Consider the following 115,343-nt stretch of genomic DNA (forward strand, 5'->3'; position numbering starts at 1 on the left):
AGACCAGCGTCCAGGGAGCCCGGCCATGATCAAGACCTCCCCGACGCCGTCGACCGCCTCCCCAGCCGGGGAGGACGGCGGCGCTCCGATGCTGCTCTCCGTGAACGTCGGCCTGCCGCGCAGCGTCCGGTGGAACGGCACGACCGTCTACACCGGGATCCACAAGACGCCGGTCACCGGCCCGCGAACCGTGCGCCGGCTCAACGTCGACGGTGACGGTCAAGGCGACCCCGACGGTCACGGCGGTGAGCAGCGGGCAGTCCTCGTGTACCAGCAGGGTTCCTACGACCACTGGTCAGCGTTTCTCGGACGCGACGACCTGACGCCAGGCAGCTTCGGTGAGAACTTCACCGTCTCCGGACTGCCCGACGACGAGGTGTGCATCGGCGACCGGTACCGGATCGGGACCGCGGAGTTCGAGGTCACACAACCCCGGGTGACGTGCTTCCGCGTAGGGATGCGGCTCGGCGTACCAGAGCTGCCCGCCCTCCTGGTGAGCCACGGGCGCCCCGGTTTCTACCTCCGGGTCGTCACGGAAGGTGAGGTCAGCGCCGGCGACCTCGTCCTCAAGACCCGGACCGGCCACCACCAGCTGTCGGTCGCCGCCGTCGACGCGCTGCTCTACCTGCCAGGCAGGAACGCGGAGACCCTGCGCAAGGTTGTCGAGGTCACCGCTCTCAGCCCGGGCTGGCGCCGCTCGTTCCGTGACCTGCTCGACGGCGATCTGGCCACCGCAACCGTCGCCGGAACCACAGCCGTCGACACCGAACCTGCGTGGGCAGGATTCCGCCCGATGACAGTCACCAGGATCGTGCAGGAGACGCGCACCGTCTCCTCGTACCACCTGGAGGACCACGGCCGGGAACGTGCGAGACCCGCTCAACCGGGCCAGTACCTGACCCTGCGCCTGCTCGACGACCCGGACCAGGCGCCGCTGATCCGCAACTACTCCGTCTCTGCCCAGGAGGGCGCGGGCCGCTACCGCATCACCGTTCGACGCGACGACCACGGCCGCGCGGGCCGGTTCCTCCACGATCACGTGGAGGTGGGCGACACCGTTGACGTCGCCGCTCCACGTGGCGCCTTCGTTCTGCGTCCGGGCACCTCGCCCCTGCTCCTTGCCTCGGCCGGCGTCGGCGTCACACCGCTGATAGCGATGCTCCGTGAGCTCGTGGGCAGCGGACGCCCGAGACCGGTCTGGTGGGTCCATGTCGCACGCGGCCGCTCCGAGCACGTCTTCGCCACGGAGGCCGAGCGGCTCCTCGAACACCTGCCCGGCAGCCGCGCGGTGATCTTCTACACCCGGCCCGGGCCGGCCCGGCCCGGCCGCGGCGCGATGACGACCCACCAGGGCCGCCCGGACGTGGACCGGCTCGGCCGTCTCGGCATCCCAAGCTCTGCCAGCGCCTATCTCTGCGGACCACCGGCCTTCGTGGCCGACGTCGCCGGTGCCCTTCGTGCCCTCGGGATCGAACCCGGCCGGATCCGCTCCGAGCTGTTCAGCACGCTGCCGTCGCTCGCCCCTGGCACACCGGACGGTGCGCCCGTACCGCCACACCAGCCCGTCGAGACCGGCGCGGGGCCACTCGTCACGTTTGCCCGGAGCGGTCTCAGTGCGCGATGGCGCCAGCGGGACCAGTCGCTGCTCGAGCTGGCCGAGGCGTGTGCCGTACCCGCACGGTGGTCGTGTCGCACAGGCGTCTGTCATACCTGTGCGACCCCTGTCATCTCCGGCGCCGCCAGCTACCGGCCGACCCCGTTGGAACCACCGCCCACCGGCCAGACCCTGCTGTGCTGTGCCCGCCCCACGGAAGACATGGTCGTCGACCTCTGACGACCCAGAGACCAGGAGAGCTCCATGGACTATCGGCTCGAGGTCCTCACCCTGCCCGTCAAGGATGTCGAGACGGCGATCACCTTCTACCGCGATCAGCTCGGCTTCCACCTCGACGTGGACTGGGCGCCGACCAGCACCTTCCGCGTGGCTCAGCTCACCCCTCCAGGGTCGGCCACCTCGGTCCAGCTGGGCACAGGGATCACCGACGCCAGCCCGGGATCGGCGACCGAGAACTATCTCGTCGTGACCGACGCCCAAGCCGCACACCGCGAGCTCACCGAGCGTGGGGCCGCTCCCGGCCCGCTCGTCCACAAGACCGACCGGCAGCACTGGACCGGCCGCTACGCATCGGGTCCCGACCCGGACCACACCGACTACTCCAGCTCGTTCGTGGTGACCGACCCCGATGGGAACACCTGGCGGATCCAGGAACGCGGCCACCCGAGCCAGCAGACGACGACAAGTGCCGACGACGATGTGCTCGAACACTAGACGCCGCCGGACGCCGCCGGTGACACCGGCGCCGAGGTCTCACGCCCTCGTCGGCGACACTGCCCCGAGAGGGCGCCGACGGCTCCGCTCAACCCTGCTTGGCCGGTCGCTGCCGACGCTGGTGGCGAGCCACCCGGGCACGGTTGCCGCAGATGTTGGCCGTGCACCAGACGCGCCGCGAGTTCTCAGCCAGGAAGATCATCGAGCACCTGGGGTTGGCACAGTGCCGCAGCCGTGCGGCGCGGTCCGGGTCGGACAGCAGGAGCACCGCCTCGCATGCGATGGCGGCCAGCTTCGCGTTGCCGCCGTACTCCGGATGCCATCTCGTTGCGGCGCGAAGCCCCTCAGGCCCTACCTCGAGCCTCGGGCTGCTGGGTACCGATGCCGCGAACGAGTTGAGGTCCTCCACCGCGGACGCCGACGGCGCCCGCCCCTCGATACGGGCCTCGAACGCCGAGCGGATCGCCCCCCGCAGCCTGCGTACCGCGACCCCAGGCGGCGTCTCACCTCCGGGCAGCCTCGCTTCCTGAAGCTTCCACCAGGTCGCCGCGCGATCCTCGAGCAGGTCGACCGAAGGGTCCACCGCGAGCATCACCGTGTCGACGAGGTCGATGGCCACCGACGGTTCACCGCCCATCGGGAACCCTGCGTCCTGCATGGCGCCCAAACTGACACTAACGCTCACAAGCTCCTCCTAAACATTGCCGCGACTCACTGTAGCCGCGATCGCCGAGGCTCAGCAACGCCAGAGATCCGATCTTGCTAATGGTTGAGATCGCATGTTAGACATTAGTCACCGGCCAGATGGTCGGACGATGAAGGGAACTCGTCATGGGACTCAGCTGGCAGCAAGGCCCGCTCGCCTCACGGAGCGTCGGCACGTTTCTCACCGCCGCCCCGCTACCGGAGCGGCTGCTGTTCGCCGAACCGCTACGCCGGCGTATGCGGGTCCAGCTCGACGGCCAGTGGATCGCCGACAGCGAGGACGTGGTCCTGCTGCACGAGCCTGGCCACTACCCCGTCGCGTTTTTTCCTGTCTCCGACATCAGGGCCGACGTGCTGGAACCGTCTGGCCGCGTGACCCAGCACCGCGAGCTGGGTGCGACGACCTGGTTCACGGTCACCGCCACAGAGGAGCCGGCGGAGCGCTCCGCGTGGCAGTACACCGACCTGCCGGACCACGCCGCACTCCTCGCGAACCGGGTCGCGTTCGCCTGGCGGAAGATGGACGCGTTCTACGAGGAGGACGAGCGCATCCTGGGCCACGCCGCGGACGCCTACCACCGCATAGACATCCGGTCCACCACCCGCCACCTGGTCGTCAGGCAGGGTGACAAGGTCATCGCGGAGACGCACACCCCTACGGTCCTCTACGAGTCCGGTTTCGCACCGCGCTGGTACGTGGACCGCAAGGACGTCGCCCTCGACGCGCTGCGCCCGTTGGAGGGGCAGACGTTCTGCCCCTACAAGGGCCTGGCCAGCTACTACTCCGTCGGCGGCGTCGACAACGCCGCCTGGGCTTACGAGGAAGCGTTCACCGAGGTCCGGCGCATCGACACGATGATCTCGTTCGAGGCGGACCTGCTCGAGATCTACCTCGACGGCATCCGCCAGAGCCTGGCCCCGGGCCAGCTGGTCACGGCCCACGGGGTCGACCGCGCCTTGGACCCGGACGAGCTCAGGGCCCGGACCCGACCCGCCGGCTGACCACCTACCGCACGAGAGGCAGCAAATCATGACAGAAGTCCCCCCAGGCCTGCGTTACGTCGAGGAGCACCACTGGGTCGAGACGGTTGGGCCAAGCACCGTTCGCATGGGCGTGACCGACTTCGCCCAGGAGTCGCTCGGTGATGTCGTAGCCGTCGAGCTACCCACACCAGGCACCGCGACGACCGCGGGCGAGGCGATCGGCGAGATCGAGTCCACCAAGAGCGTCAGCGACCTCGTCGCACCGGTCACGGGGACCGTTTCCGCCGTCAACGAGTCGCTCCCCGATCAGCCTGAACTCGTGAACACCGACCCGTACGGGAGCGCGTGGCTTGCCGAGATCACGGTCGACCCGGTCACTCTGGCGGCGCAGCTCCAGGCCCTGCTGACGGCCGCGGACTACGAACGCCTCACCGGCCGGTAACGGTGCGGCACGGACACGGCAAGGAGCTCACCATGAACACAGCACCCACCGGTAAGCCGGCGGTAGCGACGCCAGCCCTGCCCCGGACAGCAGGCACCATGTCGGTCGGACGACACGGTGTGCTCCGCCGGGCCCTGAGCAGAGTGGTCGCCTTCGTCGTCCCGCCCGACGACAAGATCGCCCAGACGTGGCGGTGGATCCAGTGATCGAGTTCGTCGGGGTGACGAAGTCCTACGACGACGGGGCCCCCGCGGTCGAGAACTTCAGCCTGCGGCTCGCCCCTCGCCGGATCACGGTCCTCGTGGGCTCGAGCGGCAGCGGCAAGACCACGCTCCTGCGGATGATCAACCGGATGGTCGACCCGAGCGCCGGGCACGTCGAGATCGACGGTGAGGACGTTGCCGGTCGGTCGCCCGTCACGCTGCGACGTGGGATCGGGTACGTCCCCCAGGACGCCGGGCTCCTCCCGCACCGCCGTGTGATCGACAACATCGCGACAGTGCCTCTGTTGAAGGGTGAGCCCAGAGGCGCCGCCCAGCTGCGGGCGAGTGAGCTCATGAACGTGGTCGGGCTGAGCCCAGCACTCGCCCGCCGATATCCGGCACAGCTCTCCGGTGGGCAGCGACAGCGTGTCGCGGTGGCCCGAGCGCTGGCAGGAGACCCGAACATCCTGCTCATGGACGAGCCCTTCGGCGCCGTGGACCCGATCGTCCGTGCGGACCTGCAGCAGGAGACCTTGCGGCTCCAGCAGGAGCTGCGCAAGACCATCGTGTTCGTCACCCACGACATCGACGAGGCGTTCCTGCTCGGCGACGAGGTGGTCGTGCTCCGGCCCGGTGCGCAGGTGGCGCAGCACGGCACGCCGACGGACATCCTCGCCGAACCGGCGGACGACTTCGTCGCGGCGTTCATCGGTAGCGCCCGTGGCAAACGGCGCCTGACGATCAGCACCCGTCGCCCCAGGGACGGGGACGACCGGGTGGTCGTCGACGCAGGGGGCTATCCCGTCGGCGTGATCACTGCCCCCGGGGGCCGCCTCCCGGTCGCCGACCCGACGCCACGGTCGCGTGGGGGCACACAGGTGGTGGGCTGATGTCGTGGCTGCAGGACAATCTGCCCCTCGTCACAGACCTCGCGCTGCAGCACGCGCGCCTGAGCGCCGTGCCGATCGTCGTCGGGCTGCTGGCGTCGGTGTCTCTCGGGTGGCTGGCCCATCGCGTCCGAGCAGCACGAGTGGTCGTGCTGACGTCGTTCAACATCGTCTTCACGATGCCGTCCCTTGCGCTCTTCGTCCTTCTCCCCCTGGTGCTGGGCACTCGCATCCTCGACGAGCTCAACGTCATGGCAGCCATGACGCTCTATGCCGTCGCGACGATGCTTCGTGGCGCCGTAGATGGTTTCGACCATCTGCCACCGGCCGTCACGCGTTCGGCCACAGCGATGGGTTACTCCCCCGCCGGGCTGTTCTGGAAGGTGCAGCTGCCGCTCGCGGGGCCGGTCCTGCTCGCCCACCTCCGGGTGGCCTCGGTCAGCACGGTCAGTCTGGTGAGCGTCGGAGCACTGATCGGCAAAGGGGGTCTCGGCTACCTCTTCACCAACGGATTCCAGCGTGACCATCCGACAGAGATCGTGGTGGGGATCGCAGCGGTACTGCTCCTGGCACTCGTCTTCGACCTGCTCCTGGTGCTCGCCGGCCGTGCCGTGCTGCCGTGGACCCGCACGCTGAGCGGAACGGGCGTCGCATGAACTACGTCACGGACGCCCTCCTGCTCATCCTTGATCCTCGGAGCTGGCCGGGGCCTGACGGCATCGGCACCCGCCTCGTGCAACATGCACTCTACGTCGCAGCGGGAGTCGTCACCGCCACCGTCGCCGCCGTACCACTCGGCCTCTTCGTGGGGCACACCGGTCGTGGACGGAACCTGGTCGTGGCGGCCACCGGAGTCGCACGTTCCCTGCCCACCTTCGGCCTCCTCCTCTTCGCGGTGCTCCTGTTCGGGCTGCACCTCGCCCCCGTCATCGCCGTACTGGTCCTCCTGGCGATCCCGCCGATCCTCGCCGGGACGTACGCAGGCGTGGAGGCCGTGGGCCGCAGTGCGGTCGACGGCGCCCGCGGCAGCGGGTACAGCGAGTCACAGATCGTCCGACGAGTCGAGCTGCCCCTCGCGATGCCGCTGATCGTGGGCGGTGTCCGCTCGGCCACCCTCCAGGCGATCGCCACGGCGACGATCGCCGGGTATGTCGCCCAAGGGACACTCGGGCGCTATCTCATCGAAGGGCTCGCCCGACACGAGTACGCGACCGCGGTCGTCGGCGCCTTGCTCGTCGCTGGTCTCGCCCTCGTCGCCGACGCTGCTCTCACGATCGTCCAGTCACTTGCCACACCCCACGGCGGCAGCCGAACCGGGCGGCGCACGGCACCCGTCTCGCCGCGCGGCCCTGGCTGGGCCGCGCCCCTTCCGGAAGGACAAGACCCCCGATGAGACTCTTCACGCGGCTCACCGCGACGGGCTGCACCGCCCTTGGTATCGCGCTGCTCGCCGGATGTTCCGCCGCCGATCCGCTCGCGGCCGATGGCGGGCCGGACGCCGCAGTCACGATCGGCTCGCAGGGCTTCGCCGAGAGCGACATCCTCGCGTACGTGTACGGCCTGGTACTGGCTGACCAGGGCTACGACGTCACCTACGAGCTCGGCATCGGCGCACGCGAGATCTTCATTCCCGCTCTGCAGGACGAGTCGATCGACCTCATCGCCGACTACTCGGGCAACCTGCTGCGCGCCGCCGACCCCGACGCCACCGCCTCGGCACCGGCAGACGTGAACGCCGCCCTGCCCGAGGCCCTGGAAGCGCTCGACCTGGCAACGCTCGAACCGGCGCCGGCCGAGGACGCCGATGCGCTGGTCGTCACGGCGGAGTTCGCCGAGGCGAACGACCTGGTCTCGATCGCCGATCTGGCTCCCATAGCCGGCACGATCACCATCGGGTCCAACACCGAGTACGAGACCAGGCACTACGGCCGGCCGGGGCTCGCCGACATCTACGGGGTCGAGGGCTGGCAGTTCCTGGCGATCGACGACTTCGGTGGGCCCGCGACACTCGATGCCCTTCTCACGGGAAAGATCCAGGTCGCCGACATCTTCACGACCAATCCGGCCCTCCAACGCGAGGACCTGGTGGTCCTCGAGGATCCCGAACGCCTCATCCCGGCGCAGAACGTCGTCCCGCTGCTCAACGGGACGCTTCCGGCCGACGAGCTCGGCGAGGTGCTCGACCCCGTCTCAGCCCAGCTGACGACAGCCGAGCTGACCTCGCTCAATGCTATCGCCGCCGGGCCCGACAAGCCGTCACCCGAGCAGATTGCGCACGACTGGCTGGTCCGGAAGGACCTGCTCGAGAACTGACCACGACAGCACACCGCACAAAGAGAAAGGCAGTTCCATGGTTACCATCCATCATCGCTACCGGACCGTCGACGGGCGGCGGCTCTTCTACCGCGAGGCCGGTTCTCCGGAAGCGCCCACGCTCGTGCTGCTGCACGGGTTCCCCACGAGCTCGCACATGTTCCGCAATCTCATCCCGCTCCTGGCCGACCGCTACCACGTCGTCGCGCCGGACCACCTCGGTTTCGGGCTCTCCGACGCCCCCGGCGCGGACGAGTTCGGCTACACGTTCGACGCGCTCACCGACCTGACCGACGGCCTGCTGGACGAGCTCGGCATCAACAGCTACGCCCTGTACGTGCAGGACTACGGTGCACCCATCGGGTGGCGCCTGGCCCTGCGGCACCCCTCCAAGGTCACCGCCGTCATCAGCCAGAACGGCAACGCCTACGACGCCGGCTTCGTCGACAGCTTCTGGAAGACGGTCTGGGCCTACCACGCCGAACAGAACGAGAGCACCGAGCAGGGCATGCGCTTCGCACTCACCCTCGAGGCGACACAGTGGCAGTACCTCACCGGAGTCCCGGACGCGACACTCGTCGACCCAGGGGCATGGGCCCACGACTACGCCTTGATCTCCCGTCCCGGGAACGACCTGGTCCAGCTCGCGCTCTTCCTCGACTACCGGACCAACCCTCCTCTCTACCCCGAGGTCCAGGCGTACTTCCGGCGTTCGCAGGTACCCCTGCTGGCGGTGTGGGGCAGGGGGGACGAGATCTTCGGACCCGACGGCGCCACCGCCTTCCGGGCGGACCTGCCCGACGCAGAGATCCACCTCGTCGAGGGCGGGCACTTCCTGCTCGAGAGCGCTCTGGACGAGACCGCCGACATCATCCGCGGATTCCTGCGAGACCACCTCGGCTGATCACGGTCGCGCGCACTGCGACAACCACCCCCTACCCGTTCGCCGCGGGTAAGGGCCGATGCCCGAACTGGCACCAAGCAGTGGTCAGACGGCCAGGTGGCACCACAGCCTGGCCGTCTGAGGACGATCCATCAGAGATGAACGAAGACCTGGAGACCGAGTCATGGAAAACCTGCCAACCTCCCTCAGCGCCGACGTCCTCGTCGTCGGTTTCGGCAAGGGCGGCAAGACCGCCGCACACGCGCTCACCGACGCAGGACAGCGCGTCATCCTCGTGGAGCAGTCCGAGAACATGTACGGCGGCACCTGCCCCAACGTCGGCTGCGTGCCCACCAAGATGCTGGTCCACTACGCCACCGCACGGCACCTCAAGGACGACGCGCAGGAGTACTTCGCCAGCTCCATCGACGGGGTACGCACCCTGACCAGCGCCTTCCGTGCCGGTAACTTCGACGCCCTCGACGGCAAGGACACCGCCACCGTCATCACCGGCGAGGCAACCTTCCTGGACGAGCACACCATCACGGTCGGTCAAGGGCAGGACCGCATCACCATCACCGCCCCGACCATCCTGATCAACACCGGCTCCGAACCCGTGATCCCCGAGATCCCGGGCCTGACCGACAGCCACCACCTCGTCAACAGCACCGAGCTCACCCAGACCACCAACCTCCCCGAACGGCTCGTCGTCATCGGCGGCGGCTACCTCGGCCTGGAGTTCGCCTCCATCTACCGCCACTTCGGCACCGACGTGACCGTGCTGGAAGCCAACGAGCGCCTCCTGCCCCGCGAGGACCAGGACGTCGCCCAAGCCGTCACCGAGATCCTCACCGGCGACGGCATCCACGTCATCACCGGTGCCCGGGTCACCCAGGTGCGCGATGACGGGGCCGTCTCGACCGTCATCTACGAGAAGGACGGACAGACCCACACGGTCGAGGCCAGCGCGTTGCTGCCAGCCACCGGACGACGTGCCGTCACCGCCGACCTGCGCCTGGACGCGGCCGGAGTGAAGACCGCACCGAACGGCTCCATCGAGGTCGACGAACGTCTGCGCACCACCCAGCCGCACATCTACGCCCTCGGCGACGTCAACGGCGGTGAGCAGTTCACCTACATCTCCCTGGACGACGCCCGCATCGTCCTCGACCAGCTCATCGGCGACGGCAAGCGCACCACGACCGACCGGATCGCCGTACCCCACACCCTGTTCATCACACCTCCGCTCGCCACCGTCGGCCTGACCGAGACCCAGGCACGCCAGGCCGGACTGAACATCAAGGTCGCCCGCGAGAACGTCGCCGACATCATCGCCATGCCCCGCGCCTACACCGTCGAGGAGACCCGCGGCCTGATGAAGTTCATCATCGACGCCGACACCGACCTCATCCTCGGGGCCGCACTGCTCAGCATCGACGCGCAGGAGATCATCAACACCGTCGCCCTCGCCATCCGCCACCACATCACCACCACCGAACTACGCAACACCATCTACACCCACCCCAGCACCACCGAGGCCCTCAACGAGATCTTCGACAAGATGCTGCCTCGGTAGGCCCCGGGAGGCGGTGCGGAGGAGCCCGCCTCGACGCGCCGTCGGATTCACAAGGCAGGCAACGACAGCTTCGTCAAGCTGGTCGTTGACGCGGACCGCGAGATCTTCGTCGGCGCCACCTCGGCCGGTCCGCAGGGTGGCGACGCCAGCCGTGCCGGTCGTCACGGCTCGGATTCCAGGAGCCACTTCTGCCGCCACCGGGTCCGCCACGAGGTCGTCGAGAGCAGGATGTGCTGACCGGACCCCCGGCCCTCTGGACCGTGCTCCTCTCGTCCGTTCAATGACCTCGCACCACGTGCGCGGTACCCGTCGTGGACGGACGGCCTGCCGCACGGGAACCGTCGGGACCCGCCTGCGGAAGATGGCCGGCGGCGACGAGGGCAGCCCGAAGCTTCTTGCGCGCGTCGAACAAGACCTTGTAGAGCGCGTTGCTCGTCGAGTCCAGCTCCTCGGCAAGGACGTCCACCGGCATCCCGTGCACCACCGTCGCGACGAAGACGATGCGCTGCCGCTCCGAGAGGCAGTTCCGGACAGCCGTGGCGACCGCCTCGACGAGGTCCCACGCCTGTACCTCATCGTCCGGAAGCACCTCGAACCTCGACACCAGGCGCGACCAGTCCTCCTGGTCGTACGGCACGTCGTGGCGCCGCCAGGCGTGCCGGTTCATCTTGGTGGCGACGTCGAAGATGACGAACTTGCTCGCCCACGTGGTGAATCTGGACTCGCCCCGGAACCGGTCGAGGCGGACGCTGATCGCCATCAGCGCATCGCCCGTCGCCTGGTGCGCGATGTCCTCGAGCTCGGGGCCGAACATCCGCAGACCCGGTGCGCGACGCACGACCTCCCTCCTGGCAACGCGCAGCAGGAGTGGGTAGAGCTCCTGGCAGGCGATCTCGCGGTCGTACCCGGTCGCCCCGAGGCTCTGGACCCATCTACGATTCTCGCCGTCGATCTGAAGATCGCGCACTGCGCCCACTTCCCCTCTCTTTCCGTCGGCTGCGGGAGAGCCGGCGTTCCTCACCGCCATCCGGCTTCCTGCTGTCAACCTGGCTGTCAACCTGGCTGTCAACCTGGCAGAACTGGACCTCTGGGTCCGCACAGTGCAGCTTCTACAGGTATCAGAGCGGTTCTTAAGGACTAGATCGTCCAGTTATGCGATAGGTTCTGAATCAGAGGACGATCGACGGACCGCAAGCCCCGCGAGGGCAGGTGCCGCACAGACAGAGGGGCCGGGAACATCGCGACATCTCAAGGCCGAGGCCGCCGCACGACACTCACCCCGGGACCTGCAGCCAGTCTGCGACGGCTCTCATGGCCGCCGGATCCCCTGCCGGGTAGTCCGTGCGGGTAGTGCCCGACGAGGCGAGCCCACGGTGACCCATCGCGAACTCGGTGTCGTGTGCTACCTTCGATCTGTGCAAAGTAGTTTGCACCCACGTCTCCGCGTCAAGATCTCACGACGCCATGTCGACGTGGCAGTAGCCGTTCGCCCTGGGTGCGCTCTTCGCAAACCGGTTTGCGCAGCCGAGTCGACTCCTCATCGGTCAACAGGTGCCCGTAGTGCGAGGCAGGAGCGCTGATATGGACCACTGGCGAAAGCTCGCGGACAGCCGGTGGCATACAGAGCGCCTGACCGGACGCCGGACCGAGTGCGAGGAACTGGACCGGCTGGTGAGCACGGTCAGGCAGTCGAGCGAGAGCCGCGTGCTGGTGGTCCACGGAGAAGCAGGCGTAGGGAAGTCCGCACTGCTGGACTACCTGGCTGACCATGCCCAGGGATGTCAGGTCGTGCGTGTGGTGGGAGCCCAGGCAGAGGTGGATCTGGCGTTCGCAGGTCTGCATCAGCTGTGCAGTTCGATGCTCAGCCATCTCGACCAGCTACCCCCACCACAGAGCGAGGCGTTGCGTACGGCCTTCGGGATCAGCACGGGCCCACCGCCCGACCGCTTCCTTGTCGGCCTCGCGGTGCTCGGACTTCTGTCCACCGCTGCGGAGTCGCGGCCACTCGTCTGCCTGGTCGACGACGCACACTGTCTCGACCGGGAGACCGCGCAGGTGATGGCTTTTGTCGCCCGGAGGCTCGGTGCTGAACCGATAGCCCTCGTGTTCTCCACCCGGATGCCCGGCAGCGACCTCGAGAGCCTGCCTGGTCTGCGGGTTCGTGGGCTGACCGAGGCGGACGCACGGAAGCTTCTCGGTCTGGTGCTTCCCGGTCCCATGGACGAGGCAGTGCGCGACCAGATCGTCTCCGAGACCCGCGGCAATCCCCTCGCACTGCTCGAGCTGCCCAGGGGGCTGAGCGCTGCCGAGCTTGCCGGTGGTTTCGGGATACTGGGAACCGCCCCGCTGGACGGCAGCATCGAGGAGTCCTTCCGGCGTCGCGTCAAGGCAGTTCCACGACAGTCGAGAACGCTCCTCCTGCTCGCGTCGGCCGACCTCACCGGTGACCCCGGCCTGGTCTGGCGAGCCGCGGAGCGGCTCGGCATCGGTCCGGAGGCAAGTGCCCCGGCGACCGAGACGGGGCTCGCCGAGTTCGGCACAAGGGTCCGCTTCCGCCACCCGCTCGCCCGCTCCGCGGTGTACTGGTCGATGGACCTGTACCACCGTCGGGAGGCACACCGAGCTCTGGCTGATGCCACGGACGAACGCACTGATCCGGACCGTCGGGCATGGCACAGGGCCCAGGCGGCTCCGGGGCCGGATGCTGCCCTGGCCGCCGAGCTGGAGCGCTTGGCGGGCAGGGCCCGGGCAAGAGGCGGACTCTCAGCGGCCGCCGCGTTCCTGCGCCAGGCGGCAGTCCTGACGGTCGCGCCAGAGGATCGGGCCAGGCGTGGGCTGGCGGCGGCCGAGGTAGCGATCCACACCGGCTCGTTCGACGAGGCACGGGAACTCATCGCCGCGGCGATCTCCAGCAACCTCGATGATGCCCAACGGGCCACCGTCGACACGATGAGAGCCGAGCTCGCCTTCATGACCAGCCGAGGCGGCGACGCTCCCAAGCTGCTCCTCGACGCGGCTCGGCGGTTCAAGCACGTCGACCCGGAACGGGCACGTACCACCTACGCGGACGCACTGGTCGCAGCGATCTTCGCGAACCGGCTGGCCGGCGCGGGTGGCACCGTGACGGACGTGGCTCGGGTCGTGAGATCCGTGCCTCGGAACCGGCGCCCTTCCGGCAGCTTCGATCTCCTTCTCCACGGCACGGCTTCGGGCCTGCACAAGGGTTACGCGGCAGGGGTTCCGATCCTGCGGTCGGCTCTCGAGAGGTTCGGCGGCGACCTCTCGTCCGACGAGCAGCTGCGCCTGATGTACCTGGCGTGCATCACGGCGATCCGCCTCTGGGACGACGAGTCGTGGGACCGGCTGTCCTCCCGGTACGTCCAGCTCGTGCGCGCGACGGGGGCGCTGAGCGAGCTTCCTCTGGCCCTGACCGCTCGTGCCCACGTGCTCCTGTTCGCCGGCGACCTGCCTGCGGCGGCCTCCCTGATCCAGGAACAGCGTGCCGTGACGGAGGCGACCGGCAGCGGCCTCACCGCCTACGGCGCGATGTGGCTGGCTGCACTCCGTGGTGACTCACACAGCGCGGCGCCCCTGATCCAGGCCACCATCGAGGACGCGGGCCGGCGTGGTGAGGGAATGGGCGTCATCTTCGCGGAGGGGGCCAGCGCGCTGCTGAACAACGGGCTCGGGCAGTTCGAGGAGGCGGTGGCGGCGGGTGTTCGTGCCACGGCGTACGACAAGGATCCCGCCGCGCTCAACTGGGTGCTGGTGGAGCTGGTCGAGGCCGCCGCACGCTGCGGGGAGACGACGATCGCAAGCGACGCCTCGCAGAGGATCGCCGAGATGGCGGACGCCACAGGGACCGACTGGGCCCTCGGCGCTCGGGCACGGGCCGGAGCGCTCGTGAGCACCGGCGAGGCGGCGGACCTTCTGTATCGTGAGTCGTTGACCCATCTCGGCAAGACCCGCCTACGCGTCGACCTGGCCCGCACCCAGCTGTTGTACGGAGAGTGGCTGCGCCGCGAACGTCGGCGGGGCGAAGCCCGCGAGCGACTGCACGAGGCGCACACCATGTTCGAGGACATGGGTGTCGCCGGATTCGCTGACCGAGCCAGGCGCGAGCTGCGAGCAACCGGTGGTCCCGCGCCGCACCGTGACAGGCCCGGCGTCACACAGCGTCTGACTGCCCAGGAGGCGCAGATCGCGACGCTCGCCCACGACGGACTCTCGAACCGGGAGATCGCCACCCGACTGTTCATCAGCGTGCACACCGTCCAGTACCACCTGCGCAAGGTCTTCCCCAAGCTCGGCATCACCTCACGAAGCCAGCTCGACCGCTTCACCCTCGACACCCGGGAGCTGTTGATAGGTTCCTCGTAGTCGAGGCTTCAAGGCTGATCGGCGAGCAAGGCGATGAGCCCGGCGAGGTCCTCACTGCACGCGACACATCCGCGAAGATGCACCGTGGCCTCGGGAAAGCGCAGCTCCGGCAGTAGCCTCCGGACGCACATCTCGGCATAGACGTCGAGCAGCTCTCTGGTCGCGCTGCACCCTGGGTCGTCAGGATCGGTGCGGAGGTACGACTCCAACCGTCTCCAGTGACCGCTGCGCCGTGCCCCCGCATCGCCTTTCACGTGTCCCCCGTACCAGCGTTCGTCTCGCCCATGTGTCGCACGACGGCTCGCCCCAGCGGCTGCACCAGCCGCCGGGCCTCGTCCAGGACACCATGCGTCGCAGCTTCCTCAGCAGAGACCGCCCCGATCACTCGGATCGTTGGTGTACCACGCCGTGGGACTCCTTACGTGCCGGTGGTCCTGTGCCGGATACGGATCGGCGTCGTGGCTCCGCAACCGGCCGCGTCGTCAGGTTCGCGTGGTCCGTGGAAGCGCCCACGGCCTGGGCGGGGCCGTGCGTTCGAGCACCAGGTGCAGCTCGGTTCGCGAGGTGATCGCAAGCTTTCCGAAGACGTTGCCGAGGTGGTACTCGACGGTCCTCGGACTGATGAAAAGCTCGGCACCGATCTCCGGATTGGTGAGCCCGTTGCGCGCCAGATGGGCAATGCGGTACTCCTGCGGCGTGAGTGTCCGCGCTGCCCCGGGTCGTCGTGGGCGGGCTCTCTCGCTCGTCGCGAGCAGCTCGCGGCGCGCGCGGTCGGCGAACGCGTCGGCACCGACGCCGTCGAAGAGACCCATCGCTTGACGGAGCATCTCACGGGCGTCGACCCGCCGGTTCCGGCGACGGAGCCACTCCCCGTAAACGAGCTGGGCGCGCCCCAGATGGACTCGCATGCCGGTCCGGGAGAGCCGGTCGACCGCTTCCTGGTAGAACACCTCGGCGTCGGCGAGGTCCTCGGTGAGCAGCGCTGCGGACGCCGCGTACACACCCGCACCCCAGTCCGTACCAGCCGCCTGTGTCCTGTCGGCAAGCAGCGCCAGCGCGGCGGCCCCCTGCTCGTGGCGTCCGCTGCGGGCCGCCGCCTCGACCAGCTCCGGCAGTGCCCAACCAGCCAGGACGATCTGGTCGGACTCGACCGCGTCGCGGACCGCGTCAGCGGCTCGCTCGTAGCGGCCGAGACCGTTGTACAGGATCGCCTCCGCGAGGCTCACCGCGGCCAGGCCACGTTCGTCGCCCCGAAGTCGTGCGCATCGGCGGACGATCTGCGCCTGGTCCTCGAGGAGGTCAGCTTTCCCTCGCCAGGCAGCCAGCAGCACGGAGGGAGTCAGCACGGGCGCCACCCCGACGTCTTCGGTATAGCCTTCGGCCCCGGCCAAGGTGGCCTGGGCGCGCTCGAAGTCACCACGGTAGACCTCGGCGAGCGCAGCCTGTGCCAGGACATGGTCAGGTCGCTGGAATTCCATCTCGGGCCGGTGCTGCTCAGCGGCCGCGTGCTCCTCGGACTCGCCGGCGACCCCGTCCCAGGCGCCCACGTCCCAGAGGTCCGCGGCGATGAAGCCGGCAAGCCATCGCCAGCCTTCCGCAGCAGGGCTGCCAGGCCCGGATCCGACGGCTCTGACGGCTTCCCGCAGCAACGGGACGGCGGGCACGTAGCCGTGGAGAACCCGGGTCGCGAGTGCTTGGAGCAGCAGGTCCACCGGATCGGTCGATCCCTTCCTCGCCTGAGCTCTGGCGAGACGTGCCACCTCGGCTCCCGCCGGCGCCGTCGCCAGACGTCCCGTAGCCATGGTCGCGACGAGCGCTTCAAGATGTGCCTGACGAGCCAGTACGGGCCGGTGCCGCCCCAGACGTTCCGCCGCGTCCAGGAGCAGACCGGGGGCAGCGTTGCCGCGCCGCGCGGTGAACGCGATCCGAGCGCGCTGCAATGCGATCAGAGCTTCGCGCGGCTCGTCGGGGGCGACGGTCTGCGCGATCGCCAGGAGCTGCAGAGCGGCGTCCGTACCACCGGCCAGGTGTTTCGCAGCGGCGGCGATCAACGCGCGACGCGCGCGTGCCTCTGGGTCCGTGCTCAGCATCGCCGCCTTTTCCAGGAACGCGGCGCGGGCAGCGAGCCCTCCACGTACCCGCGCCGCAGGTGCATACCGCTCGAGGTCCTCGGCGACCCGGTCGTCGAGGCCCGAGGTCGAGAGCGCCCGGTGCCACGTCCGTCGATCCACCTCCGTGGCACCCGTCGTCGCCTCCGCGAGCGCCCGGTGGACCGACTGCCGCTCGGCACGTGCCGCCAGGGAGTAGACCACCGCCCGCAGGTGTGGGTGCTTGAAGAGGACTCGCGGCCCGAACGTCAGGAGATCCTCGACCTCGATGATCTCCCCCGCCTCAGCCCCGACCCCGAGTACGGCCGCGGCACGCCACACGACTGTCGGATTGCCGGTCGGCTCGGACGCGGCCACCAGGAGCAGGCGGCGTGCAGCGTCCGGCAGCCGGAGGACACGCTGTGCGACCTGGTGCTCCTTGCCCCTGCCGTCCGGTCGTGGGGTGGGAACCGCGAACCCTCCGGCGAGCTCGGCAGCGGTGATCCCGGCAAAGGCATCGGTCAACGCCCTCACGTTGCCTCGTGCTTCAAGCAGGACCCGTTCGATGACGGCACGGTCGATTCCCCTCGGGGCGGCGGCCACCAGTGCGGTCCGTGCGTCGTCCGAGGTGATCGGTACGAGAGGCATCTCGGGCAGGCCTTCGAGCTCGGTCCGACGGCGCCGTTCGTCCTCGGAGAACACGATCAGTCGGGCGCCGCTCTCTGCACGTCGCGCGACGAAGGCCAGAACCAGCAACGATTCGCCGTCGAGGAGGTGCGCGTCGTCGACGACGCAGCACACGGGCTGTACCGCTGCGACCTGGGTGATCAGGTTCAGCACCGCCAGGCTCACGAGAAACCGATCGGCCGGTTGTTCGGCGCTCTCGCCGAACGCAGCGTTGAGAGCGGCTAGCTGGCGGGACTCCAGACGGTGCGGCTCGCGGAAGAGCGGGGCGCACAGCTGGTGCAGTCCCGCGTACGGCAGGTCTTGTTCGGTAGCGAGTCCCCGCACCCGCACGACGCGGAAGTCGCTTGCGCGGGCGGCGACATCATCCAGCAACGCGCTCCGTCCGGCGCCACGCTGGCCGTAGATGCACAGCGCCGAGGACCCCCCGTTGGCCACGTCCGTCAAGAGCTGGGCAAGACGGGCGCGTTCCGCCTCACGCCCCAGCAGACGGGAAGCGCCCTGGTCGGCTCCCACGCCACTTTCGAGTTGGTCCCGCACGGTGGTCATGCCACCCGGCTCTGCAGCGTCACGAGGTGTTCGTGCCCTGAGGACGCTTCTGCCTTACCTCCTCCGGCCCGGTGTGTTCGGCTCCGGTCCCAGGGGTCGGGCTGGGCAGGTGCCGGGGTCGAAAGGGCGACGACCCAGCAACTGTGGTCCTGCGAGCAAGCACGTGGCTCCATGTCCCAGCCGTAGATCGAGGGAATCGACGGGAGAGTGTCATGACGCAGAACTTTGACGGTCGCAAGCTTGTCGTCATCGGAGGTAGCAGCGGGATGGGCCGCCAGACGGCTATCGACGTGGTGCGAGGTGGCGGTACGGCGGTCATCGTCGGCCGAAGCCAGGAGAAAGTCGACCAGACGGTACGGACCCTCTCCAGCCAGGGCAGGGCGTGGGGCATCGTGGCGGACCTCACGGACCGTGACCAGGTCGCCAAGGCACAGCACCAGCTTGCCACCGAGCACTCCGACGCCAGCCTTCTGGTCAACGCGGCCGGCATCTTCGTTCCCAAGCCGTTCCTCGACCACGAGGGGACCGACTACGACGCATATCTCGAGCTGAACCGAGCCACCTTCTTCCTGACCCAGACGGTGGTACGTGGGATGTTGGCGGCCGGCAACGGCGGGGCGATCGTGAACATCGGGAGCATGTGGGCCCACCAGGCCGTCGGGGCGACCCCGTCCTCCGCCTACTCGATGGGCAAGGCCGGGCTGCACGCTCTGACGCACAATCTCGCCCTCGAGCTCGGGCCCCAGCAGATTCGGGTGAACGCCGTCGCGCCGGCTGTCGTCGCCACACCGATCTACCAGGCATTTGTTCCTCCGGACAAGATCGAGGCGACGATCGAGAGCTTCAGCGGTTTCCACCCGTTGGGCCGCGTGGGCTCCGCCCAGGACATCTCGTCCGCGATCACCTATCTGCTCTCCGAGGACGCCAGCTGGGTCACCGGAGCGGTCCTGAACGTCGACGGCGGTTTCATGGCCGGCCGCAACTGACTCGTCGGGGGCGGGGCCGTGCCTGCAGAGCCGACCCCGCCCTTTGACCGGTGCGGCCATCACACGAGGGAAGAGGGTCACGTCCCATGACGCACGCGATCGACTGGAACCGGGTGACACACGCAGACGTCGTTCGCGCGGTCGAGGAGTACGACCGCCGCGGACCACGAGAGTTCTTCGCAGCACACGGCTTCGCTCCGACCACGACGTACGAGCTGGTGTGGGAGGGCCGCTCCTACCCCCCGAAGGCACTGCTCGGGACGGCCTACGAGCTCGCCACCGGCCACCGGCTTGCCCCGGACGAGTTCGAGGGTGGGAGGGCTGGTGCGGTGCGGGTGCTCGACGGACTTGGCTTCGTCGTCCGACGCCTGCACCCGCCGGAGGGCCCGGCATGACCCTACCTGGGGGAATCGCAGGGCGACAGCTGAACCGCACACCTGGAAGAGAGCGACAACCATGCTCAATGACGAATCCGCGTCGATGACGCCTGTGGGAGCGACGGCGGGTGCGTCGGCACCTGGCGGCCACCTCTACGTGCAGACCAACGAGATCCGGAACGCTGTCATCCACTACACCCGCAGTGCCGACGGCACGCTCGAGGAGTCGGAGCGCATCCTGACCGGGGGTGCCGGATCAGGCGTGTTCAAGCCGATCAGCGGTCAGGCCAGCGCTCCCAACGCGTTCGAGGGTGCTGCGAGCGTGATCATCAGCCCGGACCGAGCGCTGCTGTTCGCGACCAACGGCGGGGACAACTCCGTGTCGAGCTTCCGGATCGGTCCCGGAGGGCAACTGCGGCTGCTCGACGTCAAGCGCACGGGCAACCTGGTCGACGGAGCGAGCGGCACCGCCAAGTCCCTGGCCTACGCACCCGCCCGCAGCACCCTGTACGTGCTGCACTCGTTCGGACCCGCCCACCTGCGTGCGATGACGGTCGACAAGCACGGCACGCTGACTCCACGACCCGAGCGCTACACGGTGAACACCGCCGAGAAGCTGGGACGCATCCCGACGACGGTGGTGCTCTCGCCGGACGGCACGTTCCTCGTCGTCGGCACCACCTTCGATCAGCTCCTCACCGCGAATCCCGACGGTTCGCCCGTCCTGTGGGTCGACGGCCCTGATGGCACGCCGAAACTGATCGCTTCCAACGCTCCGGACCCGGACGGGCTCGCTGTCTTCGCGGTGCGCGAGGACGGCACTCTTGACGGACCGTCGTTCGAGGACGCGGGGTGCGGATCCCCGTTCTACCCGGCGTTCCTGCACGACCGACCCGACCACCTCGTCATCGGCGCCGCAGTGGGTGACGGAGTCGTGCTGGCCCGGATCGACTCCGAGGGCCATATCACCACAGGGCCTCTGGTCCGTATCGACACGAGCGCAGGTACCCCGTCCGAGCTGTGCTGGTTGGCGGTGTCGCCGGACGACGGTTTCGTCTTCGCGACGAACTTCGGCTACAGCAGCATCAGTACCTTCAAGATCGAGGGCAACGTCGTGTCCGTCGTCCAGGACCCGGCGTGCGAGAAGGTCCCCGGCGACGGCACCTTTCGAGCGCTCAACGGAACGGTGAGCAGCGGACCCAGCGACAACTGGCTCGCCCCCGACGGAAACCACCTCTACCAGATCTACGGCAACGCCTCGAAGCTGGTCGGGTACGCGGTGCGACCCGACGGGGCCCTCGAGGAAGTCACGAGCGTGCGCATCCCGTACAACAGCCCCCAGGGCCTGGCGGGCTTCTGAGCGCCGTCACCCGGGTTCCCGCCGGCGAGGACCACGGCCTCAGCACCGGTCCAGCGTGTGATCCGTCCGGTGTCGTGCGTCGCGCTCGTCCTGACCCGCGACTCGCTCATGTACTCAACCCTTTCGCCCGCTGTCCGCTCGCCGTCCGAGGCACACCCCTCAACCCTCGTGCGTGAACCCTTTGTTCCCCGCAGCGGACCGCACCAGCCGGCTCAGCAGTCCGGTGACAGGCGCACCACCGAGAACCGCCGACGACCACCACGTAAGAAGCATGTGGTCCGACGTCGCCAACCGTCCTGACCGACATGTGCTCGACAGAGCAGATCACAAGGAGACAGCTATGCCGTTGCTCAGTCCCGGGGACTCGTTCCCCAGCCTGACCCTTACCCGGCCAGGTGGACAGACCCTTGCCCTGCCCGACGCCTTCTCCGGCAGCTTCGGCGTGGTGCTCTTCTATCGCGGGTCCTGGTGCCCGTACTGCAACGCACAGCTGCGTGCTTTCCAGAGGGCCGGCGAGCGTCTGGCCGAAGCAGGAATCAAGGTCGCGGCGCTGTCCGCCGACGACGAGGCGACGACCGTGGAACAGATTGCCCGGCACGGTCTCACCTTCCCTGTCGGGCACAGCGCCGACACCACGGCGATCTCGGCCGCGACCGGAGCCTTCGTCAACCCTGATCCTGCCTATCTCCAGTCGACCGGCTTCGTACTCGATCGGTCCGGGGACGTGATCGTCAGCGTCTATTCCAGCGGAGCAATCGGTCGGCTCGTACCTGAAGATGTCATCGGACTGGTCCACCATGTGAGCAACGGGGCCGGGTGACAGAGCCTCGATGTACCGACCGGGTGCTTCTCCCCCTTCCTGCGGTGAGAAGCACCCACCCCGCGGGTGGGGCCACGACGGATCGTCCGGCACGTACCTGCCGGTGGAGGGATGTACCAGTCATGGCTACGGTCACTTTCGATCATGCGACTCGCGTCTGCTCGCAGGCCTCGAGGACGTCGACGGCGGGCACATCTTCATCGGTGACCGCGACGTCACCGACGTGCGGCCCAAGGACCGCGACACCGCGACGGTCTTCCGGAACCACGCGCTGTCGCAGGTGTGGAGGCGTTCCATGACGGACGGCGACGTGTACTACACGACGCACGGGATCGGAGGGACACGGTGTCCTGACCATGACCCTGGCCGGCTCGGCACCGCTGCCGCCAGACAGCTCTACGAGAACCATGAGGACCTCAAGATCATCGATGCCGCTGATGCCGACCCTCATGGCATGCTCCGACCACGCTGGACGATCGAGCTGGCCAGCTCGGATGCTCTGGTCCGGCACTTCGATCGACACGGTGCTCTGTGGCGCAGGGTCGATCACACAGAGATTGACGGTCGTCTCTGGCGTCGGAGCACCTACGACTACACCTATCCCGATGACACGAGGCGGTGGGAGCAGACCGAGATCATGCTTGAAGTGCAGTCCGTGATCCATCCTGACGGCACAGGGTCCCTGACGATCCTGGACAGGACCGAGTGCCGGCCCGGAACCTGGCTCGTCAGCCGGTACGCCGGCAGGCCGGTCACCGACTACTGGACCGACCGGCCCGTGTTCGGCGACTGGGGAGCACTGAACGATCCCGGTTCGTCCGCGTACGAGGTCGCCGGGAACGAGGCGGTCGCACGGGCCTCGTAGGGCCAGTCGCACGGGCCTCGTAGGGCCAGTAGAGGCCGGTCGGTGCCGAGAGCTGACCCCGCCTCGAGGACCAAGGTCGACGCGTCGGATCCTTAGAATGCCTCTATGGCTTCCACCACGCGCCGACCCTCTGCAGCGGCCGACCGACGGGCCGCGCTCGAGAAGCGGATCGAGTCCGTGATCGACGAGCTGCTGCGCGACGGTACGACCTACACCGAGCTGAGCGTGGAGCAGATCGCGCTCGCCGCCGGGATCTCACGGTCCACCTTCTACCTGTACTTCCGTGACAAGGTAGACGTGCTTCAGCGGCTGAGCGGTTCACTCAAGATGGAGAGCTTCGCGCTCGCTTCGGCCTGGCGGCCGGACGGACCCGATGGCGGGCCTGAAGGCCTTGCCCGAACCTACGCACTCATCCTGCGCCACTACCGCGAACACGCGGCACTGCTCTCGGCAATCAACGAGGTAGCTGCGTACGACCCCGTCGTACGCGAGGCATGGACCGTCGACCAGGACCGATTCATCGACAAGCTCATCACCGTGCTCGAAGCGGAACGACGGGCCGGGCGCACGCCGACAGATCTCATCCCTCCGATCGCCGCCAGGGCGATCGTCCAGGGAGGCAGCCAGGTCATCGCGCAGCAGGTCGCCAACAGCGACGGCGACGACGACTCCCTCGTGGCCGATGAACTCGCGCGTAGCCACTGGTACGGGGTGTATCGCCGTCCCGCCGACAAGACCGTCCGCTGACAGCACCGTCATCCTGGTGCCCGAAGCCGCTGGCTCGAGGCCCTGACGAGGTGCGGGGGCTGGTCCCGGCGTGGCCGGCGGACCAGGCATCGCTTCGTGAGACACGACGTTGGACACCATGTCCAACATTCGTCTAATCTCCCGATGACGCGCTTGCGTCCCCCTCACGACGATCAGAACGGATTCTTGATGGCTCTTGCCATGAACTCCCGCCCCACCTTTCTGCTGGTCCATGGCGCGTGGCACGGCTCATGGACCTGGGGCAAGCTGAAGCCGATCCTGGAAGCGGACGGCTGGGCAACTCGGACGGTCGATCTGCCGAGCGCCGGCGACCCTGCAGCCGGCATTCACGATGACGCGCGGACGGTGCGTCAGGCGCTGGACCGTATCCAAGGCCCGGTGATCGTCGTCGGCCACTCCTACGGCGGCATCCCGGTCACACAGGCCGTCGCCGAGGCCACCAACGTCACGCACGTCGTCTACCTTTCGGCCTACCAGCTCGACGTCGGCGAGAGCCTCTGGGGCAGCCACGGAGCGCCGGTTCCTGAGGAGCCAGAAGGCCTCACACCGGTGGCGAACAGCCCGCTCAACGCGTTCTACGTGGGCATGTCCGATGACGAGGCCGAAGCAGCGGTTCAGCGGCTGGTGCCACAGAGCGTCCGGTCGTTCGCCGAGCCGCTCACACAAGCCGGGTGGCGCACGACGCCGTCCACCTACATCGTGTGTGAGCACGACCTGGCGCTGCCTGCGGAATATCAGGAGACGCTCGCGGTGCGGTCGGGCAGGGCGCACCGGATGGCGTGGGGCCACTCACCCTTCCTGACGGAACCCGCGGACCTGGCCGGCCTGCTCGCGAGGATCGCGCTCGAGGCGGTCGACGGGGCACCAGCCCGCTGATCACCGCTGCGTGCCCGTGCGGGTCACACCCGTCGTGACGACGCGCGGTCGGGCTTCCGGCCGAGGAAGGACTCCGGTGGTGGAGTGGAGTTGTCGAGGGACTGCTTCACTCCACTGAGGCACCTACCCGGTCAGTGCGCTCCGCGTTCACGACGACTGGACTCCCGGACAGCTTCGAGCCGGACCAGGGCCTCGGCCCGTTCGTGCTGGCGGTCAACGACAGGTGCGGGATATCCGGCGGGCGGGCCGCCGTCGATGGTGGGAAAGCCGGTGCGACCCTCTTTCCAGGCGGTGAACAGCCGGTCGGCGTCCGGCCCGCTGTCGGTTCTCAGCACGTCGTACGAGCGGTCGTAGTGACGACGTGCTGAGTCTGGGCGCTGGTCGAGGACGTCGGCGTACGTTGCGCCATGCGAGCTCGCGGACCGAGACTCGATCCTGAACCGGTGAGTTCATGGAGAGAGGCCATCCCTTCCTCCTTGTGACAGGATTCCGGAATGGCCTCTGACCAGGTGTTTCGGTGGAGCTGGGGGGACTCGAACCCCCGACCCCCTGCATGCCATGCAGGTGCGCTACCAGCTGCGCCACAGCCCCGAATTGGTCTCCCCCAGCCATCCGGCCGGGCGAGCGTGGTTAGTCTATGCAGACCGACGCCAGGGACCAAATCAAAAGCCGCGTGCGTTCCATCACGCCGACGATCCCGCAAGAAACTCGGACAGCTACTGCCGGGCCTCCGGCCCTGACTGCCAGGTGTCGAGCGGGTATCCGGCGCCCACGTTGTGCGCGACCAGCCGCCATGCCGGTGCCGCGCCCGGGGCGGAGGCGTGCAGGTGCGACCAGTGCACGTTGTGCAGACCGTGCAGCCCACGCCAGGTCGCCGGGTCGAGGCCCAGCAGCCGGGTGATCGCCTGGGTGATCGCCGAACCGTGCGAGACCACCACCAGCGTCTCCCCCGCGCTCAGTGCCTCAGCGTGCCGCAGCACCGCCTCCTCCATCCGGCGGGCGACCACGCCCTTCGACTCGACCCCCTCGACCGGAGGCTCCCCGCCGCTCCGCCAGACCGCGTGCTCCTCCGGCCAGCGCTCCGCGATCTCGGCGTCGGTCATGCCCTCCCAGATGCCGAACGACCGCTCACGCAGCCCGGCATCGGTCACGACCTCCAGGCCCACGTGCCGTGCGTAGGCGGCTGCCGTGTCCCTGGCACGTCCGAGGTCGCTGGCGACCACGAGCGACGCCTTGTGCGACGCCGCGAGGGCCGTGGCGCCCTGCTCCGCCTGCCACCGCCCGACCTCGTCGAGCGGGATGTCGATCTGACCCTGCAGCCGCAGTCCCGCGTTGTACGCGGTGCGCGCATGGCGCAGCAGCACTACCGTCCCAGCTGTCACCGGCGCGAGTCCCCCGCCAGGTAGATGGCGCCGTCGTCGGGGTCGCTGTACTCGCCGGTGTCGCCGCCGCCCTGGGCGTCCTCCGGCAGGTCGATCGCCGGGCAGTCCTTCCACAGCCGCTCGAGCGCGTAGTACGTGCGGTCCTCGGCGTGCTGCACGTGCACGACGACGTCACCGAAGTCGATGAGCACCCAGCGCGCCTGTGCCTTGCCCTCGCGGCGGATCGGCTTGACGCCCTCCTTGAAGAGCTGCTCCTCGACCGCGTCGACGATCGCGGAGACCTGACGCTCGCTGGCGCCGGACGCGATGAGGAACACGTCGGTGAGCACCAGCTGCTCGCTCACGTCGAGCGCGATGATCTCCTGCGCCTTGACACTGCTCGCGGCTCGCGCAGCGATGATCGCGAGCTCTGTGGCCCGCTCCGTAGCGGTCATGCCGCATCTCCTCCGTTGAAGCCGGGCAACGTGCCCGGCAGACTGCCCAGCAGGGCGGCGGCATCCGTGACGGCGCCGCTGTCCCCCTTGAGCACCAGGTTCCAGATCAGGAGGCCCAGTACGAACGCCACGACCACCAGGATGATGTAGTGCAGCCAGGTGTACTGCGGACCCTCGTCCTCCTCCTCGTCCCACTCCTCCTCCACCTCACGGCGGGAATTGCGGGACGGCGCAGCCGGTCCGGCAGCGAACTGGCCACCGGGTGCGCCCGGGAACTGCTGTCCAGGACCGCCGACCGGGCCGGAGCCGGGGCCACCAGGGCCGCCCGGACCGGGACGCCCGGGGAACGGGGAACCGGGGGCCGGGGGTGCGCCGCCCGGCGGCAGCGACTGCGGGGCCGCCGGGGCACCGGCTTCCCAGGGAAGCGCGGGCGCGGAGGCGCCGCCGGCCATCGGACCGCTGGACGGGCCTCCGGGCGGCGGGGCAAGGCTCCCGGGACGCTGCTGGCCGAGGCCCGCAGGCGCTCCGGGTCGCGCCCCGAACGGTGACGGCGGGCCCGACGGCGACTGGGTGGGGCCAGAAGGAGGGGGGCCCCACTGCGCCGTCTGGCCGGAGTCGCCGGGCCTACCGGCAGCCGGGGGCATGCCCGGACCGGGGCCCTGCGGGGCGCTCTGCCCGCCGAACCTGCCCGAGCGACCCTGTTGCGGGGCGGGCGGCACGGGCGCGGCGGACGGGCGAGCACCGAACGGGCTCGGCGGCCCGCCCTGCGGGCCTTGTCCGCCGGGGCCTTGCTGGCCGGGCGCACCAGGACCTTGCTGGCCGGGCGCGCCGGGGCCCGAGGGCTGCTGACCACGACCGGGAGCAAAGGCACCAGGACCGGGCGGCGGGCCGCCCTGACCGCCGGGACCGGACGGCGCGGCACCCGGCCGGCCCTGTCCGGGCGCACCGGGGGCGTACGGCGGCGGGTTGCCGCCAGGCTGCTGCACGGGCGTCAGGCGACCGGTCGCGTCCACGCCGCGCGAGCCACCCGTCGCCTGCGGGGGACGGGCGACCGGCGGGGTCTGCGGCGACCAGCCGCCACCCTCGGGCGCGGGCGCGGGCGCGGGCGCGCCACGGTGCGGAGGCTGCTGCTGCCCGCCCTGGGGCGGATAGGCGCTGCCACCGGTACCACCGGCGGCTGCGGCCGCAGCGGCAGCCTCGCGCTCGCGAATCTCGCGGCGCGTCATGGGACGACCATTGTTGTCACTCATCGTGAAGACCTCGATACAGTCCGTGCTTGGCGATGTACTGGACCACGCCGTCAGGCACCAGATACCAGACCGGCAACCCCTCCTCGGCCCGACGACGGCAGTCGGTCGAGGAGATAGCTAGTGCGGGCACCTCGAGCGTCGTCACGCCGTCCCGAGGAAGCCCGTCAACGGAGAGCTTGTGCCCTGGCCGTGTGACAGCGACGAAGTGTGCCATGTCCCACAGCTTCTCGGCATCCTTCCACCGAAGAATCTGCTGGATGGCGTCCGCACCAGAGATGAAATAGAGGTCCGCCTCCGGCCGCTGCTGGCGCAGGTCCCGGAGGGTGTCCACCGTGTAGGTGAGGCCCGCTCGGTCGATGTCGACGCGGCTCACCGTGAAGCGGGGGTTCGACGCCGTCGCGATCACCGTCATGAGATAGCGGTGCTCGGCCTGGGTGACCCGCTGCTGCTGCTTGAATCCTGGTCGGCCCGTAGGGACGAAGACGACTTCGTCCAGCCCCAGGTGGGCGACCGCCTCGCTGGCGGCCACGAGGTGGCCGTGGTGGATGGGATCGAACGTACCGCCCATCACTCCGATGCGCGGCCTGCTCCCAGTAGGGGCACTCATACCGTGGGTGCGCTCATCTGGTCGTCAGGCTCCCGTCAGGCGGATCAGTGTCGGTTGCCGACGTTGCGGAACGCGTACGTGACGACCAGCGCGGCCAAGAGGGCGCCGAAAGCGATCAGGCCGAGAACGATCGGTGCGATCGGCTCGCTGGCGTGCTCCGTAGCGGCCTCGGCGGCCAGGACAGCGTTGTGCAGCACGGGGGTTCCTCCCAGTCGGACGTGCTCAGGTGGGCTTTAGTCTCTCACGGACGTATTGCGGCCTGTACATCGTGGCACTGCGCCGCAAGGAGATCCCGGGGAAATCTCCGGACGCCGACGGGCCGTCACGGTTTGACGTGCCCGTCCCCCGTCACCACCCACTTGGTGGTGGTGAGCTCGGTCAGTCCCATGGGACCACGAGCATGCAGCTTCTGCGTGGAGATGCCGATCTCGGCACCCAGGCCGAGCTCGCCGCCGTCGGTGAACCGGGTGGACGCGTTCACCATCACCGCCGCGGAGTCGACCTCCGCGACGAACTTGTCGGCCGCCGCGATGTCGCGCGTCACGATCGCCTCGGTGTGCCCGGACGACCAGGTGCGGATGTGCTCGATCGCCTCGTCGAGCGACGGCACCACCCGGACGCCGAGCTCCAGTGCGAGGTACTCGGTCGCCCAGTCCTCGTCCGTCGCGGGGACCATGTCGGCACCGGCCGGGGCAAAGGCCATGGCTGCCGGGTCACCGTGCAGCACCACACCGGCGTCGGACAGCGCGGTGAGCGCCGCCGGGAGGAAGCCGGCCGCGGCGTCCTGGTGCACGAGCAGCGTCTCCGCGGCGTTGCAGACGCCTACCCGCTGGGTCTTGGCGTTCATCACGATCGCCACGGCCATGGCGACGTCGGCGGTGGCGTCCACGTAGACGTGCACGTTGCCGACGCCGGTCTCGATCACGGGCACGAGGGACTCGCGGACCACCGTCTGGATGAGGTCGGCGCCACCCCGCGGGATCAGCACGTCCACCAGGCCGCGGGCGCGCATGAGCGCCACGCCGCCGGTCCGGCCGTACGCGTCGATCGTCTGGACGAGGTCCGCGGGCAGGCCCAGCGCGGTCAGCGCGTCCCGCATCACCGTGACGATCACCTCGTTCGACGCCGCCGCGGCGCTCCCCCCGCGGAGGATCACCGCGTTGCCCGACTTCAGCGCCAGGCCCGCGGCGTCGACCGTGACGTTGGGCCGGGCCTCGTAGATCATGCCGACCACGCCCATGGGCACGCGGATCTGCCGCAGGCGCAGGCCGTTCGGCAGCGTCTGCCCGCGCACCACCTCGCCGACCGGGTCGGGCAGGCCCGAGACGTCGCGCAGCGCGTCGGCGATCTGCGCGATCCGCTCCGGGGTCAGCGCGAGGCGGTCCAGGAGCCCGTCGGACATCCCGTTCGCGCGCCCCCGCACCAGGTCCTCGGCGTTCGCGGCCACGATCCGGTCCGCTGCGCCGACCAGGGCACCCGCGATCGCACCGAGCGCGGCGTCCTTCGTCATGCGGTTCGCCGTGGCGAGGGTGCGCGACGCGACCTTCGCGCGCCGGGCGACGTCGCGCACCGCGGCGGTGACGTCCACCTCCGTGGTGCCCGACGGCGGCGTGGCCGCTCCGGCGCTCTCGCCTCCGGCAGGTATCGCGTCGTGGATCACTGTCGTCATGCTCCGAGGGTACGTCGGGCGAGGGCCGGAGCAGAGGGCGAATCCGTGGTGTGGACGGGTCAGCCGGTCGGCCGGTCGAGCACCAGGTCGTCCCGGTGCACGACCACGCGGTCGTAACCCTCCCCCAGCTCCTCGCGGAGCGTGTACGTCGAGCGCCCCAGGAGCGCCGGGAGGTCGCTCGCGTCGAAGGCGACGAGCCCGCGCGCGACCACCGTGCCGTCGGGCCCCACGAGCTCCACGGGGTCACCCGCGTCGAACTGGCCCTCCACCTTCGTGATCCCGGCGGGCAGGAGCGAGGCTCGGCCGCCGAGAACCGCGCGCGCGGCGCCGTCGTCCAGGTGGAGGCGGCCCTCCGTGCGCGCCGCGTGCGCGATCCACAGACGACGCGCCGACGTGCGGCGTCCCGTGGCGGAGAAGAAGGTGCCGACGTCGTCCCCGGCGAGGGCGGCCGCCGCGTTGCTCGTGAGCGTCAGCACGGTGGGGACGCCCGCGCCGGTGGCGATCCGGACCGACTCGAGCTTGGTGACCATGCCGCCCGTGCCGACGGAGCTGCCGCGCGCGGTCACCTCGACGCCCGCGATCTCGGCGAGGTCGTCGACCTGCGGGATACGCCGGGCGCCGGGGCGCGACGGCGGTGCGTCGTGCAGGCCGTCGACGTCGGTCAGCAGCAGCAGCGCGTCGGCCCGCACGAGGTGCGACACGAGCGCGGCCAGACGGTCGTTGTCACCGAACTTCAGCTCGTCGGTCGTGACCGCGTCGTTCTCGTTGATGACCGGCACGACACCGAGCGCGAGCAGGCGCTCCAGCGCCCGCTGCGCGTTGCGGTAGCGGGCGCGACGGACGGTGTCCTCGGCGGTGAGCAGGATCTGGCCGATCTGGATCCCGAACGCCGCGAACTCCTCCTGGTACCGGCCGGCGAGCTGGCCCTGGCCCACCGACGCCGCCGCCTGCATGGTCGCGAGGTCACGCGGCCGCGAGCCGAGTCCGAGCGGGCCGATGCCGGCCGAGACCGCACCGGAGGTGACCAGCACGACCTGGGCTCCGGCTGCCTGCCGCGCCGCGAGGACCTCGACGACCCCGCGCAGCGCCCCGACGTCGAGGTGTCCGTCCGGGCCCGTCAGGGACGACGAGCCGATCTTCACCACGACACGCCGGGCGCCGGCGATCACGGACCGGGCGCTCGGGGCGTCCTGGGGGCTGGCCGAAGGTTCGATGGAGCTCACGCCCCCCATCCTCGCCGGAGTACCGCCCGAGACGCGCGGCCATTTCACGCACCGGTCACGCCCACCCTGCCGCGATACCTCCCCGGCGGGCCGGCTACTCGGAGTCCGGGTCCGTCCAGTGGCCGGCCTCGCGTTCGGTCCACAGCTCGCGCCGGGCCTCGGACTTGGCGTCCATGCGCTCGTTGAACTCCCGGCGCTTGTCGCCACGCGTCGGCCGGTCGTTCTGCTCGAGGCGCAGGTCGGTGCCGCGGCCGCCGAGCAGCTCGGGACCGGTCTGCAGCGTGGGCTCCCAGTCGAAGACGACGGCGTTCTTCGGGTCGCCGATGCGCACCTCGTCGCCGGCGACGGCGCCCGCCTTGAACAGGCCGTCCTCGACGCCGATCTTCGCGAGCCGGTCCGCGAGGAAGCCGACTGCCTCGTCGTTGTTGAAGTCGGTCTGCTTGACCCAGCGCTCCGGCTTGGTCCCGCGCACCTCGAACCAGTAGCCGGTCTCGTCGCCACCGAGACGGCGCACGGTGAACCGCGCCTCGTCGACGGCGCGCGGGCGCAGCACGACCGGGGCGGGCGCGGGCGGCGGCGCCGCGGCGCGGGCCTTCTCGACGGTCTCGGCCAGCGCGAACTTCAGCTCGCGCAGGCCCTCGTGGCTGGCGGTCGAGATCTCGAAGACGCGCAGCCCGCGCTCCTCGAGGTCCGACTTCACGAACTCCGCGAGCTCGCGGGCCTCAGGCACATCGATCTTGTTGAGCACGATGAGCCGGGGGCGCTCGTTGAGCGGCACCCGACCACCCTCGATGCCGATGTCCCCGGCGTACTTGGCCAGCTCTTCCTCGATCACGTCGAGGTCGCTGATCGGGTCACGACCGGGCTCCAGGGTGGCGCAGTCGAGCACGTGCACGATCATCGCCGTGCGCTCGATGTGCCGCAGGAACTCCAGGCCGAGCCCCTTGCCCTCGCTCGCACCCGGGATCAGGCCCGGGACGTCCGCGACGGTGAACCGCGACTGGCCGGCCTGCACCACGCCGAGGTTCGGCACCAGGGTGGTGAACGGGTAGTCGGCGATCTTGGGCCGGGCGGCGGAGATCGCGGCGATCAGCGACGACTTGCCGGCGCTCGGGAAGCCCACGAGCGCGACGTCGGCGATCGTCTTGACCTCGAGCTCGATCTCGGCGGTGTCGCCCTCCTCGCCGAGCAGCGCGAAGCCGGGGGCCTTGCGCGTGTGCGACGACAGCGCCCGGTTGCCCAGGCCGCCCTTGCCACCCGGGGCGACGACGTACTCGGCGCCATCGCCCACGAGGTCGGCCAGGACGTTGCCGTCCAGGTCCTTCACGACGGTGCCGTCCGGCACCTTCAGGATCAGGTCGCCGCCCTTGCTACCGTCCTTGTCGCCGCCCATCCCCTGGGTGCCCGACGTCGCACGGCGGTGCGGCGAGTGGTGGTACTCGAGCAGGGTGGTGGTGTTCGCGTCGACGACGAGCTTGACGGAACCGCCGTCGCCGCCGTTACCGCCGTCGGGCCCTGCGAGGGGCTTGAACTTCTCGCGACGGATCGAGGCGCAGCCGTTCCCGCCGTTTCCCCCGGCGGCATGAAGCACCACCCGGTCTACGAAGCTGGCCATGTCTCGATCCTCTCAAAAACTGCTCAGGCAGAGCGGCCCGCTACGAGCCGCTCGAGAAAAAGGCGAAGGGGGCACACCGTCACCGGTGCGCCCCCTTACGCGGAAGCCGGTACTCAGGCCTCTACAGTCACGATGTCGATGACCTTGCGGCCACGACGCGCACCGAACTGAACGGCGCCGGGGGTGAGGGCGAACAGCGTGTCGTCCTTGCCGCGGCCCACGTTGATGCCGGGGTGGAAGTGGGTGCCACGCTGGCGGACGATGATCTCGCCGGCCTTCACGACCTGGCCACCGAAGCGCTTCACACCGAGGCGCTGGGCGTTGGAGTCACGACCGTTGCGCGAGGAGCTCGCGCCCTTCTTGTGTGCCATCTCAGGACCTGTCTTTCGCTACGAAGGAGAAGAAGAAGTATCTGGATCACGCGCGGGCCGCGAGGCCCGCAGCGGAAGTCACTTGATGCCGGTGACCTTGAGCCGGGTCAGCGACTGACGGTGACCCTGACGCTTGCGGTAGCCGGTCTTGTTCTTGTACTTGAGGATCGTGATCTTGGGACCCTTCTCGTCCCGAACGACCTCAGCGGTGACCTTGACCTTCGCCAGCTTCTTCGCGTCGGTGGTCACCTTCTCCCCGTCCACGAGCAGGAGGGCCTGGAGCTCGAGGGTCTCACCGGGGGTCGCCTGGACACGGTCCATGACGACGATGCTCCCGACGGACACCTTCTCCTGACGGCCACCAGCCTTGACGATCGCGTAAACCACGTTCAACTCATCTCTCTAGTCTTGGCGTGCGCGCACGACGGGATCCACCGGCTTTGCTGTGACTCGCTCCGCCGCGGCGGTCGAGTGCGGTGCGCCATGGGCACGCAGGACGGGTGCGCAGACAGCACACCGAAGCACTAGGTTACGCGACGCTCTCGAAGGGTTCAAACCGGCGGGAGCGTGGTCTTGCCCACCCTCGCCGCACGCCACCTCCTGCTCCGAGGCCCCGACACCCCCGAGTCACCACTTGGCATGCCCGGGACAAAGCTCTGATCCGCCGTCTGCTAGCGTCCATGACTGTTTTTTGACCGAGATTTCTTCGCCGCACGAGAGGAAGCTCTGATGGCGAGCCGTAAGAACGCCGGCAAAACTACTGATCATCCGGCTCTGCTGCCCGGACTGGGCGTCGAGCGCACCAACAGCAACTTCGGCACCAGCTGGGGCGTGTTCGCCTTCGCCGCCGTACTCGTGGTGGGCGTGATCGTCTGGGGTGCCGCCGGGCCCGAGAGCCTTGCCGCCGCCTCCAGCACCGGCCTGGCCTGGGTCTCCGGCTCGTTCGGCTGGCTGTTCGGCCTGCTCACGTGCACCGTGTTCATCTTCATGATGTGGCTCGGGTTCGGCCGCTACCGCAACATCCGGCTGGGACAGGACGACGAGAAGCCCGAGTTCTCCACTGGCTCCTGGCTCGCGATGCTGTTCTCCGCCGGGATCGGGATCGGGCTGCTCTTCTACGGACCGTACGAGCCCATGACCTACTTCGTCGATCTGCCGCCGGCCTACGAAGGCCTCGACCCGGGCACCAATCCGGCGATGCACGCGGCCCTCGTGCAGACCATCTTCCACTGGGGACCCATGGCGTGGGCCTACTACGCGCTGGTGGGCGGCGCCGTCGCCTACGCCGCCTACCGCAAGGGACGCACCCCGCTGATCTCTTCGCTGCTCGAGCCCATCTTCGGCGAGCGCACCAAGGGTCCGCTCGGCGCCGTCGTGGACTCCTTCGCGATCATCGTCACGCTGTTCGGTGTCGCCGTGTCGCTCGGTATCGGCGCACTGCAGATCGGCCGCGGCGTCGAGATCGTCGCGGGGACGGGACCGCTCGGGAACGGCGCGATCATCGGCATCATCGTCGTCCTCTCCGTCGCGTTCATCATCTCGGCCGTCTCGGGCGTGAAGCGCGGTATCCGCGCCCTGTCGAACATCAACATGGTCGTCGCGGGACTGCTTGGCGTCTTCGTGCTGGTGGTCGGACCGACGGCGTTCCTGCTGAACCTGTTCCAGGGCACCCTGATGCAGTTCGTCGGCGACTCGTTCCGGCTCATGGCGCAGACCGCCGCCACGTCTCCGGACGCGCAGGCGTTCATGGACAGCTGGACGACCTACTACTGGGCGTGGTGGGTGTCCTGGACACCGTTCGTCGGACTGTTCATCGCCCGGATCAGCCGTGGGCGCACCCTGCGCGAGTTCGTCACCACCGTCATCGTGACTCCCAGCGTCGTGTGCCTCGTGTGGTTCACCATCCTGGGCGGCACGTCCATGTGGATGGAGCAGACCAACGGGGCGCTGAGCTCCGCCGAGTCGCCGCAGGACATGCTGTTCGCCCTGCTGCACGAACTGCCGGCCGGGACGTTCACGTCGATCGTGGCGATGATCTCGATAGTCATCTTCTTCGTGACGAGTGCAGACTCCGGCTCCATCGTCATGGCGAGCCTGTCGCAGCGCGGCAACCCGAGCCCGAGCACCTGGGTCACGGTGGTCTGGGGCATCGCGCTGGCGGCCATCGCCGGCGTCCTGCTCGTGGGCGGCGGTTCCGTTGCGCTGAACGGCCTGCAGAGCCTTGTCATCATCACCGCGCTGCCGTTCGCGATAGTGGTCATCCTCGTGATGGCTGCCTGGGCCAAGGACCTGGCGCGGGACCCGCAGACCCTGCGGCGCCGCTATGCCCGCGAGGCGATAGTCCAGGGCGTGCGCACCGGGATCGAGAAGCACGGCGACGACTTCGTCGTCGGCGTGGTGCACACCGAGGGCGCCGACAAGGGCGCTGGAGCCTGGCTCGACACTGCCGACCCCGCTCTGACGGAGTGGTATCGGCCGGAGGACACCGAGGTACCCACCAACGGGTCCACGGGCACGACGACACCCGAGATCGAGCCGGAACCCGTCGGCTCCCGCTGAGCGCGGGCGCCGAGCCAGCTCGAACCGCCCGGGTAGGCACCTGGCGACCTGGATCGCCCTGTGCCTACCCTGGGACCGGGTGATCCCGATGGCCTCTGAACCGGTAGCAGTGCACGACGACATCGAACGCGCCATGCGCGCGGTCCCCCGCCGGGAGTTCCTGCCGCGCTCCCAGCGGCCGCTCGCGCACGAGGACCGGCCGCTGCCCATCGGGCGCGGGCAGACCTCCTCGCAGCCCGCGACGGTCGCCGCGATGCTCCGCCTGCTGCGCGTCCCGCTCGGCGCGCGCGTGCTCGACGTCGGCTCGGGCTCCGGCTGGACGACCGCGCTGCTTGCCTACCTCGCCGGGCCCCAGGGCTCGGTGCTCGGCGTGGAGCGCGACAGCAGGCTCGCCGAGTGGGGCGCGGCCAACCTCGGACGCACCGGTTTGAGCTGGGCGAGCATCGAGCAGGCCACGCCCGGCAGGCTCGGGCATCCCCGGCCGAACGGCTGGGACCGGATCCTCGTGTCCGCCTCGGCTCCGGCGCTGCCGCGGGCACTGGTGGACCAGATCGGGTACGGCGGCCGCATGGTCATCCCCATCCGGACCACGCTGCTGCTCATCGAGCGGCTGCCCGACGGACGCACCCGTGCGAGCGATCACGGTGGGTACCGGTTCGTGCCGCTCATCGAGGACCCTGAGTCGTGAGCCAGATTCGGGTCATAACGGATTCCCGGGGCTATTTCGGAATGAAATCGACAAGTTAAGGTCAATAGGTCGTCTAAAACCCTTCGCGAGGCGTCCACATCTGCCCCTCGCTACCGTAACCTACGGTCCCGTAGGCTCCGGGGTATCTGCGTGATGGACGAGATCGTCCGAATTCCACGACTGAGAAGTCGACACCGAGCATGTGAGGACCACATGGCCCAAGCTGCCCCCCTCGTCCGCGACGGTTTCCGCCCGACGAAACCCCGCGACCCCAATGCGCAGCCGGTGACCAGTACCTACACGTCGCTGGCACGCACCGTGCGCGACGCCGGACTGCTCAACCGGGCGCACCGCTACTACGCCTGGACCCTCGCCGCGCTCACCGTCGCGCTCGGCGGGATCATCACGGGCTTCGTCCTGCTGGGTGACTCCTGGTTCCAGCTCCTCATGGCAGGAGCGCTCGGCCTGGTGCTGACGCAGTTCGCCTTCGTCGCACACGAGGCGTCGCACCGCCAGGTCCTCGAGTCCGGGCGCCACAACGACCAGCTGGGCCGCTTCCTCGCCAACGCCGTGGTCGGCATCAGCTACTCGTGGTGGATGAACAAGCACACCCGGCACCACGCGAACCCGAACCGGGTCGGCAAGGACCCGGACATCGAGAACGACACGATCGCGTTCACCGAGGACGGCGTCCGCCAGCACCGCGGGCTCAAGCGGTGGATCAACCGCTACCAGGGCTGGCTGTTCTTCCCCCTCCTCACTCTCGAGGGCCTGAACCTGCACGTCATCTCGATCCAGTCGCTGTTCCAGGGCAAGCCGGAGACGCTCCGGTCGCGCGTGGGCGAGCTCGTCACCATCGCGGTACGTCTCAGCGTCTACGTCGCGATCCTGTTCCTGGTGCTGCCGCTCGGCATGGCCTTCGCGTTCCTCGGTGTCCAGCTGGCCGTCTTCGGCGTCTACATGGGCGCGTCGTTCGCCCCGAACCACAAGGGCATGGCGATCATCCCGGCCGACAGCAAGCTCGACTTCCTCTCGAAGCAGGTGCTCACCTCGCGCAACATCCGCGGTGGCCGGTTCATGAACATCCTCATGGGCGGGCTCAACTTCCAGACCGAGCACCACCTGTTCCCGAGCATGCCGCGGCCGCACCTGATCCGGACGGCCGTGATCGTCCGGGAGCACTGCGCCAACCTCGGCATCCCCTACACGGAGACGACCCTGGCGCACTCGTACCTGCTCGTCGTCAACTACCTGAACCGGGTGGGGCTCGCGGCACGCGACCCGTTCGACTGCCCGGAGTACCACTCGCTCCGCAAGGTCTGACCCTCGGGGCAGCAGCAGACCTCGCCGCGCCGAAGGGCGCGAGCGGTCGGCAGGGCCTCAGCCTCTACCGGTCACTCGCGCCCTTCCGCACGCCCGGCGTGCCGACGGCAGCGCGCCTCGTACGACTCCGAGCCGCCGACGTGCGCGGCGACCGGTACCAGCGCGTCACCCGCGGCGGCGTCGACGTCGGTCACCGGTGGCGCACCCGGCACGCGGACGTGGAAGGCCGCGTCCGCCCCGCACACCGAGCAGACGGCGGTGAGCTTCTCCACCGACTCGGCGAGCGCCATCAGCTCGGGCAGGGGCGAGAAGGGCTGGCCGTCGAACGTGACGGACAGCCCCGCGACCACGACCACGAACCCGCGGCGGGCAAGCTCCGAGGCCACGGGCACGAGGGCCGCGCCGAAGAACTGCGCCTCGTCGACGGCGACGAGCTCGATCTCGGTCCCGGTCTCGTCCCCGACGTCGGCGCCCGCGTCGAGCAGGGCGAGGATCTCCGCGGCGTCCGACACCGTGCGCGAGGGCACACCCTGACCCGAGTGCGAGGTCACCCTGCCGAGGCCCCTGCGGGCGTCGAGCGCGTGGCTCACCACCAGCACCCCGCGCCGCGCGATCCGGGCGCGCCGCACCCGGCGCAGAAGCTCCTCGGACTTGCCCGCGAACATGGGGCCGGCGATCACTTCGAGGCGCCCGGCGCCCAGCCCGTCTTTCATGGTCGCCAGTCAACCATTCGACTAGGTTGACGAGCATGGCGACCGACGTCGAGACCGTGTTGTTCCTGCCCGGGCTGGGCGCAGGCCTCGATCCGTGGGAGGCGCAGCTGCGCGCCCTGCCCGCCGGGTACACGGGCCTGGCCCCGGACATCCCCGGGCTCGACCGTGCCGCGACGCCCGGCGCCTTCACGTTCACGGGCGCGGCACGCGCGCTGCGGGACCTGCTCGACGAGCACGAGATCGACCGGGCGCACGTCTGCGGTCTGTCGCTCGGCGCGATGACGGCGACCCAGCTCGTGCTCGACTTCCCCGACCGGGTCGCGTCGCTCGTGCTCTCGGGCAGCCAGGTCCGCCCGCCTCCTGCGCTCATGGCTATCCAGCGGACGATCGTCCGGATGCTGCCGGAGAGCACCGCCGTGGGCATGTCCATGACCAAGGCGCAATGGCTCGGGGCCCTCCGGGTGGTCGCGGACGCGAACTTCCGCGAGGGACTGGCGGGCATCGCGGCACCGACCCTCGTCCTGTGCGGCAGCCGTGACATCGCCAACCTCGCGCCGGCGCGGGAACTCGCCGCGACGATCCCCGACGCCGAGCTGCGGATCGTCCCGCGGGTCGGCCACCCGTGGAACCAGCAGGAGCCGGAGCTCTTCTCCCGGACGATCGCCGAGTTCTACGCCCGGCTGCCGGCAACCGGCTGACGCCCCAGAAGCTCTCGCCACTCGCCGAACGGAAGTCCGTTTCCGGACTTCCGTTCGGGCGGGCCCGCCTACAGCACCCGCGAGACACCCGGGATCTTCCGCAGCAGGTGGGCGAAGCCCCAGCACAGCGGCACCGAGAGGGCGAGCAGGATCAGGAACTTCACGCCAGCCGGGGCGACGAGCGGCGCGAAGAGCATCGCGACACCGACCAGCACCAGCGGGTGGATGACGTACACCGCGAACGAGTTCTGCGCCGCCCAGCGCGCCCATGCCGGCTGGCCCGAGAAGCGCTCGCGGAACAGAACCAGCAGGGCCACTATCGTGCTCACCGCGAAGACGTTCTCCGCGAGGCTGGCACCCAGCTGCGCGAGCAGCCCGGCGCCGGGTGTCGTCGCGAGGGCGGCGCCGCCGAGCGCGAGCCCCAGGCTGACGAGCGCCACGACCAGCGCCACACGTCCCTGCCGCACGGTGAGGGCGGTGAGCCACCCGCGGCGCACCGCGAGCAGGCCGACCACGAAGAGGATCACGTACTGCGGCAGGTAAGCCGGGGAGGGCAGGCCCGCGACCTCCCAGTAGGTGCCGGCCGGCACCACGAGCCGCCAGAGGAACGTGGCAGCGGTCAGCACCGCGACGAGCCCGGCGATCGCCCGGAAGCGGGCCGGGCGCGGCTCGGCGTCGACCGTCGTCGGCGACCCGGTGTCCGCGATACCGGACCGTGCCGCCGAGCGGGCGCGAAGCGCGCGGAAAGCGGCGTACGCGAGCGACAGCACCAGGAGCACCTCCGCGAACCACAGCGGGCCGACGTCACCGGCGGTGAACCAGAACCGCAGGAACGACTCCCCCTCCGCTCGGCGCTCCGGCCAGCTCGGCAGGGACAGCAGCGGCCGGGCCACCAGCCAGAACGCCACCAGCGGGACACCGAGCCGGAGCAACCGGTCCCGGGCGAAGGCGCCGGGCCCCTTGCGGTCCACCGACCCGGGGGCGAACAGGCCGGAGAGCAGGAAGAAGAACCCCATGAAATAGAACTGGTTCACGATCACCAGCACCATCAGCGCGATGCCGGACGGGCTGGTGCTCGGCTCGGTCCAGTACCAGATCGGGAGCGCGCCGTAGGTCAGGGCGCTGTGGTGCGCCAGGACCAGCACGGTCAGCAGCACCCGCAGGTTGTCGACGTACCCCAGTCGGGTAGCGGTCGGCCGTACGGCGGTGGTCGTCATCGTGGGTCTCCGAGTCTCGTGCGGTTCACTGCCTCTGTGGTTCATTACTCGACTAATGAACCACAGAGGGTGATGGATCCGCAAGGGAGATCCGCACCGGGAATGTCCGGGCACGCAAAAGACGAGGGCCGCCACCTCACGGTGGCGACCCTCGTCCGGATCAGGTCAGAGGCCGAGCAGCCTCGCCCAGAAACCCTTCTTCTGCTCAGGCGACCTCGTCGCCAGCTCCTTTGGGCGGTTCCGACTGCCCAGTGTCGGAGCCCCCCTCCGGCGCATCGCTCGTCGACCGCGCGGCGTCCGCCGGCGATCCCACGGGGTCGGGTGAGGCTGCCGAGCCGGAGCTCGCGGACGCCGACGCCGTGCTGGACGCACCGGCACTCGGCAGCTGGATCTCGTCCAGGGTGGCAGGACCGTCGTCCGCGGGTTCCTTCGTCTCGTGCGCATGCTGCGCGGCGGCGGCGATGGTGGCGAGCGTGGCCTTGACGGCCTCGCGCGCCTCGGACCGCTCCTCGGGCAGGCTCGCGACAGGCGTGGCCTCCGGCACGGGAGCCACCTTGCCCTCCTTGCCGCGCTTGCGGCGTGCACGCGGGGAGCGCGGACCCTCGTCGGACGACGCGGGCGCGCCACCCGAACCCATGCCGTTGGCAGACTTCTCGATGGGCTCCTCGTGCACGATGAACCCACGGCCCTTGCAGTGCTCGCAGGTCTCGGAGAACGCCTCGACGAGGCCCTGGCCCACGCGCTTGCGCGTCATCTGGACCAGACCCAGCGAGGTCACCTCAGCCACCTGGTGCTTGGTGCGGTCCCGGCCGAGGCACTCGACCAGACGACGCAGCACCAGGTCCCGGTTGGACTCGAGCACCATGTCGATGAAGTCGATGACGATGATGCCGCCGATGTCGCGCAGGCGAAGCTGCCGCACGATCTCCTCGGCCGCCTCGAGGTTGTTCCGCGTCACGGTCTCCTCGAGCGTGCCGCCCGCACCGGTGAACTTGCCGGTGTTGACGTCCACGACCGTCATCGCCTCGGTGCGGTCGATGACCAGCGAGCCGCCCGAGGGCAGCCAGACCTTGCGGTCCATACCCTTGGCGAGCTGCTCGTCCACCCGGTGCACGTGGAACACGTCGGTGTTCTCGACCCACTTGGACACGCGCTCGCGCAGGTCCGGGGCCAGCTCCTCGACGTAGTGCGCGATCTCGTCCCACGCACCCTCGCCCTGCACCACCAGCGACGAGAAGTCGTCGTTGAAGATGTCGCGGACCACGCGGATCGCCATGTCCGGCTCACCCTGCAGCAGAGCCGGGGCGTTGGCCTTCTTCGACTTCTCCTGGATCGCGTCCCACTGGCCCTGCAGCCGCTCGACGTCGGCGCGCAGCTCGTCCTCGCTCGCCCCCTCGGCGGCGGTACGCACGATCACGCCTGCGCCCTCGGGGACGACCTCGCGGAGGATCTTCTTGAGGCGCGACCGCTCCGTGTCGGGCAGCTTGCGGCTGATGCCGGTCATGCCGCCGCCCGGCACGAACACCAGGTACCGGCCCGCCAGCGTGACCTGGCTCGTGAGCCGGGCACCCTTGTGGCCGATCGGGTCCTTGGTGACCTGCACCAGGACCGAGTCGCCCGACTTCAGCGCCTGCTCGATCCGGCGCGGCTGGCCCTCGAGGCCGGCGGCGTCCCAGTTGACCTCACCCGCGTACAGCACGGCGTTGCGGCCCTTGCCGACGTCGACGAACGCCGCCTCCATGGAGGGCAGCACGTTCTGGACCCGGCCCAGGTACACGTTGCCGGCCATCGAGGCCTGCGACTGCTGCGAGACGTAGTGCTCGACGAGCACGCCGTCCTCCAGCACCGCGATCTGCGTGCGGCCGTCCTTCTCGCGCACGATCATCGACCGCTGCACCGACTCGCGGCGGGCCAGGAACTCGGCCTCGGTGATGATCTGGCGACGACGACCGTGGTCCCGGCCCTCGCGGCGACGCTGGCGCTTCGCCTCGAGTCGTGTGGACCCCTTGAGCGCGGTGACCTCGTCGGTGCGGGTCGAGCGGACGGCGGCTGCCTCGGCGCGCTCGCCCCGCGTACCCCGGCGGCGTCGGCGACGACGGCGGCTGCCGCCCTCGCCGTCACCGTCGACCGCGTCCTGGGCGGAGTCCTGCTCGTCCTCGTCCTCGTCGGGCGCCTGCGCGTCCTCCTCGGAGTCGTCGTCCTGCTCCTCGTCCGCCGAGTCGTCCTCGTCGTCCAGACGGTTCGCGCGGCCGCCACGACGTCCGCGTCCGCCCCGACGCCGACGGCGGCGCGACGGGCGCACATCCTCGTCGTCGTACTCCTCGAAGTCCGCCGGGGCGAGCTCCTCGAGCTCGACGCCCTCGGCGGCCAGCTCCTCCTCGATCGCGCCGACCTCGTCCACGGCGGCGGCGTCGTCCTCGCTCAGCTCGGCCGCGACGAAGTGCGGCACCGCGGCGCTCGTCTCACGGACGGGCGCCGCTACGGACACGTCCGCGGCGGGCTCGACGACATCGGCCTGCGTGCTCGGGGCCGAGTCCTGCGGCTCCGGCTGCACGGCTGGCTCGACGCCGGGTCCACCTGTACGACGTACCGCCCGGCGCGAGCCGGACCGGCGCGCCCTGGGCTCGGCGGGTGCCTCGGACACCGCCTGGGGTTCCGCCCTGGGCTCCGTCCTGGCCTCGGCGGGCCGCTCGACGGCGGGCTCCGCCGCACGCGCGGGCGCCTCGGCGGCCGGCTCGACGGGGCGGGCGACCGGGCGGGCGAACGTAGGCGTCAGGTCCTGCGGACGCGGCGGCCCGGCAGGTGCCTGCGCGCGCCGCGAGCGGCGAGCGGCGGACTCGTCGGGCGCCTGGAAGAGCAGCGCCGTGGTGGCGAGCCGCGGAACGCGCGTGCCCGACGTCGTCGCGGCGGGCGAGACCGAGGGCTGCGCGGACGCCTCGGCGGCAGGCGTCTCGACCGCGGGGGCCACGGTGGGCTCCGCTGCCGGACGGCGGCTGCTGCGGCGGCCGCGGGTCCTCGGCGCCTCCGCGGCCTGCACCTCGGACGTCACCTCGGCCGTCAGCTCGGACGTCGGAGCCTCCGGCGTCACCTCGGCGGCCGGGATCTCCTCAGCCGGCGCCTCGGCGGCGGGGGCCACGGGAGCCTCCGCGACGGGCTCCGTGGCCGGCGGCTCCGCGGCGGCGGGCTCGGCGGTGACGGGCTTGCGCCGCGACCGGGCACGCTTGGGGGCGGCCTCGGCGGCCGGCTCGGCCGGAACCTCCGCTACGGGCTCCGCCTTCTTGCGGGTACGACGCTTCGGAGCGGTCTTCTCGGGCTCCGCCGTCGGGCTGCCGGGCAGGATGATGTCGTCCAGGCTCGCGACCCCGCGCGCCGGGGCGTCGACGGGCGACGCCGCGGGCTCGGGCAGCACGATGTCGACCGGTGCCGTCTCCTCGACGGGTGCCTCGACCGCAGCCTCCGGCTCGACCGTCCCGGGCTCGGCGACCGGCGCGGACTCGACAGTGACATCTGTCTCAGTCGGGACCGGATCACTCACCGCGGCGGGCTCGGCAACGACCTCGGCGGCCGGCTCGGCCGCCGTCGGCTCGGCTGCAGGAGCGGGCGTCGTCGGGGAAGAGACACCCCGCACGGCGCGGCGGCGCGGTCGCTTGGTGGTGGGCTCAGCGGTTGGGGAGGTCGCCACGACGGCGGTGCCGCCGGTGGTCACCGGCTGGGACCCGGCCGGGGTCTCCGCCGGGCCGGAGGAACCGACGACGATGGGCTCGACGTTCGCCGTCGAGACGACGGACCTGGTGACCCGGCGACGCGGGCGCTTGGCCGGCGTCGTGCCTGCCGGAGCCTCCCCACCAGTGGTGACCTGGGCGTTCGCCTCAGGTGCGTCGTGATCATCCTGTGACCCGATGGTCGAACCGGTGGTGCTGGAAGGCGTCACGTGAGGTGCTCCTGTAGCCGGCGTCCGCCCCACACCACGCGGGCCGCCAGGCGGTCGGTCGTCCGGCTGTGCATCGCGGCGAAGCGACCCACCCGGGCTGAAGTCTCGGTCTGCGGCCCTGTTCCTGCGATCTTCGCGGACGCCTGCGGCCACGTTCTGTCGTGACAGCGGCACCGCGTGCGGATCGCGGGCAGTGTTGGACTCTGCAGGCCGCGCAGGGATGTGGGCCTACGCGGGTTCGTCAAGTATCGCACAAGAGATAGCCCTCGCCCTGCGGTGGTCCAACTGCGTGTACAGTGGCTTGTGAAGACATTCACAAGCGACGGATCCGCCCCCACAGCGCCCCGACCTGCCACATCAGGCCAGCGTCCGAGGGACAGAGCCGTACGGAGACACCACAGGAGCCCGGAGTGGAAGCTCTCGACCTGGCACGCTGGCAGTTCGGCATCACCACCGTCTACCACTTCATCTTCGTGCCGCTCACGATCGGCCTCGCACCCCTGGTGGCCGTGATGCAGACGGCCTGGGTACGCACGGGGAACGAGCGCTGGCTGCGGCTGACGAAGTTCTTCGGCAAGCTGTTCCTGATCAACTTCGCGCTCGGCGTCGTCACCGGCATCGTGCAGGAGTTCCAGTTCGGGATGAACTGGAGCGAGTACTCCCGGTTCGTCGGCGACGTCTTCGGGGCTCCGCTCGCCATGGAGGCCCTCGCCGCGTTCTTCATCGAGTCCACGTTCCTCGGTCTGTGGATCTTCGGCTGGGACCGCCTGAACAAGCGCGTGCACCTCGCCTGCATCTGGGCGGTCGCCGTCGCGGTGAACCTGTCCGCCTTCTTCATCCTGGCCGCCAACTCGTGGATGCAGCACCCCGTAGGGGCGCGGTACAACCCCGAGACCGGTCGCGCCGAGATGGAGTCGATCTGGGCGATCCTCGGCAACAACACGCTCTGGGCGGCCTTCCCCCACGCGGTGGCCGCAGCCTTCCTGACGGCCGGGACGTTCGTGGCCGGGATCGCCGCCTGGTGGATGGTGCGCCTGGTCCGGACCAAGCGACCCGAGTCCATCGAGCTCGCCCGGAACGTCTACCGACCCGCGGTGATCCTCGGCACGGTCGTCATGCTGGCCGCGGGAGCCGGCGTCGCGCTGACGGGCGACGCCCAGGGCAAGCTGATGTTCGAGCAGCAGCCGGGCAAGATGGCGTCGGCCGAGGCGCTGTGCGAGGGCGAGGAGGCGGCTCCCTTCTCGATCCTCACCATCGGTGACCTGTCGAACTCGTGCGAGGGCGTGCGGCACGTCCTCGAGGTGCCTGGCCTGTCGAGCTACCTCGGCACCGGCAAGTTCTCGGGCGAGGACAGCTACCTGCCCGGCGTCAACGACGTGCAGGAGCAGTACGCCGAGCGGTACGGCGCGACGGACGAGGCCGGGAACCCCATCTCCTACACGCCCAACCTCGCCGCCACGTACTGGAGCTTTCGGCTCATGATCGGGTTCGCCGCCGGTTCCGCGCTGCTCGCGCTGGCCGCCCTGTGGTTCACCCGTGGCGGCCGCGTCAGCGACAACCCCTGGTTCGCCCGCATCGCCATAGCGGCGATCCCCACGCCGTTCCTCGCCTCGTCGTTCGGCTGGATCTTCACCGAGGTGGGGCGCCAGCCCTGGGTCGTGGCCCCCAACCCCACGGGGATCGACCAGATCCGGCTGCTCACGATGCAGGGCGTCTCCACGGTGGTCAGCCCCGGCATGATCATCACCTCGATGGTCGTGTTCACGGTGCTCTACGCCGTGCTGGGCGTGATCTGGTACCGGCTCATCCACCGGTACGCGATCGAGGGCGTGCCCCGGGCGGTGCGCGACGAGTCGCCGGAGGCCGCCGGCGACGAGACCGACCGTCCGCTCTCCTTCGCCTACTGATCCGCCTGCCAGCCTGACCTACCTGTCAGAAAGACGGCCAGAGAGATAAGGACGTGACCGTGGACCTCGCCATCGTGTGGTTCGTCATCATCGCGATTCTGTGGACCGGGTACTTCGTGCTCGAGGGCTTCGACTTCGGCGTCGGCATGCTGATGTCGCTGCTGCCTCGCGGCGACGCCGCGCACCGGGAGAAGGAGCGACGGGTGCTGGTGAACAGCATCGGCCCGGTGTGGGACGGCAACGAGGTGTGGCTGATCACCGCGGTGGGCGCCACCTTCGCTGCGTTCCCCGAGTGGTACGCCACCCTGTTCTCGGGCTTCTACCTGCCCACGCTCGCCATCCTCGTGGCGCTCATCGTGCGCGGCGTCGCCTTCGAGTACCGCGGCAAGATCTCCGACGCCGTCTGGGCGCGCCGCTGCGACATCGCGATCCAGGTGGGTTCCTGGACTCCGGCGATCCTGTGGGGCGTGCTGTTCGCGAACCTGGTCCGCGGCCTCCAGCTCGACGACGCGCACCAGTACGTGGGCGGGCTCGGGGCCCTGTTCAACCCGTTCGCGCTGCTCGGTGGCCTGACGACGCTCGTGCTGTTCCTGCTGCACGGCACGGTGTTCGTGGCGCTCAAGACCGACGGCGCGATCCGGGCGCGGGCCCGCCGGTTCGCCGGAGTGCTGGCGGTGGTCGCCCTGGCCGTCGCCGGGGTGTGGTCGAGCTGGACGCAGACGGCGTTCGCGCCCGCCTGGACGTGGGCGGTAGTGATCGTGGGCGGGCTGGCCCTGATCGGCGTCCTGGGGACCAACCGTGCGGGGCGCGAGGGCTACGCGTTCGGGCTCTCGGCCGTGACGATCATCGCCGCGGTGGTCCTGATCTTCGGGTCCATGTTCCCTGACGTGCTGCCGGGTCTGGACGGCGGCAGCGCGCTCAGCATCGCCGAGGCGGCGTCCACCCCGTACACGCTGACCATCCTCACGTGGGTGGCAGTGGTGCTGACACCGCTGGTGCTCCTGTACCAGGGATGGACGTACTGGGTGTTCAGGCGTCGGCTGACCGTGGACCACATCCCCGCGCCGGCCGGCCTGACGTGGAAGAAGATCAAGGACTCGGCGTTCTGAACACCTTCGGCGTTCTGGACGACTGGAGCACGGACGTATGAGACCGATCGACCCCCGGCTGCTGCGGCAGGTCCGTGCGGCCCGCTGGTACGTGGCACTCACGGTCGGGCTCGGTGTGGCGGCAGCCGGGCTGATCGTCGCGCAGGCCCTGCTCATCGCGGGCCTCCTCGCACCGGTGATACGCGGGGACAGCACTCCCGGATCGGTGCTCACCTGGTCCTTCGCGGGGCTGGCGCTCGTGGTCGCAGGGCGGGCGGCCGTCGCGTGGGCGCAGGAACGGTACGCGCTGCGCGCCGCCGCCCGGACCATCGCCGAGCTGCGGCACGCGGTGGTCGAGGCCTGGGCGCTGCGCGGCCCGCGGGCGGCCGGGGCGGCGGCCGGCGGAACTGCGATCGGCGGGACGACGGCGGTCGGCGGGGCCGGCGCTCCGGCGTCGGGCAGCGGGAACGGCGCCAGCCCCGAGGCGGAGGTCGCGACCCTGGCGACCCGCGGGCTCGACGCGCTCGAGCCGTACCTCGTGCGGTACGTGCCGCAGCTGGTGCTGACGGCGCTGCTCACGCCGGCCCTCGTCGCCGTCGTGCTGGGCCTGGACTGGGTGTCCGCGGTGATCCTCGTCGTCACGCTGCCGCTCGTGCCCGTGTTCATGGTGCTCGTCGGGCGGCTGACCGCGGGGACGTCGGAGCGGCGGCTCGCGACCGTCGAACGGCTCGGCACCCAGGTGCTCGACCTCGTCGCCGGGCTGCCGACGCTCCGCGCCTTCGGACGGTCCTTCGGGCCGGGTGCGCGGGTGCGGGCGCTCGGCGACGCGTCCCGCAGGGCGACCATGGGAACGCTGCGGATCGCGTTCCTCTCCTCGATGGTGCTGGAACTGCTCACGACGCTCTCGGTGGCGATCATCGCCGTCGGCGTGGGACTGCGGCTCGTCGAGGGCGCCATGGAGCTGCAGCCGGCACTCGCCGTGCTCGTGCTGGCGCCCGAGGTATACCTGCCGCTGCGGCGGGTCGGGGCGGAGTTCCATGCGTCGGTCGACGGGGTCGCGGCGGCTTCTCGGACGTTCGCGCTCCTTGGTCCGGTCCGGTCGGAGGGTGAGGACGGCGGAGCGGGTCTGGCCGGTGGGACGAGGCTGGCCGGGTGGGAGCTCGTGCTTGACGGGGTGTCCGTGCGGGCTGCCGGGCGCGGGATCGTTGCGCCTGCCGGACTGTCGGCTCGGGTGCCGCTCGGGTCCGGTGTGCCCGGAGACGGGCGGGTCGTCGCCTTGCGGGGGCCGAGCGGGGTGGGCAAGTCGACCGCCGTGCTCGTGGCGCTCGGGTTGCTGGCGCCGGATGCCGGGCGAGTGGGGCTGGTTCCTGCCGACGGCGCTTTCCGGGACCTGGCGGATCTCTCGGCGGGCGGGCTGGAGAGCTGGTGGAGCGCGCTGACCTGGGTTCCGCAGCGGCCCTCGCTACCGCCCGGGCGGTTGCGGGAGGTGGTGCTGGACGGCAAGCCGGCAGCGAGCGACGCGGCGCTTGGCGAGGCGGCGCGGCTGACCGGGCTCGACGTCGTCGTCGACTCGCTCCCGGACGGCTGGGACACACGGGTCGGGCTCGGCGGCGTGGGCCTGTCGGTGGGCCAGCATCAACGCGTGGCGCTCACGTCCGCCCTGCTCGACGACGCCGCCACCAAGCCGCTGGTGATCCTCGACGAACCGACCGCGCACCTCGACGCGCGCGGCGAGCAGGCGGTGCTGGAGACCGTACGCGCGTGGCGCGACGCGGGGCGAACCGTGCTCGTCGTCGCGCACCGGGCCTCGCTGCTCGGGCTCGCCGACCAGGTGATCGACGTCCGCTCGGCGGCAGACCCGGAGGCACCATGAACACCCAGACGCCGACCACTCCGGCCGCTCCGGCACCGCGCCCGACCCGGGGCACCGCCGACCCGCTGCGCCGGGTGCTGCCCCTGCTGGAGGTCCGGCCGGTCAAGGTCGCCGCGGCGATCGGCCTCGGCGTCCTGGCCCTGGCCTGCGCGATCGGGCTCGCGGCGGTCGCCGCCTGGCTCGTCGCCCGGGCCTCGCAGATGCCCCCGGTGCTCACCCTCTCGGTGGCGGTCGTCTCGGTGCGGGCGTTCGGGATCGGGCGCGGCGTCCTGCGCTACTGCGAGCGCCTCGCGTCCCACGACGTCGCGCTGCGTGGCATGGCGGCGCTCCGCGCGAACCTGTACGACAGGCTCGCCGCCGACGACCGTCCGGTGACGGTCCGGCGGGGCGAGCTCCTGGCGCGGATCGGTCAGGACGTGGACGACGTCGGCGACGTGGTGGTCCGCTCGATGGTGCCGGCGGGGGTCGCGGTGGTGACGTCGCTCGGCTCGGTGATCCTGCTGGGTGTGCTGCTGCCGGCGGCGGGGGTGGCGCTGGCGCTGTGCCTGGTGCTGGCCGGGGTGGTGACGCCGTGGCTCGCGGCCCGGGCCGCTGCCCGGACGGAGGCACGGGGTGCCGCTGCCCGGGGCGAGGTGACCGCGCTGTCCCTGGAGATCCTGGAGGAGTCGGCGCCGCTGCGCGTCTCCGGGCGGTTCGGTGCGCGGCTGGCCGATCTGGACGCCGCCGATGCCCGCCTGTCCGCCGTCGCGGACGACGGCGCCCGCACGTCCGGGCTGGCCGCAGCGTTGGGGGCGCTGGCGCAGGGTCTCGCGGTGCTCGCCTCGGTCGCGCTGGGGATCCCAGCGACACTGTCGGGTTCGCTGTCAGTGGAGGCGCTGGCGGTGGTCGTGCTGACGCCGCTCGCCGTGTTCGAGGCGACCGCCGGGCTCCCGGCGGCGGCGATCCAGCTGCACCGGTCGCGGGAGGCCGCGAGGCGGCTGCTGGAGCTGCTGCCGGACTCGGCTCCGGTGTCAGACCCACAGGTCACTCGAGTGACCTGTGGGTCTGACACGTCGGGGTCGGAGGACGACGCGCTGCTCGTGCTCGACGACGTCGCCGCTGGCTGGCCCGACGGCGGCGGCCGGCCGCGTGCCGTCGTCGAGGGGGTGTCTCTCACGCTGCGCCCGGGGTCGGTGGTGGCGCTGGCGGGACCGTCCGGCGTCGGGAAGACGACGCTGCTGATGACGACCGCGAGCCTGATCCCGCCCCTGACGGGCCACGTGGGCGGGTGGTCGGCAGAACGTCAGCGGGTCGGCAGTCCGGGTTACCGATCAACTGACGTTCTGCCGACCACGCCGATCGACCGGCTGTTCGTCGCCGAGGACGGGCACCTGTTCGACACCAGCGTGCTGGAGAACCTGCGGGTCGCGCGCGGCGACGTGACGGAGGCGGAGGCCCGGGCCGCGCTCGCCGCCGTCGGGCTGGGTGGCTGGCTCGCCGCGCTTCCCGAAGGGCTGGACACCCTGGTGGGCACGGACGCGGCGGCGGTCTCGGGTGGGGAGCGGCGTCGGCTCCTGGTCGCTCGTGCGCTCCTCGCCCCCGCCCGGGTGCTGCTCGTGGACGAGCCGGCCGAGCACCTCGACGGCGAGACCGCGGACGCCCTGGTCCGCGCCCTCGCCGACCACGCGCGGAAGACGGGGCGGGCGGTGCTGCTGGCGACCCACCGGCTGACGCCGCTCGCGGCCGCCGACGAGGTCCTGCTGCTCGGGAACGGCACGCTCGCGGGTGCGACCACGGGCACCACCCCGGCGACCGTCGTGGCCCGCGGCAGCCACGAGCACCTCCTCGCGACCGACGGCGCCTACGCCTGGTCAGCGGCCCAGGAGGGTTGACCATGCAGTTGCTGCCAGGCCGATGCCGTTCCTGGCAGCAACTGCATGGTCGTCACAAGCTCTTGTCGAACTTCTTCGAGAGCTGCTCGTAGCCCAGGCGCTCGTAGAAGGCGTGCGCGCCAGTCCGGCGAAAGGACGACGAGACGGTGGCCCGTGCGGCGCCCGCGGCCGTTGCCCATTCCTCGAAGGTCGCGACGAGGGCGCGCCCTGCCCCGGTGCCGCGGTTCGACTCGGCGACGACGAGTGCGGTGAGCTGGGCCACCGGCGCATCGAGCTCGTAGGCCCAGCGGACGTGGCCTGAGGCGAACCCGATGACTGCTTCCGCATCGGCTTCGTCCGGGTCTACCGCCAGCCAGGCCTCGTCGGTCTCGCTGCCCGCGACACGGGCGAACCTGGCGGCGACGTCCTCCACGGTGCTGGGGTAACCGAGCTGACCGAGGAGCGGGGCGATCGCTGGGGCGTCGACGGGGACGGCGCGTCGGATGTGCACCGCGTCATCCTAGGTCGTCAGCCGGCGTCGCCCCCGAGCACCGCCATGGCCGCGGCCCGGCCCGGGATGCCGCTCACACCACCGCCGCGGCGGGCTCCGGCGGCCGCCAGGAGAACTCGGGGATGCTCCGTCGCGACGCCCCAGGGGCCGGACTCGTCGCCGTCGTCCGGCTCGGCGAACGGCCAGCTCAGGTCACGGTGGAAGATGTGCCCGCCCGGCAGCCCGACGTCGCGCTCCAGGTCGACGGGGGTGCGCACCTCGAGGCAGGGGGCGCCGTCGGCGTCGAGCGCCAGCACGTCCTCGATCGGCTCGGCGAGCACGGAGTCGAGGGACGCGAGCGTGGCCCGGAGCGCCTGGTCGCGGGCGGCGTCGGGTTCGGCGCGGAAGAGCCGTGCCGGCATGTGCAGCCCGAACAGCGTGATCGTCTGCGCGTCCGTCCCGGCGAGCTCCGGCCCGAGGATCGTCCGGTCGGTGAGCGTGTGGCAGTAGATCTCGCTGGGCGGCAGGTCGGGGATGCGCCCGGCGGCGGCCTGCGCGTGCGCCGCCTGGAGCTGGGCCAGCGACTCGTTGACGTGCAGGGTCCCGCTGAACGCCGCGACGGGGTCGACGTCGTCGCGCAGCCTGGGCAGGCGGGTCAGCAGCATGTTCACCTTGAGCTGGGCGCCCTCGGGCTGGTCGGCAGACGTCAAGGGGTCACCGCCCAGCAGCCGGTCCAGCTCCGCCGGGGCGCACGCCGCGAGCACATGGCCGGCCGTGACGCCCCGGGTGCGCCCGTCGGCGTCGGTCCAGGCGACCTCCGCGCCGAGCGCGCCGGGTGCCCCGGGATCGACGGCGGTGACCGTCGCCGAGGTGACGATCGTCGCGCCGGCGACCACCGCGGCGTCGCGCAGGGCGCCCGAGACGGCACCCATGCCACCCACCGGCACGTCCCAGTCGCCGGTCCCGTTGCCGATGACGTGGTAGAGGAAGCAGCGGTTCTGCCGCAGGGACGGCTCGTCGACGTCGGCGAACGTGCCGATCAGGCCGTCGGTGGCCGCGACCCCGCGGACGACGTCGTCGGCGAAGGTGCGGCGCAGCACTTCGCCGAGTGGCTCCTCGAAGAGCGCGCGCCAGGCCTCCTCCCCCACGCCGTCGACCACGAGGTCCCGGACGGCCGACCGCGGGAGCAGGGGTTCGGTGAGCGTCGGCGCGAGCCGGCGGGCCACCTCGGCGGTCATGGCGTAGAAGCGGCCCCACGCCTCGAAGTCGGCGTCCGAACCGGTGAGGCGCCGGAACGAGGCGCGCGTGGCGGCGTCGTCCTGGCTGTCGATGAGGAGGCCGCCGTCCGCCACCGGTGTGTACGAGGACCAGCGGCGGCGCTTCAGGGCGATGGGCAGCCCGAGCTCGTCGATCACCCGGCGAGGCAGGAGCGAGACGAGGTAGGAGTAGCGCGAGAGCCGCGCGTCCACCCCGGCGAAGGGGCGGGCAGAGACGGCCGCGCCGCCCACGTGGTCCGCGCGTTCGAGGACGAGGACGGACCTGCCACCACGGGCCGCGTAGGCCGCCGCGGTGAGGCCGTTGTGCCCCCCGCCCACGACCACGACGTCGTACCGGGAACGCATCGAATCGGTCATGGGCGCCATAGTGGCATGGGGCACAGATTGCCAGGGAGGTTCCATCACAGGTCGGTATGTGACCTAATCGTGACATTTGCGCGAGGGGCGGGTACGGTCGATCTCGCCTCTCCAGCAACGGGGAGGTCCAGGTCCGGACGCCGAACCCTGTCACCGGATCTTGGCAGCCAGAACCGTGACAGGGGCGGGGGAACCAAGTAAGCGGGCACGTGAGTGTCCTTGGGGTGAAGCCTCCTTGTGAGGCCGGGTGAATCGCTCTCCCATCCGAACCCGACAGCTCACTTCGTAGGCGTCCGAGGAGATCACTGGTGACCGTACTCACCGACCGCACCCACGACCGGGCGGACGACCAGGCAAGCCGTCCGAGCAACCGGGGCAGGCACCGCGCCGACGGCCCCGCGCTCACCCCCTTCACCGCACTGACCCAGACCGCCGCCGAGAACGCTGCCCGGACCGGCGCCATCGCGGTCGTCACCTCCGGCATGCTGGCATCGGTATTCACCCAGACCGCCCACACCGCGCCCGCCGAGACGCACACGCAGGCCACGCTCGCCAACGCGACACCGGTCGGCAACACCATCAGCAACACGGTCGACTCCACCGTCCGCGCCAGCCTCGCCGAGAACCTGGTCACGAAGGTCAAGGTCACCCAGGACGCCGATTTCTACGCCGAGCGCGGCCGCGTCTCCGTGACGCCGTACGCCGAGACCGAGGAGGGCATCGCCGAGGCCAAGGCCAAGGCAGAGGCCGAGGCGCGTGCCAAGGCGGAAGCCGAGGCGAAGGCAAAGGCCGAGGCTGAGGCAGCCGAAGCCGCCGCTGAGGCCGAGGCAGCCGCCGAGGCGGAGGCAGCCGCCGCCGTCAAGACGGTCGCCGCCGCGTCCGGACTGGGCCAGCAGGCCGTCAACCTCGCACTCGAGTACGTCGGTGTGCCCTATGTGTGGGGCGGAGCCTCCCCCAGCGGCTTCGACTGCTCGGGGCTCATCCAGTACGTGTACGGCCAGCTCGGCATCTCGATCCCCCACAGCTCGAGCGCGATCTCTACCATCGGGACCCAGGTCTCCGCCGCCAACGCCCAGCCGGGCGACATCGTGTGGACGCCGGGCCACGTCGCCCTCTACGCGGGCGACGGCATGGTCGTCGAGGCCCAGCAGCAGGGCACCCCCGTGCAGTACGGCTCGATGTGGCAGAACAACCCGGTGTTCATCCGGGTGACGGGCTGACGCCTACCACCACGCCGGACCGCGAGGTGTGTCGCGCCAGCCCCCTGGCGCGACACACCTCGTTCTCGTCCGGGGCTCGTCGCGGAACATGTCGGGTAACGTCCCGGGCGTGAAGATCCTCGTACCGGACGTGCCCTTCGACCTCGACTTCCCGGCCCTGCTGCCCGACGGCGGAGCCTCCTTCGCGCCGGACGGCATCAACACCGTCGCCGTCTACGCGATGAACGAGCCCGTCCCCGAGGAGCACACCGACGCCGAGATGCTGGTCACCTGGTCCAGCCCGCCCAAGATCCTCGCCGACGCCGCCCGCCGGCTCCCCCGGCTGCGCTGGGTGCAGACCCTCTCCGCGGGACCTGACGTAGCGCTGCGCGCCGGGTTCGGGCCCGACGTCGTCATCTCCTCCGGCCAGTCCCTGCACGACGACACGGTCACCGAGCACGCCCTGGCGCTGGTCCTGGCGACGGTTCGCCGCATCGACGTCTCCCTCGCCGCACAGCGGGAGCACCGCTGGGCCAAGGAGATCGCGTTCGCGCAGAGCGACCCGGTCACCGGCCGCGAGTACACGCTCGACGGCGCACGCGTGACGATCTGGGGCTTCGGGTCGATCGCCCTGCGGCTGTCCCCGCTGCTGACCGCGCTCGGTGCGCGGGTCACCGGCGTCGCCTCGCGTGCGGGCGAACGCTCCGGGTACCCCGTGGTGGGGCCGGACGGACTGGACGCCCTGCTCGCCGAGACCGACCTGCTCATCTCGCTGCTGCCCGCGATCCCCGCGACGCGGCACATCCTCGACGCCCGCCTGCTGGGCCTGCTGCCGCAGTCTGCCCGGTTCGTGAACGTCGGCCGGGGCGCGACGGTGGACGAGGAAGCGCTCGCCGACGCGCTGCGGTCCGGGCGGCTCGCGGGCGCGGCGCTCGACGTCATGGAGACGGAGCCGCTGCCGGCGGACTCCCCGCTCTGGGACCTGCCGAACCTGATCCTCACGCCGCACGTGGCGGGTGGCAGGCCGCGCCGAGCGGCCGAGTTCCTGGCCGCCCAGCTGACGACCTGGCAGCAGAACCCGGACCTGATCCGCAACAAGGTCCCCCGCTGACTGGTCGTTGAGTGCTGGCTAGTCGTTGAGTGCTGGCTATTTGGGGGCTCTCGTGCTCTCAGCCCGCAAATAGCCAGCACTCAACGGAGGGTCTTCCGGGGGGCCGGCTGACAGATCGGGCAGCTGAACGACGAGCGGTTCATGAACGCGTCCCGGCGGATCAGCGCACCGCAGCGCCGGCACGCCTCGTTCTCCTGCCCGTACACCGCGAGCGAGCGGTCGAAGTATCCCGACTCCCCGTTCACGTTGACATATAGCTCGTCGAAGCTGGTGCCGCCCTGGGCCAGCGCCTCGCGCATCACCTCGGCGGCCGAGTCCAGCACCCGGCGCACGTCCGCGGCCCGGAGCTTGTCGGTCGGCCGGGCCCAGTGCACCTGCGCGCGCCACAACGCCTCGTCGGCGTAGATGTTGCCGACGCCGGACACGACCGTCTGGTCCAGCAGCGCGCGCTTCACCTGGGTCCGACGGCGCCGTACCCGGCGGACCAGGCCGTCCAGGTCCAGGTTCGGGTCGAGCAGGTCACGGGCGATGTGCGCGACCGGTTGCGGCAGGAGGGGCAGGTCCGAGCCGTGCCCGGCGGGGATGCCCGACGCCGGTTCGCCGGCGCCGAGCGCTTCCCCGTCGCCGGGCACCAGGTCCTGCACGCTCAGGTGCCCGAACGTGCGCTGGTCCACGAAGTCGAGGTAGCGCGCGCCGGAGGGGGCGCCGGTCAGGTGCAGGCGAACCCGGAGGTGAGGATGGCGCCAGTCGTCCGCTGCCGTGCCCACCGCCCGGCTCGGCCCGGGACCCGCCTCCGCGCCGGACTGCTCCAGGCCCAGCACCACGCTCGACGCGTGCCCTGGATCGTCGCCCGCCATGGCACCCCGGACCAGCAGCTGCCCTGACATGCCGAGATGGGCAAGCAGGGCCGCGGCGGGGTGGATCGCCGCGGGCGCGGGCGCGCCGAGCTCGACGGGCCCGGCCGGGTCTTCCAGCGGGAGCCAGAGGAACTTGCCGCGGCGGACGGCGGCGCTCAGCCGCCGTCCGACGAGCTGGTCGCGGAACGACTCCGGGCCGCCGTCGTGCCGACGGACGCTGTACTCGCGGAACACCTCGACGTCGCGCACCACCGCGCCGACGACAAGTCTGTCGACACCGTCGCGGACGGTCTCGACCTCGGGGAGCTCAGGCACCGGCGGCCGGCGCCTTGCTCCCGGAGGCCTGGCCGGCGGCCGCCTCACCGTTCTCCGGCTTGGGCAGCGGGAACTTCTCCAGCAGGGCCCGGTAGGTCTCCTCGGCCGCGCCCTGCTCGGCGTGCTTCTTCGCACTGCCAGAGCCGGAGCCGTAGGTGATGCCGTCGATCACCACCGTCGAGTGGAAGACCCGCGCGTGCTCCGGCCCCTCGAACGTGGCGATGTAGTCGGGCGAACCCAGCCCACGTTCCGCCGAGGCCTCCTGCAGCGAGGTCTTCCAGTCGAGCCCTGCGCCCAGGCCGGCCGCGACGTCGAGCGTCGAGTCCACGAGCCGGTGCACGAGCGACCGCGACGTCTCCAGGCCGTGCGACAGGTAGGTCGCACCGATCAGCGCCTCGACGGTGTCGGAGAGGATCGAGTCCTTCTCGAAACCGCGCGTGCGGATCTCGCCCTTGCCCAGCAGCACGTACTTGCCCAGGCCCAGGGTGCGCGCGATCGCGGCGAGCGCGCGCTGCGACACCGTCGCCGCGCGCATGCGCGCCAGGTCGCCCTCCGACAGGTCGGGGTGACGCCGGAACAGCGCCTCCGTGACCACGAGCCCCAGCACGGTGTCGCCGAGGAACTCCAGGCGCTCGTTCGTGGGGATGCCACCGGCCTCGTGCGCGAACGACCGATGCGTCAGTGCCAGCACAAGAAGCTCGGGGTCCAGATGGACCCCGAGCTTCTCGAGCAGCGCGGTAGGTTCCGGCCTCGCCGGCGACGTCCCGCCCTTGGCCACGTCAGCCCGCGTGAACGGTCTTCAGGGCGTCGCGGTACGTGCGGCCCTTGTAGGTGCCGCACGTCGGGCACGCCGTGTGCGGCAGCTTGTTGCCCTGGCACTGCGGGCAGGTCGTGAGGGTCGCTGCGGTGGTCTTCCACTGCGAGCGACGCGCACGGGTGTTGCTGCGCGACATCTTGCGCTTCGGAACAGCCACGGCTAGCTCTCTTTCGTCTCGTCCGACACGCTCGTAGGTTCGAGCATGCTCTGAAGCGCCGACCAACGGGGGTCGACTACGTCATGGTGATGACCGGGGTCGTCAGCCAGGCGCGCTCCGCACTCGGAGCACAGGCCCGGGCAGTCCTCCCGGCACAGCGGTTGAAATGGTAGTGCAGTCACCACCGAATCCCGAAGCGCAGGCTCCAGGTCGGCGTTGTCGTCGTCGTCGAGGACCGACTCCTCGTCCTCCACGTCGACGTCCCCCGCCTTGGCCGACGCCGCGGCCCGCTCGGGGTACGCGAACAGCTCGGTGACATCGACCGTGAGATCACGGGTGATGTCGTCGAGGCAGCGGCTGCACTCACCCTTTGCCGTGCCGCGGACCGTGCCGGAGACCAGCACGCCTTCCATCACGGACTCGAGTCGAAGATCCAGCTCGAGGTCGGAGCCTTCCGGGATACCGATCACAGCGGTACCGAGATCCGACGGCGCCTGCACGGTCGCGCTGTGCGTACGCATGGATCCGGCACGCCGAGACAGCTCGTGCGTGTCGAGCACGAGCGGTGAGTTCGGTTCGCGGGAAATAACAGGCTCCATGAAAGGCAGTGTCCGAGAGGACGGTGAAGGGGGGGGTGGACCCGGCGCAAGACATCACGCCACGGGCCAAAAAGCAATCCTACGACATGGAACGGGGCTCACGCGCGCCCGTGCGGGGTGACAGCCCTCACGGGCCAGGCCGCTGGATGCCCCGGCTACTGACCCAACGCGGACCGCAGCGCCTCGACGACCCCCGCCGGCACCAGGTCGTCGACCGGTCCCCCGTGCCGCACTATGTCCTTCACCAGCGACGACGCGACGTGCGCGTACCGCTGGTCGCCCGGCAGAAAGATCGTCTCGACGCCCGACAGGTGCCGGTTCATGAGCGCCATCGGCTGCTCGGCGTCGAAGTCGCCGCCCCCGCGCAGTCCCTTCACGACGGCGACCGCGCCGATCTCCCGGCAGAAGTCCACCAGCAGCCCCGGCACGACGTCGACCCGCACCCGCGACATCGCGGGCTCCGTCCGGGCGAGGCTCTGCACCGCCGCGCGCACGAGCTCGGCGCGCGTCTCCAGGTCCAGCAGGCCGGACTTGCCGGGGTTCTTCGCGATGCCGACCACGACGTCGTCGAACAGGGTGGCCGCGCGGCGCACGACGTCCAGGTGGCCGAGGGTGATGGGGTCGAACGACCCGGGGCAGACGGCAGTGGTCACGCGTCCACGCTATCCGACGGTCCTGTGTCCGAGTGCTCGTTGTCCGAGGGCTCCGCGTACGAGGGCTCCGCGTAGTAGACCGCCGTGTCGCCGTAGTCCTTGCGGGCGAACGCGGCGAGGCCGTCGGGCCAGGCGGGCTCGGGGGTGCGGATCGAGCGCTCGACGACGACCACCGCGCCGTCGGCCAGGACGCCCGGGGCCGCCAGATGCGTCAGCACGGTGACGAGCGCATCCTCGTCGAGGTCGTAGGGCGGGTCGAGGAAGACCAGGTCGAGGGCCGCCGTCGTGCCGGGAGCAGCAGGACGCGGACCAGCGCCGGCCAGTGACGCCGCGAACCGCTCGGCGGTCTCCGCGACGACGCGCACCCCGGTCAGGCCCAGCCCCGCGACGTTCCTGCGTGCGACGTCGGCGGCGGGCCGCGCGCTGTCCACCAGGGTGACGGACACGGCACCGCGGCTGGCCGCCTCGAGCCCGAGCGCACCCGAGCCGGCGTAGAGGTCGAGCACGCGGGCGCCGTCGAGCACACCGAGGTGCTCCAGGCGGGAGAAGATCGCCTCGCGGACGCGGTCGCTGGTAGGCCGGGTGCCCTTCCCTGGCACGGCGATGCTGCGTCCGCCGAGCTTCCCGGCCACGATCCTGGTCACCCGCCGACCCTAACCCGCCCCACGCCCCGTTGAGTGCTGGATATTCGCCCCCGAGCAGTCTACGAGAGGGCAGATATCCAACACTCAACGGGTTGTGGGGCGGTTACTGCCAGGGGGTGTCGATCCGGGCGACTATCGGGAGGTGGTCGCTGGGCGTCCGGGGCAGGGTGCGGACCTCGGTCACCGTGGCTCCGCGCGCGAGCACGTGGTCGATCTGGGCGACCGGGAAGGCCTCGGGAAAGGTGAACTGGAAGCCGGTGGCCGGGGCGGTGACCAGATTCGTCAGGGGCGCTACGGCGCTGTCCGCCAGCACGGCGTTCAGGTCCCCCGCGACGATCACCGTCTCGTTCTCCTCCGCGCTGACGGCGTCGGCCAGCGCGAGCGCACTCGCATCACGCAGCTCCGTCTCGAACCCGCCTCGCCCGAGCCGGACCGAGGGCAGGTGCGCGACGAACAGGGCGACCGCGCTCTCCTCCCGCTGGATCACCACGCGCACGCACCGGTCCCAGGAGGCGTCGATGCCCTCGGGCCGGATGTCGACGGCGGTGGCCCCCTCGAGCGGGAACCTGGACCAGACACCGACGGTGCCCTGCGTCTCGTGGTGCGGCAGCGTCTCGCCAAACGCCTCGGTGTACTGCTCCGCCACCGTGTCGGACACCTCGGTCAGCGTCACGACGTCCGGCTCGGCGGCCAGGAGCACCTCGGCGGTACCCGTGACGTCGGAGTTGGTGTCGCTGACGTTGTGCTGCACCACCGTCAGGTCGCCGGGTCCCGGATCCACCGGGCGCACCTGCGGCAGGAACACCCAGATCCAGGCGGCCAGCGGGAGCAGGACGGCGAGGATCGCGAGCGCCGACCGCCGCAGCAGTGCGGCGAGGATCCCGAGCGGGACCGCGAGCCCGAGCCAGGGCAGGAACGACTGGATGAGACTGCCGAGGTTTCCCCACCGGTTCGGCACGACATCGTGGGCGACGAGCAGCACCGCGGCCACCAGGGAGCCGAGCGCCAGCAGCCTCCCGCGCTGCCACGCACTCTTTCCCGGCGGGCCGGTATGGATCGCATGCTTTGCGTCCGTCATCGGCGGGGACTCTATCGGCTGTGTGTTTCGGGCGTAAGGAGTAGGTCATTCCTTTCACCCGACTTGTTTCACCCTGCCGAGACCTGGCCAGGCCTCACCTGGGGCCGTTCACGCCCGTTCGAGGAACTCCTCCTGGTCCTCGTCGAGCTGCGCGCGGATCGCCTTCGCGAGCTCGGGGAACTCCGTCAGATCGGGAGATGCCCGGACGACGTCGACGGCGGCAGCGCGCGCCTCCTCGATGATGCCGGCGTCCTTGACCACGCGCAGCAGGCGCAGGGAGCTGGTCCGGCCGGACTGCGCGGCGCCGAGCACGTCGCCCTCGCTGCGCAGCTCCAGGTCGAGGTTCGCGAGCTTGAAACCGTCGGTGGTCCGGGTCATCGCCTCCAGGCGGGCGAAGGCGGGCGTGCCGGGCTCCGCGTCGGACACCAGGAGGCACAGGCCGGGGTCGGTGCCGCGCCCCACGCGCCCACGCAGCTGGTGCAGCTGCGAGATGCCGAAGCGGTCGGCGTCGAAGATCACCATCGCCGTGGCCTCGGGGACGTCGACACCCACCTCGATCACGGTGGTCGCGACCAGGACGGGAGCCGCACCGGAGGCGAACCGGGCCATCGTCGCCTCCTTCTCGTCGGGCGGCAGCTGCCTGTGCAGGGTGCCGACCTCGATGCCGGCCAGCTCGGGCCGCGAGCGCAGCTCCTCGACGACCTCGAGCACGGCGCGCAACGGCGCCCGGTCGGCGCCGCCCCCGGCTCCGGGCCCGGACGGGTCGAGGAACTCCGGCACGTCGTCGAAGTCCTTGGCGGATGCTTTCTCCTCCTCGTCCGGGTGGATCCGCGCGCAGACGACATAGGCGCGGCGTCCGGCGTCGACCTCCTCGCGGACACGGGCCCAGGTGCGGTCCGTCCAGCGGGTGTTGCCGGCCGGGACGGCGACGGTGGTGATGCCGGCGCGTCCGGCGGGCACCTCGGTGAGGGACGACGTCTCCAGGTCGCCGAAGACCGTCATCGCCACGGTGCGCGGGATGGGTGTGGCTGTCATGACCAGCAGGTGCGGGGACACCCGCCCCTTGGCGCGCAGCGCGTCGCGCTGCTCGACGCCGAAGCGGTGCTGCTCGTCCACGACGACGAGCCCGAGGTCGGCGAACTGCACGTGCTCCGACAGGAGCGCGTGCGTGCCCACCACGATGCCGGCCTCGCCGCTCGCGGCCTGGAGCAGGGCCTCCTTGCGGGCCTTCGCGCCGAGCGAGCCGGTGAGCAGCGCCACCCGGGTGCTCGCGCCGGTGCGCTCCGCGCCGAAGAGGGTGCCGCCCTCGGCCATCGGGCCGAGCAGGGCGCGCAGGGTCCTGGCGTGCTGCGACGCGAGCACCTCCGTGGGTGCGAGCAGCGCGGCCTGGCCGCCCGCGTCGACCACCTGCAGCATGGCGCGCAGCGCGACCACCGTCTTGCCGCTGCCGACCTCGCCCTGGAGCAGCCGGTGCATCGGGCGCGGGCTGGCGAGCTCGCCGGCTATCTCGTCGCCCACCTCGCGCTGGCCGTCGGTGAGCACGAACGGCAGCGAGGCGTCGAACTCAGCGAGGAGACCGGACTTCCCCGCGGGTAGCGGTGGCCGGGCGGTGGCGTCCTCCGCGGCGGTCCGTGCCCGGCGCTGCGCGAGCGCTGTCTGGAGCACGAACGCCTCCTCGAACCGCATCCGGTGCTGGGCGCGGTAGGCCTCCTCGAGCGTCGCCGGCCGGTGCAGGCTGCGCAGCGCACCTGCGCGTGGCGGCAGACCCTGGCGTTCCCGCACCTCATCGGGCACCGGGTCTGGCACGTCGGCGTCGGTCAGCGTGTCGAGCACGACGCGCAGGGCGCCCTGGATCTTCCAGCTCGGGATGCCGGCGGCCGCCGGATAGATCGGGATGGGCTTGGTCGCGTGCTCCAGGAGCGCCTCGTCGCTGTCGAGGTCGGACTCCTCCCCCATCAGGGTGAAGTCCGGGTGGCTGAGCTGGCGCGAACCCCTGTACAGGCCGACGGTTCCGGTGAACAGGCCCTTGGCTCCCGGCACCAGCCGCTTCTCGTGGTTGAAGAGCGAGCCGCGGTGCTTGCCGAAGAAGGTGAGCGACAGCCGGCTCTTCCCGTCCGTCACCACGACCTCCATGAGTGCGCCCGTGCGGTTGCGCATGGGTCGCACGGTCGCCTGCTCGACGCGGGCCAGGATGGTCACGTGCTCGCCCACCTCGAGCGCCGCGATGTCCGAGAGCGCACCCGGGTCGGCGTACCGGCGCGGGTAGTGGCCCAGCAGGTCGCCGACGGTCTGCAGCCCGAGCTTGCCCAGGGCGGTCGCCGTCCGCTTGTCGAAGGCCCGTTCCAGGCGCTCGTCCGCCCGTTCGGTCATGCGTGCTCCTCCTCCATGCCCAGGCATACGCCGTCGCCCGGACGGCCCGTCGCCAGGACGACGAGCTCGGCCTCCGGCGCACGCTCCGTGAGCGCCGCCGCGAGCAGGTCCGGCAGGCCGTCGGGGACGTCAGCGGAGAGCAGCGCCGTCACCACGATGGTCTCCGGTCCCGCCGCGGCGCGCACGGCCTCGACGGCGGCGTCGCCGCGCACGGACGTCACGGTCAGCCCCGCGAGTGCCTCGTCCACCGTCGCGCGCACGTCGGCGTCGAGCTCGTCCGGCAGGCCTATCGGCAGGAGCGTCCCGAGCGCGGCCAGCGCCACGACGGCGTGCACGTCGGTGGGTGTCGGCACGGCGACGACCTCGTCGACGTCGAGATGCCGCGCCACGTCCGCGGGCCCGTCCGGCACCCCGAGGAGCAGCACGCGCCGGGCTCCGGTCGACGCGGCGACACGGCCGACGTCGTCGGCCGTCAGCGCCTCGATCGTGCTGCCGAGACCGCCCGTGAGCAGGACGACGGCGCCCGCGTGCGCGAGCGTCCCGGCGAGCCCCGGGGCCGACGTCGCAGCGACGACGCCCCACTCGTGCTGCGCCACGGCTTCGAGGTGCCGCACGTGCACCTGGGCCAAGGAGCCCGTGCGCGACGCCTCCGCGGCGATGGCGAGCGCCTGGTCGAGGTGGTCGGTGTGGACGTGCGCCTGCCAGACGCCGGTTCCGGTGCCCGCGTCACCCCCGACCACGACCACAGAGTCGCCCACCTCACCCAGCGCGGTGCGCAGCCCGGCCGCCACGGTGTCGGCCGTAGCCCCTGCCGGCCCGGTGAGCACGAACATGAGCTCGAGGGCCCCCGCGCCGGCCTCGGCGCCGTGCGGCAGGGCGCCGGCATCCGTCCCGCCGACCGCGGGCACGCCGCGCACGGGTGACGACGAGGCGGGTTCGAGCAGCTGGTCCAGGTTCACGGAGTCCATGCTGCCGTCCGCCTCTGACACTCCCGCGGCGGCTCCGCTCAAGGCTCCGCTCATGGCCCCGGCAGCGGCGACGACCAGCGCGTCGAGCACGAGGACCAGGCCGAGGGCTCCGGCGTCGAGCACACCCGCCGTCCGGAGGTGGTGGAGCTCGTCCCGGCTGGCGCGAGCAGCGGCGCGCGCGGCGGTCGCGGCGGCGGACACGACCGCCAGCGGCCCGGTGTCCCCCTCTGCAGAGCCCCCGACCGAGCCCTCGGCGGCGCGCGCGGCAGCCGCAGCGGCGTCGGCCGCCGTGAGGATCGTGCCCTCGGCGGGCTGCGCCACCGCCGACCTGGCGGACGTCGCCGCCCGGGTGAGCAGCTCCGCCGCGCCACCGCCGCGCCGCGCCGCGACCGCCAGGCCCCGCAGCCACTCGCTGAGGATCACGCCGGAGTTGCCGCGGGCCCCCAGCAGGGCTGCCCTGGCGAGCGTCGCCAGCAGCTCCGCACCGGTCGCCCCGGCGGATGCGGCCGCGACCGCCAGGTCCCCCTCGCGGAGGGTCAGGTAGAGGTTGGTGCCGGTGTCGGCGTCGGCGACGGGGAACACGTTCACCCGGTCGATCGCGGCGCGCTCCCGCCGCAAGGCCGCCGTCGCACCACGGGTCCAGACACGCACCAGTCCCGGGTCCTCGAGACGGACGCCGTCCGGGAACGACCCCGGACCAGAATCTGCCGGCCGACTGCTGCTGTCGACGTCGGTCACGCTCTGCCCTCCCGCACATGGTGAACACACAAGGCTGAACAATGTGGCTGAACAGCAGACCGGACGCCCGCCCGGACGGATCCCACCGTACCCAGCGGCCGGACCGCTCGCGTCCGGCCGTCCACAGGCCCGATCCCGGCTCGGGCCCGCCCCGACGGTGTGACGCACCCCGCGGCCGTTACGGTTTGAGGGCCCGGCCCGGGATCGGGTACTCTGTGAAAGTTGCCTGGTCCGCTACGAAGCGTTGATCGCTCTGAAGCGTCCGGGCTCCCCCTTTTTGACCATCCATCACGTCGTGCTGTCGTTTCTGCACAGGCGTGCACGACATTCAGGAGACACCGTGGCTGCCAACTGCGACGTCTGCGGCAAGGGCCCCGGCTTCGGGCACTCTGTTTCGCACTCTCACATCCGCACCAAGCGCCGCTGGAACCCGAACATCCAGCGCGTCCGCGCGATCGTGAGCGGGACTCCCAAGCGCGTCAACGTGTGCACCTCCTGCCTCAAGGCCGGCAAGGTCACGCGCAAGGTCTCGGCCTGACGCTGCCGCAGCCGGGTCGCTGACGCGACCCGTCATGCTTGGACGAAGACGTTAGACGAAGACGCCTGTCGGGTTTGTACCTGGCGGGCGTCTTCGGCGTTCCCGTAGCCTTCGATCGGACCCGAAGAAGTGGTTGCGCCTCGCACCCACAGGGTGAAAAGGTGATGCCATGATGGCACCGGAAGATGTGACCATCCGCCCAGCAACGACGACCGACGCCGAAGCCATCGCTCGTGTCGACATCGCCTCCTGGCGTGGTGCTTACTCAGAGATCCTGTCCGACTCGTACCTGTCCTCGCTCGACGTGAGCGAGCGCGCCGGGCGGTGGAACGCGGCAGTCGCCGCGCGCGACATCACCGTGCTCGTCGCGGAGGACGAGAGCGGCACCGTTGGTTTCACGAGCGTCGGCCCGTCCCGCGACGAGGACGCCGAACCGGGCGACCTCGAGATCTACGCCATCTACCTGCATCCCCGCGCGTGGGGTAGCGGCGTGGCCCGTGACCTGATGCGCACGGTGCTCGACGGGCTCGCCCCCGGCACCGTCGTGTCGCTCTGGATCCTCCAGGGCAACGAGCGCGCGCAGCACTTCTACCGGCGGCACGGGTTCCAGCACGACGGGACCGAGCGCATCGACGACATCGGCGGCCGGCCGCTCACGCAGCTCCGCTTCCGCAAGCGCTGACCGCGCCCGGGTAGTCGTCGGGGTCAGGACCGGAAGTGGTCCCAGCCCGGACCGACGTCGAGCGACTCGCCGCCGATCGTGACGGCCGGCCCGGCCTCGCTACCGTCCTGCGCCTCCCCACCGTCCGGCGCCTCTCCGGCGGCATGCACCTGGCCGACGGCGGTCCAGCCCGCCGGCAACCGGGTACCGACGGGGAACGTGGCGAGCAGCCCGTGGTCCTCTCCGCCCGCCCAGATCCATCTGCCGACGAGGCCGTCGATGTCGGCGTTCCCCGGCCCCCAGCCGGGGTCGCCGAGACCCGTCGCAGCGGCCACCGCACGCGCCGCGGAACGCAGCGCTTCCCGGTCCTTCGCGAACGCCCCGGCATCGAGGTCGATCCGCACCCCGCTCGCCCGCGCCACCCGACCGGCGTCACGCAGCAGGCCGTCGGACAGGTCGAGCATCGACGTGGCGCCCGCCTGACCGGCCAGGACACCCGCCGCCAGGGGCGGGTCCGGCCGGAGGTACGCGGCGACGAGCCGTTCCCACTCGTCCTCGAGGAGCACGCCGTCGGTGACCTCCAGCGGCGCGGCGGACAGCGGCACGCGCACCAGGCCCGCCTCCAGGAGCGCGAGCCCGGCGGCCGACCACCCGCGCACGCCGGCGTGCGCGACGACGTCGCCCGGCCGGGCGCCCGACCGCAGCACCGGCGGACGGCCCTCCAGGTCACCGTGCACGGTGATGCTCACGACCAGGCACGGGCCACCGGACAGGTCCCCGCCGACGGCGCCCGCACCCGTCGACGCGCAGCCGTCCGCCAGTCCCCTGGCGAAGCCCGTCACCCAGTCCACCTCGGTGTCCCCCGGCACGACGAGGGACGTGACCAGTCCGGTGGGTCGCGCACCCATCGCGGCGATGTCGGCGAGGTTCTGCGCGGCGGCCCGCCGTCCGACGTCGTATCCGGTGGACCAGCGCGCACGGAAGTGGCGGTCCTCGACCAGCACGTCGGTCGAGACGACGAACCGGCCGTCGGGTGCGGCGAGCACGGCGGCGTCGTCACCGGGGCCGAGCAGCGTGGCACTCCCCCGGGGCAGCAGGGGCACTATGCGTTCGAGGATCTGCTCCTCGGAGAGGTCACGGACGCGGGTCACCGGTAGACCATAGAGCCCAGCACGGGCCGGATGCCGCATACCCGCTGGTGCGCGAGCCGCACACCGGCAGCAAACGGGCATCGGGGACGGGCACTATCCGGTACGGGTAACGTATCTCCGTGCTTCCCGCCCGATTCGTGTTCGCAACGACCGCCGCCGTTCTCGCCGTCGTGGCGCTCGGCGGCTGTGCTCGGACGATCGGCGTGGAGGTCGCGCCGAACGCCGCCGACCCGAAGTGCGCCGAGGTCATGCTCGCCGTCCCGGACGAGCTCGGTCCGGACCTGCCGAAGCTGCAGACCAACGCCCAGGCCACCGCGGCATGGGGCGAACCGGGTGCCGCGGTCACCATGCGCTGCGGCGTGGAGCAGGTCGGGCCCGCCGCGGACTGCCAGCACGTCGACTCGGGCGACGGGACCGCCGTCGACTGGATAGTCACCACCGACGACGCCGGCACCTGGTCGTTCGTCACCTACGGCCGGGAGCCCGCGGCCGAGGTGATCGTGCCGCCCGCGGTCACCGAGAACCACTCGACGTCGTTCATCTCCGACCTCGCCGATGCCGTGACGCAGGTACCTGCCACGAAGGAGTGTCAGTGAGCCCGGTTGTATCAGTGCCAGCAGCACCGACGGACGACGGGCCGGTGCGGTCGCGCCGTGAGCGCCTGCGCGACGAGCTGCGGCGCGAGGTTCTCGCTGCCGCACGACATCAGCTCGCCGGACAGCACGGGCTGAGCAAGCTCACGATGGCCGCCGTCGCGAAGGAGGTCGGCGTCACGCCGCCGGCGCTGTACCGCCACTTCGAGAACCGGCAGGACGTCATCGCGCAGCTCTGCGTGCTGATCGTCGAGGAGGTGCTGGAGCTGCTCGCCGTCGCGGTGGCCCGGCAGGAGCCCGGTGACATCGGCGCCGCCCTGGTCGCCTCGACCCGGACATCGCTCGACTGGGCGGTGCGCAACCCGGCGGAGTTCGACCTCGTCATCGGCTCCGGCATCCGCGCGGAGCTCACCGACAGCCACGCCCTCCAGCGCCGCATGGCCGAGATGGTCGGCGGCCACTACGTGCCGCTCTTCCGCGAGCTGGCCGCCGCCGGCATCCCGCGCCCGGCCCACGACGAGCTCGACCCGGAGCTCGCCGAGCAGGTGCGCCGCTACCGCGATGCGGTGGGCGGCCACGACCTGCCGCTCGGCATCGCCCACCTCATGGTGACCAGCTGGCGCCAGGTCTACGGGCTGCAGTGCATGGCCGTCTACGGCCACCAGGAGTTCGCGTTCGGCGACCACGTGGCGCTCCACGAGGACCTCGTCTCCTCGCTGCTGGTCCGGATGGGCCTGGAGCCGCACCCGACCGTGCGCTGAGGCTCGTGGACCGCACCGGCGACCACGTCACTCCGACGGTCGCCGAGCTGCCCGGACCGCCGCGGTGAGCCCGACCACGAGGAACACCGCGCCGACGGACACGACGGCGATACCCATCGCGAGCCACGGCTGGAGAACCGCCGCGACGGCCGTCGTGATCCCGGCAAGGACCAGGACGATGCCTGCCCCGCGGTACAGCCGGCCCTGCGCAGCCCTGAACCGCTCGAGTCCGCCGGTGTAGCTGCCGCCAGGGGCGAGGAGTGGGGCGGCCACGCCCAGGCAGACGACGAGGAGCCCCACCGCGGCCGCGACGGCCTCCTCCAGCGGGTACCGAGCCCCGGTGTGCAGGGAGAGCAGGCCCAGGTGGAGCACCACCAGGACCACGGACAGGCCGACGAGCGTCCAGCTGAGCACGCGCCGGGCTCGTTCGGGAGAACGGTCCAGGCCCAGGGGCGTGCGCTTGAGCAGCTCATGATCCGCGCGCAGGATCACGGAGAACAGGACGGTGAGCACGAGCAGGATGCTCGGCATCGCGACAGCCGTGACCCCACGGCTCGCCACGCTCTCCCCGTGGCGCCCGTCGGCCTCACGCGTGACGATCTCGGCCGCCATGTCGGGCCACGCGATGACCGAGGTCACGATCATGACGGCCACGGCGGCCGAGGCGACCACGGCGCCCGGCCACGGGACGATGATCCACGGGGGCGGAGGCGTGCTCTCGTCCCGAGACAGTTCGGTGGAGCCGGTCGCGGTCATGGCGTGCCCTCCTGGTCGACGGTTCTGCGTGCTGGGGTGGTGCCGCTCTCGGTCGTCTCGGGCGCCACGTCGGCCTCGGCCGTCGAAGACCTGGGCCGACGCAGCTCCGCCAGCGCGACGATCGCCTCGTCCAGCAGGCTCATCTGGAGCCGGTACTGGACCTCGGTCCCGCGGCGCCTGGTCTCGACCAGGCCTGCCTGCCGCAGGACCTTGAGGTGGCCGGACAGGGTCGACGGGCCGATGCCCAGCGCGGCGCCGATGTCACCGGCGCGGACGTAGTCCTTGTCGCGCAGGTAGCGCAGTATCTCTCGCCGCGCCCCGTGGGCGAGGGCGGAGAAGAGCCCGTCCCCCGGTTCTTCGGTATTTCGCGACATACCGAAATAGTAGTCGCGCCACACCCAGTCCACAAGGGCGGACGCCGGTTCAGCGCGCCATCGAGTCCCGGCCGGTCTCCATCGTGTGCAGCGCGTCCGCGTTCGAGATCAGCTGGACGGTCCCGTGGTAGGAGATCGTCGGATCCTTCATGGCCGCGCCCACCAGCTCGGCGAGCGCCACGAGGTGCCGCATGTCGTGCGCGCAGACGCGGTGCACGTGCTGGGTGGCGGTGACTATCTGCAGGGCGAAGACCGGGTACTTCCAGAGCGGCTTCCAGAACTTGGTCTGCTGCCACATCCGCGCGACGGGCCAGGCGAGGCCCGCGCAGGCCATGGCGAGCGCGGCCTCCCAGGGGACGTCGGCTCCCACCAGGCGGAGCAGCAGGACGATCACCGCGACGATGCAGAAGGGGTAGGCCACCTGGTTCGCCCAGGCACCGATGGGCTTCGGGCTCGCCACGCCCACCACCTCCACCCGCATGACGTTGCTCAGGGCAAAGGTGGTGAGCCCGATGGTGAGCGTCCCGTTCGCGACCCGCACGTCACGCGCGGCGTACCTGTAGCGCGGCTCGCCCCACATCTTGCCTCCTCAGACACCCTTTCCGGCCCTGCCGACCGGGGGGTGACGACCAGTCGCGAGAGGCAGAGTACAGGCGTTCGGCGCAGGCCGGTGGGCCGCCTACGGGGTCGCCCGCAGATCCTTGCGGAGGATCTTCCCGGACGCCGACTTCGGGACCGCCTCGATGAACTCCACGGCCCGCACCTTCTTGTACGGGGCGACCTGCTCGGCGACGAACGCGATGACCTCGTCCTCGGTCAGGGTCGCCCCGGGCGCGGTCACGACGAACGCCTTGGGGATCTCGCCCGCTTCATCGGAGGGCACCCCGATCACCGCGGCGTCGGCGATGCCGGGGTGGGACAGCAGCAGCGCCTCCAGCTCGGCGGGCGGGACCTGGTAGCCCTTGTACTTGATGAGCTCCTTGAGCCGGTCGACCACCTGGAACACGCCGTCGGCGTCGACGGTGACGATGTCGCCGGTGTGCAGGAACCCGTCGGGCTCCAGCGTGTCCGCCGTCGCCTCGGGGTTGCCGAGGTAGCCGACCATGACGTTCGGCCCGCGGCACAGCAGCTCGCCCGGGGCCGAGACGCCCTCGGTCGGCTGCTCGATCTCGGCGCCCGTCGCCGGGTCGACGATCTTCGTCTCCATGTTGGCCACCAGCAGCCCCACCGACCCGGCCGAGATGTCGCGGCGGCCGAACGGGATGACGTGCGAGACCGGCGACATCTCCGTCATGCCGTAGCCCTGGAGCACCCGCACGTCGTCACCGAGCCGGGCCACCACCGCCGCCGCGAGCTTCTCGTCGAACGGAGCGGCGCCGGACAGCACCGCCCGCACGCTGGAGACGTCGTACGAGTCCACGAGCGGGTGCTTGGCCAGGGCGAGCGCGATCGGCGGCGCCACGAACAGGAAGCTCGCCCGGTGGTCCTGGATCACCCCGAGGTACTGCGCGAGGTCGAACCGGGGCAGCGTGACGAGCCGCGCGCGGGTGCGCAGCGCGACGTTGAGCAGCACGGTCATGCCGTAGATGTGGAAGAACGGCAGGACGCACGGCACGACGTCGTCGCGCTCCACGCCGATCGCGAAGCACTGCGCCACGTTCGCCACGAGGTTGGTGTGCGTCAGCATGACGCCCTTGGGGTGCCCCGTCGTGCCCGACGAGTACGGCAGCACCGCGAGGTGCGTCGCCGGGTCGAACGAGACGTCGGGGGCCGGGTGCGGATCGGCCAGCAGGTCGGCCAGGGAGGCGTACTCGGGAGCCACGGCGGAGTCGCCGTCGAGCACCACGAGCTGCTCGTGCGCGAGGCCCGCGCCCTTCGCGCCCGTCTCGGCCGCCAGGAGCAGCGCCGAGACCGTGATCACGAGCCGGGCGCCCGAGTCCAGGAGCTGCTTGGTGATGTCCGGGCTCGGCGACAGGGCGTTGATGGTGGTCACGGTCACGCCGGCCCGCAGCAGACCGTGGAACACCGGCACGTAGGCGGGGACGTTCGGCGCGTGCAGCGCGACGACGTCGCCCACGCCGAAGCCCCGTGCCGCGACGGCCCCCGCCACGGCGTCGATCTGCGCGAGCAGGGAGCGGAACGTCGTCCGGGCACCGCTGACGCCGTCGACCACCGCCACGCGGTCCAGCTCGTCCCCGGTGAGGTCACCGAACAGGTACTCGTGGACGCTGACGGGCGGGATCACCACGTCGGGCAGCATGCTCCGGACAACCATCGTCGGTCTCCTTCGTCTCTGGCACTTCTCTGGCACCGGACCGCCGTTGGCCCGGTGCATGTGCATTCTGCCGTCAGGAACGGAAGGCCGCGAGCAGCACCGGCACCAGCCGCCTCCACGACGGCGCCGCCGCATAGCGGGTGAGCGCCCGGCCCGTGTCCGTCACGCTCCGGGAGCTGCCGAACCACGGCGGCTTCGGGAAGAGCGAGAGCTCGCCGTGCAGCACGCTGCGCGGGAACGCGCGGAACGGCCCCGTCACGACGGTGCGCTCGGGCCCGGCGAGCAGGTGCCCGTTGTGCACGACGTCGATCCCGGAGCCGACGTCGGCCACCGTGTGCCCGGGGAACGCGCCCCACGTGCCGCCGGACAGGAGGAAGCCCATGCCGGTCCACGCGTTGATCGCGATGGTGCCGTAGCGCAGGTCGGCGATCGCGTCGTCGAACACGGCGCCTGCCGCCCTGCGGTCCTGGGGCCGCACCAGCACGTTGGCGCCCAGCGTCCCGTACAGGGAGTCGTTGGCGAAGCCGACGGCGGCCCGCAGGAACGCCGTGCCCTGCCCGGGAAGCTGCGTCCACGCGAGCACCGGAGCGAAGTACTCGTCGGCGCACGCCGGGTCGTCCGCGGCGATCTCCATCAGGAGGCTGCCGTCGACGTGCTCGGCGTCGGGGTGCGCCTCGGCGGCCCGCGCGACCTTGGCGTCCGAGCCGGGGTACCAGGTGCCGCGCGCCGGCGTCGTCGCCAGGGCGCGCCGCAGCTCGGCGAGGAACGCGTCCTTCTGCGCCCAGTCCGCCGACAGCACGACCACCTGGCCCGCCACGCAGTTGTGGCCGGCGTTGTGCAGGCGCATGGTCGCCACGTGCTCGGCCTGGAACCGCAGGTCGGCGGCGCTCCACCGGCCGGGGACCACGATGACGGGGGCGACGCCGCCCAGCTCGCTCGTGATCGGCACCGTGAGCCTCGGGTCGTCCGCCGCCCGACGCCGCTCGGCCTCCTCGCCGGTGCCCCACACGATCGCGTCGTGCGTGACGGCGGAGCCGGTGATGTGCACCTTGTCGATACCGCTGTGCCGCGTGAGGTACGCGCCCACGGCGGCGTCGCCGTTGACGATCCGGACCACGTCCGCCTCGATCAGGGGTGCGAGGGCCGTGCGGTACACGTCGAGCAGGCCCGCGAACGTCGGGTTGAGCTTCACGAGCGACGCGCGGCCGTGTGCGACGAGCTCGTAGAACGCGTCGAGCGGCGCGATCGACGAGACGTTGCCGGCGCCGAGCACCAGCCCGACGCCGCCGTACTCGCCCACCACGCCGGCCCGCAGGCCCGCCTCGGCGCGCACCTGCCTCTCCGGCACGCCCGGCGGCATCCACACCTCTGCCTGGAAGCCGTTGAACAGCACCCACTCCTTGGCGGTGCGCGGCAGCACCCGCACCGCCACGCGGCCACCCGGCGCGGCCCCGACACGGAGCCCGTCGAGCGGCGACCCGCCTGCCGCGAGCGCCTCGTAGGCCTGCGCGTAGGTGGCGGCGCTCTCCAGCGCGCCGTACGGGCCGGTCATCCATTCCTCGCCCGTGTACGGGGCGGACGGCGGGATGTGCTTGGCCTCGGCGGCGGCCGTCACCCACTCCTCGGCGACGGCCGCGATCGACGCGTGCACCCTCCGGAACAGTGCGCCCCGGTCCGCGACGGGTAGCCGCGCCCACCGTTCGGCACCGGCCTTGAGCTCCTCGACCGCCTTGTCGAGCTCGCGCTCCGTGGTGGCTCGCGTGTCCGTCACGCTCATCCGCTGTCTCCTTCGACCGCACTGCATCCGACCGTAGATCCGACCGTAGATCCGACCCTGTGGGGCCCGCACTCACTGACCCGCCCTGCAATAGCGTAGGGGTGCCGGCAACCCTGGGCGAGACCCTCCGACCTTTACATCTCGACCTTCAGTGCACAGTGCGGGCGCCGCGGCTAGGCTGCCTGGTATGTCGGACATCGCCGTCGGTGGGGCCGTCAGTGGGCGTCACGACCTGCGTGACGCGCTGGACCTGCTGAGCGAGCAGGTCGCCGACGAGATCCTGCACGCCGAGCCCGTCTACCCCGATACCCGCCTCCCGGCCGCCGTCGTCCAGCCCCTGGTCCGGGCCAACCTGGCGGAGATCCTCGCCGCGCTCGCCGGCGAGCCGTCGTCGCTCGAGCCGGCGCGGGAGACCGGCCGCGTCACCGCCGCCGAGGGCATGCCGCTGGACCTGCTGCAGCACGCGTACCGGCTGGCCGGCCTGCGCATCTGGGAGGAGCTCGCCCGTCGGCTGCGCTCCCGGACCGACACCACCGCGCTGCTCCGTGCCTCGTCGCGCGTCTGGTTCGCCATCGACCGCTCGTCCAACGTGGCGGTGCGGACCCACCTCGAGTCCAGCGCCGGCCTGAGCGACAACATGGCCCGCACCGAGCTCCTGCGCGGCGTCCTCACCGGCGCGGTGCACGACCTGGAGACCGCCCGGCGCGCGCTCGGCCTGCCCGCCGACGTGATGCTCGTGGTCGCCGTCACGGCACCCGGCGTGCCCGCGGTCCCCGCGGTCGGCCAGGCCCCCACGGCGAACCGCGCCGCGGAGGCGGCTCGGCCGACCGTCCGCTGGCTCACCCACGAGGGTGCCCGGCTGACGCTCGTGGCCGCGCCCACCTCCGAGGACACGTACAACGCCCTGACCGGCCTCGCCGCACACACCCGGACCGGCGCGAGCCGGCCGTTCACCCGCCTGGCCGACGCGCCCGCCGCGCTCGTCGAGGCTCGCACGGCAGTGCGGTCCGTGCCCCTGGGCCGGGTGGGACTCGCCCGCTACGGCGACCGTCCGCTGGACGCCCTGCTCGTGGCCGACGGCGAACGCGCCGCCGAGCTCGCGTCCGCGGTGCTGAGCGGGCTCAGGGGCCGTGACCCGCGGGACGAGGAGCAGCTGCTCGCGACCGTGGAGGCCTGGTTCGAGCACGGCGGGTCCGGCACCAGGGCCGCCGCGGCGCTGCACTGCCATCGGAACACGGTGCTGAACCGGCTCGCGCGGGTCGCCGACCTGACAGGCCGCGACATCAACGACCCCCGGGGTGCCGCCGAGCTGTACGCGGCGATGCGCGCCCTCCGCCTCCAGGGCGATCCGCCCTAGCCACGCCGACGGCACGCACCAGATTCTGGGCAGCGTCGAGCGGGTGATATTCGATCACTGCTACAGCCCCATGACCTGGCCCTGCGGCATTAACCTCGGGACGTGACCCCTCTCCTGTCCGACGACCTGCTCGCCACCCTGCGCGAGCGCGCCGCCGACTACGACCGAGACAACGCCTACTTCGCCGAGGACCTGGCCGACCTGCAGGCCGCCGGCTACCTCGGCGCGATGGTCCCCACCACGCTCGGCGGCGCCGGCCGCACGCTCCGCGAGATGGCTCGCGAACAGGCCAGGCTGTCCGCCCACGCGCCCGCGACGGCGCTGGCCGTGAACATGCATCACGTGTGGGTGGGCGTCGGCCGCTACCTGCACGAACGCGGCGACTCGTCGCTGGACTGGCTGCTGGCGGAGGCCGCGGAGGGTGAGGTCTTCGGCTTCGGCTACTCCGAGCCCGGCAACGACCTGGTGCTGCTCGGCTCACGCACGGAGGCGCGGCCCGACGGCGCGGGGGGCTACTCGTTCCACGGCCGCAAGATCTTCACGTCGAACTCCCCGGCCTGGACGCGGCTCGGCGTCCTCGGGCTCGAGTCGCCGAACGGCAGGCGCGGCGAGCCGCGGCTCGTGCACGCCTTCGTCACGCGTGACGGCGGCGGGTTCGAGATCCTCGACGACTGGGACACGATGGGGATGCGCGCCTCGCAGTCGCGGTCCACGCTGCTCGACGGTGCGCACGCGCCCGCGGAGAGGGTGCTGCGGCGGCTGCCGCCCGGGCCGTCGCTCGACCCGTACGTCCTGGGCATCTTCACGTCGTTCGAGGTGCTGCTCTCCTCGGTGTACGCGGGGATCGCGGACCGGGCGCTGGAGCTCGCCGTCGAGGCCGCGGGGCGGCGCACGTCGATGAAGACGGGCAAGAAGTACACGCAGGACCCCGACGTCCGCCGTCGTATCGCCGACATGGCACTGGCACAGGACAGCGTCTGGCTCCAGATCGACGGGATCACCCGCGACCTCGACGCCTCGGCGTCGGACAGCACGCTGGACCGGGGCGCGGGCTGGTTCCGGGCGACCGCCGGGCTGAAGGTGCGCGTCACCGAGACGGCACGCGAGGTCGTGGACCAGGCGGTCCGGGTGTCCGGCGGCTCCACCTACTTCAACGGGTCCGAGCTGGGCCGCCTCTACCGCGACGTGCTCGCGGGGATCTTCCACCCGTCCAGCGACGACGCGGCCCACGCGACGGTGGCCCAGTCCCTCCTGGGCCCCCTGGACTGACGACTCCGCGAGGTAGAGCGTGTGTCCGGACACACGCTCTACTTCGCGGGGCGGGCGGGTCAGGAGGTGCGGAGGGCCTGGTCCAGGTCTTGCCAGAGGTCCTCGACGTCCTCGATGCCTACCGACAGGCGCAGCAGGTCCTCCGGCACCGTCGCCGCCTCGGTGCCCCAGCGGCGGCGGCGCTCCAGCATCGACTCCACACCGCCGAGCGACGTCGCGGGGAGCCACAGGCGCACGGCGTCGACGACGGCGTCGGCCCGGCCGACCGGGTCCGCGGCCCCCGCCCGTGCCTTCGGCCGGACGCCGATGATCGCGCCGAACCCGTTCATCTGGGCCTTGGCCCGGTCGTGCCCCGGATCGCCGGGCAGCGAGGGGTGCCGCACCTCGGCGACCTCGGGGTGCTCCGCGAGACGCCGGGCCAGCTCGGCCGCGCTCGCCTGCGCGCGCTCGAAACGCAGCGCCAGCGTGCGCAGGCCGCGCAGCGCCAGCCACACCTCGAACGGTCCGGCGATCGCGCCGTGCAGCGTGCGGTGCTCCCGCAGGGTCGCGGCGAGCCCGGCGTCGCGCGTGACGAGCGCGCCCAGCACGACGTCGGAGTGGCCGGCGAGGTACTTCGTCACCGAGTGCAGGACCACGTCGGCGCCGTGCTCCAGCGGGCGCTGGCCCAGCGGCGTCGCGAAGGTGTTGTCGACCACCGAGCGCACGCCCGCGGCGCGCGCCGCGCCGAGCACGGCGGGCAGGTCCGCGACCTCCAGCATCGGGTTGGTGGGCGACTCGACGAGCAGCAGGTCGGCGCCGTCCAGGGCCGCTACCACGGCGTCGGTGTCGGCGATGTCGACGTACCGCAGGGTCACGCCGTGCCGCTCCGAGATCTGCCGCGCGAGCACCATGCCGGCCTGGTAGGCGTGCTGGGGCAGCACGAGAGTGCCGCCGTCGGGCACCAGGGCGAAGGCGGCGGCGATCGCCGCCATCCCGGACGAGAACACGAGCGCCTCGCCCGGCTCTCCCCCGCCGCACTCGAGGGCGGCCAGCGCCTCCTCGAACGGGTGCCAGGCGTCGTTGTCGCCGCGCGCGTACGACAGCTCGTCGGGCGTGACCACGCCGCGCGAGACGTACGTGGAGTTCATCGGGACGGACGGGTTGATGTGCCCGCCCTGGGCGCGGGCGGGACGCCCGGCGGAGACGACGATCGTGGCGGGCGCGAGCGCGGACGGCTCGGGATGCTCAGGGGTGGTGCTCATGACGGCGAGGATACGGCGGCGCCGTCACCCGCGGCCGAGGCGTCCGCTCGCCGCTTCCGGATCACCAGGGACATGAGCGCGGCGCCCGCGCACAGGACGCCCGCGCCGTACCAGACGGCGTCGTAGGTGCCGGTCAGGTCACGCACCAGGCCACCCGCGAACGCCACCACGCCGGCCCCGACCTGGTGCGACGCGAGCACCCAGCCGAACACGATCGGCGCGTCCTCGCCGTAGAACTCGCGGCACAGGGCGAGGGTGGGCGGCACGGTCGCCACCCAGTCCAGCCCGTAGAACACGATGAAGAACACCATCGGCAGCTCCACGGAGGGCGCCATGAGGGACGGCAGGAAGAGCAGCGCGACGCCGCGCAGCGTGTAGTAGACGCCCAGCAGGACGCGCGGCGAGTACCGGTCGGTCAGCCAGCCCGACCCGATGGTGCCGATCACGTCCACGACCCCGATGACCGCGAGCAGGCTCGCGGCGACCGTGATCGGCATGCCGTGGTCGTGCGCGCCGGGCACGAAGTGGGTGCGGACCAGCCCGTTCGTCGTCGCGCCGCAGATCGCGAACGCACCGGCGAGCAGCCAGAACGGGCCCGTGCGGGCGGCGTCGAACAGAGCCGTGACCGCGCGCTTGGCGGCGCCGCGGGCGGGCGCGGGCTTGGGCACGTACTCGCCGCCGTAGGGCGCGAGGCCCAGGTCCGCCGGGTGGTCGCGCAGCAGGAACAGCACGAGCGGGATCGCCACGAGCGCGGCGATGGCCACCGTGACCGACGCCGGGCGCCAGCCCTGGTTCTCGACGATCCACGCGAGCAGCGGCAGGAACACCAGCTGGCCCGACGCCGTCGCCGCCGTCAGCACGCCGCTGACCAGGCCGCGCCGGGCGACGAACCAGCGCCCGGTCACCGTCGCGGTGAAGGCCAGCGCCATGCTGCCGCTGCCCACCCCGACCAGGAGCCCCCAGCCGAGGACGAACTGCCACGGCTGGGACATCCACACGGTCGACAGCGCGCCCACGGTGATGACGACCAGCGCGGCCGTGACCACCGGGCGCATGCCGAACCGGTCCATGAGGGCCGCGGCGAACGGCGCCGTCAGCCCGTACAGGATGACCTGCAGGCCGACGCCGAAGCCGATGGTCGCGCGCGACCAGCCGAGCTCCGCGTTCAGCGGCTCCACGAACAGGCCGGGTGCGGCAGTGAACGCGGCGGCGCTCATGACGGTCACGAAGCTGACCGCGGCGACCCACCAGGCGGGGTGGATCCGGGGCGTCCGCGGGCGAGGGGCCGACGGCGGGGCCATGCCACCGGCGTCGGGCACGGGCGTGCTGGTCTGGGTCACGCGCCCCAGTCTGCTGGGCCGAGGCGACGGTCAACAGTGACCGAAAGGTCACTGTCCAATAGGATCGGGCCATGACCGCACCGCACCGTGTCGCCGTGCTGATCGTCGACGGGTTCATCCCGTTCGAGCTCGGGATCGCGCACCGGATCTTCGGCATCGCACGCGACGCCGAGCACAGGCCCCTGTACGAGGTGGTGACCTGCACGGTCGGCGCGCCCGGCCCGGTGCAGTCCGACTCGGACGTGGTGGTGCAGGTGGCGCACGGCCCCGAGGCGCTGGAGACGGCGGACACGGTGGTCGTCCCCGCGTCGCACGAGTTCGGGCCGGTGTACGACGAGGGCCGCCTCACGCCCGAGCTCGAGGACGCCTTCCGGCGCATCCGGCCGGGCACCCGGCTCCTGTCGATCTGCATCGGCGCGTTCGCGCTCGCCGCCGCCGGGCTCCTCGACGGCCGCCCCGCCACCACGCACTGGAGCTCCGCCGACCACTTCCAGACCCTGTTTCCCCAGGTCGAGCTGGACCCCGGCGTGCTGTACACGGACGACGGCGACGTGCTCACCGCGGCGGGGGTCGCCTCCGGGATCGACCTGTGCCTGCACGTCGTGCGCCGCGACCACGGCGCCGCCGTCGCGCTGGACGTCGCCCGGCGCACCGTGGTGCCGCCCCACCGGGACGGCGGCCAGGCGCAGTACATCGCCCGGCCCGTGCCCGACGCCGACGGACCCGGCACCGCCGCGACCCGCGCCTGGGTGGCCGACCGGCTGGCCGAGCCCGTGACGCTGGCCGCCATGGCCCGGCACGCCGCGATGTCGGTGCGGACGTTCACCCGCCGGTTCCGCGAGGAGACCGGCGAGAGCCCCGGCCAGTGGCTGCTCCGGCAGCGGGTCGAGCACGCGCGGACCCTCCTGGAGTCCTCCGACCTACCGGTCGAGCAGGTGGCACGACGGTGCGGCTTCGGCACGGCGCAGTCCTTGCGCGCACACGTGCTGGCGACCCTCGGCGTGACCCCCACCGCGTACCGCAGGACGTTCCGCGCGGCGGCCTGACCGCACAGGTTGCGGTTCGGCGCCGTCCGTGGCGTTTCCTGTCCGTGGAGCCCCGGATCGGCTTAACCTCGATCCATGGCGACACGACGGAGAGCCACCACGTTCATGCAGGCCGGGGCACTGCTCGCCGCGCTGCTCCTGGCCGGCTGCGAGGGTCGCACAGACGAAGACCTCGGGCCCCTCGAGAGCCCCGCGCCGATCGTCTCGGAGCCGGCCGAGCCGACGCCGTCGGACACCAAGGCCACCGAGGACCCGGGAACGGGCGACGGCACACCCGAGCCGGGCGTCACCGCAACCGAGACGGCCGCGGGCCCGCCCTTCGCCGCCGACACCGCACCGGACACCGCCGAGCCGACGGGCGAGGGCGAGACGTTCCTGTCCGTCACGAACGTCCGCGTCGCCGAGCACGACCGCTACGACCGCGTGGTGTTCGACCTCGACGGCACGGGCAGCGGCAAGCCGGGCTGGCGCGTCGAGTACGTGAACCAGGCGACCGACGACGGCTCCGGGCACGCCGTCCAGGTCGACGGCGACGCGATCCTGCGGGTATCGCTGTCGGGCACGGCGAACCCGATGGACAGCGGCGTCGAGGAGTTCCCGGGCGACCGCATCGAGCCCGACGACACGGAGTCGGTGAACGAGATCGTGTACCGCTACTGGTTCGAGGGGTACACGACGGCGTTCCTCGGGATCGACGAGGGCAAGCGGCCGTTCCGGACGTTCCTCCTGGAGAACCCGACCCGCGTGGTGGTCGACGTCCAGCACTGACCCTCTCGCCCTGCGACGTGTCAGAAGCTCAGATCACCGGAGTGACCTGAGCTTCTGACACGGACACCGGACGCCGTCAGCCGGCGACCTCCGACTTCTTGGGCCGCGCCAGCAGCGTGGCCGCCAGGTCGGCCAGCGGCAGCTTGCCGGCCAGCACCTCGACCACGCCTGTGGTGATCGGCATCTCGACGTCGTGCGCCCGGGCCAGCTCCAGCACCGACTCCGACGACTTCACACCCTCGGCCGTGCCGCCGGTCACCTTGATCGCCTCGGCGAGCGTGAGTCCCTCACCGATGTGCTTGCCGAGCCGGTGGTTACGCGACAGCGGTGAAGCGCAAGTCGCGGTCAGGTCGCCCATGCCGGCCAGCCCGGAGAACGTGGCGGGCTCGGCCCCGAGCGCGAGGCCGAGGCGCGTGATCTCCACGAGGCCGCGCGTGATGAGCGTCGCCAGCGTGTTCCAGCCGAGGCCCTGGCCCTGCGCCATGCCGGCCGCCAGGGCGATGATGTTCTTGACCGCGCCGCACAGCTCCACGCCGACCACGTCGGTGTTCGTGTAGGGGCGGAAGTACCCGGTCGAGCAGGCGTCCGCCACGAGCTGGGCGGTGGCCTCGCTGCGCGAGGCGACCACGGTCGCCGTCGGCTGCCGCTCGGCGATCTCGGGCGCCAGGTTGGGCCCGGAGACGACGGCGACCCGCTCGTCGGGCAGGTCCAGCACCTCGGCCATGACCTGGCTCATGCGCTTGTCCGTGCCGAGCTCGACGCCCTTCATCAGGGAGACGACGACGGCGTCCGGCTCGACCAGGTCCTTCATCGACGACAGGGTGGCGCGGGCGACCTGGGACGGCACCGAGACCACCACTATCGACGCGCCCTTGAGGGCGACCGCCGGGTCGGTCGTGCCGTGCATCGCGGGCAGCTGCACGCCCGGCAGGTACTTCTCGTTGCGGTGCGCCTGGTCCACGGCGTCGAGCACCACGGCGTCGCGACCCCACAGGGTGACGTCGCACCCGGCGTCGGCCAGGACCATGGCGAACGTGGTGCCCATCGAGCCGGCGCCGAGCACGGCGACCTTGGTCGGTTCGGGCAGGCTGACGGGCGGGGTGGCGCTCACGGGCGCTCCACCGGGGGGTAGGTAGTCATCTTGGCCTCGTAGTCGGGGTGCTTGCGCAGGTCGAACCTCGGCTTGGGCGCCACCTCGCCGCGGATCTGCTCCAGCTCGGCGGTGATGCCGTCCATGATGCGGCTGGTGGCCTCGCGCAGCGTAGCGGTGTCCTGCGGACGGTCGTACAGGTCGCTCAGGTCGACGGGCGGACCGGTCTGGATGGTCACCTTCTTGCGCGGCCACGGCCAGCGCAGCATGCCGTACCGCGGCATGATCTGCGTGACGCCCCACTGCGCCACCGGGAGCACCGGCAGGCGGGTCGTCAGGGCGATCCGGGCCACGCCGGTCTTGCCCTCCATGGGCCAGTACTCGGGGTCCCGCGTCAGCGTCCCCTCGGGCAGGATCGCCACGCAGGCGCCGTCGCCGAGCTGGTTCGCCGCGTCCTTGAGGGACTCGGTGGCCTTGGCCGACTCACGGTCCACCGGGATCATGTTGGTGCCCCGCAGGGCCCAGCCCGTCAGTGGCGAGTCGAACAGGCCGCGCTTGGCCAGGATGCGCGGCTCGCGGCCCATGTCGAAGAGGTAGTGCGCCAGCGTCAGCGCGTCGAGCTCGGTGACGTGGTTGGCCGCGGCGATGAACCCGCCCTTGGCCGGGAAGTTCTCCCCACCCTTCCACTCGTACTTGCACAACGAGAACATGAGGTTCCGCACGATGAACGCGATGAAGCGGTACATGCGTGACTCAGGGCGTGGGATGGACACGGTCCGAAAGGATACTCGGCCCCGTGCCCATCCCAACCCGTCAGCCGCGGGTTACGTCTGCGCCCAGGGCGAGCAGCTTCTCCTGGAAGTTCTCGTAGCCGCGGTCGATCAGGCCGATGCCGCGCACCGTGGACTGTCCCTTGGCGGCCAGGGCCGCGATGAGGTGGCTGAACCCGCCGCGCAGGTCCGGCACCTCGATGTCGGCCGCGGAGAGCGCCGTCGGGCCGGAGATGACCGCGGAGTGGTGGAAGTTGCGCTGGCCGAACCGGCAGTCGCGCCCGCCCAGGCACTCCTTGTAGACCTGGATGGTCGCGCCCATCTTGCGCAGCGCGTCCGTGAAGCCGAAGCGGTTCTCGTAGACGGTCTCGTGCACGATCGACAGGCCCTTGGCCTGCGTGAGCGCGACGACGAGCGGCTGCTGCCAGTCGGTCATGAAGCCGGGGTGCACGTCGGTCTCGAGCACGATGGACTTCAGGTCGCCGCCGGCGTGCCAGAAGCGGATGCCGTCGTCCTGCACCTCGAACCGGCCACCGACCTTCCGGAACGTGTTGAGGAACGTCATCATCTCGGGCTGGGTGGCGCCCTTGACGGTGATGTCGCCGCCCGTGGCGAGGGCCGCCGCGGCCCAGGACGCGGTCTCGATCCGGTCGTTCAGGGCCGTGTGGCTGTAGCCCTCGAGACGGTCGACGCCCTCGATGCGGATCACGCGGTCGGTGTCGACCGAGATGATGGCGCCCATCTTCTGCAGCACCGCGATGAGATCCATGATCTCCGGCTCGATCGCCGCGCCCGAGAGCTCGGTGATGCCGTCCGCGCGGACGGCCGTGAGCAGCGTCTGCTCGGTGGCGCCGACCGACGGGTACGGGAGGGAGATCTTGGCGCCCTGGAGGCGCCGCGGCGCCCGCAGGTGGATGCCGTTGGGTCGCTTGTCGACGACGGCGCCGAACTGGCGCAGGATGTCGAGGTGGTAGTCGATCGGCCGGTCGCCGATGCGGCAGCCGCCCAGGTCCGGGATGAAGGCCTCGCCGAGCCGGTGCAGCAGCGGCCCGCAGAACAGGATCGGGATACGGCTGGAACCCGCGTGGGCGTCGATGTCGGCCACGTGCGCCGACTCCACGTTGGACGGGTCGAGGTCGAGGATGCCCGCGTCGGTGTCGTACTTGACGTTCACACCGTGCAGGTCCAGGAGCCCCGAGACGACCTTGACGTCGCGGATCTGCGGTACGTTCCGCAGCACGCTGGGGGTCTCCCCCAGCAGGGAAGCCACCATGGACTTCGACACGAAGTTCTTTGCGCCTCGAACGGTGATGGTCCCGTTCAACGGGTTGCCGCCGTTCACATACAGCAGATCGTTCATATCCTCGTCGTCATCTCGTTGTACCGATGATGGATTTCCGGCTGTGGGGTCGGACTCTCAGTGGCTGAGGGTGCCCGGGTCGGTCCTGATCCTTGCCCCCCACCGCCGGTCGTGCCAACACGGGCACGGGCGGGAGTATTCACCGTTCACTACACCTTCACTCGCGACGCACGCTGCCGCATCACGACACGCCAGGTGCTCGCACGCGTGAGGTCGCGCTCGGCAGCCTACGTCAAGGGGCCATCCACAAAATGAGACGGCCTTTCCGGATCGCGGACCTCCTCCTAATGTCCCAGACATGAGCACCTCCGCATCGTCGACCGCCGGGACCGCGCCCGGCGGGCAGGGCGAGCCTCCGGCCGGCAACCCCAGGGGCCGCGTCGTCTTCGCGTCCCTGATCGGCACCTCCATCGAGTTCTACGACTTCTACATCTACGCGACCGCGGCGTCGCTGGTGTTCCCGGCGCTGTTCTTCCCGAACGCCCAGGACCCGACGACCCAGCTCCTGTCGTCCTTCGCCGTGTTCGGCGTGGCGTTCGTGGCGCGGCCCGTCGGCTCGGTGCTGTTCGGGCACTTCGGCGACCGGATCGGCCGCAAGACCACCCTCGTCGCCTCGCTGCTGACGATGGGTATCGCGACGGTCCTGATCGGCCTCATCCCCGCGGCGTCGACGCCCGGATGGGCCTTCGCCGCGCCGGCCGTGCTCGTGCTCTGCCGGTTCGCCCAGGGCCTCGGCCTCGGTGGCGAGTGGAGCGGTGCCGCACTGCTGGCCACGGAGAACGCCCCGCAGGGCAAGCGCGCCATCTACGGCACGTTCCCGCAGCTGGGCGCACCCATTGGTTTCATACTGGCCAACACGGTGTTCATCGCCCTCTCGGCCGCCCTCACGCCGGAGCAGTTCGCCGACTGGGGCTGGCGCATCCCGTTCCTCGCGTCCGCGATCCTGGTGATCGTCGGCCTGTGGGTGCGGCTCTCGCTGCTGGAGACGCCGGCGTTCCGCAGGGTGCTCGAGGCCGAGGCCGTCACCAAGGTGCCCGTGGCCCACGTGTTCCGCACGTCCTGGAAGCAGATCGTGTCCGGCACGTTCATCATGCTGGCCACCTACGTGCTGTTCTACCTGATGACGACGTTCACGCTGAACTACGGCGTCGCCCCGACCGTGCCCACCGACGGCGCACCGGCCGGCCTCGGCTACGAGAAGATCGACTTCCTCTGGATGCTGATCATCGGTGTCGTGTTCTTCGGCGTCTTCACGCTGGTGTCCGGTCCGCTGGCGGAGCGGTTCGGCCGCCGCAAGCACCTGATCTGGGTCACCGTGGCGATCATCCTGTTCGGCGGGTCGTTCGTGCCGCTGTTCGCGGCGGGCGACGTCGGCGTGCAGACGCTGCTGATCCTCGGCTTCACGCTCATGGGCCTCACGTTCGGCCCGATGGCCGCCGTCCTGCCGGAGCTGTTCCCGTCCAACGTCCGGTACACGGGCTCGGGCGTCGCGTACAACCTGTCGTCGGTGCTCGGCGCGGCAGTGGCGCCGTTCATCGCGGTGTGGCTCTGGGCCGAGGCCGGCTCCCCCGTCCTGGTCGGCGTCTACCTGTCCGCGATGGCGGTGATCACGCTGGTCGCCCTGCTCATGACGCGCGAGACGCGGGACGTCGAGTACGACACCAACGTCAGCGCCTGACGCAGCCACGCCGTCCCGCCGTCGAACGGCGGCGGGATAGCGTGGCCGGGTGGAGACGACGGCCCTGATCGCAGCCTGCGTCGCCGTCGTACTCGGGGCAGGCCTGCAGCGGGTCGCCGGGATGGGCCTCGGCATGGTGGCCGCCCCGGTGCTCACCGTGCTCCTCGGGGCGTCGGTGGGCGTCCTGGTCAGCAACGTCGCTGCCATCGTGACGGCGCTGCTCATCCTGCGGGCGCTGCGCGACCGGGTCGACTGGCGGCGCGTCGTGACGATCCTGCCGCTGATGCTCGTCGGCTCGGTGCTCGGCGCGCTCACCGTGCGCGAGGCCGACGCCGCGTGGCTGGACGTCATGGTCGGCGGGTCGGTGCTGCTCGCGCTGGCGGCGTCGGCGGTCCTGCGCCGACGGGTCCGGATCAAGGGCCGGTCCGTGGCCGTCGCGACCGGCCTGGCGGCGGGCTTCATGAACACGACGTCGGGCGTCGCCGCACCCGCGTGGACCGCCTACGCGCTGGCCACCCGCTGGGACCACCGGTCGTTCGCCGCGACCCTGCAGCCGCTGCTCGTCGTCATGAACACCATGTCGGTGGCCACCAAGCTGGCCTTCGGCGCGATCCCGCCCGGCCACCTCCCGGCGTGGTGGGTCTGGCCGGTCCTCCTCGCGGGTGTGCTCGCGGGCGTGGGCCTCGGGGCCCTCCTGGCCCGCCGGATCCCCACGGGCGTCGCGTCCGCGATCGCGCTGACGGTGGCCGTGGCGGGCGCCCTCACGGCGCTGACAAGAGGCCTGCTCACGATCTAACCTGTCAGACGCTCCCGCACGTGTCAGACGTACAGGTCACCCGGGTGACCTGTACGTCTGACACGTGCGGGAGCGTCTGACAGGTGTGGCGGGACCTACTCGTCCTCGGCGAACACCACGTCTCGCTTGCGGCGGATCATCGGCAGCACCGTGACCACCAGCACGACCGCCGCGAGCGCCAGCAGGACCCCCGAGATGGGCCGCGTGACGAAGACGGTGGGGTCGCCGCGCGAGAGGAGCAGCGCCCTGCGCAGGTTGTCCTCCAGCAGGGGTCCGAGCACGAACCCGAGCAGCAGCGGCGCGGGCTCGCACCCGGACCGGATCAGCACGAAGCCCAGCACGCCGAAGACGGCGACCGCGAGCACGTCGTACGGGTTCTGGCTCAGGGAGTAGGTACCGATGCAGGCGAACACCACGATGGCCGGGAACAGCACCGAGTACGGCACCGAGAGCATGCGCACCCACAGCCCGACGAGCGGCAGGTTGAGCAGCACCAGCAGCACGTTGCCGATCCACATCGAGGCGATCAGGCCCCAGACGAGGGCGGGCTGCTCGGTCATCACGTCGGGGCCCGGCGTGATTCCCTGGATGATGAACGCCCCGGCCATGAGTGCCATCACGGGGTTGGCGGGCAGGCCGAGCGTGAGCAGCGGGATGAACGACGTCTGCGCGGCCGCGTTGTTCGCCGACTCGGGCCCGGCCACGCCCGCGATCGCCCCGTGCCCGAACTCGCCCGGGTTCCGCGAGACGCGCTTCTCCACGGCGTAGGAGGCGTACGAGGCGAGGATGTGCCCGCCGCCCGGGAGCACACCGAGCAGGGAGCCGAGCCCGGTCGCGCGGAGCACCGGGCCGACGATCTGCCGCAGCTCCGTCCGGCTGGGCCACAGGTTGGCCACGCGGCTCACCACGCGGGTCCTGGTCCGCGGGTCGTGCAGGTTGCGCAGGATCTCCGCGATGCCGAACACGCCGACGGCGACCGCGACGAAGTTCAGGCCCTGGTACAGCTCGCGCAGGCCGAACGTGAACCGCGGCGTGCCGGTGTACATGTCCTGTCCCAGCGTGCCGAGCAGGATGCCGAACACGATCATCGCGAGCGCCTTGAGCGTGGACCCGCTCGCCAGCGCGATCGACGCGATGAGGCCCAGGACCACCAGCGAGAAGTACTCGGCGGAGCCGAACGACAGTGCGGCGCGGGCCAGTACCGGGGCGGCGACGGCGAGCACCACGGTCGCGACGGTCCCGGCGACGAACGACCCGATCGCCGCCACGGCGAGCGCGACGCCGGCCCGCCCGGCGCGCGCCATCTCGTGCCCGTCGATCGCCGTCACCGCTGCCGACGACTCCCCGGGCAGGTTGAGGAGGATCGCCGTCGTCGACCCGCCGTACTGGGCGCCGTAGTAGATGCCCGCGAGCATGATGAGGGCCGCGGTCGGGTCGTCGAACCCGAACGTGATCGGCAGCAGCAGTGCGATGGTCGCCGTCGGGCCGATGCCGGGCAGCACGCCGACGGCGGTGCCGAGCGCCACGCCGAGCAGGCAGAACAGGACGTTCTGCCACTGCAGTGCTTCGGAGAACCCGAGCGTGAGGTTGTCGAGCAGGTCCATCGGGGCCTCCTACCCGCCGAGCCAGTCGCCGAACAGCGCGAGCCGCAGCTGCAGGAGAACCACGAAGATGATCCAGCTCGCCACTGCCAGGCCGACGGCGATGACGAGGGCCCGCAGCCCTCTGGTGCCGGGTCGCGCCATGGCCGCGAGCAGGCCGGTGCCGAAGGTCGCGGGCAGCAGGCCCAGGCCGTCGACGGTGAGCGCGAAGAACACGACGGCGGCGAAGATCGCCGCCGTCGGGCGCCACTGGATCCCGGCGAGCGGCCGGGGGTCCAGGGCGTCCGGGTCGGGTGTCGCACGGTCGGACGGCGGGGCGTCTGACACCCCGGCGTCTGACACCTCGCCGTCCGGCGCCTCCCGGTCGGACACCCCGGCGTCTGACACAGCGCCCGTTGCCGGGTCCGGGGCGACGTACGCCTTGGCGACGATGACGGCGCCGAGCGCGGCGAGCACCAGGCCCAGGACGAACGGTACGTACCCCGGCCCCATCTCGAGGAGGGAGCCGAGGTCGTACCCGAGCGCCCCGATGGCGAAGGCCGCGCCGAGCCCGACGAAGATCAGGCCGGAGACGAGGTCGCTCGTCGAGCGGGGCCGGAGGACGCCGATGTCAGCCTCCTTGTCCGGCGCCGATGATGTCGCCCCAGGTCGCGAGCTGCTCGTCGAGCAGCGCGGCGTGCGCCTCCGGGGTGGCCTGGTCCTCGCTGACGGGCGCAGTGCCGAGGTCCGCCATCTGGTCGATCACCGTCTGGTCGGCCAGGGCCACCTGGAGCGACTCGGTGAGCTTGGTGACGATCTCGTCGGGCGTCTCGGCCGGGACGTACAGGCCGTGCCACACGCTGACCTCGATGTCGGCCTGGCCGCCCTCGGCGGTCGTGGGCAGGTCCGGGAGCGCGTCGATGCGCTCCGGCGTCGTCACCGCGTACGCCTTGACCTCGCCCGCCGTGATCTGGCCGGTCGTGTTCGTGGTCTGGTCGCACATGAAGTCGACCTGACCGCCGACGATCTCGGTCATCGCGGGACCCGTGCCGTCGTAGGGCACCGCCGTCACCTCGACGCCGAGGGCGTCCGTCAGGAGCAGGCCGCACAGGTTGGACGCCGAACCCTCGCCGGCGTGCGCCATCGTCACCGTGTCGGCGTTCTCCTGGACGAAGGTCACGAACTCCTCGAACGTCTCCGGCTCGAAGTCGGAGCGCGCGATGATCGTCATGGGTACCTCGGTGACGAGGCCCACCGGCTTGAAGTCGGCCACCGGGTCGTAGGCGAGGTCGTCGTAGAGTGCGGGCGCCGTGGACATGCCGATGTGGTGCATGAGCACCGTGTAGCCGTCCGGGTCGGCCGTGGCGGCCTGGCCCGCCCCGACGGTGCCGCCCGCGCCGTCGATGTTCTGCACCACGAGCTGGACGCCCAGGTCCTCGCCCATGGGATCGGCGACCATGCGCGTCACGGTGTCGGTGGGACCGCCGGCGGAGAACGGCACGATCACCTCGATGTCGTCCTCGGGGTAGTCGGCGGGGTCACCACCACCCGAGGAACAAGCGGCCAGGACGAGTCCGACGCAGGCCAGCGCACCGATGCGCGCGGCCACCTTGCGAGGTCCAGCGGGGGTCATGTCCGTCTCCGATCATCGATGATCCGGCAGAGGTTGATCCGTGTACTGATGCGCGACAGTACCGCCGGGCATGTGACGACCGCCACAAAGTGGACAGGGTTTTGACCGAACGGTGACCTCAGTGATCGGCGTCCTCAGCGACCGGCGTCCGCCGCCGTCCGCAGGGAACCGGCGGACCGGGCCGGCCCTGCTCGGCGCACCGCTCCCGGCGATGTGCCGTGGTGACGCCTGAAGGCTCTGCCGAATGCCGCCTCGGAGCCGTAGCCGACCTGGCGGGAGATCGCGGCGACCGAGTCGGTGGTCGTGGTCAGCGCCGTGTACGCCTGCTCGAGACGCCACCCGGCCAGGTAGCGCATGGGCGGCTCACCCAGCAGCGCCGTGAACCGCTCGGCGAACGCGGACCGCGACATGCCCGCCTGCCGCGCGAGCTCCACGAGGCTCCAGTCGTGTTCCGGCCGAGCGTGCAGCCCGGCGAGCGCGCGGCCGACGTGCGGGTCCCGCAGGGCGGCGAGCCAGCCGGTGCTCGCATCGGAGGAGGTGCGCAGCCACTGCCGCAGCACGTGGATGACCAGCACGTCCGCGAGCCTCGTCATCACCGCCTCACCTCCCGGCTCCAGGGTCTGCGCCTCGTCGGCCAGCAGGCGCAGCACGGTCCCGAACGCGCCGGACCGGCCGCCGTCCCAGGCGTCCACCCGGATCAGCTCGGGCAGCTCGGCGACCAGCCGGGCGGTGAGCGGCTCGTCGACCGTCATCGCGGCATAGGCGATCTGCGTGTGCTCCCCGCCGCCGCCGAACCGCATGCGCTCGTAGGTCTCCCCCACGCGCTCGACCGGTATGTCGAGGAGCCCGGTGCTCGGTGCGCCGGGCGCGCTCAGCAGCCGGTGCGGGACGCCGTGCGTGATCAGCACGGCGCTCCCCGCCTCCAGGGTGTGCTGCTCGCCGCCGATCTCCAGGACGCACCGGCCCGAGAGCACCACGGGCAGCATCATGCAGGGCTCGATCGCCGGGAACGCCACACCCCACGGCGCCGTGAGATCGGCCTGGCAGTACAGCGCCCCGGTGAAGCGCAGCAGATGGAGCCCGTCGCCGATCGGCGCCGCGTCGTCCTGCGGTCCGGTCAGGAGCATCTTCGGCACGGGCAGACCGGTGTCCGGGGCGGGGCGCGAGTTGACCATGCGTCCAGCCTGACATGCCGATCTACCGTACGTCCGGGATACGTCCGCGACCCCGGACGCACGGCACAGAACTCCGGACGTGAGGGGATGTTACGTCCGGCGTGCCGGACCCACGATGGACGCATGGTTACCAACACACACCCCACGCAGCAGCCCACCTTCGCCGTGATCGGCGCCACCGGCAAGACCGGACGGCGCGTCGCGGACCTCCTCGAGAGCCGCGGCCACGCCGTCCGTCGGCTCGCCCGCGGCACCAGCAGGCGGTTCGACTGGGAGCAGCCCGACGGCTGGGCCCGGGCCCTGGACGGCGTCGACCGCCTCTACGTCGCCTACGTCCCCGACCTCGCGGCGCCCGGCGCGGACGTCGTGATCACCCGCCTCACCGAGGTCGCCAGGGAGGCAGGCGTGCAGCGCATCGTGCTGCTGTCCGGGCGCGGTGAGCTCGGTGCCCGCCGCTGCGAGGAGATCGTGCTCGGCTCGGGCATCCCCTCGACGGTGGTGAGCGCCGGCTGGTTCATCCAGAACTTCACCGAGGGCATGCTGGCCGGAGCCCTGGAGACCGGGGTGCTCGCCCTGGCCGCCGGAGACGCACGGGAGCCGTTCGTCGACGTCGACGACATCGCCGCCGTGGCCATCGAGGCGCTCACGGGCGACGGGCACGCGGGCCGCCGGTACGAGGTGAGCGGTCCGGAGTCACTCACCTTCACGGAGGTCGCGGCCCTGCTCACCGAGCTGAGCGGGCGCGACGTCCAGTACGTACCGATGACGTTCGACGACTTCCACGCCGCCGTCGCCGCCGAGGCGGGTCCCGAGACCGCGACCCTGCTCACCGAGCTCTGCCGCGAGGTGTTCGACGGCCGCAACGAGACGCCGGCCGACGGTGTCCGTCAGGTCCTCGGGCGCGAGCCCCGCGACATGCGGGCGGTGCTCGCCGAGGCGCTGACGGCGGAGCAGCGCGCGTGACCTGACCTGGGCGTCCGGTGCACCTGTCAGAGGGGCACCGGACGCTCAGGCCGGGCCTTCAGCCGAGTCTTCGGTCAGTGCTGCGGACGGCGCCCCGTAGCGGGCGGCCACCGCGGCGGCCCGGTCCCGGAGGGCGGCGCGCAGCGACGGCGGCGCCAGCGCCTCCGCGTCCGTGCCGAGCTGCCAGAGCGCCCACACGGCATGGCGCAGGTCCTGGAACGTCACCTCGAGGCGCAGCCGGCCGTCGTCGTCCACCGCTTCCATGAGGACGGCGAGCGCCGTGCCCACGAGCTCCTCGCGCCGGGCGGAATCCATCCCGACGAGCACGGCGACCTGGTCCCCGCCCGCGCGGAACCGCGTGCTGCGTTCCTGCCAGATCCGGTCCAGGTCCACCTGGTCCGGTCGCTCGGCGGGTTCGGCGAGTTCCTCGGCCGCGATGATCCGCGAGAGCCGGTAGGTGCGGTCGGCGCCGGACGTCGTGGCCAGCAGGTAGCCCTTGTCGCGCACCGTGACCAGGCCGATCGGGTCCACGGTGCGCCAGGTCGCCGGCCGGTCCACCGGCGCGTAGTGGATGCGCAGCTTGTGTCCGGCCAGCACCGCCCGCCGGACCTCGACCATCGCGGTGCCTGGCACCTCGTCGGCGGGCGCCCTGCGGGAGAGCAGGTCCGTCTCCGGGTCGACGAGGAAGCGCCGGGCCGCGTCGCTCGTGGTGGCCCGGTGACCCTCGGGCAGCGCGTCGACGACCTTGCGCATGGCCGACGCGAGCGCCGAGCCGAGGCCGAACACCTGCTCGCCCCTGCCCGAGCCGGCGGTCAGCAGGGCGAGGGCCTCGTCGTGGTTCAGTCCGGTGAGCTCGGTCCGGAACCCGGGCAGCAGGGCGAACCCGCCGTGTCGGCCGCGTTCGGCGTAGACCGGGACGCCTGCCGCCGAGAGCGCCTCGATGTCCCGCTGCACGGTGCGGGTAGAGACCTCGAGCTCGCGGGCCAGCGCCTGGGCGGACAGTCGGCCGCGCTGACGCAGCAGCAGCACCAGGGAGACCAGGCGATCCGCGCGCATCCCAAGATCCTACGGAATACCTGACACAGGGTGTCGTGATTTGTGAAGAGGCTCGTGCTCGCAGGACTCGAACAGGACTCGAATGGAGCTGATGTGGCGATGGAACGAACCGCGGTCAACCCGGTCACGTGGTCGGTGGCGATGGGCTTCAACCAGGGCGAGCTGGTCTCCGGGCACACGCGGACCCTGTACTGCTCGGGGCAGACGGCGATGAGCGCCGACGGCAGGCCCGAGCACGAAGGCGACATGGCGGCTCAGCTGGCGCTGAGTCTCGCCAACCTGGAGGCGGTGCTCGGCGAGGCCGGGATGTCCCTGGCGAACCTCGTCCGGCTCAACGTCTACACCACCGACGTCGACGTGCTCTTCCAGCACTACGGGGTGCTGGCGGCGCGCCTGGGCGCTGCCCAGGTGTCGCCTTCGACCACGATGCTCGGGGTGACCCGGCTGGCGATCCCGGGGCAGCTGGTCGAGCTCGAAGGGACCGCCGTGGGGTGACGCGGCCGCGCTGAGAGCGCGATGCCGATGAGGCAGCGCCGATGAGTAAGGGCCCGGTCGGTCGTCGGTAGGTACGGGGCGCCACAGCGCGCCGCACCCGAGACGTTGGAGGACACCGTGACCGAGACATCCACGACGACCGACCGGCCCGCTCGCCCGCCCGTCGTCGACTGGGCGAGCTGGCAGTCGGCGCGGGACGAGCTCCTGGCCAAGGAGAAGGAGCACACGCGCGCCGGTGACGCCCTCGCCGCTGCCCGGCGCCGGCTGCCGATGGTCGAGATCGACGCGACGACGCAGGTCACGGGTCCCGACGGGGCCGTGCCACTGATCGACCTGTTCCAGGGCCGCGACGAGCTCGTCGTCTACCAGCACATGTGGCACGATGGCGAGCCGTTCGAGCGCCAGTGCCCGGGCTGCACCATCAATACGTGGCACGTCCAGCAGTCCGCCCCGTACCTCGCGGCGCGCGGGGTCTCGTTCGCGATGCTCACCGAGGGCCCCTGGGAGGAGGTCGCCCCCTACCTGGAGTTCATGGGCTACACCGAGCCCTGGTACTCGGTGCGGGGCCTCGACGCGCCGGTCGGCGTCGACATGGGCCACATCGTCTGCTTCCTGCGCGACGGCGACCGCGTGTTCCTCACCTACCGGACGACCGGCCGTGGCAACGAGCCGGCCTCCGGGATCTTCGGGCTGCTCGACATGACGCCCTACGGCCGCGGCGAGGCCTGGGAGGACACGCCGGAGGGCTGGCCCGAGGGCAAGGACTCCTGCTGGTACTGGGCGACGGACGCCGACGGGAACGCCACCTGGGGACGGACCCGCCGGGCGGTGCCGCAGTGGACACGGCCGGGGGCGACGCCGGTGGCCGCCCGTGCCGAGGCCGGGCACCAGCACTAGGAGCCGGGGGCCCCGGCGTCGGCGAGCAGCGCGTCGCGGTTGGTCCGGACGAAGGCCTTCAGCGCGGCGGGCACCAGATCGATGCCGGCCAGCGCCGCGTTGTCGCGCAGGTCGACGTGCTCGACGTCGTAGGTGCCGCGTACCGGTTCCTGGAACTCGGGACCGGTACGCAGCGCCAGGTCCATCGAGACGACCCGCGCGAGGAAGTAGTGCTGCACGCTGATCCCGGTGTCCTTGGGCTGGGACGTCAGGAACACCTGCCGGACGATGCGCGCCGTCGCGCCGAGCTCCTCGAACAGCTCGCGGTGCAGCGCGTCCTCCACCGAGGCGTCCTCGGGCTCGACACCGCCGCCAGGGGTGACCCAGTACGGGGCGCGCCCCCGGACCGTCCGCTTGATCACGACGAGATGGCCCTCGTCGTCCAGCAGGATCGCGCGCGCCGCCCGCCGCACCACCGCCGACGGCGGGGTGGAGGTCGCGGCGATCTCGTCGACGACGGGCGCCTGCCGCAGGTACCCCTCGAACAACGGCCCGCCCGCGGCGTCGAGCGTCGCCCGCGCCACGGCGACCATCGTCCGGTCGTCGTGCCGGGCGGCCACCCACCGGGCGGCGTACCCGAGGTCCCAGGCACGCAGCTCACGCAGCAGCCACTTGCCGCCGCCGTCCCACCTCCCGGCCGCCGCGAGCGCCAGGTGCCCGACCCGCTCCCACAGCACCGACCGCACCACGTCGGCCTCGCCACCGTCCCGTGCGTACGCGAGGTCGTCCAGCAGGTCGGTCACGCCGTACCTCGCGTCCTCCAGGGCGGTGTCCGACGCCGGTCCCGGGCCGGCCTCCAGCACCGCCTGGCACTCGGCCTTCAGCCCGGCGACGTGGTCCTCCCCCACGACCGGCACGCCGGTGGCGATCATCCGGGCGAGCGTCGGCTTCCGCCGCGCCGTCTCCTGTGCGACGAACCAGCGGTGCCCGGCCTCGGTGTTCACGAACAGCTCGGCCGGCCAGCCCCGCCACCGCGTGGCGTCGCGGTGCCCGACGGCGTCGTCGGGCACGCACACCACGATGTCGAGGTCCGAACCCGCCGTCCGGGACCCCGGGTCGAGCACGCTGCCGGCCAGGAGCGCCCAGCGGGCGTCCGGGTAGCGGTCGGCGACCAGGGCGGCGGCGTCAGCTCGTGGGTCCACGCCCGTCATCCTTGCGCACGCCAGGCGATGGACCCATCCGTTTTCGTGAAGGGCCCCTCCTGGTGGATCGTCGTGGACTAGCTGATCGACGCGCCGCCCGCCCTGGCCAGGTCGGTCACGGTCTCGTGATGGAACGACGGGACGACGAACCTCATGCTCCGGCCGCGCGAACTGATCACGAGCATGTTCGTCCGGACCTCCCGCTGATCCTGGCCGACGGTGGAGGTGACGGCCGACTGGTACAGCTCCAGATCCGGCCAGGCGTAGGGGTCCAGCAGCCCGTTGACGGCGAACACGATGCCGCCCCGGAACACGAAGAGCTGGGGATCTGGTGGTCGCGGTCGGCCCAGGGGCAGGGGCACGAAGCCGAAGAAGATGGCCGCGACCGCCACCACGTACAGCGCGATCCCGCCCACGCGGCTGGAGGTGCCCCCGTCGGACTGGAACAGGAGCATCGTGCCGAGAAGCGCGGGTACGACCACGAGAACCAGCGCAAGAAGGAACGTCCCGGACGAGGTGTCGAGCGTGATCGTCTGCACGAGCTTGCCGTACCCGTACCGCTCGGCGACCGTGGCCGCCTCGTCTCGGGTGCTCGCCGGAAAGATCTCCGCTGCGCCGCCCCGGTCGGCCAGTCGCTGCTCCGCCTCGGCGTAGAGCTCCAGGACCAGCTGACGCTCGACGTCGTCCCCGGTGCGCTCGACGTAGCCCGCGAGGAACGCGTCCACCATCTCCCGAGGCGGCAGGCCGGCGCCGTCCCTTGGTTCCCAGAGCCGCATCGCGGCCGCGTGGTCGACCTCGAACGCGCCTTCGGTCCTGTTCCAGCGTGCCCCAGGCGGGGGCTTCGTTCCCGAGGAGCGGGCACCGTTCGGCAGGAGGCGTAGCGCGGCCTGGTAGGCCGCTGCGCCGCGGATCCCGCCCGCGAGGAGGTCCAGGCGGTCCATGAGGGCGACGCGTGGCGAGTGCGCCCGCTGGGTGGCCAGCCGTTCGTCGTCGGACGGCGAGCGCGGGCTTCGGTCAGTGTTCGGGTCTCCGGTCATGGCGCTCTCCCCCGTCTGTCGAGAGGCAAACTCTACGGGCGGCCCCTGTCAGGGCAGCGTGGCGTGTTCTACCCGTCGCCGGATGCGCGTCACGATGCTCCAGGTCGCGAGCTTGTGGATGCGCGAGTCGATGACCAGCAGCCGGTAGAGCGCGCCGAGGGCGCCGGGGAAGGTCGCGTCGGTGTGCGCTTCCAGCCGCGTGCCCGCGTCGGTGCCGAGGACGCGGAAGGTGAGCGTGTAGACCGAGAACCGGTGGACGCCGTCGAGCACGAGCTCGGCGGGCGGATCCGCCGTCGTCACCCTGAATCCCGGGACCACCGAACCGGCCGCGAGCGGACGCGGGCCTGCGGCCCGCCTGTCGCGGCAGCCGATCAGGCGCACGTACCAGGACGGTTGCCCGAGCACCTCGACCTGGTCGAGGACGGCGCGCCACACGATCTCCGGCGAAGCCGTGAGCGTGGCTGTGCGGACGTCACGGTAGCGCCGGGGGCCGGTCATGCTGGGACCCTATCGGCGCTGAGGCCCGTGAAACAGCCAGAAAGGGCGTCCGACCTGCCCGTACGTCTCACGAATTTCAAGATGGGCACAACCATCCTGTCGGCCGATGCGTCTTAGGAGTCATGCGAAAAACACAGGCAAAGATAGGTTCGATGGTCCTGCTGGCCGGCCTCGTCGTGGGCCTCACGGCGGGCACGACGACGACCGCCACCGCCGGCACCACGTCGGTGGCCTGCATGGCCGCCGCCGACTGCCCACCCGTCGGGACCGAGGTCAAGCTCGGTGAGCCCACCCCGGGCGCGACCGACAAGTGGCAGAAGGCCAAGACCAACGGAGTCCGCTACAAGGTCCCGGCCAAGTGGACCGGCGAGAAGATCGTCGGCGACGGCGGCAAGGGCCACGAGTGGAACTCCCCCAATGTCATCATCTCCGACGAGTTCGGCGATCTGCACTGGCGGATTCTCGTCCAGTCGCCCTTCGTGGACCAGGAGATGCCGGACCCGGACGAGCTGGACAAGCTCGGCTACTACGCCTCGTACATCGAGGTCGAGGGCGCCACGGAGGCCGTGCTCGTGGCCGCGCAGACCGGGCACTGGGCCGACCCTTCGGTCAAGACGATCGACTTCCAGCTGTGGGTCGAGTCGGAGCGCACCGGTGTCGTCACTCGGTTCATGGGTGAGCTGCCGCCGGGGAAGAAGGGCAAGTTCCTGCTGAACAACTTCGTTCCTACGATCAAGCCCTGATCCTGGGGTAGGGCGGGTGGAGGCGGGTCCTGGCTGTGGTCGGGGCCCGCCTTCGTTTGTTCTTCGCGGGCCTACCGGTTTGCGAGGGCGGATGCTGCCGGTCCACGGGCGGATGGCGGTATCGAGCACCGGCCAGCTGCAGGGCGCGAGGAAGCGCTTTGTCGCTGGGTGCGTCGGATCGAGCACCCACGCCACGCCAAAGACAGGACTTCCTCGTACTCTCCGCGGCAGCGAAGAGGCTCGGCGCACATACTGGTCAGGCGCGAGTCCACCCACTCAACGGGTATCTACGAGAGAGAGGTTGTCCTACCGTTCTTCCATGGCCTTGCTGCAGGAGCTGACGAACCAGGGACGCGTCGTGGGCGGACACCTGGCGACCGGAGCCGTGATCGCCGACCAGTTCGGAAAAGGCGCGCTCAGCATCCAGCACCCGCTCAACCCATTCAAGCGCCACAAGATCAGCGACGAGACCGTCCTTGAGTGGGAGGAACTCATCGTGCGGGAAGGCGTCACAGGCGCCATCAGCCAAGCGGCAGCGAAAGCAGCTCTGCCGGGAGTGGTCGGCAAGGCCGTTGGCGCGGGACTCGGGGCGGTCGTGAGGACCGGACACACCATCCGCGTCGACTGGTCCGACGGCAAGCAGTCCGTCATCGAACTGCCGGAGAGACTGTTCACCATCTTCGCTGCGCTGCTGAGGAGCAAGCAGGTCGTCGAGGAGAACGCAGCACGGCCGGAGCCCATAGAACTCGCCGATGCACAGTCAGGCGTGACCGATACGATCGTCAACCTCGCATCGTCGCTCATCCAGCGACGCAAGCAGAGCACCGTGAGCGAAAGCACCCCTCAGCCGGATGTGGTCGAGCAGATCACCAAGCTCGCCTCGCTCCACAGCGCAGGCATTCTTACGGACGAGGAGTTCGCCCAGAAGAAGGCCGAACTGCTGCAGCGGCTCTGATCCTGCTGTTCGAGCGCGCTCACCCCGCTGGGTCTGCTGGCGTCAGATTCGCTGTCCCGCAGCCTTACGCTTCTCAGCGTTCACGCGCTCCTTCTCCAGCCGGATCTCCTCCCCCGCCGTGACACTCATACGCGCTCCACGACACCCCAGCACGCGACGAGGCTGACCGCCCAAAGGCGGCCGAGCGATCAACTAGAAGTTGATCATGTGGCTTTGGAGGGGTGAATCGTTGGAATTCTGCGGTTTCTAGGTTAGCCCAGGCGTGGCGTGCCTGCTGCGTGCCACTCCGGACCAGGTGCCGACGCCCACCTACGAATCGAGTCGGCTGCGAGTCGGCGCATGCCATCTCTCGCTCCGTTCTCGGCATACCGGCATGGCATCGACTTACCGGCCCATCGATATCACCTTGCCTTACGTCCCGCGTCCTCAGCGTGCGCGCCGTGCCGCCAAGTCGGACGTCAATCTACTTCTCCGCTCGGACCTCCGGGCTGTAGGGGTGCTCAGATCCTGCACGACCTCGACTTGCATGAAGTGCCCGAGCGTTTCCCGCAAGACAGTTCACCCCACTGCTCCTTGCGAGGATCGCAGCCCTCGGGAAGCATCACAGGCGAGCCGGGAGTCCGGGACGCACGGGAGCGGAGCACACGGTATGTCGAAGTCGATCGATGCCAGCGAAATCCAACTCGGAAGGCTCTTCTCGGAGGACTTCGAGTTCCATATCCCGGATTACCAGCGCCCGTATGCCTGGGGGCGCGAGCAGTCGCTGCAACTTCTCGACGACCTCACGGCTGCGTTGGAACGTGATACCGACGAGCCGTACTTCCTCGGGTCCGTCGTACTCATCCAGGCCGACGGCGGCCCCATTGCGGAGGTCGTGGACGGCCAGCAGCGCCTAACGACGCTCACCATCCTCCTGGCCGTGATGCGCGATCTGGTAACCGAGCCCGAGCTGAGCAGGGACATCCACAAGCTCGTGGAGGAGCCCGCAGTTGGGTGGGCGGACAAGCCAGCTCGACCGCGCCTGAGGCTGCGTGAGAAGGATGCTGCGTTCTTCCGCAAGTACATCCAGACCATTGACGCCACGACCACACTGGTCGATCTCAGTGACCAGTCAGTGACTACCGACGCGCAGCGCGCGATTAGGGACAACGCTCGCGCACTGAGCGAGGTGCTCGTCAAGTGGCCGTCGGATCGCGTTCAGGACCTGTTCAAGACCCTGGGCGCGCGCACGTTCCTGGTGACGGTCAGCACGCCCGACCTCAATAGCGCCTACCGGATCTTCAGTGTCATGAACGCCCGCGGGCTCCCCCTGACGCCGCCGGACATCTTCAAGGCGCGGGTAGTCGGTGCGATCCCGTCCGACGAGGAACGGGCCGAATACGCCAAGACCTGGGAGGACCTTGAGGAAGAGCTCGGACGCGACGAGTTCGGAGACTTGTTCCTGTACTTGCGGCTGATCGTCAGCAAGACGCGGGTCGAGCGCAGTCTGCTCATTGAGTTCCCCGAGCAGGTCCTGAAGCCGTACCTTCCGGCTAAGGGGAAGCAGTTCGTCGACGATGTTCTCGAGCCATTCGCGACCGCCGACCAGCGCCTGGTCAACAGAGACTTCGATGCCATTGGACCGTGGGCCAAAGTCAACACCTGGCTTGACCGGCTGTCCCAGATCGACAACGACGATTGGCGGCCCGTCGCACTCTGGGCTCTGAAGAGCCACAAAGACGATGGCGACTTCCTCGCCGCGTTCCTCAAGCGGCTTGAACGCCTCGCGGCCAGTTTCCTGTTGCGCCGCGTCTACACAACTCCGCGCCAGGCCCGCTACCTCGACCTCTTGCGCCAGCTTGACGATGGCGCGGGCCTTGCTGCTCCAGCCTTCGAGCTCACCGATGACGAGAAGGCAGAGACACGAGCTCGGCTCGATGGTGAGATCTATCTCGTCAAGCCGGTCCGGAAGTACGTCCTCCTCCGGCTGGACTCGATGATCGCCCAGGACCCTGGAGCCTCGTACTCCCACAAGATCATCACGGTGGAGCACGTTCTGCCGCAGAACCCGAAGCCCGAGAGCATCTGGGCGAGGGGGTTCTCCGACGACGACCGGGCACGATGGACACATCGGCTCGGGAACCTCGTCCTTCTCAACCGCACCAAGAACAGTGAGGCCCAGAACTTCGACTTCGTCCTGAAGAAGGAGAAGTACTTCAAGAGCGGGCGCGGCGCGGCGATCTTCGCCTTGACACTCCAGGTCCTCAACCACCCGACTTGGACGCCGACCGAGCTTGAAGAGCGCCAGAAGAAGCTCGTTGCGCTGCTCGTGGCGGAGTGGCAACTCTGACCGAATCTACACAGAGGTGAGCAGTGGCTTCAGGACGGCGAGCCGTGGTTTCCCGATTGATCGGGTTTGGCGGTCGTGCCCAGTTCATGGAACTCACACGAACCTTCCGCCAAGTCAAAGGAACCCTCCGCTAATCCCCCGGCGGTTCACGCACCTTCCACAAGCTCGCTCGAGTCTGGGAACAGACCCACCGCGAAGCCACGGCGATTCGATCGAGTCCGACCAACTGCCAGCCCGAACACCCGAGGTAGGGTCCATCCAGTTCTTTGGAGCCACAGGCTCCGGAAGGCGGTAGACGATGGGAAAGTCAGCGAGTGTACTGGGCTTCGAGTTCGGCCGAACGGCACGCGAAATGAACGAGCTCTTTAAGCAGCATGGCTACTTGGAAGGCGAACCTGGCGCCTACAGGCTCACCGACAAGGGTTCGCAGTACGCAGAAGAGCAGTACCACTCGCGAGGCACAGGCGGTTACGCCCACTACAACCGGAGCTGGGAAACTCGTACTTGGAATGACGCGACCATTGCCGCACTCCAAACCGACATGGGATCGGACCTGGGCGGTGCCACGGCACGAGATGCTCCCATAGAGAGCGTTTTCCAAGCCCCCACCTTGGATTACGAGCCGTTTCTGGATGACAGGAGCGACGGCGACGGCGCTCAGTTCGGCTGGAGAGAGTTGGCCATCGCGGGAACCCTCGTAGGAGCGATCCTCGTCGCTCCCCATGTCAAGGCCTTCTACCACACCAAGATGAGGCCGGCTACAGCAAAGTGGCGCGACAAACTGGCAAAGCGAGAGCCAGTTGAGCTTCGAACTCTCGATTCCGCAAAAAAGGTGGAAGAGCAGGCGAGCCCCGTTGCCCCCGAGCTTGGAATCGACGCCCCAGAACCTGGCAGCCCGCAAAGCGGTTCCAGCTCATCCGAAGACTCACCCGGGCCCCACTGACCTGCGGCCCACCGACAGCACGATCACGCGGTTCGCGCGTGAGCTGCGTCCCTGAGAGGCGAGCGATCCAGCCGTCATCGTGTGACAGCGATCGGCGCTACGAACAGGGGGACGTTGCGGCTCTCAATGTCCTGAGCCGCTCGCACCAAGTTAACTCGCGAGAACGTGAACAGTTCACGTGCCGTCACAGGCTTCTCGCGCGCCATAGCGAGCACGACACGAGGAGGGCGGTCTTTGACCCACGTCGGGTCGCCGCCGAGGCTCTCGACCTTCCTCCGGAGCGCCGACAACGCCTGCTCATCGCGAACGAGCGAGTCGGTGGAGACGTAGGCCTGAGCAAACAGGTGGCTCGCTGGCGCTGACGTGACGAACTTCTTAACGTGGACCAGGGTGCCGTCGTCCAGCAGTACGTCACATGCCTCGAAGCCTCTGGGGTGCGCGTCCGTCATTACGAGCTTTCGGTCCAGGCACAGGCCACCGAGCTGCGATGCAAGGTACTGGTTGTAGTCCTTCTCCTCCTTGAATTGCTGCGTCCACGGTGGCAACGGCGGATCGAGTTGCTTACGGAAGATGCTCTCCGCCAGCTCCAGAAGTCGCTCTGCGTACCGGGCGTCCATCTGGAACCACCGCCCGCCAAAGAAGCAATACCGCTTCCCGTTCAGACCTGTCTCGAACGCGAGCCACTTACGTGCCGCGATCTGCGCACTGATCGCGTCCTCGTCTCCGCTGAAGAGCTGGACAGACATCCCCTTGAGTTTCGCGACAGGGTCTCTGGTCTGCTTCAACGGCGTGATGAGGTCATCGAGGAGCGGCAGCCCTTCCCGGATGCCCTTCCGAGACCCACCACCGACAAGCTTGAAGTGCGTCGGCGGCTCGTTGTCGCCAATCTGCTCGAACGGCCACGCCAGACCAAGCTGCTTGCCCTCCGGACCGGCGAGCGCTGCGGCCAACAGATCCTCCAGCTCGCGCACCAAGGTCCTGGGCTTGCTAATCGGGACGAGTTGCTCCAGAACCCCCAGACCGATCGGCGGTTGCTGCGTCAGGATCATCTCGATGTGGTCCAAATCCGAGAGCAATTCGGCCGGCGTGCGTCCCAGCGGGATATTCAGCGCGTCGGCACCTCGGACTGCAATCACGTCCTTCTTCGCACTGAGTCCCGCCGAAGTTCCCCGGGCGACGAGCCTCGTCGCCATCTCGCCGAACGCCTCGAACCCGAAGCCGTTGAGACCGTCACCGTTGGGGACGGTCACGCGCGCGACTTGGGCCCGAGAATCGACAGCGCTGCGGGTCACGGAGGAGATCTTTCCAGGGTCCGCGACTCGGATCGCGACTCGCTGGCCAAAGCTCGCATCGACATATGACTGGTCAATCAGTTGGAAACCCATCCCGAACGTCAAGGCCCAGGCACCATCTTCACCGCGACGGATGAGCAGCGCCGCCGCGGCCGTGATGTTTCCGATCGGCGTCACGACCTGGGTCAGGCTGTGCACGTCCTGGGCCCATTTCGCCTCTGGTGTGGCCATCACGCCAAAGACAAGAAGGCCTTCACGGTCACCGACGGTGACCGTGGTCGTCTCGAACTCGAGATCGTCGGTGTAGCGGTCCCGGACCGCGGCATGCAAGTCCGGGAGGTCGACGAGACGGTAGAGCGTTCTGGGGGTCGTGTTCGACCTTTCGCGGGGCATCAGTCGATCGTGAACAAGCCGGGCAATCGGCGCAAACGCTAGCAATGAAGATCACCCCTTCGATACGTCCCCCGGGCGGATTGACCGCGCTCACGCCTCGCGGCCGGTCGAGGACTCGGTGCGCGTGCCGTCCCGCCGCCGGCGGATTCGCCCTGCGGCTGCTGCCCGTTCAGCTGGACCGTTGGCGTACTTGTAGAGACGGCCAGCCTCGCCGCGAAGACCTCGAAGTGCGGCAGCCTATCCAGGTCTCGCGATTGCAGACGACATAGAGCCTGTGCTTGGCGCGGAGATGGCGACGTTCATCAGGTTCGGTCGAGATGCGGCCCAGGACCGTGCGCCTTGGGCGCCAACGACCAGGGTGACGAGAGGGCTTTCTACCCTTCGGAGACGTGGCGGGTACCGACGGCGATGCCCTGCCCGAACATCCTGCGGGCCAGGGGCTTGAGCCGGTGCTCGTTGTCAGCCCCTTTCGTGCCGCAGCAGACGCCAGCGCACATGCAGCGGCGCGCCGACCACAGTGGCTCGTCGTCTCAGCGCGGGCTGGTGCCGAGCGGGTCGCACGGTCGGCGAGGGTCTGGATGGACTAGCCTCGATCCTTCGTGGGTGAGGTGAGTCAAGGCACGGGAAAGGTACTCTGACCCCGCACGATACGGCCGTTCCCGGGCCGCGAACGCCACCGGCCTGGGCCTACTGCCCCGGCGTCGCTGGTTCCGCTCGCGCAGGTGGTCCGGATGCGAATCCCGTCCGCGGAGGCCCTGGACGCCTAGATCGAAGACGACCTCGCGCAGGGCGCGATCTGGTACCTGGGCGAGGTCGCACGGATCCACCGCGCCGCGCGCTGGCGCTACACACCCGACCCGGACGGCACGAGCGAGAACCCTTCGGTGGGCAGACCGTGGGGCGCGCAGGACGACCAACGACGGCGGGGGGGTCCCGCGACACCCGCGCTGGAGCTCTGGGTCGCGGTCGAGGCGGACACCGACTACGTCCTCCTGGAGCGGTTCGCGGAGTTCGGCTGAGATGACGCTGATTGGTCTCGGTCAGCCGATCCCGAACTGGTCACGGAGCAGTCCTTCGTCGAGCCGTACGGTGGTTCCGCCGTCATCGAGGGCCAGGACTGCGTAGCCGTCGATGTTGAGGGTGCGTCCGACTGCCGTGATTGTGACACTGAGCTCCGATGCAGCGATACCTGCGGCAGCAGCAACCGTGTCGCGATGCGCCCTCCCGTTGCGAGTGGCCAGGCAGCCGAGCACGTCGCCGACGACGGCGTCCGTGACCTCAGTCTTCACCAGCGCCTTCCAGTCGGTGTATGCACGGGAGGCCAGTAATGCGTCGATCCACCCGGGGCTCTTACCGGGCAGCGCCCCTTGCCCGGTGCTCGGCACCGATTCATACCTCACCTCTGCCTCTTCGAACAAGGCACCCTGGCCGGTGCCGTCAACCTCAGACATAGCCCTACGCTTCGGCTTCGCCGGATCGCTCGGGCTCGCGTCTGAGGCGGGCATGGCGGCGCCGGGCTCGACCGGGTCGTGCCACCATCTGGGGACGGAGGGTGTCGCTGGTTCCCAGCCGTCGATCCCCTTGCGTTCCATTGCTGACTGGAAGACAAGGACGGGCACCGTCAGCTCGGCCAGGCTTGCCCCGCCGTGGTATCCAGCCCGGACGGGACCGTAACGGAGGTCTTCGCGCCACAGCAGGACGACCTCTCCCGACGGCGTCGCGACGCGTGGGCCGCGTACCTCGACTTCACCGGGTCGGGTAGGCCCAGTCTCTGCCGGCCGCCACCTCGGCTCGGCGTCCACGGCATTGAGCGGGGTGCTGTCGCGTTCGACGACATGCCCGTGGTCGGAGGTCAAGACAACCACCCGTCCAGCGTTCGTCGCAGCGTCGAGCAGGGCCCGCAGCGGCGTGAGCCGCTCCAACGTCCAGTCCTGGTCCGAGACGTCGTTCTTGTGCATCGTGTCGTCGATCGCGTTGATTACGGCGCCGACCACCGGAACCCGCGCGCTGGCGATCGCATCGACGACGTCGTTCGGCAGCGCTGCACCAGCCTGCCCCCGCAGGTCTCGTTTGACGAACGTGCGCGCGCTCCTGAAAGCCTGCGAGAGCGCTCGGCGCTCGTCGGCGGCGTCACCGGAGCAGATCTTGCCGGAGAACAGCGAGGTACGTGACACACCGGTGACCGTCGGTAGTGCGGCGACCACACCGAGGCGCCCGTGCGCGGAGACCGGGGTCCACTCGACCAGGCCGAGCCGTGAAATCTCGCCTGCCAGGCGGGTTGCGATCGCGGCGCTCATCCCATCCAGCACCACGATCAGTACCCGGGACCGTGCACGCCACGGCTTGACCACGCCCTCGAGCACACCCTCGATGCCAAGGGCGATCACGCCGAGCGTCTCGCGTCCCGACGTGGTCGACGTGACCTCACCGAGCCGGACGGCGGCGGCCGCATCGCGGGTGCTGCGTCGCTCCCGCACCCGGCCGATCAGCCGCCCGTACGCGGCAGCCACCTCAGGATCGTGGGAGCGGACAGCGCCCATCGCTGAGTCGACCCATGCACCGTCGGTCATCTGTCGTTGGACGTCTGCGGCGAGGTGCTCGGTCGGCTGCTCCTCGGTCGCGAGCCAGCGGGCAAGGCGGACTGCGTTGAGTGCGGACTCGTGCTCGCTGGTGTCGTGGTGCTCGATCACGTCGTGCAGGGCATCCTCGACCCCCGTGCCGGAGTCGAGAGCCTTGCCCAGGGCACGTAGTCGCATTCGCAGCCCGGCACGCAAGAATATGGAACGGCTCGCACCCTCGCCCCAGCCCACGTCGTCCAGCAGGGCCTCGGCCTGTCGGATCGCGACCCGGGACGTGTTGTTCGGGCCCGCGGCATCAAGCCGCATGATCGCCGCGCGGGCCACGTCCGCTCCCGCGCGGGCGACGGGCGCTGTCACCGACGTACGGTCGATGTACCTCTCCATGCGTACCCGGGCCGCGATCTGGTGCTCGACCGGCGCGACATCCTGCTCGTCCCAGAGCACGTCGAGCGCCAGCCCCACCGCCAACGGGGTGACATGCTCCTGCTGCTGGGCCACCTGCAGCGCGAGCACGGCCGCCTCACCGATGCCAGCCCTAGCCCAGGCGATCAGGCGCTTGCGCAGGGCCTCGTCCGTGGCGGCCCATGCCGCGCGGATGGGGGGTGCACCCAGGTCGGCTGCGAGCATCACCGGGTCGGGCTCGTAGGTGGCCCCGAGCCCGAGGACCTGCCCGAGCAGTGCTCCCATGGCATGCCGGGCGGTCACCGCGGTTTCTCGTGACCGAGGCCAGCCGCCGGACGGCTGGTGGTCCAGCAACGCGGTCGCCGCCCAGTCCAGGCGCCGCAGCTCGTTGCTCACCTCGCGCGCTCCGGGGAAGAGCCGCGGGACTGCAGCCCATTCGTCTGGCAGGTGCAGGCGCTGCTGCCAAGCACGGGACAAGACCGCATCGCCGAGGTCCCGCTCTGTCCTGTCGGTCAGGACGACGGCGTTCTCTCCGTCCTTCAATCCCGCGATGGCATCCAGAATCCCCAGCTGGGAGATACCAAGAATGACGCGCACTGTGGTCCCGCCGGCCTCGATATCAGGGTGCGGCCACTCGGGCCGGGCGCGCAGGAGCAGAACCTGCTCGTCAGCGTCGAGCAGGTCGGCAGCCTTCTGCCGCACCATCGCCGGGGAGGCCACGACGGCCCGCAGCGGGCTCACTCCCACCGCCAGATGACGGTGAGCTTCTTGCCGTGGACCGGGGACTTAATCGCGTCGACCAGGTCGCGTCCCAGCTGCTCGATGGCTCGTGCATTGGTCAGCACGACCCGAGCTTCCTGCCCGACCTGCTCCCGGACCTCCTCCTCGCGCCGGTCACGTTCAGCCGCGGCGGCCCGGAGCCGCTCTAGCTCGGTGCGCTCTTCGGCTGCCTGGCGGCGGTCCTGCTCAGCCCTGCGGCGTTCCTCGGCGAGCGCCCGCTGCGCCTCGCGTGCTGCCTGCTCGGCTCGCCGCTGCTCGTGCTGCTCCCGTGTGACGGTCGCGGTCCCTGCGGCCGAGGCTCGTGCCGCCGCTGCGGGCCGGCGAGCGACCAGGATGGCCGTGGCATCGCGTACCGTTGCGTCCAGCACAGGCTTGATGTCAACATGCAGCTGCTCGTTCGCTGCCGCTTCCCTCAGACGGGTGACCGCAACGGCTGCACTTTCGTCCTCCAGATCCGGAAGTTGCCCGATCAGCTCCCAGTTCGCATCATCGAGATCGTGCGCGACCTTCCTCGCCGAGCCGATCGAACGGGCCAGCGCACCGGGTTCGTCCGGCAGGTCGAATGCGGCCAGCACCGCGACGGCACCCGCTTCGTCCCGCACGTCCGTCAGCTCGGTCGTGAGATCGAAAGCCTCCCGTGCCGTGCGCAACCGGGCGGAGGTCTCCTCGAGACCGAGCGCCTCACGGTGCGCGGCGAGCGCGGCGACCAGCGCCGCCGCCTCGGGCTGGACCTGCCGTGCCCGCTCCCGGACCGCCCGACCAACCCGCTGCACTGCGGCCGACGACAGGTGGTGCTCATTCGCGCCGAGCCCGAACAGGGCCTTGCCCGTAGTCAGCGCCGCCGTCCAGTCCGCCTGGCTCGGAAGCAGCGGTTCGACCAGCGTGACGTCAGGCGCGAGGCCCCCGACGTCGGGAAGAGGCGACAGCACAGTGCCACCGCGAAGCATCTGGCGATCGGTCATCGCGGTCCAGGCCAGCACGAGCATGTCCTGCGCCTCCTGCGTCATGCCCAGGCTAACCAGCTCGTGCCGCAGCTTCCCGACCGTCACCGTCCCGGTCCGGCTAATCTTGGTGAACGTGTCGTTCCACCGGAAATGCGCCGGTGCGAGCACATAGGTAGTCTCGTTCAGAGCTCCGACGCCGTAGCCGGCCACTACGCGACGCACCTTGTTCGCACGCTGCCGGTCGAGGGCCTCGATGCGTCCCCCGGACTCCATCGCCTCGCGGGCAAGGTCCAGCACGGTCTGCAGCTCGGGGCGCCGGACCTCCTCGTGCCCGTCGGCCACGTCCGGGTGGTCGGGATGTGAAGCCGTCAGAGCGTCGCCGAGCACCCGTGCGGCCGCTTCCCGGAAAGTGGCCGCCGAGGGCTTGTTCGGCGTGAAGACCCGGGCGAGGGTATGGAAGACGTGGTGGGCCGGCGACATGTCGGCCACGTTGTCCTCGGTCGCCTTGTCTATGCCGTACGCCTGCCGCAGCGCGGTGCGAATCTGCTCACGCAGCGCGTCCCGCCGGTTTGTCAGCTGCCGCCTGGCCATCTCTCGCTCGCCGGACGGCAGCTCGGTCGCGTACTGGTCGAACCACTGCGGCCGCAACAGGTGCTCCAGCGACACGAGCTTGCCCACGTCCTCCATTCGCGCGTGGGTGAAGAACTGCGGTATCCACGTGATCGTCTCGCTCGCGCGCTCCTCCTGCCGCAGGGTCTCGACGCGCAGCAGGTCGTCAGCCGGTCCGCGCCCTTCCGGATCGAACGGAACGTCTATGACCAGCCGCCACAGGCCGTCCGCTGCGAGGATCGACTCGCGGGGCAGGCTCGTCTCGTCACGGATATTGCCGAAGAACACGTCGACCTCGCGCCGCTGCCCCCGCCACACGTGATGCAGCACGTGGTCGCGTCCCATCTGGCCCTCAGCCCGGACCGCGCCGATCTCTACGGCGAGCATGCTGCACAACAACCGGACTCGGCTCGCGTCCGTGTCCTCGTTCTGGACCGAGACGAGCAACGCGTCGAAGTCCACGCCGGACAGCTGGAGGCTGATGACCGGATCCTTCGTCTGCGGGCCGACCGTGACCTCGCTGAACTCGGCAGCCCATCCGCGGGCCATCGCCGCGACCGTCGCGCCCTCATTGGCGGCAAGCATCGAGCGGACCGACCCGAAGTTCAGTGCGGCCAGCTTCGAGGCGGTCAGGTTCCGCAGCGATCGCGCCTCGGGTACGAGCGCAGCGATCAGCAGGGTCTTTGCCAGGCGGTCCTCGCGACGGAACGCGCTGTCCCTGGGCGCCCGCTTCGCCTCGGCGTCGGTCAAGCCATGCTTGTCCAGCAAGTAGGGGCGCATCTTGTTGCCGTAGAAGGCCCGTGCGGCATCGAACTGCTGCTTCATCGCCGCGCTCTGCGGATTGGTTCCGTCCAGCACCGCAGCGTCGGCCAGGTCGCCCGCGCCGATCACGTCGCCCACCGTCAGTTCGTCCCGGCCGTCGGAGAGCAGCTGGCTCATGATCTTCAGCGCGGTACGCTCGCGCTGCATCACGGTCGACAGCCCGATCATCGCGTCCACGAGAGCGGGTGAGAACGGGTACACCAGCTCGAAGTCCACCGCGGTGGAGTTCGCCTCGTCGGTCAGGAGGTGGGCGAACGATCCCCGATTCGCCCGGACCTTCGCCAGTGCGCCCTGCAGCGCGGCGCGGGCCTCCTCGCTGACTGGCTGCAGGAGTCGCCTATGCACGATCTGTGGCAGGTCGGCGGCGGCCAGTGTGATCTTGTCGAACCGGTCCTCCCACCACTGGAAGCTGTCACCGATCGCGACCTGCTCGGCGCCGACGGACCCGCCGCCCACGAAGTCCTTTAGGTCACGCTGCCGCGCCACGAACGAGACCACCGGCACTGCCAGCAGCCCGGTACCCGTCTCGACCAGCTTGGCCACCTTCGACGTCTCGGACTGCAGGAACGTGCTGTCGCGCAGGTGCCCGGCCAGCCATAGCACCAGCTCGTCGAGGAACAGCACGATCCCCTCGTAGCCGAGTCCCTTCGCGTGCTCGGTCATGGCCCGCAGGCCGGAGGACATGTCCAGCCACGTCCCCGTCGACTCGTAGGACTGGAAATGCACCCGGATCAGTTCGGCGACAAGCCGCTGGCGGGCCGAGTCCGACTCTGACAGGTGACGAGCTGCGTCGTACTGGTCAGGCGTGATGGGCCCAGCGAAGGTTCCCCAGCCCCCGGCGGCACCAGACGCTCCCTCGCCGAAGGGCTCGAAGAACTTCTCGTCCCCCAGCCGGGCGCGCATCCGGTCGGCATCCTCCAGCAGCGCCTCGGACCGGTGCAGCACCGGCGACGCCTGGTCCGGGTGACGTTCCTTGACCGTGCTCAGGTACCCGCCGAACAGCGCCTCCTCGATCGATGTCGCCGTGAGCAGGTGGTAGTCGATCGCCAACAGGTTGCGGTCCAGCACGCCTAGGTGCTTCTGCACCGGACCCTGCAGATCTTTCAGCGCACGCGCCGTGGCGTTACCTGTCAGCAGGAGGTGCATCACCGCCATGTAGTGCGACTTACCGGCACCGAACGACCCGTGGATGAACGCACCCTTGGACGTCCCGCTGGACAGCGCCGCACCGACCAGGCTCAGCCCTTGGTCGAACGCCTCCGCGATCGACTCGGTCACCACATAGTCGGCCAGCGTACGCTCCGCGGCCGGTACACCCTGGTGCAGACGCATCACGAAGTCGTCGACAAACACCTCGGTCGGGATGTCGATGACCTCCCGCAGCGGCAGGGACACGTCACTCATCAGCTCGCAGCCTTCCTTCCACGCTTCCGCGCCGTCGGCACCCATGCGGACACCTGCTCCCGCGTCATTCCGAGCCCCGCGAGATGTCCGTCGATCTCCTGCCCAACGGCGTCCGCCGCACTGATACCGAACTCCGCCTCGATCTCGCCATGCCACTGCCGCAGCCAGGGCTCCAGCTCCACCAGGCCAGCGACCAGCGGTGTCAGAGCCTCGTCCGAGATGGCCCGATCCTGCTGGTGGTGAGCCTCGCGAGCCAGGGCCAACGCCTGGTCACGGTGGTTCCAGCCGGCCCAGCCGAGCACCACAGAGGCATCCCCGTCGTGGTCGGTCTCGGGGTACAGGATGAATCGCTCCTTCGGCACGTCCAGGGCGCCGCGTGCGCTCCAGTATGCATTCTTGCGGAAGTCGCCCGTCACGTAGCGTGGCGGCGTATCGATGACGACCTTCTCCCCCGCGTCCTCGCGCCGCTGCAGGTCCCACACCCGCTGCCACTCGCGGAACTTCTCCAGGCCCGCCGGCTTGTACCGATACGCCGCGAGGTACGGGATCGCCTCGTCCACTGCGAGCGGGCCTAGCACGCTCGCCAGGTCCGGGTCCGCAAGCCCGCTCAGGACCCGGCACATCTCCCGCAGCACCTGGTCGTTGCGCAGCAGGCCCGCGAGCTCAGCGACGCTTCGGGTAACTGGCCCCTGCTCATCCTGCCATAGGCCCGGCTCCTCCAGACGGTCCAGGATCGCCTCACGCAACCCGGCCGACTGCTGCTTCGCCCACGGCTCCGTGGCCCAGCGTCGCTTGTTCTCCGGGCGCTCCAGGAGGCGGATCGCCGGATCCTGCTTGATCAGGTCGAGGCGACGCTGCATCCGTGTGCGGTGGTCGGGCGCGAAGCGCTCGGGGATCTCCGTCATCGGCGTCGAGCTATGGCGCGCGAACCACACGGTCTCCTCGGTCCCTGCCGCCACCTCACGGGCCAAGACGATCTCGAACGCTCGCTCACCCAAGGCGAGCGAGCCCAGTTCGGTCGACGGCGCCGCTAGGTCCTCGTCGATCAGGCCGTAGAGTCGGTACACCTCCCAGTCAAGCTCTTCCTGCTGCCAGATCATCGCCGCACGGATGCCCAGCCACCGCTGCTCGGCGTCCCGCAGCGCTGCAGCCAACGACGGGCCCTCGCGGTCCGCGAGCCATCGTTTGACGACGGCGCGGGGCGCAGTCGAGGCGAGGTCCCGGGCGAGGGCGTCGAGCGACCGTGCCCGAGCAAGTGGGAGGACCGAGGGTAGAGGGAACTTGTTGAGCTTGGTGGCGGTGAACTCGTAGAACCTTTCCCAGTCATCCGATGTAAAGCCGCCGCCCTCGCCTCGAATGCCCTTGTCGTGGCTCACCTGCTTCAGCCACAGGCACGCCGTCGACGAGTTCAGCACCCCCAGCAGCTCCAGATGCTGCTCCTCACTCGCCCCTTCCGGCAGTTTAATCACGGGAGCTGAGTGGACTGCTACTACTTGATCTCGCAAAAATCCAAAGCTTGGATGTGTCGCTACAAGCGGCAATGCAATCAACCTGCCTGCACGGAATCGCCCACGATTCAGCTGCGAGTACTCCCACCACTCGAGACCCTGTTCTCTCTGATTGCCAGATAAGGCCCGACGAAGCCAGAGCAAAACCCTATAGGGCCATAGTGCGTCCCGCAGTTGGTGCGAGACGCTTGGCATTCCATCTCTATCGTACGGCGCAATCACCCAGTCCTGAGGATCCGCGAGCCAGTCACGCAACTCGACCCCGGTAATCAGTGGACGGCCGTATTCGTCCCCGACTCCCCGTCGACGCATCGTTGCCCTGCCTTGAAGGTACACCTCGTTCTCACGCGTCACCGCTAGCAAACCGATAGAGTCGGCTATGTCCAATAGCCGCGTTGGTGCCAACTCGACTGCTTCTTTGACAAACCGTCCCGCGGACAGCGACAGCGGATGCTCCGTGAGCACGTCTCGCTTCAGGCTCGTCACCGTGATGTACGTGCCCTCGTACTCGTCGTCGTCGATGTGCTCGCGGATCTCGGTCCAGACGCGCCCCTTGGCCGGGTCCTCCGGCTGGCCGGGTTCTCCGCGTGCGCCAAGGACGGCGCGGACGGTGTCGGAGACACGGCGCCGGGTGCGACCGATGATGATGACGGTGGGGGTCCCATGCCCGGGGATGAAGGCGCCGGAGGTGTCGATCACCTGGGTGAGGTCGACGGGGCGGCCGTCCTTGGCGTAGTGGCCGGCGAAGAAGTCCTCGACGAGCTTGGTGCCGAACTCACGCTTCATGAAGGAGTTGGCGGTGATCTGCCCGACATGGCCGGCAGGCCGCCCCTGCTCGCCGCGGATCGCGAGCCGGAAGAAGAGCTCCATGAACGGCACACTGAGCGCATACTGCCGGTGGGCGGTCTTGTAAGCGTCGCGATAGGCCGTTTTGAGTGCTTTGTCCTTCACTGTGATGTACGGCGGGTTGCCGACCACGACGTGGTATCGGCCCGGCTGGAGGATGCCGTGGTACTCGGCCAGGTCCTCGTTGCCGTAGGCGAACGCGATGCTTGGCTCCACCTTCCCGGCTGGATCTCCGTCGAGGGGTCCGGTGAGCGTGTCGCCAAGGTCGAGCTGTCCTTCGTGCCAATCGCCCGCCAACTCGTCGGTGGTGCCCTGCCGTCCCTGCTCGCCGAGCAAGGAGTCGCCGATCGCCAGGTGGTAGCCGAGTTCCGGCACACCGACGAGCGAGACCTCACCCATGGCGCGCAGCCCGGCGACGGTGAGCCGGAACCGGGCGATGGCCACGGCAAACGGGTTGATGTCGACACCGTGGATGGCGTCCATGGCGCGCCGGACCCGTTCCTTGACGTCCAGCCCTGGCGCCTCGGCCGCCCAGGCACTGATCAGCCGGTCCAGCGCGCCGAGAAGGAAGTGGCCAGACCCGCAGGCGGGATCGATGAGCCGCAGGTCCCCGAGGCTGGTCTCTCGAAGGGCCGGCGTCAGAGTGCGGTCGAGGATGAGCTCCTCGACGAACTCGGGTGTCTGCAGCAGCGCGTACGTGCTCTTCGCGTGGTCGGAGAGCTCCTGATAGAGGTCACCCAGGAAACGGGTGTTGAGCTCGGGGTCGTGGAAGTCGTGGACGAGCGTCCCGGCCCGGTCCGTGCGGCGCCAGAACTGCAGCAAAGCGTTGGCGGCCTCCGAACTGATCTCGGCAGTCCACACGGGATGGTGAGCGGGGTCGACCAAGGCCTTCCCGGTCGGCTGTTCGGCCAGGACACGCAGCCCGTGCTGGATCCAGTGGCGCCGGTTGTGCGTGGGGTTGGCCCGGAAGTAATTGGTGACGTGCTCCTCGGCGCGAGCCACCCGGGCATCACCCAGCCCGGCCGTGTCGTAGTCGGTCCTGACGCCGTCGTCGGTGACCATGCTGGCGGGTGCCACGATCCAGCCGACTGGCGCGGGCTCGCCGTCGGCCCGTGCCCCCGCGAGGAGGTCGTTGTCCTCGCAGAACCGAAGAAACGCGGTGGCGACCAGCCACCCGACGGCGGCCTGCTCGACCTCGTCCTCCCGCCAGACCGACCAGGTGCGCGCAGTACGACCGTGATCCCGTGCGTCGGCGTGCTCGGCGCGCAGACGCGCGCCCCACGGGTTGCCCCGATCCTCAGCACGTTCGGTCAGGTCTGCGCGCAACGCCTTGAGCTGGGTCTTGAGGTCGGTGAGAAGTGCGGACGAGTCGATCACGAGGAGGCTCCGGTGGACAAGGACGAGAGGTCTGACGGCAAGGTGATCCACCGGCTTGGGCCGAGCGGCACCGGATCGCCCTCCAGCATCGGCACGGCATGGTCGCCGTGCATCGCGACCAGGAGCCAACGGGCCGCGGGCCGCGCGGTGCCGACGTCGAGCAGCGTAGCCAGCAGGTCTGACATCCCGTACCGGACCAGTGGTCCCGGGTTGACGACCAGGAGCGGGCTCTCGGCGTTGAGCCGCTCCGCCCAGCGGGGGCGGACGGCGGACTGCACCAGGCTGGTCAGGTTCGTCCAGTCGGCGCTCGGCCGCTGCCCGGCGTCCACGCCGACCACGAATTGCCAGTCGATGCCGTGCGACGCAGCCACCTCGCGGGTGGCCGTGACCACGAGGTCGGCCACGTCGAGTCGCTCGACGTCGAATGCCTTCTCCAACGTGTCGGCGGCGCGCACGTAGCGGCGCGGCGGGACGCACAGGGTGAGGCCGGACCGGCCGCGCAGCGACTCCTTGAGCTGGACGGTGACCTCGGAGACAGGGGTCGCCGACATCAGGGTGCCGCTGCTGGCGCCGTGCGAGCGGGACCGTGTAGCCGTGGCAATCTCGTAGACCCCGTCGTTGTTCACCACCCCGGGCAGCACGTTCGCGACGAGCTCGTCCAGGCCGCGCGAAGAAGACGGCAGCTGCACCGTGCCAAAACGCGCCTCGGCGCTGCGCCGGAGGTGGGCTGCACTGATCCGACGGCCGGGCTTGCCCCGTACTGCGTACTCGACGGCTATCTGGGCGGGCAAGTCCTGCGGATAGAGCTCGTCGAACCCTGAGAGCGCTGCCTTCTCGCTCGCCGCCGCGGCCAGGTGTAGCAGCCGGGCGTCGTCGATCACGAGGCCGTACATCTCGCCGGGAGAATCGTCGACCACCTCGCGCAGCGCCTGCCGGGCAGACTCCAGCGGCACCACACCCTGCGCCACGAGGTCGTCCGCTCGCAGGCCCAGGTCGCCCGCTAGCTCGGTGAGCAAGTCGGCCGGCGGGAACTCGTCGCCTGTCCCGTCGATGTCCGTGCTGTCGGTCAGCGCGATCAGGTCAGCCCGGTCCGAGCGACGACGCCGCAGGTCCAGCGCCTTGTCGGGCATCCGCAGATCCAGCTCGTAGACCGCACGCAGCAGCGCGGACGCTTGCCGCAGACGGGCGTCACCAGTCAG

98 protein-coding genes, 1 tRNA gene, 1 pseudogene and 1 riboswitch (1 of these 101 running past the window's edge) are annotated in these 115,343 nt (G+C 70.5%); of the genes and pseudogenes, 47 read left to right on the forward strand and 53 right to left on the reverse strand.

The window, feature by feature from the left end; translation table 11 throughout:
* Positions 1-25: 25 nt before the first annotated feature.
* Both ACQEVI_RS05305 and ACQEVI_RS05310 read left to right on the forward strand, forming a co-directional pair.
* Entirely contained in the window at positions 26-1,834 is a 1,809-nt protein-coding gene (locus ACQEVI_RS05305; protein WP_432895436.1) for an MOSC domain-containing protein, read from the forward strand.
* 24 nt (positions 1,835-1,858) lie between these two features.
* Complete coding sequence (locus ACQEVI_RS05310; protein WP_432895438.1) at positions 1,859-2,329, forward strand: VOC family protein; 471 nt, start codon at positions 1,859-1,861, stop codon at positions 2,327-2,329.
* 88 nt (positions 2,330-2,417) lie between these two features.
* Here ACQEVI_RS05310 and ACQEVI_RS05315 read toward each other — a convergent pair whose 3' ends face one another.
* Positions 2,418-3,014 (reverse strand): CGNR zinc finger domain-containing protein, encoded by a 597-nt coding sequence (locus tag ACQEVI_RS05315; protein ID WP_432895440.1) that lies wholly within the window; start codon positions 3,012-3,014, stop codon positions 2,418-2,420.
* Between the two features lie 146 nt (positions 3,015-3,160).
* Between ACQEVI_RS05315 and ACQEVI_RS05320 the strand changes: the two genes are divergently transcribed.
* The 9 genes from ACQEVI_RS05320 to ACQEVI_RS05360 all read left to right on the forward strand — a co-directional run bounded on the left by ACQEVI_RS05320 (position 3,161) and on the right by ACQEVI_RS05360 (position 10,322).
* Positions 3,161-4,036, forward strand: a complete 876-nt coding sequence (locus ACQEVI_RS05320) for a DUF427 domain-containing protein (RefSeq protein ID WP_432895442.1) — start codon at positions 3,161-3,163, stop codon at positions 4,034-4,036.
* Positions 4,037-4,064: 28 nt separating this feature from the next.
* Entirely contained in the window at positions 4,065-4,460 is a 396-nt protein-coding gene (gcvH, locus tag ACQEVI_RS05325; RefSeq protein WP_432895444.1) for a glycine cleavage system protein GcvH, read from the forward strand.
* A 32-nt stretch (positions 4,461-4,492) separates the two neighbouring features.
* A complete protein-coding gene (locus ACQEVI_RS05330; RefSeq protein WP_432895446.1) occupies positions 4,493-4,666 on the forward strand; it encodes a hypothetical protein in 174 nt (57 codons plus the stop codon).
* Positions 4,663-5,553 (forward strand): ABC transporter ATP-binding protein, encoded by an 891-nt coding sequence (locus ACQEVI_RS05335; RefSeq protein WP_432895447.1) that lies wholly within the window; start codon positions 4,663-4,665, stop codon positions 5,551-5,553. The genes ACQEVI_RS05330 and ACQEVI_RS05335 overlap by 4 nt, the downstream gene beginning before the upstream one ends.
* A complete protein-coding gene (locus ACQEVI_RS05340; protein WP_432895449.1) occupies positions 5,553-6,206 on the forward strand; it encodes an ABC transporter permease in 654 nt (217 codons plus the stop codon). The genes ACQEVI_RS05335 and ACQEVI_RS05340 overlap by 1 nt, the downstream gene beginning before the upstream one ends.
* Positions 6,203-6,943, forward strand: coding sequence for an ABC transporter permease (locus tag ACQEVI_RS05345; protein WP_432895451.1), 741 nt, complete (start codon positions 6,203-6,205; stop codon positions 6,941-6,943). The genes ACQEVI_RS05340 and ACQEVI_RS05345 overlap by 4 nt, the downstream gene beginning before the upstream one ends.
* Positions 6,940-7,863: an ABC transporter substrate-binding protein gene (locus ACQEVI_RS05350; RefSeq protein ID WP_432895453.1), complete on the forward strand. Its 924-nt coding sequence runs from the start codon at positions 6,940-6,942 to the stop codon at positions 7,861-7,863. Before ACQEVI_RS05345 ends, ACQEVI_RS05350 begins: the two co-directional genes overlap by 4 nt.
* Positions 7,864-7,900: 37 nt before the next feature.
* A complete protein-coding gene (locus tag ACQEVI_RS05355; RefSeq protein ID WP_432895455.1) occupies positions 7,901-8,767 on the forward strand; it encodes an alpha/beta fold hydrolase in 867 nt (288 codons plus the stop codon).
* A gap of 163 nt (positions 8,768-8,930) precedes the next feature.
* Positions 8,931-10,322 (forward strand): dihydrolipoyl dehydrogenase family protein, encoded by a 1,392-nt coding sequence (locus ACQEVI_RS05360; protein ID WP_432895458.1) that lies wholly within the window; start codon positions 8,931-8,933, stop codon positions 10,320-10,322.
* Between the two features lie 277 nt (positions 10,323-10,599).
* Here the strand turns inward: ACQEVI_RS05360 and ACQEVI_RS05365 are convergent, their stop codons facing one another.
* Positions 10,600-11,289 carry a sigma-70 family RNA polymerase sigma factor gene (locus ACQEVI_RS05365; protein ID WP_432895460.1) on the reverse strand — a complete coding sequence of 230 codons (690 nt, stop codon included), beginning with the start codon at positions 11,287-11,289 and terminating at the stop codon, positions 10,600-10,602.
* 614 nt (positions 11,290-11,903) lie between these two features.
* On the opposite strand from ACQEVI_RS05365, the gene ACQEVI_RS05370 reads away from it, so the two are divergent.
* Positions 11,904-14,702: a helix-turn-helix transcriptional regulator gene (locus ACQEVI_RS05370; RefSeq protein WP_432895462.1), complete on the forward strand. Its 2,799-nt coding sequence runs from the start codon at positions 11,904-11,906 to the stop codon at positions 14,700-14,702.
* Positions 14,703-15,184: 482 nt separating this feature from the next.
* Here ACQEVI_RS05370 and ACQEVI_RS05375 read toward each other — a convergent pair whose 3' ends face one another.
* Positions 15,185-17,989 carry an AAA family ATPase gene (locus ACQEVI_RS05375; protein ID WP_432895464.1) on the reverse strand — a complete coding sequence of 935 codons (2,805 nt, stop codon included), beginning with the start codon at positions 17,987-17,989 and terminating at the stop codon, positions 15,185-15,187.
* Between the two features lie 245 nt (positions 17,990-18,234).
* Here ACQEVI_RS05375 and ACQEVI_RS05380 point away from each other — a divergent pair, with 245 nt between their 5' ends.
* The 7 genes and pseudogenes from ACQEVI_RS05380 (at position 18,235) to ACQEVI_RS05410 (ending at position 24,074) form a co-directional block, all read left to right on the forward strand.
* Positions 18,235-19,008 carry an SDR family NAD(P)-dependent oxidoreductase gene (locus ACQEVI_RS05380; protein WP_432895466.1) on the forward strand — a complete coding sequence of 258 codons (774 nt, stop codon included), beginning with the start codon at positions 18,235-18,237 and terminating at the stop codon, positions 19,006-19,008.
* 86 nt (positions 19,009-19,094) lie between these two features.
* Positions 19,095-19,403: a hypothetical protein gene (locus ACQEVI_RS05385; RefSeq protein WP_432895468.1), complete on the forward strand. Its 309-nt coding sequence runs from the start codon at positions 19,095-19,097 to the stop codon at positions 19,401-19,403.
* A gap of 85 nt (positions 19,404-19,488) precedes the next feature.
* A complete protein-coding gene (locus tag ACQEVI_RS05390; protein WP_432895470.1) occupies positions 19,489-20,745 on the forward strand; it encodes a hypothetical protein in 1,257 nt (418 codons plus the stop codon).
* Between the two features lie 271 nt (positions 20,746-21,016).
* Positions 21,017-21,565 (forward strand): peroxiredoxin family protein, encoded by a 549-nt coding sequence (locus ACQEVI_RS05395; protein ID WP_432895472.1) that lies wholly within the window; start codon positions 21,017-21,019, stop codon positions 21,563-21,565.
* A gap of 151 nt (positions 21,566-21,716) precedes the next feature.
* Positions 21,717-21,839 (forward strand): annotated as a pseudogene (locus ACQEVI_RS05400) (sugar ABC transporter ATP-binding protein); the annotation flags it as partial.
* Positions 21,840-22,607: 768 nt separating this feature from the next.
* Complete coding sequence (locus ACQEVI_RS05405; protein ID WP_432895474.1) at positions 22,608-23,177, forward strand: TetR/AcrR family transcriptional regulator; 570 nt, start codon at positions 22,608-22,610, stop codon at positions 23,175-23,177.
* A gap of 189 nt (positions 23,178-23,366) precedes the next feature.
* On the forward strand, positions 23,367-24,074 hold the full coding sequence (locus tag ACQEVI_RS05410; RefSeq protein ID WP_432895476.1) for an alpha/beta fold hydrolase: 708 nt from the start codon (positions 23,367-23,369) through the stop codon (positions 24,072-24,074).
* A 131-nt stretch (positions 24,075-24,205) separates the two neighbouring features.
* Here ACQEVI_RS05410 and ACQEVI_RS05415 read toward each other — a convergent pair whose 3' ends face one another.
* The 12 genes from ACQEVI_RS05415 to rplU all read right to left on the reverse strand — a co-directional run bounded on the left by ACQEVI_RS05415 (position 24,206) and on the right by rplU (position 33,012).
* Positions 24,206-24,508 (reverse strand): FAD-binding domain-containing protein, encoded by a 303-nt coding sequence (locus ACQEVI_RS05415; RefSeq protein ID WP_432905798.1) that lies wholly within the window; start codon positions 24,506-24,508, stop codon positions 24,206-24,208.
* Positions 24,509-24,592: 84 nt separating this feature from the next.
* Positions 24,593-24,665, reverse strand: a tRNA-Ala gene (locus tag ACQEVI_RS05420).
* 125 nt (positions 24,666-24,790) lie between these two features.
* The gene (locus ACQEVI_RS05425) at positions 24,791-25,456 is read right to left on the reverse strand and encodes a histidine phosphatase family protein (RefSeq protein WP_432895478.1); all 666 of its coding nucleotides are present in this window, start codon (positions 25,454-25,456) and stop codon (positions 24,791-24,793) included.
* Complete coding sequence (gene rsfS, locus ACQEVI_RS05430) at positions 25,453-25,890, reverse strand: ribosome silencing factor (RefSeq protein ID WP_357448398.1); 438 nt, start codon at positions 25,888-25,890, stop codon at positions 25,453-25,455. Before rsfS ends, ACQEVI_RS05425 begins: the two co-directional genes overlap by 4 nt.
* A complete protein-coding gene (locus tag ACQEVI_RS05435; protein WP_432895481.1) occupies positions 25,887-27,116 on the reverse strand; it encodes a hypothetical protein in 1,230 nt (409 codons plus the stop codon). Before ACQEVI_RS05435 ends, rsfS begins: the two co-directional genes overlap by 4 nt.
* A 16-nt stretch (positions 27,117-27,132) precedes the next feature.
* Positions 27,133-27,747 carry a nicotinate-nucleotide adenylyltransferase gene (gene nadD, locus ACQEVI_RS05440; RefSeq protein ID WP_377225141.1) on the reverse strand — a complete coding sequence of 205 codons (615 nt, stop codon included), beginning with the start codon at positions 27,745-27,747 and terminating at the stop codon, positions 27,133-27,135.
* A gap of 44 nt (positions 27,748-27,791) precedes the next feature.
* Positions 27,792-27,944 carry a hypothetical protein gene (locus ACQEVI_RS05445; protein WP_432895483.1) on the reverse strand — a complete coding sequence of 51 codons (153 nt, stop codon included), beginning with the start codon at positions 27,942-27,944 and terminating at the stop codon, positions 27,792-27,794.
* A 125-nt stretch (positions 27,945-28,069) separates the two neighbouring features.
* Complete coding sequence (locus tag ACQEVI_RS05450) at positions 28,070-29,416, reverse strand: glutamate-5-semialdehyde dehydrogenase (RefSeq protein ID WP_432895485.1); 1,347 nt, start codon at positions 29,414-29,416, stop codon at positions 28,070-28,072.
* Positions 29,417-29,475: 59 nt separating this feature from the next.
* A complete protein-coding gene (proB, locus tag ACQEVI_RS05455) occupies positions 29,476-30,648 on the reverse strand; it encodes a glutamate 5-kinase (protein WP_432895487.1) in 1,173 nt (390 codons plus the stop codon).
* 85 nt (positions 30,649-30,733) lie between these two features.
* A complete protein-coding gene (gene obgE, locus ACQEVI_RS05460) occupies positions 30,734-32,254 on the reverse strand; it encodes a GTPase ObgE (protein WP_432895489.1) in 1,521 nt (506 codons plus the stop codon).
* Positions 32,255-32,367: 113 nt separating this feature from the next.
* Entirely contained in the window at positions 32,368-32,625 is a 258-nt protein-coding gene (gene rpmA, locus ACQEVI_RS05465) for a 50S ribosomal protein L27 (protein ID WP_108495115.1), read from the reverse strand.
* A gap of 78 nt (positions 32,626-32,703) precedes the next feature.
* Positions 32,704-33,012, reverse strand: coding sequence for a 50S ribosomal protein L21 (gene rplU / locus ACQEVI_RS05470; RefSeq protein WP_432895492.1), 309 nt, complete (start codon positions 33,010-33,012; stop codon positions 32,704-32,706).
* 342 nt (positions 33,013-33,354) lie between these two features.
* Between rplU and ACQEVI_RS05475 the strand changes: the two genes are divergently transcribed.
* From ACQEVI_RS05475 to ACQEVI_RS05485, 3 genes are all read left to right on the forward strand, one after another.
* A complete protein-coding gene (locus tag ACQEVI_RS05475) occupies positions 33,355-35,184 on the forward strand; it encodes a BCCT family transporter (protein WP_432895494.1) in 1,830 nt (609 codons plus the stop codon).
* 88 nt (positions 35,185-35,272) lie between these two features.
* Complete coding sequence (locus ACQEVI_RS05480) at positions 35,273-35,872, forward strand: protein-L-isoaspartate O-methyltransferase family protein (protein ID WP_432895496.1); 600 nt, start codon at positions 35,273-35,275, stop codon at positions 35,870-35,872.
* Positions 35,873-36,157: 285 nt separating this feature from the next.
* Positions 36,158-37,195, forward strand: a complete 1,038-nt coding sequence (locus tag ACQEVI_RS05485) for a fatty acid desaturase family protein (RefSeq protein ID WP_432895498.1) — start codon at positions 36,158-36,160, stop codon at positions 37,193-37,195.
* Between the two features lie 71 nt (positions 37,196-37,266).
* On the opposite strand, the gene ACQEVI_RS05490 is transcribed toward ACQEVI_RS05485, so the two are convergent.
* On the reverse strand, positions 37,267-37,908 hold the full coding sequence (locus ACQEVI_RS05490) for a thymidine kinase (RefSeq protein WP_432895500.1): 642 nt from the start codon (positions 37,906-37,908) through the stop codon (positions 37,267-37,269).
* A gap of 35 nt (positions 37,909-37,943) precedes the next feature.
* Between ACQEVI_RS05490 and ACQEVI_RS05495 the strand changes: the two genes are divergently transcribed.
* Positions 37,944-38,606, forward strand: coding sequence for an alpha/beta fold hydrolase (locus ACQEVI_RS05495; RefSeq protein ID WP_432895502.1), 663 nt, complete (start codon positions 37,944-37,946; stop codon positions 38,604-38,606).
* A gap of 68 nt (positions 38,607-38,674) precedes the next feature.
* Here the strand turns inward: ACQEVI_RS05495 and ACQEVI_RS05500 are convergent, their stop codons facing one another.
* On the reverse strand, positions 38,675-39,823 hold the full coding sequence (locus tag ACQEVI_RS05500) for an acyltransferase family protein (RefSeq protein WP_432895504.1): 1,149 nt from the start codon (positions 39,821-39,823) through the stop codon (positions 38,675-38,677).
* Positions 39,824-40,028: 205 nt separating this feature from the next.
* Positions 40,029-43,754 (reverse strand): Rne/Rng family ribonuclease, encoded by a 3,726-nt coding sequence (locus tag ACQEVI_RS05505; RefSeq protein ID WP_432895506.1) that lies wholly within the window; start codon positions 43,752-43,754, stop codon positions 40,029-40,031.
* A 410-nt stretch (positions 43,755-44,164) separates the two neighbouring features.
* On the opposite strand from ACQEVI_RS05505, the gene ACQEVI_RS05510 reads away from it, so the two are divergent.
* Genes ACQEVI_RS05510 through cydC form a run of 4 tightly spaced genes read left to right on the forward strand, consistent with a single transcriptional unit; the run spans position 44,165 to position 50,493 of the window.
* Complete coding sequence (locus ACQEVI_RS05510) at positions 44,165-45,661, forward strand: cytochrome ubiquinol oxidase subunit I (RefSeq protein WP_432895508.1); 1,497 nt, start codon at positions 44,165-44,167, stop codon at positions 45,659-45,661.
* 59 nt (positions 45,662-45,720) lie between these two features.
* Entirely contained in the window at positions 45,721-46,770 is a 1,050-nt protein-coding gene (cydB, locus tag ACQEVI_RS05515) for a cytochrome d ubiquinol oxidase subunit II (RefSeq protein WP_432895510.1), read from the forward strand.
* Positions 46,771-46,807: 37 nt separating this feature from the next.
* Entirely contained in the window at positions 46,808-48,622 is a 1,815-nt protein-coding gene (gene cydD / locus ACQEVI_RS05520) for a thiol reductant ABC exporter subunit CydD (protein ID WP_432895512.1), read from the forward strand.
* Positions 48,619-50,493, forward strand: coding sequence for a thiol reductant ABC exporter subunit CydC (gene cydC / locus ACQEVI_RS05525; RefSeq protein ID WP_432895515.1), 1,875 nt, complete (start codon positions 48,619-48,621; stop codon positions 50,491-50,493). The genes cydD and cydC overlap by 4 nt, the downstream gene beginning before the upstream one ends.
* Before the next feature lie 52 nt (positions 50,494-50,545).
* Here cydC and ACQEVI_RS05530 read toward each other — a convergent pair whose 3' ends face one another.
* Together ACQEVI_RS05530 and ACQEVI_RS05535 are read right to left on the reverse strand one after the other, a co-directional pair.
* The gene (locus ACQEVI_RS05530) at positions 50,546-50,983 is read right to left on the reverse strand and encodes a GNAT family N-acetyltransferase (RefSeq protein WP_432895517.1); all 438 of its coding nucleotides are present in this window, start codon (positions 50,981-50,983) and stop codon (positions 50,546-50,548) included.
* Between the two features lie 17 nt (positions 50,984-51,000).
* A complete protein-coding gene (locus ACQEVI_RS05535) occupies positions 51,001-52,596 on the reverse strand; it encodes a phytoene desaturase family protein (RefSeq protein ID WP_432895519.1) in 1,596 nt (531 codons plus the stop codon).
* A 155-nt stretch (positions 52,597-52,751) separates the two neighbouring features.
* Positions 52,752-52,903, forward strand: a riboswitch (cyclic di-AMP (ydaO/yuaA leader).
* 1 nt (position 52,904) lies between these two features.
* Here ACQEVI_RS05535 and ACQEVI_RS05540 point away from each other — a divergent pair.
* Positions 52,905-53,816 (forward strand): C40 family peptidase, encoded by a 912-nt coding sequence (locus ACQEVI_RS05540; protein WP_432895521.1) that lies wholly within the window; start codon positions 52,905-52,907, stop codon positions 53,814-53,816.
* 109 nt (positions 53,817-53,925) lie between these two features.
* Positions 53,926-54,906 (forward strand): NAD(P)-dependent oxidoreductase, encoded by a 981-nt coding sequence (locus ACQEVI_RS05545; protein WP_432895523.1) that lies wholly within the window; start codon positions 53,926-53,928, stop codon positions 54,904-54,906.
* 80 nt (positions 54,907-54,986) lie between these two features.
* Here the strand turns inward: ACQEVI_RS05545 and mutM are convergent, their stop codons facing one another.
* From mutM to ACQEVI_RS05590, 9 genes are all read right to left on the reverse strand, one after another.
* A complete protein-coding gene (mutM, locus tag ACQEVI_RS05550; RefSeq protein WP_432895525.1) occupies positions 54,987-56,078 on the reverse strand; it encodes a bifunctional DNA-formamidopyrimidine glycosylase/DNA-(apurinic or apyrimidinic site) lyase in 1,092 nt (363 codons plus the stop codon).
* Positions 56,071-56,856, reverse strand: coding sequence for a ribonuclease III (rnc, locus tag ACQEVI_RS05555; protein WP_432895527.1), 786 nt, complete (start codon positions 56,854-56,856; stop codon positions 56,071-56,073). Before rnc ends, mutM begins: the two co-directional genes overlap by 8 nt.
* A 1-nt stretch (position 56,857) precedes the next feature.
* Positions 56,858-57,052: a 50S ribosomal protein L32 gene (gene rpmF / locus ACQEVI_RS05560; RefSeq protein ID WP_108495103.1), complete on the reverse strand. Its 195-nt coding sequence runs from the start codon at positions 57,050-57,052 to the stop codon at positions 56,858-56,860.
* Between the two features lie 2 nt (positions 57,053-57,054).
* Positions 57,055-57,651 carry a YceD family protein gene (locus tag ACQEVI_RS05565; protein WP_432895529.1) on the reverse strand — a complete coding sequence of 199 codons (597 nt, stop codon included), beginning with the start codon at positions 57,649-57,651 and terminating at the stop codon, positions 57,055-57,057.
* Between the two features lie 155 nt (positions 57,652-57,806).
* Positions 57,807-58,304 (reverse strand): pantetheine-phosphate adenylyltransferase, encoded by a 498-nt coding sequence (gene coaD / locus ACQEVI_RS05570; RefSeq protein ID WP_432895531.1) that lies wholly within the window; start codon positions 58,302-58,304, stop codon positions 57,807-57,809.
* Entirely contained in the window at positions 58,301-58,948 is a 648-nt protein-coding gene (gene rsmD, locus ACQEVI_RS05575; RefSeq protein WP_432895533.1) for a 16S rRNA (guanine(966)-N(2))-methyltransferase RsmD, read from the reverse strand. Before rsmD ends, coaD begins: the two co-directional genes overlap by 4 nt.
* A gap of 103 nt (positions 58,949-59,051) precedes the next feature.
* On the reverse strand, positions 59,052-60,026 hold the full coding sequence (locus tag ACQEVI_RS05580) for an endonuclease/exonuclease/phosphatase family protein (protein ID WP_432895535.1): 975 nt from the start codon (positions 60,024-60,026) through the stop codon (positions 59,052-59,054).
* 108 nt (positions 60,027-60,134) lie between these two features.
* The gene (locus ACQEVI_RS05585) at positions 60,135-62,396 is read right to left on the reverse strand and encodes an ATP-dependent DNA helicase RecG (RefSeq protein ID WP_432895537.1); all 2,262 of its coding nucleotides are present in this window, start codon (positions 62,394-62,396) and stop codon (positions 60,135-60,137) included.
* Complete coding sequence (locus ACQEVI_RS05590) at positions 62,393-64,102, reverse strand: DAK2 domain-containing protein (protein WP_432895539.1); 1,710 nt, start codon at positions 64,100-64,102, stop codon at positions 62,393-62,395. The genes ACQEVI_RS05585 and ACQEVI_RS05590 overlap by 4 nt, the downstream gene beginning before the upstream one ends.
* Before the next feature lie 340 nt (positions 64,103-64,442).
* On the opposite strand from ACQEVI_RS05590, the gene rpmB reads away from it, so the two are divergent.
* Together rpmB and ACQEVI_RS05600 are read left to right on the forward strand one after the other, a co-directional pair.
* On the forward strand, positions 64,443-64,640 hold the full coding sequence (rpmB, locus tag ACQEVI_RS05595) for a 50S ribosomal protein L28 (RefSeq protein ID WP_357448457.1): 198 nt from the start codon (positions 64,443-64,445) through the stop codon (positions 64,638-64,640).
* A gap of 169 nt (positions 64,641-64,809) precedes the next feature.
* Positions 64,810-65,322 carry an N-acetyltransferase family protein gene (locus ACQEVI_RS05600; protein ID WP_432895541.1) on the forward strand — a complete coding sequence of 171 codons (513 nt, stop codon included), beginning with the start codon at positions 64,810-64,812 and terminating at the stop codon, positions 65,320-65,322.
* A gap of 23 nt (positions 65,323-65,345) precedes the next feature.
* Here ACQEVI_RS05600 and ACQEVI_RS05605 read toward each other — a convergent pair whose 3' ends face one another.
* Positions 65,346-66,452, reverse strand: coding sequence for a thiamine-phosphate kinase (locus ACQEVI_RS05605; protein ID WP_432895543.1), 1,107 nt, complete (start codon positions 66,450-66,452; stop codon positions 65,346-65,348).
* A 119-nt stretch (positions 66,453-66,571) separates the two neighbouring features.
* Between ACQEVI_RS05605 and ACQEVI_RS05610 the strand changes: the two genes are divergently transcribed.
* Together ACQEVI_RS05610 and ACQEVI_RS05615 are read left to right on the forward strand one after the other, a co-directional pair.
* Complete coding sequence (locus ACQEVI_RS05610; RefSeq protein WP_432895545.1) at positions 66,572-67,048, forward strand: DUF3515 family protein; 477 nt, start codon at positions 66,572-66,574, stop codon at positions 67,046-67,048.
* 14 nt (positions 67,049-67,062) lie between these two features.
* A complete protein-coding gene (locus ACQEVI_RS05615; protein ID WP_432895547.1) occupies positions 67,063-67,806 on the forward strand; it encodes a TetR/AcrR family transcriptional regulator in 744 nt (247 codons plus the stop codon).
* A 27-nt stretch (positions 67,807-67,833) separates the two neighbouring features.
* Here ACQEVI_RS05615 and ACQEVI_RS05620 read toward each other — a convergent pair whose 3' ends face one another.
* From ACQEVI_RS05620 to ACQEVI_RS05640, 5 genes are all read right to left on the reverse strand, one after another.
* On the reverse strand, positions 67,834-68,562 hold the full coding sequence (locus tag ACQEVI_RS05620; protein ID WP_432895549.1) for a hypothetical protein: 729 nt from the start codon (positions 68,560-68,562) through the stop codon (positions 67,834-67,836).
* Positions 68,559-68,936, reverse strand: coding sequence for an ArsR/SmtB family transcription factor (locus tag ACQEVI_RS05625; RefSeq protein WP_432895551.1), 378 nt, complete (start codon positions 68,934-68,936; stop codon positions 68,559-68,561). Before ACQEVI_RS05625 ends, ACQEVI_RS05620 begins: the two co-directional genes overlap by 4 nt.
* 49 nt (positions 68,937-68,985) lie before the next feature.
* Positions 68,986-69,516 (reverse strand): hypothetical protein, encoded by a 531-nt coding sequence (locus ACQEVI_RS05630; protein ID WP_432895553.1) that lies wholly within the window; start codon positions 69,514-69,516, stop codon positions 68,986-68,988.
* Between the two features lie 99 nt (positions 69,517-69,615).
* A complete protein-coding gene (locus tag ACQEVI_RS05635) occupies positions 69,616-71,211 on the reverse strand; it encodes an AMP-binding protein (RefSeq protein ID WP_432895555.1) in 1,596 nt (531 codons plus the stop codon).
* Positions 71,212-71,284: 73 nt separating this feature from the next.
* The gene (locus tag ACQEVI_RS05640; protein ID WP_432895557.1) at positions 71,285-72,988 is read right to left on the reverse strand and encodes an aldehyde dehydrogenase family protein; all 1,704 of its coding nucleotides are present in this window, start codon (positions 72,986-72,988) and stop codon (positions 71,285-71,287) included.
* A gap of 187 nt (positions 72,989-73,175) precedes the next feature.
* Here ACQEVI_RS05640 and ACQEVI_RS05645 point away from each other — a divergent pair, with 187 nt between their 5' ends.
* Complete coding sequence (locus ACQEVI_RS05645; RefSeq protein ID WP_432895559.1) at positions 73,176-74,345, forward strand: PucR family transcriptional regulator; 1,170 nt, start codon at positions 73,176-73,178, stop codon at positions 74,343-74,345.
* A gap of 102 nt (positions 74,346-74,447) precedes the next feature.
* Positions 74,448-75,614 carry an acyl-CoA dehydrogenase family protein gene (locus ACQEVI_RS05650; protein ID WP_432895561.1) on the forward strand — a complete coding sequence of 389 codons (1,167 nt, stop codon included), beginning with the start codon at positions 74,448-74,450 and terminating at the stop codon, positions 75,612-75,614.
* A gap of 59 nt (positions 75,615-75,673) precedes the next feature.
* Here the strand turns inward: ACQEVI_RS05650 and ACQEVI_RS05655 are convergent, their stop codons facing one another.
* Both ACQEVI_RS05655 and ACQEVI_RS05660 read right to left on the reverse strand, forming a co-directional pair.
* Entirely contained in the window at positions 75,674-76,855 is a 1,182-nt protein-coding gene (locus tag ACQEVI_RS05655) for a trans-sulfuration enzyme family protein (protein ID WP_432895563.1), read from the reverse strand.
* The gene (locus ACQEVI_RS05660; protein ID WP_432905801.1) at positions 76,852-78,156 is read right to left on the reverse strand and encodes an MFS transporter; all 1,305 of its coding nucleotides are present in this window, start codon (positions 78,154-78,156) and stop codon (positions 76,852-76,854) included. Before ACQEVI_RS05660 ends, ACQEVI_RS05655 begins: the two co-directional genes overlap by 4 nt.
* A 110-nt stretch (positions 78,157-78,266) precedes the next feature.
* Between ACQEVI_RS05660 and ACQEVI_RS05665 the strand changes: the two genes are divergently transcribed.
* The gene (locus ACQEVI_RS05665; protein ID WP_432895565.1) at positions 78,267-79,241 is read left to right on the forward strand and encodes a GlxA family transcriptional regulator; all 975 of its coding nucleotides are present in this window, start codon (positions 78,267-78,269) and stop codon (positions 79,239-79,241) included.
* A 75-nt stretch (positions 79,242-79,316) separates the two neighbouring features.
* Positions 79,317-80,009, forward strand: coding sequence for an AMIN-like domain-containing (lipo)protein (locus ACQEVI_RS05670; protein ID WP_432895567.1), 693 nt, complete (start codon positions 79,317-79,319; stop codon positions 80,007-80,009).
* Positions 80,010-80,085: 76 nt separating this feature from the next.
* Here ACQEVI_RS05670 and ACQEVI_RS05675 read toward each other — a convergent pair whose 3' ends face one another.
* From ACQEVI_RS05675 to murA, 3 genes are read right to left on the reverse strand one after another with little or no spacing between them, the layout of a single operon-like run.
* Positions 80,086-81,120 carry an NAD(P)H-dependent glycerol-3-phosphate dehydrogenase gene (locus tag ACQEVI_RS05675; RefSeq protein ID WP_432895569.1) on the reverse strand — a complete coding sequence of 345 codons (1,035 nt, stop codon included), beginning with the start codon at positions 81,118-81,120 and terminating at the stop codon, positions 80,086-80,088.
* Positions 81,117-81,872 carry a lysophospholipid acyltransferase family protein gene (locus ACQEVI_RS05680; protein WP_432895571.1) on the reverse strand — a complete coding sequence of 252 codons (756 nt, stop codon included), beginning with the start codon at positions 81,870-81,872 and terminating at the stop codon, positions 81,117-81,119. The genes ACQEVI_RS05675 and ACQEVI_RS05680 overlap by 4 nt, the downstream gene beginning before the upstream one ends.
* Positions 81,873-81,912: 40 nt before the next feature.
* The gene (murA, locus tag ACQEVI_RS05685) at positions 81,913-83,229 is read right to left on the reverse strand and encodes a UDP-N-acetylglucosamine 1-carboxyvinyltransferase (protein WP_432895573.1); all 1,317 of its coding nucleotides are present in this window, start codon (positions 83,227-83,229) and stop codon (positions 81,913-81,915) included.
* A 298-nt stretch (positions 83,230-83,527) separates the two neighbouring features.
* Between murA and ACQEVI_RS05690 the strand changes: the two genes are divergently transcribed.
* Positions 83,528-84,907, forward strand: a complete 1,380-nt coding sequence (locus tag ACQEVI_RS05690) for an MFS transporter (RefSeq protein WP_432895575.1) — start codon at positions 83,528-83,530, stop codon at positions 84,905-84,907.
* A 49-nt stretch (positions 84,908-84,956) separates the two neighbouring features.
* Entirely contained in the window at positions 84,957-85,703 is a 747-nt protein-coding gene (locus ACQEVI_RS05695) for a TSUP family transporter (RefSeq protein ID WP_432895577.1), read from the forward strand.
* Positions 85,704-85,798: 95 nt separating this feature from the next.
* Here ACQEVI_RS05695 and ACQEVI_RS05700 read toward each other — a convergent pair whose 3' ends face one another.
* The 4 genes from ACQEVI_RS05700 to ACQEVI_RS05715 form a co-directional block, all read right to left on the reverse strand.
* Complete coding sequence (locus ACQEVI_RS05700) at positions 85,799-87,307, reverse strand: tripartite tricarboxylate transporter permease (RefSeq protein ID WP_432895579.1); 1,509 nt, start codon at positions 87,305-87,307, stop codon at positions 85,799-85,801.
* Between the two features lie 9 nt (positions 87,308-87,316).
* Positions 87,317-88,021, reverse strand: a complete 705-nt coding sequence (locus tag ACQEVI_RS05705) for a tripartite tricarboxylate transporter TctB family protein (RefSeq protein ID WP_432905804.1) — start codon at positions 88,019-88,021, stop codon at positions 87,317-87,319.
* Positions 87,915-88,916: a tripartite tricarboxylate transporter substrate-binding protein gene (locus ACQEVI_RS05710; protein ID WP_432895581.1), complete on the reverse strand. Its 1,002-nt coding sequence runs from the start codon at positions 88,914-88,916 to the stop codon at positions 87,915-87,917. Before ACQEVI_RS05710 ends, ACQEVI_RS05705 begins: the two co-directional genes overlap by 107 nt.
* Before the next feature lie 134 nt (positions 88,917-89,050).
* A complete protein-coding gene (locus tag ACQEVI_RS05715) occupies positions 89,051-90,091 on the reverse strand; it encodes a cupin domain-containing protein (protein WP_432895583.1) in 1,041 nt (346 codons plus the stop codon).
* Between the two features lie 123 nt (positions 90,092-90,214).
* On the opposite strand from ACQEVI_RS05715, the gene ACQEVI_RS05720 reads away from it, so the two are divergent.
* Entirely contained in the window at positions 90,215-91,054 is an 840-nt protein-coding gene (locus ACQEVI_RS05720) for an NmrA family NAD(P)-binding protein (RefSeq protein ID WP_432895585.1), read from the forward strand.
* A 45-nt stretch (positions 91,055-91,099) separates the two neighbouring features.
* Here ACQEVI_RS05720 and ACQEVI_RS05725 read toward each other — a convergent pair whose 3' ends face one another.
* Positions 91,100-92,110, reverse strand: a complete 1,011-nt coding sequence (locus ACQEVI_RS05725; protein ID WP_432895586.1) for a helix-turn-helix transcriptional regulator — start codon at positions 92,108-92,110, stop codon at positions 91,100-91,102.
* A gap of 99 nt (positions 92,111-92,209) precedes the next feature.
* Between ACQEVI_RS05725 and ACQEVI_RS05730 the strand changes: the two genes are divergently transcribed.
* On the forward strand, positions 92,210-92,605 hold the full coding sequence (locus ACQEVI_RS05730; RefSeq protein WP_432895588.1) for a RidA family protein: 396 nt from the start codon (positions 92,210-92,212) through the stop codon (positions 92,603-92,605).
* A 117-nt stretch (positions 92,606-92,722) separates the two neighbouring features.
* A complete protein-coding gene (locus tag ACQEVI_RS05735; protein ID WP_432895590.1) occupies positions 92,723-93,502 on the forward strand; it encodes a DUF899 family protein in 780 nt (259 codons plus the stop codon).
* On the opposite strand, the gene ACQEVI_RS05740 is transcribed toward ACQEVI_RS05735, so the two are convergent.
* The 3 genes from ACQEVI_RS05740 to ACQEVI_RS05750 form a co-directional block, all read right to left on the reverse strand.
* The gene (locus ACQEVI_RS05740) at positions 93,499-94,683 is read right to left on the reverse strand and encodes an NUDIX hydrolase (protein ID WP_432895592.1); all 1,185 of its coding nucleotides are present in this window, start codon (positions 94,681-94,683) and stop codon (positions 93,499-93,501) included. The two genes, ACQEVI_RS05735 and ACQEVI_RS05740, sit on opposite strands and share 4 nt — an antisense overlap.
* 77 nt (positions 94,684-94,760) lie before the next feature.
* Positions 94,761-95,720 carry a hypothetical protein gene (locus tag ACQEVI_RS05745; RefSeq protein ID WP_432895594.1) on the reverse strand — a complete coding sequence of 320 codons (960 nt, stop codon included), beginning with the start codon at positions 95,718-95,720 and terminating at the stop codon, positions 94,761-94,763.
* 48 nt (positions 95,721-95,768) lie between these two features.
* Positions 95,769-96,218 (reverse strand): hypothetical protein, encoded by a 450-nt coding sequence (locus ACQEVI_RS05750; RefSeq protein WP_432895596.1) that lies wholly within the window; start codon positions 96,216-96,218, stop codon positions 95,769-95,771.
* 152 nt (positions 96,219-96,370) lie between these two features.
* Between ACQEVI_RS05750 and ACQEVI_RS05755 the strand changes: the two genes are divergently transcribed.
* The 4 genes from ACQEVI_RS05755 to ACQEVI_RS05770 all read left to right on the forward strand — a co-directional run bounded on the left by ACQEVI_RS05755 (position 96,371) and on the right by ACQEVI_RS05770 (position 101,188).
* Positions 96,371-96,961, forward strand: coding sequence for a hypothetical protein (locus ACQEVI_RS05755; RefSeq protein WP_432895598.1), 591 nt, complete (start codon positions 96,371-96,373; stop codon positions 96,959-96,961).
* Between the two features lie 319 nt (positions 96,962-97,280).
* Positions 97,281-97,916 carry an SHOCT domain-containing protein gene (locus tag ACQEVI_RS05760; protein WP_432895600.1) on the forward strand — a complete coding sequence of 212 codons (636 nt, stop codon included), beginning with the start codon at positions 97,281-97,283 and terminating at the stop codon, positions 97,914-97,916.
* 649 nt (positions 97,917-98,565) lie between these two features.
* A complete protein-coding gene (locus ACQEVI_RS05765; RefSeq protein WP_432895602.1) occupies positions 98,566-100,245 on the forward strand; it encodes a DUF262 domain-containing protein in 1,680 nt (559 codons plus the stop codon).
* A 298-nt stretch (positions 100,246-100,543) separates the two neighbouring features.
* Positions 100,544-101,188, forward strand: a complete 645-nt coding sequence (locus ACQEVI_RS05770) for a hypothetical protein (protein WP_432895604.1) — start codon at positions 100,544-100,546, stop codon at positions 101,186-101,188.
* Between the two features lie 74 nt (positions 101,189-101,262).
* On the opposite strand, the gene ACQEVI_RS05775 is transcribed toward ACQEVI_RS05770, so the two are convergent.
* Complete coding sequence (locus ACQEVI_RS05775) at positions 101,263-102,873, reverse strand: DUF6119 family protein (protein ID WP_432895606.1); 1,611 nt, start codon at positions 102,871-102,873, stop codon at positions 101,263-101,265.
* An 884-nt stretch (positions 102,874-103,757) separates the two neighbouring features.
* Here ACQEVI_RS05775 and ACQEVI_RS05780 point away from each other — a divergent pair.
* Positions 103,758-103,892, forward strand: coding sequence for a hypothetical protein (locus ACQEVI_RS05780; protein ID WP_432895608.1), 135 nt, complete (start codon positions 103,758-103,760; stop codon positions 103,890-103,892).
* Positions 103,893-103,913: 21 nt separating this feature from the next.
* Here the strand turns inward: ACQEVI_RS05780 and pglZ are convergent, their stop codons facing one another.
* The 4 genes in view from pglZ to pglW are tightly spaced (each overlapping or abutting the next) and all read right to left on the reverse strand, a layout consistent with a single transcriptional unit that may run on beyond the window.
* Positions 103,914-106,595 (reverse strand): BREX-2 system phosphatase PglZ, encoded by a 2,682-nt coding sequence (gene pglZ, locus ACQEVI_RS05785; RefSeq protein ID WP_432895610.1) that lies wholly within the window; start codon positions 106,593-106,595, stop codon positions 103,914-103,916.
* A complete protein-coding gene (locus ACQEVI_RS05790) occupies positions 106,592-110,413 on the reverse strand; it encodes a DUF6079 family protein (RefSeq protein WP_432895612.1) in 3,822 nt (1,273 codons plus the stop codon). Before ACQEVI_RS05790 ends, pglZ begins: the two co-directional genes overlap by 4 nt.
* Entirely contained in the window at positions 110,413-114,144 is a 3,732-nt protein-coding gene (gene pglX, locus ACQEVI_RS05795) for a BREX-2 system adenine-specific DNA-methyltransferase PglX (RefSeq protein ID WP_432895614.1), read from the reverse strand. The genes ACQEVI_RS05790 and pglX overlap by 1 nt, the downstream gene beginning before the upstream one ends.
* Positions 114,141-115,343: the 3' portion of a BREX system serine/threonine kinase PglW gene (pglW, locus tag ACQEVI_RS05800; RefSeq protein WP_432895616.1), read on the reverse strand. 2,964 nt of this gene lie beyond the right edge of the window; only the last 1,203 of its 4,167 coding nucleotides appear in the window; its start codon lies beyond the right edge, outside the window; its stop codon occupies positions 114,141-114,143. Before pglW ends, pglX begins: the two co-directional genes overlap by 4 nt.

The sequence above is a fragment of the Promicromonospora sp. CA-289599 genome (assembly GCF_050936155.1).
Lineage (GTDB): Bacteria > Actinomycetota > Actinomycetes > Actinomycetales > Cellulomonadaceae > Promicromonospora.

Bases quoted from the DNA above. Each gene is read 5' to 3' on its own strand.
- ACQEVI_RS05305 (WP_432895436.1), top strand. From the start codon at position 26: ATGATCAAGACCTCCCCGACGCCGTCGACCGCCTCCCCAGCCGGGGAG.
- ACQEVI_RS05310 (WP_432895438.1), top strand. From the start codon at position 1,859: ATGGACTATCGGCTCGAGGTCCTCACCCTGCCCGTCAAGGATGTCGAG.
- ACQEVI_RS05320 (WP_432895442.1), top strand. From the start codon at position 3,161: ATGGGACTCAGCTGGCAGCAAGGCCCGCTCGCCTCACGGAGCGTCGGC.
- gcvH (WP_432895444.1), top strand. From the start codon at position 4,065: ATGACAGAAGTCCCCCCAGGCCTGCGTTACGTCGAGGAGCACCACTGG.
- ACQEVI_RS05330 (WP_432895446.1), top strand. From the start codon at position 4,493: ATGAACACAGCACCCACCGGTAAGCCGGCGGTAGCGACGCCAGCCCTG.
- ACQEVI_RS05340 (WP_432895449.1), top strand. From the start codon at position 5,553: ATGTCGTGGCTGCAGGACAATCTGCCCCTCGTCACAGACCTCGCGCTG.
- ACQEVI_RS05345 (WP_432895451.1), top strand. From the start codon at position 6,203: ATGAACTACGTCACGGACGCCCTCCTGCTCATCCTTGATCCTCGGAGC.
- ACQEVI_RS05350 (WP_432895453.1), top strand. From the start codon at position 6,940: ATGAGACTCTTCACGCGGCTCACCGCGACGGGCTGCACCGCCCTTGGT.
- ACQEVI_RS05355 (WP_432895455.1), top strand. From the start codon at position 7,901: ATGGTTACCATCCATCATCGCTACCGGACCGTCGACGGGCGGCGGCTC.
- ACQEVI_RS05360 (WP_432895458.1), top strand. From the start codon at position 8,931: ATGGAAAACCTGCCAACCTCCCTCAGCGCCGACGTCCTCGTCGTCGGT.
- ACQEVI_RS05370 (WP_432895462.1), top strand. From the start codon at position 11,904: ATGGACCACTGGCGAAAGCTCGCGGACAGCCGGTGGCATACAGAGCGC.
- ACQEVI_RS05380 (WP_432895466.1), top strand. From the start codon at position 18,235: ATGACGCAGAACTTTGACGGTCGCAAGCTTGTCGTCATCGGAGGTAGC.
- ACQEVI_RS05385 (WP_432895468.1), top strand. From the start codon at position 19,095: ATGACGCACGCGATCGACTGGAACCGGGTGACACACGCAGACGTCGTT.
- ACQEVI_RS05390 (WP_432895470.1), top strand. From the start codon at position 19,489: ATGACGCCTGTGGGAGCGACGGCGGGTGCGTCGGCACCTGGCGGCCAC.
- ACQEVI_RS05395 (WP_432895472.1), top strand. From the start codon at position 21,017: ATGTGGTCCGACGTCGCCAACCGTCCTGACCGACATGTGCTCGACAGA.
- ACQEVI_RS05410 (WP_432895476.1), top strand. From the start codon at position 23,367: ATGGCTCTTGCCATGAACTCCCGCCCCACCTTTCTGCTGGTCCATGGC.
- rsfS (WP_357448398.1), bottom strand. From the start codon at position 25,890: ATGACCGCTACGGAGCGGGCCACAGAGCTCGCGATCATCGCTGCGCGA.
- ACQEVI_RS05435 (WP_432895481.1), bottom strand. From the start codon at position 27,116: ATGACGCGCCGCGAGATTCGCGAGCGCGAGGCTGCCGCTGCGGCCGCA.
- nadD (WP_377225141.1), bottom strand. From the start codon at position 27,747: ATGAGTGCCCCTACTGGGAGCAGGCCGCGCATCGGAGTGATGGGCGGT.
- ACQEVI_RS05450 (WP_432895485.1), bottom strand. From the start codon at position 29,416: ATGACGACAGTGATCCACGACGCGATACCTGCCGGAGGCGAGAGCGCC.
- proB (WP_432895487.1), bottom strand. From the start codon at position 30,648: ATGGGGGGCGTGAGCTCCATCGAACCTTCGGCCAGCCCCCAGGACGCC.
- obgE (WP_432895489.1), bottom strand. From the start codon at position 32,254: ATGGCCAGCTTCGTAGACCGGGTGGTGCTTCATGCCGCCGGGGGAAAC.
- rpmA (WP_108495115.1), bottom strand. From the start codon at position 32,625: ATGGCACACAAGAAGGGCGCGAGCTCCTCGCGCAACGGTCGTGACTCC.
- ACQEVI_RS05475 (WP_432895494.1), top strand. From the start codon at position 33,355: ATGGCGAGCCGTAAGAACGCCGGCAAAACTACTGATCATCCGGCTCTG.
- ACQEVI_RS05480 (WP_432895496.1), top strand. From the start codon at position 35,273: ATGGCCTCTGAACCGGTAGCAGTGCACGACGACATCGAACGCGCCATG.
- ACQEVI_RS05490 (WP_432895500.1), bottom strand. From the start codon at position 37,908: ATGAAAGACGGGCTGGGCGCCGGGCGCCTCGAAGTGATCGCCGGCCCC.
- ACQEVI_RS05495 (WP_432895502.1), top strand. From the start codon at position 37,944: ATGGCGACCGACGTCGAGACCGTGTTGTTCCTGCCCGGGCTGGGCGCA.
- ACQEVI_RS05500 (WP_432895504.1), bottom strand. From the start codon at position 39,823: ATGACGACCACCGCCGTACGGCCGACCGCTACCCGACTGGGGTACGTC.
- cydD (WP_432895512.1), top strand. From the start codon at position 46,808: ATGAGACCGATCGACCCCCGGCTGCTGCGGCAGGTCCGTGCGGCCCGC.
- cydC (WP_432895515.1), top strand. From the start codon at position 48,619: ATGAACACCCAGACGCCGACCACTCCGGCCGCTCCGGCACCGCGCCCG.
- ACQEVI_RS05535 (WP_432895519.1), bottom strand. From the start codon at position 52,596: ATGACCGATTCGATGCGTTCCCGGTACGACGTCGTGGTCGTGGGCGGG.
- ACQEVI_RS05565 (WP_432895529.1), bottom strand. From the start codon at position 57,651: ATGGAGCCTGTTATTTCCCGCGAACCGAACTCACCGCTCGTGCTCGAC.
- ACQEVI_RS05580 (WP_432895535.1), bottom strand. From the start codon at position 60,026: ATGACGGACGCAAAGCATGCGATCCATACCGGCCCGCCGGGAAAGAGT.
- ACQEVI_RS05585 (WP_432895537.1), bottom strand. From the start codon at position 62,396: ATGACCGAACGGGCGGACGAGCGCCTGGAACGGGCCTTCGACAAGCGG.
- ACQEVI_RS05600 (WP_432895541.1), top strand. From the start codon at position 64,810: ATGATGGCACCGGAAGATGTGACCATCCGCCCAGCAACGACGACCGAC.
- ACQEVI_RS05620 (WP_432895549.1), bottom strand. From the start codon at position 68,562: ATGACCGCGACCGGCTCCACCGAACTGTCTCGGGACGAGAGCACGCCT.
- ACQEVI_RS05625 (WP_432895551.1), bottom strand. From the start codon at position 68,936: ATGTCGCGAAATACCGAAGAACCGGGGGACGGGCTCTTCTCCGCCCTC.
- ACQEVI_RS05630 (WP_432895553.1), bottom strand. From the start codon at position 69,516: ATGTGGGGCGAGCCGCGCTACAGGTACGCCGCGCGTGACGTGCGGGTC.
- ACQEVI_RS05635 (WP_432895555.1), bottom strand. From the start codon at position 71,211: ATGGTTGTCCGGAGCATGCTGCCCGACGTGGTGATCCCGCCCGTCAGC.
- ACQEVI_RS05640 (WP_432895557.1), bottom strand. From the start codon at position 72,988: ATGAGCGTGACGGACACGCGAGCCACCACGGAGCGCGAGCTCGACAAG.
- ACQEVI_RS05645 (WP_432895559.1), top strand. From the start codon at position 73,176: ATGTCGGACATCGCCGTCGGTGGGGCCGTCAGTGGGCGTCACGACCTG.
- ACQEVI_RS05655 (WP_432895563.1), bottom strand. From the start codon at position 76,855: ATGAGCACCACCCCTGAGCATCCCGAGCCGTCCGCGCTCGCGCCCGCC.
- ACQEVI_RS05660 (WP_432905801.1), bottom strand. From the start codon at position 78,156: ATGGCCCCGCCGTCGGCCCCTCGCCCGCGGACGCCCCGGATCCACCCC.
- ACQEVI_RS05665 (WP_432895565.1), top strand. From the start codon at position 78,267: ATGACCGCACCGCACCGTGTCGCCGTGCTGATCGTCGACGGGTTCATC.
- ACQEVI_RS05670 (WP_432895567.1), top strand. From the start codon at position 79,317: ATGGCGACACGACGGAGAGCCACCACGTTCATGCAGGCCGGGGCACTG.
- murA (WP_432895573.1), bottom strand. From the start codon at position 83,229: ATGAACGATCTGCTGTATGTGAACGGCGGCAACCCGTTGAACGGGACC.
- ACQEVI_RS05690 (WP_432895575.1), top strand. From the start codon at position 83,528: ATGAGCACCTCCGCATCGTCGACCGCCGGGACCGCGCCCGGCGGGCAG.
- ACQEVI_RS05700 (WP_432895579.1), bottom strand. From the start codon at position 87,307: ATGGACCTGCTCGACAACCTCACGCTCGGGTTCTCCGAAGCACTGCAG.
- ACQEVI_RS05710 (WP_432895581.1), bottom strand. From the start codon at position 88,916: ATGACCCCCGCTGGACCTCGCAAGGTGGCCGCGCGCATCGGTGCGCTG.
- ACQEVI_RS05715 (WP_432895583.1), bottom strand. From the start codon at position 90,091: ATGGTCAACTCGCGCCCCGCCCCGGACACCGGTCTGCCCGTGCCGAAG.
- ACQEVI_RS05720 (WP_432895585.1), top strand. From the start codon at position 90,215: ATGGTTACCAACACACACCCCACGCAGCAGCCCACCTTCGCCGTGATC.
- ACQEVI_RS05725 (WP_432895586.1), bottom strand. From the start codon at position 92,110: ATGCGCGCGGATCGCCTGGTCTCCCTGGTGCTGCTGCTGCGTCAGCGC.
- ACQEVI_RS05730 (WP_432895588.1), top strand. From the start codon at position 92,210: ATGGAACGAACCGCGGTCAACCCGGTCACGTGGTCGGTGGCGATGGGC.
- ACQEVI_RS05745 (WP_432895594.1), bottom strand. From the start codon at position 95,720: ATGACCGGAGACCCGAACACTGACCGAAGCCCGCGCTCGCCGTCCGAC.
- ACQEVI_RS05750 (WP_432895596.1), bottom strand. From the start codon at position 96,218: ATGACCGGCCCCCGGCGCTACCGTGACGTCCGCACAGCCACGCTCACG.
- ACQEVI_RS05755 (WP_432895598.1), top strand. From the start codon at position 96,371: ATGGTCCTGCTGGCCGGCCTCGTCGTGGGCCTCACGGCGGGCACGACG.
- ACQEVI_RS05760 (WP_432895600.1), top strand. From the start codon at position 97,281: ATGGCCTTGCTGCAGGAGCTGACGAACCAGGGACGCGTCGTGGGCGGA.
- ACQEVI_RS05765 (WP_432895602.1), top strand. From the start codon at position 98,566: ATGTCGAAGTCGATCGATGCCAGCGAAATCCAACTCGGAAGGCTCTTC.
- ACQEVI_RS05770 (WP_432895604.1), top strand. From the start codon at position 100,544: ATGGGAAAGTCAGCGAGTGTACTGGGCTTCGAGTTCGGCCGAACGGCA.
- ACQEVI_RS05775 (WP_432895606.1), bottom strand. From the start codon at position 102,873: ATGCCCCGCGAAAGGTCGAACACGACCCCCAGAACGCTCTACCGTCTC.
- ACQEVI_RS05790 (WP_432895612.1), bottom strand. From the start codon at position 110,413: ATGAGTGACGTGTCCCTGCCGCTGCGGGAGGTCATCGACATCCCGACC.